General features: G+C 60.6%; 111 protein-coding genes and 6 tRNA genes (2 of these 117 running past the window's edge). 63 read left to right on the forward strand and 54 right to left on the reverse strand.

Features of this window, described 5'->3' with window-relative positions:
• Positions 1-678, forward strand: the 3' portion of a protein-coding gene (gene uraA / locus CRO23_RS05880) for a uracil permease (protein ID WP_004941645.1). Its footprint begins 612 nt before the window's first position; 678 of the gene's 1,290 nt are visible here — the last part of the coding sequence; its start codon lies beyond the left edge, outside the window; the stop codon is at positions 676-678.
• Between the two features lie 47 nt (positions 679-725).
• Here the strand turns inward: uraA and CRO23_RS05885 are convergent, their stop codons facing one another.
• Positions 726-974 carry a GlsB/YeaQ/YmgE family stress response membrane protein gene (locus CRO23_RS05885; protein ID WP_016926728.1) on the reverse strand — a complete coding sequence of 83 codons (249 nt, stop codon included), beginning with the start codon at positions 972-974 and terminating at the stop codon, positions 726-728.
• A 33-nt stretch (positions 975-1,007) separates the two neighbouring features.
• On the reverse strand, positions 1,008-1,523 hold the full coding sequence (locus CRO23_RS05890) for a hypothetical protein (protein ID WP_016926729.1): 516 nt from the start codon (positions 1,521-1,523) through the stop codon (positions 1,008-1,010).
• A 272-nt stretch (positions 1,524-1,795) separates the two neighbouring features.
• Here CRO23_RS05890 and hda point away from each other — a divergent pair, with 272 nt between their 5' ends.
• Complete coding sequence (gene hda, locus CRO23_RS05895; RefSeq protein ID WP_025159568.1) at positions 1,796-2,497, forward strand: DnaA inactivator Hda; 702 nt, start codon at positions 1,796-1,798, stop codon at positions 2,495-2,497.
• Positions 2,498-2,545: 48 nt separating this feature from the next.
• Here hda and arsC read toward each other — a convergent pair whose 3' ends face one another.
• Both arsC and CRO23_RS05905 read right to left on the reverse strand, forming a co-directional pair.
• Positions 2,546-2,899, reverse strand: a complete 354-nt coding sequence (arsC, locus tag CRO23_RS05900; protein ID WP_015378717.1) for an arsenate reductase (glutaredoxin) — start codon at positions 2,897-2,899, stop codon at positions 2,546-2,548.
• A gap of 20 nt (positions 2,900-2,919) precedes the next feature.
• Positions 2,920-4,389 carry a beta-barrel assembly-enhancing protease gene (locus tag CRO23_RS05905; protein ID WP_004941664.1) on the reverse strand — a complete coding sequence of 490 codons (1,470 nt, stop codon included), beginning with the start codon at positions 4,387-4,389 and terminating at the stop codon, positions 2,920-2,922.
• Between the two features lie 339 nt (positions 4,390-4,728).
• Here CRO23_RS05905 and CRO23_RS05910 point away from each other — a divergent pair, with 339 nt between their 5' ends.
• Both CRO23_RS05910 and CRO23_RS05915 read left to right on the forward strand, forming a co-directional pair.
• On the forward strand, positions 4,729-5,268 hold the full coding sequence (locus tag CRO23_RS05910) for an RrF2 family transcriptional regulator (RefSeq protein ID WP_004941666.1): 540 nt from the start codon (positions 4,729-4,731) through the stop codon (positions 5,266-5,268).
• 160 nt (positions 5,269-5,428) lie between these two features.
• Complete coding sequence (locus CRO23_RS05915) at positions 5,429-6,637, forward strand: NAD(P)/FAD-dependent oxidoreductase (protein ID WP_016926730.1); 1,209 nt, start codon at positions 5,429-5,431, stop codon at positions 6,635-6,637.
• 34 nt (positions 6,638-6,671) lie between these two features.
• Here CRO23_RS05915 and CRO23_RS05920 read toward each other — a convergent pair whose 3' ends face one another.
• Entirely contained in the window at positions 6,672-7,133 is a 462-nt protein-coding gene (locus tag CRO23_RS05920; protein WP_004941672.1) for an Lrp/AsnC family transcriptional regulator, read from the reverse strand.
• Positions 7,134-7,326: 193 nt separating this feature from the next.
• Here CRO23_RS05920 and CRO23_RS05925 point away from each other — a divergent pair, with 193 nt between their 5' ends.
• Entirely contained in the window at positions 7,327-7,944 is a 618-nt protein-coding gene (locus CRO23_RS05925) for a LysE family translocator (RefSeq protein WP_097101559.1), read from the forward strand.
• A gap of 2 nt (positions 7,945-7,946) precedes the next feature.
• Here CRO23_RS05925 and CRO23_RS05930 read toward each other — a convergent pair whose 3' ends face one another.
• Both CRO23_RS05930 and CRO23_RS05935 read right to left on the reverse strand, forming a co-directional pair.
• Positions 7,947-8,399 carry a GNAT family N-acetyltransferase gene (locus CRO23_RS05930; RefSeq protein ID WP_016926733.1) on the reverse strand — a complete coding sequence of 151 codons (453 nt, stop codon included), beginning with the start codon at positions 8,397-8,399 and terminating at the stop codon, positions 7,947-7,949.
• Positions 8,400-8,442: 43 nt separating this feature from the next.
• Positions 8,443-9,045, reverse strand: coding sequence for an XRE family transcriptional regulator (locus CRO23_RS05935; protein ID WP_097101561.1), 603 nt, complete (start codon positions 9,043-9,045; stop codon positions 8,443-8,445).
• A gap of 43 nt (positions 9,046-9,088) precedes the next feature.
• On the opposite strand from CRO23_RS05935, the gene CRO23_RS05940 reads away from it, so the two are divergent.
• Positions 9,089-9,781: a B3/B4 domain-containing protein gene (locus CRO23_RS05940; protein WP_033639670.1), complete on the forward strand. Its 693-nt coding sequence runs from the start codon at positions 9,089-9,091 to the stop codon at positions 9,779-9,781.
• Between the two features lie 6 nt (positions 9,782-9,787).
• Here the strand turns inward: CRO23_RS05940 and CRO23_RS05945 are convergent, their stop codons facing one another.
• Entirely contained in the window at positions 9,788-10,003 is a 216-nt protein-coding gene (locus CRO23_RS05945; protein WP_016926736.1) for a hypothetical protein, read from the reverse strand.
• An 852-nt stretch (positions 10,004-10,855) separates the two neighbouring features.
• Here CRO23_RS05945 and CRO23_RS05950 point away from each other — a divergent pair.
• Positions 10,856-11,932 carry an AI-2E family transporter gene (locus tag CRO23_RS05950; RefSeq protein WP_016926738.1) on the forward strand — a complete coding sequence of 359 codons (1,077 nt, stop codon included), beginning with the start codon at positions 10,856-10,858 and terminating at the stop codon, positions 11,930-11,932.
• Between the two features lie 44 nt (positions 11,933-11,976).
• Here the strand turns inward: CRO23_RS05950 and bcp are convergent, their stop codons facing one another.
• Both bcp and CRO23_RS05960 read right to left on the reverse strand, forming a co-directional pair.
• Entirely contained in the window at positions 11,977-12,441 is a 465-nt protein-coding gene (gene bcp / locus CRO23_RS05955) for a thioredoxin-dependent thiol peroxidase (protein ID WP_015378709.1), read from the reverse strand.
• Positions 12,442-12,443: 2 nt separating this feature from the next.
• A complete protein-coding gene (locus CRO23_RS05960) occupies positions 12,444-13,049 on the reverse strand; it encodes a glycine cleavage system transcriptional repressor (protein WP_369783268.1) in 606 nt (201 codons plus the stop codon).
• 110 nt (positions 13,050-13,159) lie between these two features.
• Between CRO23_RS05960 and dapA the strand changes: the two genes are divergently transcribed.
• The 6 genes from dapA to ypfH all read left to right on the forward strand — a co-directional run bounded on the left by dapA (position 13,160) and on the right by ypfH (position 19,952).
• Complete coding sequence (gene dapA, locus CRO23_RS05965; RefSeq protein ID WP_004941701.1) at positions 13,160-14,041, forward strand: 4-hydroxy-tetrahydrodipicolinate synthase; 882 nt, start codon at positions 13,160-13,162, stop codon at positions 14,039-14,041.
• A gap of 16 nt (positions 14,042-14,057) precedes the next feature.
• Positions 14,058-15,110 carry an outer membrane protein assembly factor BamC gene (gene bamC / locus CRO23_RS05970; RefSeq protein ID WP_015378707.1) on the forward strand — a complete coding sequence of 351 codons (1,053 nt, stop codon included), beginning with the start codon at positions 14,058-14,060 and terminating at the stop codon, positions 15,108-15,110.
• A gap of 170 nt (positions 15,111-15,280) precedes the next feature.
• A complete protein-coding gene (purC, locus tag CRO23_RS05975; RefSeq protein WP_004941708.1) occupies positions 15,281-15,994 on the forward strand; it encodes a phosphoribosylaminoimidazolesuccinocarboxamide synthase in 714 nt (237 codons plus the stop codon).
• Between the two features lie 209 nt (positions 15,995-16,203).
• A complete protein-coding gene (gene ypfJ / locus CRO23_RS05980; RefSeq protein ID WP_048325299.1) occupies positions 16,204-17,073 on the forward strand; it encodes a KPN_02809 family neutral zinc metallopeptidase in 870 nt (289 codons plus the stop codon).
• A gap of 56 nt (positions 17,074-17,129) precedes the next feature.
• Positions 17,130-19,142, forward strand: a complete 2,013-nt coding sequence (locus CRO23_RS05985) for a tRNA(Met) cytidine acetyltransferase TmcA (protein ID WP_097101563.1) — start codon at positions 17,130-17,132, stop codon at positions 19,140-19,142.
• A 120-nt stretch (positions 19,143-19,262) separates the two neighbouring features.
• Positions 19,263-19,952, forward strand: a complete 690-nt coding sequence (ypfH, locus tag CRO23_RS05990) for an esterase (protein WP_016926743.1) — start codon at positions 19,263-19,265, stop codon at positions 19,950-19,952.
• Between the two features lie 30 nt (positions 19,953-19,982).
• Here the strand turns inward: ypfH and CRO23_RS05995 are convergent, their stop codons facing one another.
• The 5 genes from CRO23_RS05995 to CRO23_RS06015 all read right to left on the reverse strand — a co-directional run bounded on the left by CRO23_RS05995 (position 19,983) and on the right by CRO23_RS06015 (position 23,156).
• Entirely contained in the window at positions 19,983-20,168 is a 186-nt protein-coding gene (locus CRO23_RS05995) for a YpfN family protein (protein WP_004941720.1), read from the reverse strand.
• Positions 20,169-20,170: 2 nt separating this feature from the next.
• Positions 20,171-20,845, reverse strand: a complete 675-nt coding sequence (locus CRO23_RS06000) for a M15 family metallopeptidase (RefSeq protein WP_016926744.1) — start codon at positions 20,843-20,845, stop codon at positions 20,171-20,173.
• Complete coding sequence (gene dapE / locus CRO23_RS06005; protein ID WP_016926745.1) at positions 20,842-21,969, reverse strand: succinyl-diaminopimelate desuccinylase; 1,128 nt, start codon at positions 21,967-21,969, stop codon at positions 20,842-20,844. Before dapE ends, CRO23_RS06000 begins: the two co-directional genes overlap by 4 nt.
• Positions 21,966-22,352, reverse strand: a complete 387-nt coding sequence (locus CRO23_RS06010) for an ArsC family reductase (protein WP_033634178.1) — start codon at positions 22,350-22,352, stop codon at positions 21,966-21,968. The genes dapE and CRO23_RS06010 overlap by 4 nt, the downstream gene beginning before the upstream one ends.
• Before the next feature lie 252 nt (positions 22,353-22,604).
• On the reverse strand, positions 22,605-23,156 hold the full coding sequence (locus CRO23_RS06015) for a LuxR C-terminal-related transcriptional regulator (protein WP_097101565.1): 552 nt from the start codon (positions 23,154-23,156) through the stop codon (positions 22,605-22,607).
• A gap of 531 nt (positions 23,157-23,687) precedes the next feature.
• Between CRO23_RS06015 and CRO23_RS06020 the strand changes: the two genes are divergently transcribed.
• Positions 23,688-24,113: a GNAT family N-acetyltransferase gene (locus tag CRO23_RS06020; RefSeq protein ID WP_004941737.1), complete on the forward strand. Its 426-nt coding sequence runs from the start codon at positions 23,688-23,690 to the stop codon at positions 24,111-24,113.
• A gap of 7 nt (positions 24,114-24,120) precedes the next feature.
• On the opposite strand, the gene CRO23_RS06025 is transcribed toward CRO23_RS06020, so the two are convergent.
• Complete coding sequence (locus CRO23_RS06025; protein WP_004941740.1) at positions 24,121-24,552, reverse strand: GNAT family N-acetyltransferase; 432 nt, start codon at positions 24,550-24,552, stop codon at positions 24,121-24,123.
• 9 nt (positions 24,553-24,561) lie between these two features.
• The gene (locus CRO23_RS06030) at positions 24,562-25,041 is read right to left on the reverse strand and encodes a tetratricopeptide repeat protein (protein WP_016926749.1); all 480 of its coding nucleotides are present in this window, start codon (positions 25,039-25,041) and stop codon (positions 24,562-24,564) included.
• 216 nt (positions 25,042-25,257) lie between these two features.
• Between CRO23_RS06030 and ypfM the strand changes: the two genes are divergently transcribed.
• Positions 25,258-25,317 (forward strand): protein YpfM, encoded by a 60-nt coding sequence (gene ypfM / locus CRO23_RS24715; RefSeq protein ID WP_100396732.1) that lies wholly within the window; start codon positions 25,258-25,260, stop codon positions 25,315-25,317.
• Between the two features lie 126 nt (positions 25,318-25,443).
• Here the strand turns inward: ypfM and acrD are convergent, their stop codons facing one another.
• Positions 25,444-28,581: a multidrug efflux RND transporter permease AcrD gene (acrD, locus tag CRO23_RS06035; RefSeq protein WP_016926750.1), complete on the reverse strand. Its 3,138-nt coding sequence runs from the start codon at positions 28,579-28,581 to the stop codon at positions 25,444-25,446.
• 292 nt (positions 28,582-28,873) lie between these two features.
• Here acrD and CRO23_RS06040 point away from each other — a divergent pair, with 292 nt between their 5' ends.
• A complete protein-coding gene (locus CRO23_RS06040; protein ID WP_016926751.1) occupies positions 28,874-29,152 on the forward strand; it encodes a winged helix-turn-helix domain-containing protein in 279 nt (92 codons plus the stop codon).
• Between the two features lie 32 nt (positions 29,153-29,184).
• On the opposite strand, the gene CRO23_RS06045 is transcribed toward CRO23_RS06040, so the two are convergent.
• A complete protein-coding gene (locus CRO23_RS06045; protein ID WP_004941753.1) occupies positions 29,185-29,817 on the reverse strand; it encodes a response regulator in 633 nt (210 codons plus the stop codon).
• 161 nt (positions 29,818-29,978) lie between these two features.
• The gene (gene narQ / locus CRO23_RS06050) at positions 29,979-31,655 is read right to left on the reverse strand and encodes a nitrate/nitrite two-component system sensor histidine kinase NarQ (RefSeq protein ID WP_016926752.1); all 1,677 of its coding nucleotides are present in this window, start codon (positions 31,653-31,655) and stop codon (positions 29,979-29,981) included.
• Between the two features lie 358 nt (positions 31,656-32,013).
• Here narQ and nudK point away from each other — a divergent pair, with 358 nt between their 5' ends.
• Complete coding sequence (nudK, locus tag CRO23_RS06055; RefSeq protein WP_016926753.1) at positions 32,014-32,589, forward strand: GDP-mannose pyrophosphatase NudK; 576 nt, start codon at positions 32,014-32,016, stop codon at positions 32,587-32,589.
• A gap of 50 nt (positions 32,590-32,639) precedes the next feature.
• Here nudK and tkt read toward each other — a convergent pair whose 3' ends face one another.
• The 3 genes from tkt to rpiB all read right to left on the reverse strand — a co-directional run bounded on the left by tkt (position 32,640) and on the right by rpiB (position 36,255).
• The gene (gene tkt / locus CRO23_RS06060; protein ID WP_033632127.1) at positions 32,640-34,634 is read right to left on the reverse strand and encodes a transketolase; all 1,995 of its coding nucleotides are present in this window, start codon (positions 34,632-34,634) and stop codon (positions 32,640-32,642) included.
• 18 nt (positions 34,635-34,652) lie between these two features.
• A complete protein-coding gene (gene tal / locus CRO23_RS06065; RefSeq protein ID WP_016926754.1) occupies positions 34,653-35,603 on the reverse strand; it encodes a transaldolase in 951 nt (316 codons plus the stop codon).
• 193 nt (positions 35,604-35,796) lie between these two features.
• Positions 35,797-36,255 carry a ribose 5-phosphate isomerase B gene (gene rpiB, locus CRO23_RS06070; RefSeq protein WP_004936593.1) on the reverse strand — a complete coding sequence of 153 codons (459 nt, stop codon included), beginning with the start codon at positions 36,253-36,255 and terminating at the stop codon, positions 35,797-35,799.
• A 318-nt stretch (positions 36,256-36,573) separates the two neighbouring features.
• On the opposite strand from rpiB, the gene CRO23_RS06075 reads away from it, so the two are divergent.
• From CRO23_RS06075 to CRO23_RS06100, 6 genes are all read left to right on the forward strand, one after another.
• Complete coding sequence (locus CRO23_RS06075) at positions 36,574-37,686, forward strand: MDR/zinc-dependent alcohol dehydrogenase-like family protein (RefSeq protein ID WP_028127773.1); 1,113 nt, start codon at positions 36,574-36,576, stop codon at positions 37,684-37,686.
• Between the two features lie 66 nt (positions 37,687-37,752).
• Complete coding sequence (locus CRO23_RS06080) at positions 37,753-39,021, forward strand: MFS transporter (RefSeq protein ID WP_004936588.1); 1,269 nt, start codon at positions 37,753-37,755, stop codon at positions 39,019-39,021.
• Between the two features lie 35 nt (positions 39,022-39,056).
• Entirely contained in the window at positions 39,057-39,827 is a 771-nt protein-coding gene (locus CRO23_RS06085; RefSeq protein ID WP_097101567.1) for an SDR family oxidoreductase, read from the forward strand.
• 29 nt (positions 39,828-39,856) lie between these two features.
• The gene (locus CRO23_RS06090; RefSeq protein ID WP_033639686.1) at positions 39,857-40,858 is read left to right on the forward strand and encodes a dihydroxyacetone kinase subunit DhaK; all 1,002 of its coding nucleotides are present in this window, start codon (positions 39,857-39,859) and stop codon (positions 40,856-40,858) included.
• 3 nt (positions 40,859-40,861) lie between these two features.
• Positions 40,862-41,518 carry a dihydroxyacetone kinase subunit DhaL gene (gene dhaL, locus CRO23_RS06095; protein ID WP_033639687.1) on the forward strand — a complete coding sequence of 219 codons (657 nt, stop codon included), beginning with the start codon at positions 40,862-40,864 and terminating at the stop codon, positions 41,516-41,518.
• Positions 41,519-41,613: 95 nt separating this feature from the next.
• Positions 41,614-42,576 (forward strand): sugar-binding transcriptional regulator, encoded by a 963-nt coding sequence (locus CRO23_RS06100; RefSeq protein ID WP_004936575.1) that lies wholly within the window; start codon positions 41,614-41,616, stop codon positions 42,574-42,576.
• Between the two features lie 66 nt (positions 42,577-42,642).
• Here CRO23_RS06100 and CRO23_RS06105 read toward each other — a convergent pair whose 3' ends face one another.
• Positions 42,643-43,236, reverse strand: coding sequence for a lytic polysaccharide monooxygenase (locus CRO23_RS06105; protein ID WP_004936574.1), 594 nt, complete (start codon positions 43,234-43,236; stop codon positions 42,643-42,645).
• A 404-nt stretch (positions 43,237-43,640) separates the two neighbouring features.
• On the opposite strand from CRO23_RS06105, the gene CRO23_RS06110 reads away from it, so the two are divergent.
• On the forward strand, positions 43,641-44,582 hold the full coding sequence (locus CRO23_RS06110; protein WP_025303805.1) for a LysR family transcriptional regulator: 942 nt from the start codon (positions 43,641-43,643) through the stop codon (positions 44,580-44,582).
• Between the two features lie 85 nt (positions 44,583-44,667).
• On the opposite strand, the gene CRO23_RS06115 is transcribed toward CRO23_RS06110, so the two are convergent.
• Positions 44,668-46,167 (reverse strand): glycosyl hydrolase family 18 protein, encoded by a 1,500-nt coding sequence (locus CRO23_RS06115; RefSeq protein ID WP_079452157.1) that lies wholly within the window; start codon positions 46,165-46,167, stop codon positions 44,668-44,670.
• Between the two features lie 292 nt (positions 46,168-46,459).
• On the opposite strand from CRO23_RS06115, the gene CRO23_RS06120 reads away from it, so the two are divergent.
• The 7 genes from CRO23_RS06120 to CRO23_RS06145 all read left to right on the forward strand — a co-directional run bounded on the left by CRO23_RS06120 (position 46,460) and on the right by CRO23_RS06145 (position 50,871).
• Positions 46,460-46,786: a phage holin, lambda family gene (locus CRO23_RS06120; protein WP_004936551.1), complete on the forward strand. Its 327-nt coding sequence runs from the start codon at positions 46,460-46,462 to the stop codon at positions 46,784-46,786.
• Positions 46,776-47,177: a M15 family metallopeptidase gene (locus CRO23_RS06125; protein ID WP_079452158.1), complete on the forward strand. Its 402-nt coding sequence runs from the start codon at positions 46,776-46,778 to the stop codon at positions 47,175-47,177. Before CRO23_RS06120 ends, CRO23_RS06125 begins: the two co-directional genes overlap by 11 nt.
• Positions 47,174-47,551, forward strand: a complete 378-nt coding sequence (locus CRO23_RS06130; RefSeq protein ID WP_028127771.1) for a DUF2570 family protein — start codon at positions 47,174-47,176, stop codon at positions 47,549-47,551. Before CRO23_RS06125 ends, CRO23_RS06130 begins: the two co-directional genes overlap by 4 nt.
• Positions 47,532-47,705, forward strand: coding sequence for an Rz1-like lysis system protein LysC (gene lysC, locus CRO23_RS25390; RefSeq protein ID WP_033634179.1), 174 nt, complete (start codon positions 47,532-47,534; stop codon positions 47,703-47,705). The genes CRO23_RS06130 and lysC overlap by 20 nt, the downstream gene beginning before the upstream one ends.
• Positions 47,706-47,919: 214 nt before the next feature.
• Positions 47,920-50,199: an NADP-dependent oxaloacetate-decarboxylating malate dehydrogenase gene (gene maeB, locus CRO23_RS06135; protein WP_016926766.1), complete on the forward strand. Its 2,280-nt coding sequence runs from the start codon at positions 47,920-47,922 to the stop codon at positions 50,197-50,199.
• Positions 50,200-50,308: 109 nt separating this feature from the next.
• Positions 50,309-50,518 carry a type II toxin-antitoxin system Phd/YefM family antitoxin gene (locus CRO23_RS06140; RefSeq protein ID WP_004936539.1) on the forward strand — a complete coding sequence of 70 codons (210 nt, stop codon included), beginning with the start codon at positions 50,309-50,311 and terminating at the stop codon, positions 50,516-50,518.
• Positions 50,515-50,871 carry a type II toxin-antitoxin system death-on-curing family toxin gene (locus CRO23_RS06145; protein ID WP_079452160.1) on the forward strand — a complete coding sequence of 119 codons (357 nt, stop codon included), beginning with the start codon at positions 50,515-50,517 and terminating at the stop codon, positions 50,869-50,871. The genes CRO23_RS06140 and CRO23_RS06145 overlap by 4 nt, the downstream gene beginning before the upstream one ends.
• Positions 50,872-50,880: 9 nt before the next feature.
• On the opposite strand, the gene mmuM is transcribed toward CRO23_RS06145, so the two are convergent.
• Together mmuM and mmuP are read right to left on the reverse strand one after the other, a co-directional pair.
• Positions 50,881-51,819 carry a homocysteine S-methyltransferase gene (gene mmuM, locus CRO23_RS06150; protein WP_079452161.1) on the reverse strand — a complete coding sequence of 313 codons (939 nt, stop codon included), beginning with the start codon at positions 51,817-51,819 and terminating at the stop codon, positions 50,881-50,883.
• Positions 51,809-53,218, reverse strand: a complete 1,410-nt coding sequence (mmuP, locus tag CRO23_RS06155) for an S-methylmethionine permease (RefSeq protein WP_028127770.1) — start codon at positions 53,216-53,218, stop codon at positions 51,809-51,811. The genes mmuM and mmuP overlap by 11 nt, the downstream gene beginning before the upstream one ends.
• Before the next feature lie 177 nt (positions 53,219-53,395).
• On the opposite strand from mmuP, the gene CRO23_RS06160 reads away from it, so the two are divergent.
• From CRO23_RS06160 to CRO23_RS06175, 4 genes are all read left to right on the forward strand, one after another.
• Complete coding sequence (locus CRO23_RS06160; protein ID WP_016926769.1) at positions 53,396-54,235, forward strand: ChaN family lipoprotein; 840 nt, start codon at positions 53,396-53,398, stop codon at positions 54,233-54,235.
• 102 nt (positions 54,236-54,337) lie between these two features.
• A complete protein-coding gene (locus CRO23_RS06165) occupies positions 54,338-55,135 on the forward strand; it encodes an energy transducer TonB family protein (protein ID WP_079450340.1) in 798 nt (265 codons plus the stop codon).
• A gap of 54 nt (positions 55,136-55,189) precedes the next feature.
• Positions 55,190-57,316, forward strand: a complete 2,127-nt coding sequence (locus tag CRO23_RS06170; RefSeq protein WP_097101569.1) for a S9 family peptidase — start codon at positions 55,190-55,192, stop codon at positions 57,314-57,316.
• Positions 57,317-57,436: 120 nt separating this feature from the next.
• The gene (locus CRO23_RS06175) at positions 57,437-59,677 is read left to right on the forward strand and encodes a TonB-dependent receptor domain-containing protein (RefSeq protein ID WP_097101571.1); all 2,241 of its coding nucleotides are present in this window, start codon (positions 57,437-57,439) and stop codon (positions 59,675-59,677) included.
• Positions 59,678-59,699: 22 nt separating this feature from the next.
• On the opposite strand, the gene CRO23_RS06180 is transcribed toward CRO23_RS06175, so the two are convergent.
• From CRO23_RS06180 to amiA, 3 genes are all read right to left on the reverse strand, one after another.
• Positions 59,700-60,155 (reverse strand): YaiI/YqxD family protein, encoded by a 456-nt coding sequence (locus CRO23_RS06180; RefSeq protein WP_028127767.1) that lies wholly within the window; start codon positions 60,153-60,155, stop codon positions 59,700-59,702.
• Positions 60,155-61,075: an oxygen-dependent coproporphyrinogen oxidase gene (hemF, locus tag CRO23_RS06185; RefSeq protein ID WP_016926774.1), complete on the reverse strand. Its 921-nt coding sequence runs from the start codon at positions 61,073-61,075 to the stop codon at positions 60,155-60,157. The genes CRO23_RS06180 and hemF overlap by 1 nt, the downstream gene beginning before the upstream one ends.
• Before the next feature lie 65 nt (positions 61,076-61,140).
• Entirely contained in the window at positions 61,141-62,022 is an 882-nt protein-coding gene (amiA, locus tag CRO23_RS06190) for an N-acetylmuramoyl-L-alanine amidase AmiA (RefSeq protein ID WP_016926775.1), read from the reverse strand.
• A 205-nt stretch (positions 62,023-62,227) separates the two neighbouring features.
• Between amiA and CRO23_RS06195 the strand changes: the two genes are divergently transcribed.
• A complete protein-coding gene (locus tag CRO23_RS06195; protein ID WP_004936504.1) occupies positions 62,228-62,653 on the forward strand; it encodes a GNAT family acetyltransferase in 426 nt (141 codons plus the stop codon).
• A gap of 41 nt (positions 62,654-62,694) precedes the next feature.
• On the opposite strand, the gene CRO23_RS06200 is transcribed toward CRO23_RS06195, so the two are convergent.
• A complete protein-coding gene (locus tag CRO23_RS06200) occupies positions 62,695-63,093 on the reverse strand; it encodes a YgiW/YdeI family stress tolerance OB fold protein (protein ID WP_016926776.1) in 399 nt (132 codons plus the stop codon).
• Between the two features lie 174 nt (positions 63,094-63,267).
• On the opposite strand from CRO23_RS06200, the gene CRO23_RS06205 reads away from it, so the two are divergent.
• From CRO23_RS06205 to CRO23_RS06250, 10 genes are all read left to right on the forward strand, one after another.
• Positions 63,268-63,732: a DUF2919 domain-containing protein gene (locus tag CRO23_RS06205; RefSeq protein WP_097101573.1), complete on the forward strand. Its 465-nt coding sequence runs from the start codon at positions 63,268-63,270 to the stop codon at positions 63,730-63,732.
• Between the two features lie 156 nt (positions 63,733-63,888).
• A complete protein-coding gene (locus CRO23_RS06210; protein WP_004936494.1) occupies positions 63,889-64,476 on the forward strand; it encodes an RpoE-regulated lipoprotein in 588 nt (195 codons plus the stop codon).
• 177 nt (positions 64,477-64,653) lie between these two features.
• On the forward strand, positions 64,654-65,553 hold the full coding sequence (locus CRO23_RS06215; RefSeq protein WP_016926778.1) for a Dyp-type peroxidase: 900 nt from the start codon (positions 64,654-64,656) through the stop codon (positions 65,551-65,553).
• Between the two features lie 201 nt (positions 65,554-65,754).
• A complete protein-coding gene (locus tag CRO23_RS06220; RefSeq protein ID WP_048794575.1) occupies positions 65,755-66,777 on the forward strand; it encodes a sulfate ABC transporter substrate-binding protein in 1,023 nt (340 codons plus the stop codon).
• Complete coding sequence (gene cysT / locus CRO23_RS06225; RefSeq protein WP_019453852.1) at positions 66,778-67,617, forward strand: sulfate/thiosulfate ABC transporter permease CysT; 840 nt, start codon at positions 66,778-66,780, stop codon at positions 67,615-67,617.
• Complete coding sequence (cysW, locus tag CRO23_RS06230) at positions 67,617-68,492, forward strand: sulfate/thiosulfate ABC transporter permease CysW (RefSeq protein WP_016926780.1); 876 nt, start codon at positions 67,617-67,619, stop codon at positions 68,490-68,492. Before cysT ends, cysW begins: the two co-directional genes overlap by 1 nt.
• Entirely contained in the window at positions 68,482-69,570 is a 1,089-nt protein-coding gene (cysA, locus tag CRO23_RS06235; RefSeq protein ID WP_025303786.1) for a sulfate/thiosulfate ABC transporter ATP-binding protein CysA, read from the forward strand. The genes cysW and cysA overlap by 11 nt, the downstream gene beginning before the upstream one ends.
• Positions 69,571-69,651: 81 nt before the next feature.
• Positions 69,652-70,533, forward strand: a complete 882-nt coding sequence (cysM, locus tag CRO23_RS06240) for a cysteine synthase CysM (RefSeq protein WP_028127766.1) — start codon at positions 69,652-69,654, stop codon at positions 70,531-70,533.
• A 252-nt stretch (positions 70,534-70,785) separates the two neighbouring features.
• The gene (locus CRO23_RS06245; RefSeq protein ID WP_016926783.1) at positions 70,786-71,466 is read left to right on the forward strand and encodes a response regulator transcription factor; all 681 of its coding nucleotides are present in this window, start codon (positions 70,786-70,788) and stop codon (positions 71,464-71,466) included.
• 6 nt (positions 71,467-71,472) lie between these two features.
• Positions 71,473-72,792: an ATP-binding protein gene (locus tag CRO23_RS06250; protein WP_079452164.1), complete on the forward strand. Its 1,320-nt coding sequence runs from the start codon at positions 71,473-71,475 to the stop codon at positions 72,790-72,792.
• Between the two features lie 300 nt (positions 72,793-73,092).
• Here CRO23_RS06250 and crr read toward each other — a convergent pair whose 3' ends face one another.
• The 5 genes from crr to cysZ all read right to left on the reverse strand — a co-directional run bounded on the left by crr (position 73,093) and on the right by cysZ (position 77,995).
• Positions 73,093-73,602, reverse strand: coding sequence for a PTS glucose transporter subunit IIA (crr, locus tag CRO23_RS06255; RefSeq protein ID WP_004936467.1), 510 nt, complete (start codon positions 73,600-73,602; stop codon positions 73,093-73,095).
• Positions 73,603-73,651: 49 nt separating this feature from the next.
• On the reverse strand, positions 73,652-75,379 hold the full coding sequence (gene ptsI, locus CRO23_RS06260) for a phosphoenolpyruvate-protein phosphotransferase PtsI (RefSeq protein WP_015378671.1): 1,728 nt from the start codon (positions 75,377-75,379) through the stop codon (positions 73,652-73,654).
• Between the two features lie 46 nt (positions 75,380-75,425).
• Positions 75,426-75,683, reverse strand: a complete 258-nt coding sequence (gene ptsH / locus CRO23_RS06265; RefSeq protein WP_004936458.1) for a phosphocarrier protein Hpr — start codon at positions 75,681-75,683, stop codon at positions 75,426-75,428.
• Between the two features lie 399 nt (positions 75,684-76,082).
• A complete protein-coding gene (gene cysK / locus CRO23_RS06270; protein ID WP_016926786.1) occupies positions 76,083-77,051 on the reverse strand; it encodes a cysteine synthase A in 969 nt (322 codons plus the stop codon).
• A 185-nt stretch (positions 77,052-77,236) separates the two neighbouring features.
• A complete protein-coding gene (gene cysZ / locus CRO23_RS06275; RefSeq protein WP_033639704.1) occupies positions 77,237-77,995 on the reverse strand; it encodes a sulfate transporter CysZ in 759 nt (252 codons plus the stop codon).
• A 221-nt stretch (positions 77,996-78,216) separates the two neighbouring features.
• Between cysZ and zipA the strand changes: the two genes are divergently transcribed.
• The 3 genes from zipA (at position 78,217) to CRO23_RS06290 (ending at position 81,558) form a co-directional block, all read left to right on the forward strand.
• Positions 78,217-79,242, forward strand: coding sequence for a cell division protein ZipA (gene zipA, locus CRO23_RS06280; RefSeq protein WP_016926788.1), 1,026 nt, complete (start codon positions 78,217-78,219; stop codon positions 79,240-79,242).
• 79 nt (positions 79,243-79,321) lie between these two features.
• On the forward strand, positions 79,322-81,343 hold the full coding sequence (gene ligA, locus CRO23_RS06285) for an NAD-dependent DNA ligase LigA (protein WP_028127765.1): 2,022 nt from the start codon (positions 79,322-79,324) through the stop codon (positions 81,341-81,343).
• Complete coding sequence (locus CRO23_RS06290) at positions 81,343-81,558, forward strand: DUF3820 family protein (protein WP_004936441.1); 216 nt, start codon at positions 81,343-81,345, stop codon at positions 81,556-81,558. The genes ligA and CRO23_RS06290 overlap by 1 nt, the downstream gene beginning before the upstream one ends.
• 26 nt (positions 81,559-81,584) lie before the next feature.
• On the opposite strand, the gene CRO23_RS06295 is transcribed toward CRO23_RS06290, so the two are convergent.
• Positions 81,585-82,577, reverse strand: coding sequence for a bile acid:sodium symporter family protein (locus tag CRO23_RS06295; RefSeq protein ID WP_097101575.1), 993 nt, complete (start codon positions 82,575-82,577; stop codon positions 81,585-81,587).
• A 96-nt stretch (positions 82,578-82,673) separates the two neighbouring features.
• Between CRO23_RS06295 and CRO23_RS06300 the strand changes: the two genes are divergently transcribed.
• Complete coding sequence (locus CRO23_RS06300; RefSeq protein WP_016926791.1) at positions 82,674-83,594, forward strand: LysR family transcriptional regulator; 921 nt, start codon at positions 82,674-82,676, stop codon at positions 83,592-83,594.
• Between the two features lies 1 nt (position 83,595).
• Here CRO23_RS06300 and CRO23_RS06305 read toward each other — a convergent pair whose 3' ends face one another.
• On the reverse strand, positions 83,596-84,063 hold the full coding sequence (locus CRO23_RS06305) for a FlxA-like family protein (protein ID WP_016926792.1): 468 nt from the start codon (positions 84,061-84,063) through the stop codon (positions 83,596-83,598).
• 52 nt (positions 84,064-84,115) lie between these two features.
• Entirely contained in the window at positions 84,116-84,664 is a 549-nt protein-coding gene (locus CRO23_RS06310; protein WP_016926793.1) for a nucleotidyltransferase family protein, read from the reverse strand.
• A gap of 159 nt (positions 84,665-84,823) precedes the next feature.
• Between CRO23_RS06310 and CRO23_RS06315 the strand changes: the two genes are divergently transcribed.
• On the forward strand, positions 84,824-86,209 hold the full coding sequence (locus tag CRO23_RS06315) for an ethanolamine ammonia-lyase subunit EutB (protein WP_016926794.1): 1,386 nt from the start codon (positions 84,824-84,826) through the stop codon (positions 86,207-86,209).
• Positions 86,206-86,997: an ethanolamine ammonia-lyase subunit EutC gene (gene eutC / locus CRO23_RS06320; protein ID WP_097101577.1), complete on the forward strand. Its 792-nt coding sequence runs from the start codon at positions 86,206-86,208 to the stop codon at positions 86,995-86,997. Before CRO23_RS06315 ends, eutC begins: the two co-directional genes overlap by 4 nt.
• Here eutC and CRO23_RS06325 read toward each other — a convergent pair.
• Positions 86,976-87,878 carry a LysR family transcriptional regulator gene (locus CRO23_RS06325; protein WP_079450332.1) on the reverse strand — a complete coding sequence of 301 codons (903 nt, stop codon included), beginning with the start codon at positions 87,876-87,878 and terminating at the stop codon, positions 86,976-86,978. The genes eutC and CRO23_RS06325 overlap by 22 nt on opposite strands.
• A gap of 451 nt (positions 87,879-88,329) precedes the next feature.
• On the opposite strand from CRO23_RS06325, the gene budA reads away from it, so the two are divergent.
• From budA to CRO23_RS06340, 3 genes are all read left to right on the forward strand, one after another.
• On the forward strand, positions 88,330-89,109 hold the full coding sequence (gene budA / locus CRO23_RS06330) for an acetolactate decarboxylase (protein WP_004936416.1): 780 nt from the start codon (positions 88,330-88,332) through the stop codon (positions 89,107-89,109).
• A gap of 32 nt (positions 89,110-89,141) precedes the next feature.
• Complete coding sequence (alsS, locus tag CRO23_RS06335) at positions 89,142-90,827, forward strand: acetolactate synthase AlsS (RefSeq protein WP_016926797.1); 1,686 nt, start codon at positions 89,142-89,144, stop codon at positions 90,825-90,827.
• 140 nt (positions 90,828-90,967) lie between these two features.
• Positions 90,968-92,554 carry an ABC transporter substrate-binding protein gene (locus tag CRO23_RS06340; protein ID WP_016926798.1) on the forward strand — a complete coding sequence of 529 codons (1,587 nt, stop codon included), beginning with the start codon at positions 90,968-90,970 and terminating at the stop codon, positions 92,552-92,554.
• Positions 92,555-92,582: 28 nt separating this feature from the next.
• Here CRO23_RS06340 and CRO23_RS06345 read toward each other — a convergent pair whose 3' ends face one another.
• The 8 genes from CRO23_RS06345 to CRO23_RS06380 all read right to left on the reverse strand — a co-directional run bounded on the left by CRO23_RS06345 (position 92,583) and on the right by CRO23_RS06380 (position 97,306).
• Positions 92,583-93,389, reverse strand: coding sequence for an ABC transporter ATP-binding protein (locus CRO23_RS06345; RefSeq protein ID WP_016926799.1), 807 nt, complete (start codon positions 93,387-93,389; stop codon positions 92,583-92,585).
• A 17-nt stretch (positions 93,390-93,406) separates the two neighbouring features.
• Positions 93,407-94,444: an iron-enterobactin ABC transporter permease gene (gene fepG, locus CRO23_RS06350; RefSeq protein WP_097101579.1), complete on the reverse strand. Its 1,038-nt coding sequence runs from the start codon at positions 94,442-94,444 to the stop codon at positions 93,407-93,409.
• Positions 94,444-95,499, reverse strand: a complete 1,056-nt coding sequence (gene fepD, locus CRO23_RS06355; protein WP_016926801.1) for a Fe(3+)-siderophore ABC transporter permease — start codon at positions 95,497-95,499, stop codon at positions 94,444-94,446. The genes fepG and fepD overlap by 1 nt, the downstream gene beginning before the upstream one ends.
• A gap of 214 nt (positions 95,500-95,713) precedes the next feature.
• The gene (gene fepB / locus CRO23_RS06360) at positions 95,714-96,721 is read right to left on the reverse strand and encodes a Fe2+-enterobactin ABC transporter substrate-binding protein (protein WP_097101582.1); all 1,008 of its coding nucleotides are present in this window, start codon (positions 96,719-96,721) and stop codon (positions 95,714-95,716) included.
• 207 nt (positions 96,722-96,928) lie between these two features.
• Positions 96,929-97,004, reverse strand: a tRNA-Lys gene (locus CRO23_RS06365).
• A 7-nt stretch (positions 97,005-97,011) separates the two neighbouring features.
• A tRNA-Val gene (locus CRO23_RS06370) sits at positions 97,012-97,087 on the reverse strand.
• Positions 97,088-97,125: 38 nt separating this feature from the next.
• A tRNA-Val gene (locus CRO23_RS06375) sits at positions 97,126-97,201 on the reverse strand.
• Between the two features lie 29 nt (positions 97,202-97,230).
• Positions 97,231-97,306 (reverse strand) — tRNA-Val (locus CRO23_RS06380).
• A gap of 294 nt (positions 97,307-97,600) precedes the next feature.
• Between CRO23_RS06380 and gltX the strand changes: the two genes are divergently transcribed.
• A complete protein-coding gene (gltX, locus tag CRO23_RS06385; protein ID WP_016926803.1) occupies positions 97,601-99,016 on the forward strand; it encodes a glutamate--tRNA ligase in 1,416 nt (471 codons plus the stop codon).
• 68 nt (positions 99,017-99,084) lie between these two features.
• Here the strand turns inward: gltX and CRO23_RS06390 are convergent, their stop codons facing one another.
• Positions 99,085-99,870, reverse strand: coding sequence for a formate/nitrite transporter family protein (locus CRO23_RS06390; RefSeq protein ID WP_016926804.1), 786 nt, complete (start codon positions 99,868-99,870; stop codon positions 99,085-99,087).
• A gap of 308 nt (positions 99,871-100,178) precedes the next feature.
• Here CRO23_RS06390 and CRO23_RS06395 point away from each other — a divergent pair.
• Together CRO23_RS06395 and CRO23_RS06400 are read left to right on the forward strand one after the other, a co-directional pair.
• Positions 100,179-100,254 (forward strand) — tRNA-Ala (locus CRO23_RS06395).
• Positions 100,255-100,314: 60 nt separating this feature from the next.
• Positions 100,315-100,390 (forward strand) — tRNA-Ala (locus CRO23_RS06400).
• Between the two features lie 118 nt (positions 100,391-100,508).
• Here CRO23_RS06400 and CRO23_RS06405 read toward each other — a convergent pair.
• Positions 100,509-101,696, reverse strand: coding sequence for a NupC/NupG family nucleoside CNT transporter (locus CRO23_RS06405; RefSeq protein ID WP_004936373.1), 1,188 nt, complete (start codon positions 101,694-101,696; stop codon positions 100,509-100,511).
• Between the two features lie 377 nt (positions 101,697-102,073).
• On the opposite strand from CRO23_RS06405, the gene CRO23_RS06410 reads away from it, so the two are divergent.
• On the forward strand, positions 102,074-103,309 hold the full coding sequence (locus CRO23_RS06410) for an Nramp family divalent metal transporter (protein ID WP_004936371.1): 1,236 nt from the start codon (positions 102,074-102,076) through the stop codon (positions 103,307-103,309).
• A gap of 41 nt (positions 103,310-103,350) precedes the next feature.
• Here CRO23_RS06410 and CRO23_RS06415 read toward each other — a convergent pair whose 3' ends face one another.
• Positions 103,351-103,761 (reverse strand): DUF2502 domain-containing protein, encoded by a 411-nt coding sequence (locus CRO23_RS06415; protein ID WP_004936369.1) that lies wholly within the window; start codon positions 103,759-103,761, stop codon positions 103,351-103,353.
• 222 nt (positions 103,762-103,983) lie between these two features.
• Positions 103,984-104,973: an L-glyceraldehyde 3-phosphate reductase gene (gene mgrA / locus CRO23_RS06420; protein WP_016926806.1), complete on the reverse strand. Its 990-nt coding sequence runs from the start codon at positions 104,971-104,973 to the stop codon at positions 103,984-103,986.
• Between the two features lie 188 nt (positions 104,974-105,161).
• Between mgrA and CRO23_RS06425 the strand changes: the two genes are divergently transcribed.
• Positions 105,162-106,823, forward strand: a complete 1,662-nt coding sequence (locus CRO23_RS06425; RefSeq protein WP_079452251.1) for an alpha-keto acid decarboxylase family protein — start codon at positions 105,162-105,164, stop codon at positions 106,821-106,823.
• On the opposite strand, the gene CRO23_RS06430 is transcribed toward CRO23_RS06425, so the two are convergent.
• Positions 106,820-107,689 (reverse strand): LysR family transcriptional regulator, encoded by an 870-nt coding sequence (locus CRO23_RS06430; RefSeq protein ID WP_016926808.1) that lies wholly within the window; start codon positions 107,687-107,689, stop codon positions 106,820-106,822. The two genes, CRO23_RS06425 and CRO23_RS06430, sit on opposite strands and share 4 nt — an antisense overlap.
• 99 nt (positions 107,690-107,788) lie before the next feature.
• Between CRO23_RS06430 and CRO23_RS06435 the strand changes: the two genes are divergently transcribed.
• The gene (locus CRO23_RS06435) at positions 107,789-108,241 is read left to right on the forward strand and encodes a multidrug/biocide efflux PACE transporter (protein WP_016926809.1); all 453 of its coding nucleotides are present in this window, start codon (positions 107,789-107,791) and stop codon (positions 108,239-108,241) included.
• 66 nt (positions 108,242-108,307) lie between these two features.
• The gene (locus CRO23_RS06440; protein ID WP_016926810.1) at positions 108,308-109,000 is read left to right on the forward strand and encodes an aspartate/glutamate racemase family protein; all 693 of its coding nucleotides are present in this window, start codon (positions 108,308-108,310) and stop codon (positions 108,998-109,000) included.
• On the opposite strand, the gene CRO23_RS06445 is transcribed toward CRO23_RS06440, so the two are convergent.
• The gene (locus tag CRO23_RS06445) at positions 108,997-110,244 is read right to left on the reverse strand and encodes an ion channel protein (RefSeq protein WP_049190183.1); all 1,248 of its coding nucleotides are present in this window, start codon (positions 110,242-110,244) and stop codon (positions 108,997-108,999) included. The two genes, CRO23_RS06440 and CRO23_RS06445, sit on opposite strands and share 4 nt — an antisense overlap.
• A 310-nt stretch (positions 110,245-110,554) precedes the next feature.
• On the opposite strand from CRO23_RS06445, the gene glk reads away from it, so the two are divergent.
• Positions 110,555-110,724: the beginning of a glucokinase gene (gene glk, locus CRO23_RS06450; RefSeq protein WP_016926812.1), read on the forward strand. 793 nt of this gene lie beyond the right edge of the window; the window shows 170 of its 963 coding nt (coding positions 1-170); the start codon lies at positions 110,555-110,557; its stop codon lies off the right edge, out of view.

Below are 110,724 nucleotides of genomic sequence, written 5' to 3' on the forward strand. Positions count from 1 at the left end.
ACTCCGATCCGCGAGGCGCACTGGTTCGCGCTGCCGACCTTTTACACCCCGCGCTTTGAGTGGTTCGCCATCTTCACCATTCTGCCGGCGGCGCTGGTGGTGATCGCCGAGCACGTCGGCCACCTGGTGGTGACCGCCAACATCGTGAAGAAAGACCTGATCCGCGATCCGGGCCTGCACCGCTCGATGTTCGCCAACGGCATCTCGACGGTATTCTCGGGCTTCTTCGGCTCCACGCCGAACACTACCTACGGCGAGAACATCGGCGTGATGGCCATCACCAAGGTCTACAGCACCTGGGTGATCGGCGGCGCGGCGGTGCTGGCGATCCTGCTGTCCTGCATCGGCAAGCTGGCGGCGGCGATCCAGGCGGTGCCGGTGCCGGTGATGGGCGGCGTTTCCCTGCTGCTGTACGGCGTGATCGGCGCCTCGGGCATTCGCGTGCTGATCGAATCCAAAGTGGATTACAACAAAGCGCAAAACCTGATTTTAACCTCGGTGATCCTGATTATCGGCGTGAGCGGCGCCAAGGTGCATATCGGCGCGGCGGAGCTGAAAGGCATGGCGCTGGCGACCATCGTCGGCATTGGCTTGAGCCTGCTGTTCAAGGTCATCAGCCTGTTCCGCAAGGAAGAAGAGGTGCTCGACGCGCCGGACGAACCGGCGGAGCAGAAGTAACGAAAAGGGCAGCCCAAGGGCTGCCCTTTTGACTTATGGCATTCGCCTTAGCTGCGAATTTTGCGGTACACGAACAGCACCACGATGGCGCCGATAACCGCCACCACGAAGCTGCCGAAGTTGAAGCCGTCAACCTTGCCGTAGCCGAAGAAGGTGCTGATATAGCCGCCGACCACGGCGCCGATGATCCCCAGCACGACGGTCAGAATAAAGCCGCCGCCGTCTTTGCCGGGCATGATCCACTTAGCCAAAATACCGGCGATCAGGCCGAAGATAATCCAGGAAATAATCCCCATTTACTGCTCCTTTCTTTTGTGGCTGAGAATAGCTTACTGCTGGGTGGCCGGCTGAGTATTGCCGTTCACCGCCGCATCGGTTTCTTGTTTCAACTCTTGCGCTTTGTTTTCGGCGCTGTTCTTGATGGCTTCGGTCTTCGCCTTGGCCTGCTCGGTCAAATCGTTGGCGCCGTTGATGGCGTCGTTTTTGATGGCCTTGGCCTGATCCACCAACTGCTGGCTCTGTTTGCCTGCGTCGTCTTTGATCGCGGCGGCTTTGGCCTTGGCGTCGTTGGTGATGGCGTCCGCCTGCTTGGCGGCGTCTTCTTTAATCGCCGAAGCTTTGTCTTTCAGCTGATCCGCCTGAGTGGCGGCCTCTTTTTTGATTTCATCCGCCGTCGCTTTCGCCTTGTCCGTCAGATCGTCCGCTTTTTTCTGGGCGGCGTCTTTCATCTGCTCGGCGCTGTCTTTGGCTTTATCCAGGTTGGCGTCAACCTTGGACGAGTCATCACAGCCGGCAACCAACAACCCGATAAAGGAGGCCAACAGCACTTTATTCCATACTTTCATCGTCTATATCCTTGCAGAAACCTTGTTGATGGTGATTGCGTTTAGCCTACCTATACTAGGCCAGATTTGGCTTAAATGACAAATTTAACCTGCGCAGGCATGGGGTTAGGGAATTAACTCGGATAATTCTTGCCTTGGCGGGGGCCGCAGCCAATCAAGCGGCGCTTAGGCATTGTTCACTATTGCGGCATAAGATCCAGCCGGTTCAACAGCGCCCGTTTTCTGTGTTAAACTGCCCACGTTTTTCTGCCAGTTTTGGTTGAGGTGCTTCTCTGAATACGCCGGCACAGCTTTCACTGCCACTTTATCTTCCCGATGATGAAACTTTCGCCAGTTTTTATCCGGGCGAGAACCCATCCCTATTAGCCGCGATCCAATCCGCCGTCCGTCAGGAACATGGCAGCTATATCTATTTCTGGTCGCGTGAAGGCGGCGGGCGCAGCCATTTGCTGCATGCGGCCTGCGCCGAGCTTTCGCAGAAGGGGGAAGCGGTGGGCTATGTGCCGCTCGACAAGCGCGCTTACTTCGTGCCTGAAGTGTTGGACGGCATGGAACAGCTGGCGCTGGTCTGCATCGACAATATCGAATGCATCGCCGGCGACGAAGAGTGGGAGATGGCGATCTTCAACCTTTACAACCGCATCCTGGAAACCGGCCGCACCCGTTTGTTCATCACCGGGGATCGCCCGCCGCGTCAGCTGAACCTGCGTTTGCCGGATCTGGCTTCGCGTCTGGACTGGGGGCAGATCTACAAGCTGCAGCCGCTGTCGGACGAAGAGAAGCTGCTGGCGCTGCAGCTGCGCGGCAAACTGCGCGGCTTCGAGCTGCCGGAAGACGTGGGCCGCTTCCTGCTGAAACGGCTGGATCGCGAGATGCGCACGCTGTTTATGACTCTCGATCAGCTCGATCGCGCCTCGATCACTGCCCAACGCAAGCTCACCATTCCGTTCGTTAAAGAAATTCTGGGGCTGTAGCCGCTACCGTAAAAGAAAGGGCGCAATAGTCCGCGCCCGAATTCGAATTTACAAAATCTCCAGCACCTGCTCCGGCGGCCGGCCGATGCGCGCCTTGCTGCCTTTCACCACGATGGGGCGTTCGATCAGTTTCGGGTTCGCCGTCATCGCCGCCAACAGTTGCTCTTCGCTCAGGCTGTCGTCCGCCAGCTTCAATTCCTTATACAGATCTTCTTTTTTGCGCATCAGATCGCGCGCCGATGTGAAGCCCAGTTCCTTCAACAGCTTTTTCAGCTCATCGACCGTAGGGGGCGTATCGAGGTACAGCACCACCTTCGGATCGACGCCGTGCTGTTCCAGCAGCGCCAGGGTTTCACGGCTCTTGGAGCAGCGTGGGTTGTGGTAAATCGTGACGTTTTTCATGGCGTTCATTCCTTGTTGAATCAGCTGCGCTGGTATTGGCGGAAGCGCTGTTGCAGTTGGCGCAGCTGGTCGATGCGCGCATCGTAACGCGCCTGTTTCAGGCTGCCGAGTTTTTGCAGCGAGCTGGCATTGCTGAGCAGGCCGATGGCCTGATCGAGCCGGCCGGTCAGCGCCAGGCTTTCGGCGCGGGCCGACAGCTCTTCATCGCGCAGCCCCTGAGCGGCGCTGGCTTGCGCCAGCAGATCCCAGCCGTTCGGATCGTCCGGATGGGCAAAGGTGTAGCGGTTCAGGATCTTCGACGCCTGCGCCGGTTGGTTGCCTTCGACATAGGCGTTGGCCAGGTTGAGCTGCAGCACCGGGTTGTTGTTCTGGGCGGCATTGGCCGCCTGCAGGCGTGCGATCGCCTGCGGCGCGCGTTTCTGGCCGAGATCGATGTCGGTCATCAGGTCGATCAGCCAGACGTTTTTCGCATCCTGCGCCAGCATCGGCTGAATGATGTTGCGCGCGTCGTCATATTTTTTCGCTTCATAGAACAGAATGGCGCGGCCGTATTTGGCGGCCGCCTGTTCGCGCACGTTGCCCTTGCTGAGCGAGCCGAGCAGCTCTTCGTTCAGGCCATAGCCTTCCGAACTGTACATGCCCAGTGCGCGCACCTTGGCCATCAGGTAATCCTGCGAAGACTGCACGATGTGTTTCGGCATCTGGTTGGCGCGGTTGCGCGCGTCTGAGAGGCGGCTGTCCGGCAACGGGTGCGTCAGCAGCATTTCCGGCGGCTTGGAGGCGTAGCGCGACTGATCCGAGAGTTTCTGCAGGAAGTCTGGCATGGCTTCCGGATCGAAACCGGCGCGTTGCAGCACCTGAATGCCGATGCGGTCGGCTTCCTGTTCATTCGATTGGGTAAAGCTGATCATGCCCTGCTGGGTGCCGGCCATGGTGCCGCTCAGCGCCGCCATGCCCATGGTCGGGTTGGCCATCGCCAGCAGAATGGAACCGAGCGCGCCTACCCAGGTCAGCGGGGCGTTGCGCTGTTGATCTTCCATTGCGCGCGCCAGGTGGCGCTGGGTGACGTGCGAGATTTCGTGCGCCAGCACCGAAGCCAGCTGGCTTTCGTTGTCGCTGACGCGGAACAGCGCGGAGTGCAGCACCACGTTGCCGCCGAAGAAGGCGAAGGCGTTGATCTCGTCGTTGCGCACCAGATAGAAATGGAACGGCGTGCGCACCGAATAGGCGCTGGCCACCAGCCGGTTGCCCAGCTGATTGATGTATTGGCTCAGCAGCGGATCGTTGATCAGCGGGGCGCTGGCGCGCAGTTGGCGCACATAGAAATCGCCCATCGCCAGTTCTTGTCCGATGCTCAGGGTGCCGCCGGCGGAGGTGCCCATATCCGGCAACTGGTCCTGGCTTTCCGCCTGTGCTGGCGCCAGGGCGGTGGCGTTCAGCGTGCTGAGCAGCAGCACCGCTAACGCGGTTTTGGTCAACCGGTTGGTCATAGTCAGGCGTTTCCCTTAAATAATCATTTCTAAGACGTCAGCAGCAGACAAGAGTTCTTTATTCCCGCGGCGCAATCCGCGCGAAAGTGCGGCGGCTCACAAACCGCGGCGGCGGCACCCATCACATCATAGTCAGCCGCAGGCGACAAGGAAACGTTAGCCAAGCGCGAATCGAGCAAAAAAGTTTTATTTTTCATTTTGAAGGGCGCTTTTTTGTCGCTGGCGACATACATTTTTAATAAAACACAGACAAACTTAGTCTGTGTTTTATTGACAAGATAAACGCAGACTCATATAGTCTGCGTTATTGAAGATTCACTGACGGTCGAAAACGGACATATGGCGTACATCACAACCAGCGTTGAATATGGCATTCACTGCCTGCTGTGGCTGGTCGGCGATAACCAGCGCGCGCTCAGCAGCCGCGAACTCGCCGAGCTGCAAGGCATCTCCCCCAGCTTTCTCGCCAAGATTTTTCCCAAGCTGGAAAAGGCGGGGATCGTCGCCGCCAGCGAAGGGGTGCGCGGCGGTTACCGGCTGGCCCGTCCGGCGGATGAGATCAGTTTTCTGGAAATTATCGACGCCATCGAGGGGCACAAGCCGCTGTTCGATTGCCAAGAGGTGCGCGGGCGCTGTGCGGTGTTCGATGATTCCCCGCCGGATTGGGCGGTCTCCGGCAAATGCGCTATACATGCGGTGATGCTGCAGGCGGAGAAGGCGATGCGCGATGCGTTGGCGGCGCAGACCCTCGGCGCCGTCGCCGCCCGTTTTGGCCGCAAAGCGCCGCAGGGCTTTTTCGGCGAGGTCAACCTCTGGCTCGACGAGCGCATGACGGAACGCACCGCGCGCAGCGGCAAAACGGCGCGCGCCAAAACCTAATCGCCGCCTTTCCTTAAAGCGAAACACACTTTTTCCCGCCTCTTCGGAAGGGGCGGGCGGGTCTTCTGCACCCTGTTACGGGAGCGGAACGGCATCGTTCATCCGAAAAAACTGCGGGCAGCCTTGTCGCCCGGTTAACCCTGTATGAAGGAGTCATCCCATGACGCAGAAAATAGTGATTGCCGGTTCCGGTTTTGCCGGTTTTTGGGCCGCCGTGTCCGCCATGCGCGCCATTACCCTTGCCGGTAAGCATGACGATATCGAGGTGCTCATGGTTTCACCGACGCCAACCGTTACCATCCGGCCGCGCCTGTATGAAGCCGTGTTGGAAAACATGAACCCGGACATTTCCGCGCAGCTCGCCGTCGTCGGTGTGCGCCACCTGGCCGGGACGGTAGAGCGTATCGATGCCGCTGCTAAAACGCTCACGGTGGCGCCGGCGGCGGGGGAACCCCTGGAGTTGGCCTACGATCGTTTGGTGTGGGCCACCGGCAGTCGGCTGTCCGTGCCTGCGGTGCCGGGCTTTGCCGAATACGGCTTCAACGTCGATACGCTGGAAAGCGCGCAGCGTTTGGATGCCCATATTAAAGCGCTGGCGGCCAAACCGTCGACGCCGGCGCGCAACACCGCCGTGGTGGTGGGGGCGGGGCTGACCGGCCTGGAGAGTGCAGCAGAGATGCCGCAACGGCTGCGTGATGCGCTGGGCAAAGACGAGAACGTGCGCGTGGTGATCGTCGATAGCGCCCCGGAAGTGGGCGCCGGAATGGGCGCGGAGCCGGGGGCGGTGATTCGCCAGGCGCTGGCGGAGTGCGACGTGGAAGCGCGGGCCGGCCTGCGCGTCTCGGCCATCGACGCTGAGGGAGTGATGCTGTCGAACGGTGAGCGCATCGCCGCCAACACGGTGATCCTGGCGGCGGGCGTGCGGGCGCACCCGCTGACCGAGCAGATCCCTGGCGAGCGCGACGGCAGCGGCCGGGTGATCGGCGACGCCTTCCTGCGCGCGCCGGCGGCGGCGGGCATTTTCGTGACCGGCGATACGGTGAAGGCGGCGACCGACGATCTCGGTAACCACAACCTGATGACCTGCCAGCATGCGCTGAGCCTTGGCCGCGTGGCCGGCCACAATGCGGCGGCGGAGCTGGCGGGGTTGCCGACGCACCCGTACAGCCAGCCGAAGTATGTGACCTGTCTGGATCTGGGCCCCTGGGGGGCGCTGTATACCGAAGGCTGGGAGCGCCAGGTGCGCTTTACCCGTCAGGCAGGCAAAAAGATTAAGCAGGAGATCAACACGCAGTGGATTTATCCACCGGCGGCGGATCGCGAGGCGCTGTTCGCCATCGCCAATCCGGATTTCGTGATTGTGCCTTAAGGTCGTCAAAACGGGAGCGGCAACGTTCCCGTCGTCATTTTCCCAACGGCAGGAATGAACGCTCCGGCACCACGGTTTTCATCACCAGCGTGGAGCTCAGGCGTTGCACGCCCGGCAGGGCGGAGAGTTTCTCGTCATAAAGCTGCTGAAAGGCGGGCAGATCGCGAGCGATCACGTGCAACAGATAGTCGGGGTCGCCAAACAGCCGCTGTGCCTGCACCACCTGCGGAATGTCCACCATGGCGTTTTCGAAGGTTTCAACGGCGCGGCGATCGCCTTCGCGCATGGTGACGAACACCAGGGCGGAAAAGTTATAGCCCAGGCTGCCGGGATCGAGCTGGGCGCGGTAACCCCTGATCACCCCGGACTCCTCTAATGCCCGCACCCGGCGGTGGCAGGGGGACACGCTCAAACCGATCCGCTCGGCCAGCTCGGTCACCGACAAACGGCCGTCGGCCTGCAGTTCAGCAAGAATCTTGCGATCAATCTTATCCATTTGGAAAAATTTCCCCGTTTATGCCGATTTCAGGCAAGTAATTGAAAGCACATTTTAACGTCATGAGGATATTCTTGCCATCTGTTGAACGGTTTTACGGCCGCCGCGGCAGGCGGAGGCCGTTCTTCTTCCACGAGGAAAGCGCAATGGTTCTCTGTTCGATGTGGCGCGGCGCGTTTGAGAGGGCGCTGGCATGACGCTCGCTCTTTTCGCCGCGTTTTGGGGGGTGTCGATTTTGTTGGTGATCACGCCAGGTATGGATTGGGCCTATGTGATCTCGGCGGGCATTCGCGGCCGGGTGGTGGTGCCCGCCGTCGCCGGCTTGCTGTTTGGCCACCTGCTGATGATTGCGATCGTGGTGGCGGGCGTCGGCGCGCTGCTGGTCGGCAACCCGCTGGCGCTGACGGCGCTCACCTTGCTGGGGGCGGCTTATCTGTTGTGGATCGGTTTCAACATGCTGCTGCACCCGCCGGTGCCCGGCGCCGGTGAAGATCAGCGTTCCGATTCCTGGCTGCGCTGGGCCGGCAAGGGCGTGTGCGTCAGCGGCTTGAACCCCAAGGTGTTTCTGCTGTTTCTGGCGCTGCTGCCGCAGTTTACCGACGCCCGAGCCGAATGGTCGGTGCCGATGCAGATGCTGGCGTTGGGCGTCGTGCATTTGATCAGCTGCGGCCTGGTGTATCTGCTGGTGGGGTTTGGTTCGCAGTCGGTGCTACGCACGCGCCCGCAGGCCGCGAAGGTAGTGGGGCGCATTTCCGGCGCGGCGATGATCGTCATCGCCCTCGGGCTGCTGGCCGAGCAGGCGCTGAAATAGCGCTACCGTCGGTAAATGTCCGGCCGGGCGATCTGCCAGACAAAGTCGGGGCGGTTGATGGCGCTATAGCCCACTTTTTCGTAGAGCCAGGGGGCGGTGCTCGTGACCAGCATGACTCGCCGCAGCGTCGCCATCAGCGGATGGGCCTGGCAGCATTCTGCCAGCCATAGGCCCAGCCCGCTCTTTTGGTACGTTTCCAGCACGTACACGTCGCACAGATAGCCGAAAGTGGCGTAATCGGTGACCAGCCGGGCGAAACCGATCTGTCTGGCCTCGTGATACAAACCGAAGCACAGGCTGTGGGCGAGCGACTGGCGGACGGTCTCTTTATCGATTCCCTCCGCCCATGACGAACGGGTCAGAAAAGCGTGGATGGCATCGAGATCCAGCAGAACGGGATCGGTGCTGACGAGATAGTCCGCACGCCGCCACTCCCGTGGGGCAGGGGTTGTCATGATGGTTCTTCTCCTGTGCAAGCGTTCAGGTCAGGGCCGCCGTTCAGGCGTGCAATTCGGCGACCGTCATGGTGAAAATCAGCGTGTCTTCGCCTTCGTTGGCGTACCGGTGCGGGCCGTCCGTTTTGGCGACCGCCGAACAGCCCGGCGCAATCATGAGCTCGGTCTGTTCGACGGCCAGGCTCAAGACGCCTTGCTCAACGTGCAGCAGCTCGAAGGTGCCCGTCGGGTGGCCGCCCGATGCATAGGCTTCCCCCGGCGCCATTTCCCACCGCCACAGTTCTATCATGTTCGGGCCTTGGGTGCCCGCGAGCAAGCGGGCCGAGCCGCCGCGATCGCCATGCCACAGCGTGGGAATATCTTGGTTTTCAATCAGGTAGGCGGCGGGCGCGCGGGTGACGTTGACGATGTCCGCCACCGACAGACCCAGCGCCGCCGCGAGCTTGCACAGGATGGCGATGCTGGGATTGGCGGCGCCTTTCTCGATCTCCACCAGCATGCCTTTGCTGACGCCCGCCCGGCGCGACAGCTCATCCAGCGATAGCTTTTGGCTTTTTCTTTGTTGCTTGATGCGGTGCGACACCGCTTCGCTGACGGTTTGCACGTCGGCGCCGAACTCGGTCGGTCTGTTGACTTTGGCGTTCATCGGTCAATATTATGAAATAAAATGGTCAATATAGGATTATTCAATGATTTTAGTCGATCCGTCAATCGATCCGGCCGTCGCTGCGCTGGCACCCGGTTTCCGGGCGTTAAGCATTACCGCGGTTGCGGCTCCCATAACCCATCCGGACGTGGGGGCATTGGCGTTGGCGCAAGCCTGTCGCGCCCTCGGCGAGGAAGACGCACCCTGGGCAGAGGCGCATCTCACGGCCTGGCGCGAGGTGTTCATGCAGTTTGGCGCCAAACCCAAGCGTACGCCCTGTTCCGCCGACGCCCTGCGCAAGCGCGCGCTGCGCGACGGCACGATGCCCAGCATCGATCCGGTCGTCGATCTCTATAACGCCGTCAGCATTCGTTATGCAGTGCCGGTGGGGGGCGAGAATATCGCGGCCTATGTCGGCGAGCCGCGGCTGATCGTCGCGGATGGCAGCGAACTGTTTGATACCGTCAAAGAGGGGGCGCTGATCCATGAATCGCCGGAGGCGGGGGAGGTGGTTTGGCGCGACGATCGCGGCGTGACCTGCCGCCGCTGGAATTGGCGCCAGGGGGTCAGAACCCGGTTGAGCGCCGAGGCCGAGCGGATGTGGTTCATCCTGGAGAGCCTGCCGGCGATGCCGTTGGCGGCGCTGCACGAGGCGGGCGACGAATTGATTGCCGGTTTACGGCAAATGATGCCCGGCGTCACGGTAGAGCAACGGCTCATCGGCTGCGCCTCGTAACAGGCGTCAGCACTGGCGGCGGACCAAACCGCTGATCAAATCCAGCGCGTCGTCCGCCGCCGCGATTTCGCTTTCGCTGAGCGCCTGCCGTTCGATGAAGCACTCGATAGCTTCCAACAGGGAGAAGACGCTGATTTCATCTCCTATCTTTACGACTTCGCAAACGCCACGCCCGATCGCCAGACAGATGGCTTCATCAAATTCACACGGTTTGCTGTTCATTTTTCCCCCTACGGCATTTGGGATTATATCGGCCATGCTACCGGTTTTTGCCCGGTGGCTGTCTGACGAAAATCCCATTTTTTCGTTGATGCTGACGGGCGCACGAGCGCGGGCATTGGCGAAATTCTGATTTCCTCACCGTGGCCAAATTTCCCTTGTGACCACCGTGCCGGCGCGGTATTGTCGCCAAATGACGACAATACCGCCTCATTGTCCGCATAAAAAATTCATGACGTTATCATCCCTTCATCCCGCTGCCGTGCGGGATTTTTTTATGAGGTTTATCTCAAAGTGCGGATAACCTCGACGCGATCGCTTGCCATGCTCTGAGAATAATCCTAGCTTGAAATAGTCATTTAGGGTTAGCAATCCCTCATGACCTCCTTGTAACACTTGATGCACCAGAACGTTTTCTCCCCCGCCGCGGCGGGGGTTTTTAATGACGTGCATCAGAAAAGGCCGTGAACGTAGAACCGACAGAGTTCGTGACGATAACCAGTTTAAGCATCAGGGGACGGGACAATGAAAAATGATCTGGCGGCGGCGATCGCGATTGGCTGTGTGTTGTTGTTCGCATTGGCGGTCGGTTCGCCCCTTTCTATCGTTACTTCGCTGTAATCTTCCGCGGCCCCGTTCGGGGCCGCTCATCGCGCCAGTCGCCGCGTCTGCGGATTTTTGCGTCGATCGCCTGCCCGCGCGATAAAATCAGCCAGTTCGCTGTTGATGTATGGCGAACTTTGAGTACTCTGAGTGCTTTGCACATCCCGCGTGCGCCCATTCTATCTATGCTTTAATCAGGCCTATCACAGGAATCGCCATGCCCGCCCGCCAAATCTCAAGGAGCCCGCTCTGATGCTGGAGATGTTATTACAGTGGTACCGCCGCCGCTTCACCGATCCTCAGGCCATCGCGCTGCTGGTGATCCTGGTTGCCGGGTTCCTTATTCTCTATTTTTTGCATGGCATTCTGACCCCGTTGCTGGTCGCCATCGTGCTGGCGTATCTGCTGGAGTGGCCGACCGCGCGCCTGCAGCGCATCGGCTGTTCGCGCACCTGGGCGGCGAGCGTCATGCTGCTGGTGTTCGCGGGCGTCGCCATGCTGCTGGTGTTCGTCGTCGCGCCGACCGCCTGGCAGCAGGGCATCAATCTGATGAGCGATCTGCCGGGCATGCTCAACCAGTTCTATAACTTCGCCGCGACGCTGCCGAAGCGTTATCCGGCGCTGGTGGATGCCGGCATCATCGACATGATGGCGGAAAACCTGCGCAGCCGGTTGTCCGGCATGGGCGAATCGGTGGTGAAATTCTCGCTGGCGTCGCTGGTCGGCCTGCTGACGTTGGCTATCTATCTGATCCTGGTGCCGATGATGATGTTCTTCCTGCTGAAGGACAAAGAGCAGCTGCTGAACGCGGTGCGCCGCGTGCTGCCGCGCAATCGCGGCCTGGCGGGGCAGGTCTGGAACGAGATGAATCAGCAGATCACCAACTACATTCGCGGCAAAGTGCTGGAGATGGTGATTGTCGGCGTGGCGACCTACCTGGTGTTCGCCGTGCTGGACATGCGCTACTCGCTGCTGCTGGCGGTGCTGGTGGGTTTCTCGGTGTTGATCCCCTACATCGGCGCGGTGCTGGTCACCATACCGGTAGTGGTGGTGGCGCTGTTCCAGTGGGGCGTCGGCGCCGATTTCTGGACGCTGATCGTCGCCTATCTGGTGGTGCAGGGGCTGGACGGCAACCTGTTGGTGCCCATTTTGTTCTCCGAAGCGGTCAACCTGCATCCGCTGGTGATTATCCTGTCGGTGATCGTGTTCGGCGGGATGTGGGGCTTTTGGGGCGTGTTTTTCGCCATACCGCTGGCGACGCTGGTGAAGGCGGTGATCCATGCCTGGCCGGATGAACTGCGGGTCGAGGTGGAAGACAAGGCCGACTGACTGGGAAGAAACGAAGCGCAGCAGGCCGCTGCGCTTCGTGAGAATTACTGCTGCAGGTAGTTCAGAACGATGTCGTGGTGATTGGTGGTTTTGAAATCATCAAACACTTTTTCAATCTTGCCGTTGGCATCGATCAGGAAACTGATGCGGTGAATGCCGTCGTAGGTCTTGCCCATGAAGGTTTTCTCGCCCCACACGCCAAACTGTTGTGACACCTGATGATCTTCATCAGACAACAGCGTGAAGTTGAGCAGCTCCTTTTCGGCGAAGCGCGACAGTTTTTCCGGTTTGTCGGTGCTGATGCCCAGCACTTCGACGCCGACCTTTTTCAATTCGTCCATGTTGTCCCGCAGGCCGCAGGCTTGCACGGTGCAGCCCGGCGTCATCGCCTTCGGATAAAAATAGACCAATACTCGCTGTCCCTGGAAGTCGGCCAAATTAATTTCCTCACCGTCCTGGTCAGGCAAACTAAATTTCGGCGCTGTGTCACCGGCTTTCAATGGGCTCATCACTACTCTCCATCTTTCTCGTCATGCTGTGGATAGTTCACCACGCTAATACTGCCTTGCGCGTTCAATTCTGTACATAGGCGATGGAAGGCTTGCTCAATATTTGAGGCGTCCCGATCGCCGGAGCTGTGGGCGGTGATTTGGATATACAGCTGCGGCGGCAGGTCGCCGTCCGCCGGCTGCGTGCGCGAGACCAGTTCGGCGATATTCATCTGGCTGGAGTCGAACAAATCGGTAAAGCGTTCGATGATGTGCGGCGAGTCCTTCACTTCCACCTGCACCCACACCGTGGCCGGCATCGGCGGCCTTTCGTGCGAGTTTGTGCGCTTCATCACGATCAGCAGATCCAGCTCCGCGCCTTTTTGCGGCAGGGTGGATTCGATCAGGGTGATGGCGTTCCAGCTGCCGGACAGCAGCATGATGAACGTGAACTCCTCTCCCAGCATGGCCAGACGGCTATCTTCGATATTGCATCCGCAACTGCTGACGTGGCGGGTGATGGTATTGACGATTCCGGGGCGGTCGGCGCCGAGCGCGGTAATCACGAGATAGTGTTCGTCTGACTGAGGCAAAATAGCGCTTCCTGTCGTGCTCAATGGGGTTACCATGGTAAACATAAAAAAAACCGCCTGCCAAGCGCTTACAACGCGGTTGTGCGCTTGCTTTTGGATAGGCAGCAAAAGTACCATGAGTGACTTGTTTGTGGAGGGGACGGCCAATGTTTACGGGAAGTATTGTTGCACTGGTTACGCCGATGGACGACAAAGGTGCTGTCGATCGCGCGAGCCTGAAAAAATTGATCGATTATCATGTAGCCAGTGGCACCGCGGCGATCGTTTCCGTAGGGACCACCGGCGAGTCCGCAACGCTTGCCCATGACGAGCACGTTGACGTGGTGCTGCAGACGCTGGAGTTGGCCGACGGCCGCATTCCGGTGATCGCCGGCACCGGCGCCAACGCCACCGCCGAAGCCATCGCGCTCACCACCCGCTTCGCCAACACCGGCGTGGTGGGCTGCCTGACGGTGACGCCGTACTACAATAAGCCGACGCAGGAAGGGCTGTATCAGCACTTCAAGGCGATCGCCGAGAGCACCGAACTGCCGCAGATCCTGTATAACGTGCCTTCGCGCACCGGCTGCGACATGCTGCCGCCGACCATCGCTCGGCTGGCGAAAATCAAGAATATTGTTGCTGTAAAAGAAGCGACGGGGAACTTAAGTCGCGTTAGTCAGATCCAAGTGCTGGTTGACGATGAAGATTTCATTTTGCTGAGCGGCGACGACGCCAGCGGGCTGGACTTCATGCAACTGGGCGGCAAAGGGGTGATTTCCGTGACGGCCAACGTGGCCGCGCGCGAGATGGCGGAACTTTGCGCGCTGGCGGCGCAGGGCAAATTTGCCGAAGCGCGCCGCTTAAATCAGCGCTTGATGCCATTGCATCAGGATCTATTTGTAGAAGCAAACCCAATTCCGGTGAAGTGGGCCTGTAAGGCGTTGGGATTGATGGCAACCGATACGCTGCGTCTGCCGATGACGCCGTTGAGCGAAGCCGCCCGCCCGGTGGTGGAGCGCGCGCTGAAAAGCGTCGGTTTGCTGTAACTCTAAGGGAAATTTGATGGCTTATTCATTGCAAAAGTCGACGGTAGCAAAAGTAGTAGGCATCTCATTGGTGATGATGCTGGCAGCCTGCAGCAGCGATCAGCGCTACAAGCGCCAGGTCAGCGGCGACGAGGCCTACCTCGACGCGGCTCCGCTCAAGGCGCTGAACGCGCCGTCCGGCATGATCCTGCCGGTGCAGAGCGGCAACTATGACGTGCCGGCCACAACGGTGCAAGGCAACGTCGGCAAGCAGCTGGACATTCGTCCGCCGGTGCAGCCGTTGGCGCTGCTGAGCGGTTCGCGTGCGCAATACGCCGGCGACAGCGGCACGCTGCTGCTGGAAAACAGCCCGCAGAACCAGAACCTGTGGTCGCGCGTGGTCAGCCTGCTGCAGGCGAAGAACATCGCGATCGCTTCCCGCCAGGACGCCGGTCAGACCCTGACCACCGACTGGGTGAAGTGGAACCGTCTGGACGAAGACAACCAGTACGAAGGCCGTTATCAGATCAGCGTGCAGCAGCAGGGCTACCAGCAGGCGCTGGTGGTGAAAAGCGTTGGCCTGCAGCAGCAGGGCAAGACCGAGCAGGTGACCGATCAGTCTGAGATCCAGCGCTACAACGGCATGATGATCAACACCCTGATCGAAGGCCTGGACAAGCAGGATAACCTGGCGAGCAGCCAGACGGCCAGCCGCTTCGGCGCGCTGGACGTGCAGAGCGGCGCCGATGACACCGGCCTGCCGATGCTGGTGGTGCGCGGCCCGTACACCGTAGTGTGGGATCGCCTGCCGCCGGCGCTCGAAAAACTGGGGATGAAAGTGGGTGACCGCAGCCGTCCGCAGGGCACCGTCGCCGTGACCTACAAGTCCCTGAGCAGCAGCGATTGGGATGCGTTGGGCGTCAAGGATCCTGAACTGACGGAAGGCGATTACAAACTGCAGGTCGGCGATCTCAACAACCGCACCAGCCTGCAATTCATCGATCCGAAAGGCAAACCGCTCACCCAGTCGAAAAACGACGCACTGGTGGCGGCATTCCAGTCAGCCTTCAGCAAAACCAGCGTTAACTAATCAAAAAGGGGCTTCGGCCCCTTTTTGTTTTGTCTATACGGTATCGTTTGCGTCGCAGGTTTGGCACAATAGTGTCCGGCACGCCAAAGAATTCATTAGGTCAATTCTATACCCCCTAATTTCGGGCCGCGCTCGGGAGACAACGGGGATACATCACTGGAGTAAGTAAGATGCAAAAGCTAGCTGAGCTGTATCGCGGAAAGGCAAAAACCGTTTACACCACCGAGAATCCCGATCTGTTGGTGTTGGAGTTCCGCAACGATACGTCAGCACTGGATGGTCAGCGCATTGAGCAGTTCGATCGCAAAGGCATGGTGAACAACAAGTTTAACCATTTCATCATGAGCAAACTGGAAGAAGCCGGCATCCCGACCCAGATGGAGCGTCTGCTGTCCGACAACGAAGTGCTGGTGAAGAAGCTGGACATGGTGCCGGTGGAGTGCGTGATCCGCAACCGCGCCGCCGGTTCGCTGGTGAAGCGTCTGGGCATCGAAGAAGGCCTGGTGCTGAACCCGCCGCTGTTCGATCTGTTCCTGAAAAACGACGCCATGCACGATCCGATGGTGAACGAATCCTACTGCGAAACCTTTGGCTGGGTGAGCAAAGAGCATCTGGCACGCATGCGCGAGCTGAGCTACCGCGCCAACGACGTGTTGACCCAGCTGTTCGACGACGCCGGCCTGATCCTGGTCGACTTCAAACTGGAGTTCGGTCTGTTCAACGGCGAAGTGGTGCTGGGCGATGAGTTCTCGCCGGACGGCAGCCGCCTGTGGGACAAAAACACCCTGGACAAGATGGACAAAGACCGTTTCCGTCAAAGCCTGGGCGGCCTGATCGAAGCCTACGAAGAAGTGGCGCGCCGCATCGGCGTGAAACTCGACTAAGCGTCGGCACCGCCATTCGGGGCGATCCGGCCGGATCGTCCCGCTATTCTGCGTTTTTCCAGAAAATTTCTACATTTCCTCCGCGGCAGACCATTTATAATGATGGATGCGAGATGACTAAAACCTATCCCACTCAGGCTTGAAGCTGCCTTTGCGCTTACGATCGCGGCGCAACTTCAACGAGCAGGGGAAATATCTGGAGTGTATTTATGCGTTGGCAAGGGCGTCGGGAAAGTGACAATGTTGAGGATCGTCGCGGGCAGTCTTCAGGTTTGGGCGGCGGCGGCGGCGGTTTCCGCGTGCCGGTGGGCGGCAAGGGCGGCATCGTCATTCTGGTGGTGGTGCTGGTGGCCGGTTATTACGGCATCGATCTGTCGCCGCTGTTGAACGGCGGTAACGTCGCGCCGCAGGGTCAACAACAGAGCGCCAGCATCAGTCCGAAAGACGATGAGCTGGCCAAATTCACCTCGGTGGTGCTGGCTTCGACCGAGGACAACTGGAAAGAGATTTTCCAGCGCATGGGCAAAACCTATCAACCGCCGAAGCTGGTGATGTATCGCGGCGTGACGCGCACCAGCTGCGGCACCGGTCAGTCGGCGATGGGGCCGTTCTACTGCCCGGGCGACAGAACGGTGTATATCGATCTGTCTTTCTATCAGGACATGAAGACCAAACTGGGCGCCGGCGGTGATTTCGCTCAGGCCTATGTGGTGGCGCACGAAGTCGGCCACCACGTGCAGAACCTGTTGGGCATCGAGCCGAAGGTGCGCCAGATGCAGCAAGGCGCCAGCCAGGCGGAAGTGAACCGCCTGTCGGTGAAAATGGAGCTGCAGGCGGACTGCTTCGCCGGCGTGTGGGGTAAATACGCCGAGAAGCAGCAGATGCTGGAAGAGGGCGACCTGCAGGCGGCGCTGAACGCCGCGCAGGCGATTGGCGACGATCGGTTGCAGCAGCAGAGCCAGGGCCGCGTTGTGCCGGACAGCTTCACTCACGGCACCTCGCAGCAGCGCTACACCTGGTTTAAACAAGGCTTCGACAGCGGCGATCCCAATACCTGCAACACCTTTGCATCCCGTTAACGCCTCAAGTGCCGGAGCCTGACTCCGGCATTTTTTTCGGATTGAGATACAGCCTTATGTTACAGGCAGCGCAACAACTCATGCGGCGGCAGGGCATCCGGCGCCTGCTGGTGCTCAGCGGTGAACCTGACTGGTGCCGCGAACAGGCGCAGCGGCTGGCGGCGACGCTGCCGGGCGACTGGCCGTGGGTGGGGGAAAACCCGCCGCCCGGCCTGACGGCTTTGCCGAGCCGCGCGGTGCGCCAATTGCTGGGGCAGGAGCGGCTGCACGCAGTGTTCGACGCCGGTCAGTCGCTGGACGTGGAGGCGTTGGCGGCGTTGTGCGGCGCATTGCGCGCCGGCAGTTGGCTGCTGCTGTTGACGCCGCCCTGGCGGCAATGGCCTCAGTTACCGGACGGCGACAGTCTGCGCTGGAGCGATTGTCCGCAGCCGATCACCACGCCGCATTTCATTCATCATCTGCAGCAGCATCTGGCCGATGACAGCGAAGTGACGGTCTGGCGGCAGGATGAGCCCCTGACGCTGGCCGCGCTGCCGGCGCGTGAGGGGTGGCAGCCGCCGGATGGCCGCCCGACCGAGGAACAACAGGCGATCTTGACGGCGCTGCTGCAGGCCGAGTCCGGCGTGTGGGTGCTGACCGCCGCCCGTGGCCGCGGCAAATCGACGCTGGCCGGCATGCTGGTGGCGCAGTCGCCGCTGACCTGCTGGATCACCGGGCCGAGCCGCGCCGCCACTGAGGTGGCCGGGGAATGGGCGCAGGGGCGCGCGCAGTTTTGGGCGCCCGATGCCTTGCTGGCGCAGTGCCGGGAAGGCGACGTCAGTGAGGTGGGCTGGCTGCTGGTGGATGAGGCGGCGGCGATCCCCGCGCCGCTGTTGCAGCAGTTGATCGGTTATTTTCCTCGTGTGCTATTGACCACCACGGTGCAGGGCTATGAAGGCACCGGCCGCGGTTTTCTGCTGAAGTTTTGCGCCGGGCTGCCGTCCTATCAGGCGTTGAGCCTGCAACAGCCGATGCGCTGGGCGCAGGGGGATGCGCTGGAACGGATAACGGACAATGCGCTGTTGTTCAACGAGCTGCCCGCCTGGCCGGCGGACGGCCAGGCGATCGATTACAGCCAGGCGGAGCAGCGTGAACTGTGCGCCGATCCGCAGCGGCTGGCGCGTTTCTATGCTCTGCTGAGCAGCGCGCATTACCGCACCTCGCCGCTGGACTTACGCCGGCTGATGGATGCGCCAGGCATGCATTTCGGGCTGGCGCAGGCCGGACAGGAAGTGGTCGGCGCCGTGTGGCTGGCGGAAGAAGGCGGCTTGAGCGCCGAGTTGGCGCACGACGTGTGGGCCGGCCGCCGCCGGCCGCGCGGCAACCTGGTGGCGCAGTCGCTGGCGGCGCATGGCGGCCAGTGGTGGGCGCCGACGCTGCGGTCACGGCGCATTACCCGCATCGCGACGCTGCCGACGCTGCGGCGGCAGGGTATCGCGCGTCAGCTGGTCGAGCGGCAACGCTGCCAGGCGCAGGGTCTGGACTTCCTGTCGGTCAGCTTCGGCTATACCGAGCCGCTGTGGCGCTTTTGGCAATCCTGCGGTTTCGAGCTGGTGCGCATCGGCAGCAAGCCGGAGGCCAGCAGCGGCTGCTATACCGCGATGGCTATCTTGCCCCTGAGCGAGCAAGGGGAGGCGCTGCGGCATGCGGCGCACAAGCACCTGGCGCGTGACTGGCCCTGGCTGCGGCAGCGTATCGAGCTTACGCTGGCGATCCCGGGCGACGACGGCGATACGTCGCTCGGCGAAGAGGACTGGCGCGAGCTGGCCGGGTTCGCTTTCGCCCATCGGCCGCTGGAGGCCAGCCTGGGGGCATTGCAGCGTTTGCTGTTGGCCAGCAGTCTGCCGCTGTCCGCGCTGCGCGGCCATCTGCAGCGGCGGCAATCCCCGGCGGCCTGCGTGGAGCAGGCGGGCGTAAGCGGCCAGAAAGCCTTGCTGCGCTACTGGCGGCACGAAACGGCGCAGGCGCTGGAACAGCTGAATGCGCAGCACTGCCGCTACTGGCGCGACTGGGCGCAGTCGTTGCAATAAATTGAATAACTCGCTCAATAAAACCCGATTTTCCCGATTTCTCAACGGCGTATAGTCACTGTCAGCGGTGCGGCGGCGACTGTCGCCGCACCAGGTATGGTTACAACTAAGGAGTCATCGATGAAACATGAGCATTTCGTTGTCCAAAGCCCGGCGACCCCGGCGGCGCAGCTGATCTTGCTGTTTCACGGTGTCGGCGACAACCCGGTGGCGATGGGGGAGATCGGCAGTTACTTCGCCAAAGAGTTTCCTCAGGCCCAGGTGGTGAGCATCGGTGGCCCCGAAGCGTTTGGCAACGGCGCCGGGCGCCAGTGGTTTTCGGTGCAGGACGTGACCGAAGAGAACCGCGCGGCCCGCATCGCAGCCGTGATGCCGCAGTTTGTGGCGGTGGTGCGCCATTGGCAGCAGTTGAGCGGCGTAGGCTATGCCGGCACGGCGCTGGTGGGGTTCTCGCAGGGGGCGATCATGGCGCTGGAAGCGTTAAAAGCGGAAACCCGACTGGCCGGGCGCGTGGTCGCGTTCAGCGGGCGTTTCGCCCAGTTGCCTGAGCAGGCTTTCGGCGACAGCGTGGTGCATTTGATCCACGGTGAAGAGGACGCGGTGATCGCGGTGCAGCACGCTCATGCGGCGGCGGAAGCGTTACGGGCCGGCGGCGCCGATTTCACGCTGGACGTGGAGGAAAACGTCGGGCACGCAATCAACCAGGGCATGATGAACGCCGCGCTGGAAAGGCTGCATTATTACGTGCCGCAGCGCTACTGGGACGAGGCATTGTCCGGCAAGCGCGGCGAGCTGATCGCCTTTCGCTGAAAACTCAGGGCGCCGATGAGCGCCCTGATGTCATTTCTTTTTCGGCCAGTCGTCTTCGTCATCCCACTGGGCGTTGTTGTCGCGGTGCGGCGGTATCTCCGGCTTGTTGGCCAGATAGCTTTTCACGTCGACGCGGCGCAGTTCCTTGATGCCGCTGACGACCATCCCCACCAGAACCAGCAGGATAATCCACCAGTAATCAGCTAACCATTGCATAGCTACTCCTTTCCTTCACTGCGTATAAAACGCGAAAAAATCGAGGGCAGATGGCGTTCGAGCCATTCGGCACCGGCGACCTCCTTATCATGCCAGGCCGCCAGCAACAGCGCCGGGGTCAGCAAATGTTCGGCCTCTTGCGCCAGCGGCCGGTAGCTCAGATGCCACGGCTCCACCGCCACGCCGCCGCTGTCTTCGGTAAAGGGGCGATAGAAACCGAACTCGGCCATATGCGCCGTCAGCCACTGGTTGAGTGGCGCAAAGTACCCGCCTTCTTCATATTCCCACGGCTCCAGCTGCAGCTTTTGCCCTTCCGGCAACAGCGACGGATCGTACACGTCCAAATCGCTGCCCCAGTGATGGCGGCTGGCGCCAGGCAAGGCTGACCAGCGCAGGATCGCCTCACAGCGCTCGGCGGCGGACAGCGGCGCGACGTCGATCGGTTGGCTGTCCTTATCTAATACTGGCCGCTGGCCGCAGAATTTGCCATTCCAAATCGCCAACTGACGGTCGAAATCGCGGAAGGTACTGGCGGGCTGGAGATCGAATCCCGCCTCACGCGCCGCCTGCTGCATCGCCAGGAAGGCGTTGACCGCCTGCGGCTGCAGGCGGTGGTTGCCGCTCAGCGGCGCCAGGTGTTCGGTTGAGCGGCCGGTGAGCATCTCTGCGTTGATCATGCGACCAATTGCTCCATGATGCGTTGATACATGCGGCTCAGCAGCTGCAGATCCGCGGCGTTGACACATTCGTTGACCTTGTGGATGGTGGCGTTAACCGGCCCCAGTTCCACCACCTGCGCGCCCATCTGCGCGATGAAGCGGCCGTCGGAGGTGCCGCCGGTGGTCAGCAGCTGCGGCGTCAATTCAGAATAGTGCTCGACGGCGTTGACCACCGCATCCACCAGCGCGCCGCGCGAGGTGAGGAACGGTTGACCGGACAGCCGCCATTCGATGCTGTAATTCAACTGATGGCGTTCCAGCAGCTCTTCCACGCGCTGCTTGATCATCGCGTCAGTCAGTTCGGTGCTGAACCGGAAGTTGAACTGCACGTAGAGATCGCCCGGGATCACGTTGTTGCTGCCGGTGCCGGCCTGCACGTTGGCGATCTGCATGCTGGTCGGCGGGAAGAACTCGTTGCCGCGATCCCATTCGATCGCTACCAGTTCATTCAGCGCCGGCATGGCGCGGTGCACTGGGTTGTCCGCCAAATGCGGATAGGCGACGTGCCCCTGTACGCCGTGGATATGCAGGTTGGCGGTGATGGAGCCGCGACGGCCGTTTTTCACCACGTCGCCGACGCGTTCGGTGCTGGACGGCTCGCCGACCAGGCAGTAATCCAGCCGCTCGTTGCGCGCCATCAGCGCTTCGACCACTTTAACCGTGCCGTGAGTGGCGCTGGCTTCTTCATCTGAAGTGATCAGAAATGCCAGGCGGCCCCGGTGATTCGGGTTGGCGGCGACAAAGCGCTCCGCGGCCACCACCATCGCGGCCAATGAGCCTTTCATGTCCGCCGCGCCACGGCCATACAGCATGCCGTCGCGGATCGCCGGTTCAAACGGCGGGTTTTCCCAGCGTGTTTCATCGCCGGTCGGCACCACGTCGGTGTGCCCGGCAAACGCCAGGGTTTGCCCTTCGCCGCGCCAGGCCCAGAAGTTTTGGGTGTCTTCGAAGTCCATTGCTTCGACGGTGAAGCCGATCGCCTGCAGACGGTCGATCATCAGCTGCTGGCAGCCTTCGTCATTCGGGCTGAGGGAAGGGCGCTTGATCAACTGCTGGGCCAGTTCGATAACCGGGCAAGTCATACGGCAACCTCGGCGATAAATTGTTGGTAAGCGTCGGCGTTAAAACCGAGCAGGGCGTGGCCATTGCCGTCGTCCAGCAGCGGACGTTTAATGATCGCCGGCTGCGCCAGCATCAGCGCGATGGCGGCGTCGGCATTATCACAGGCGTTGCGCTGCGCTTCATCCAGCTTGCGCCAGGTGGTGCCGCGGGTATTGAGCAGCGGCTCCCAACCCAGTTGCGCGACGAAACCGCGCAGTTGCTGTTCGGTCAGGCCGTCGGCGCGGTAGTCGTGAAAATGATAGGCCACGCCCCGATCTTCCAGCCAGCGGCGGGCTTTTTTGATGGTGTCGCAGTTTTTGATGCCGTACATCGTCAGCGTTGTTTGTTGCGGTTTGTTTGCCATGGCGTAAAGCTACCTGTCTCGTCGAGTCGATACTGAGCGGCGGGCGCGGTCTTAGGCCTTCTCGCCGCCCGGCGATAGCAGAGATAATGCCAGTAAAGCGGCGGCGAGATCCAGACAACGATGCGCGCGAGACACGATTGGGCGCCAGGGTGAGAGGTTGGCAAACTGATGAAACGGCGACCTTCGCCGGCGGTGCGCTTAAAAGACGCCGGCGAACGCGTTCTGCCGCCAATGCGGAGCGGGGAGGGAGAACTATTCTTTATTGATTCTTATGTTTAAACGCTCGGTCAAGCAACGCACGCGGGTAATATGCAACAGCGGTTTTATCCTGCTGGCGCCGAGTTTTTTCATGATTTGTGATTTGTAATGATTGGCGGTTTTATTTCTGATATTCATGGCATTGCTGATGTCGGCCAGCGATTTTCCCGTCGACCACTCCGAGAGAAAATGCGATTCGCGCTGAGAGAGTTGCGGCGGCTCGGTATAGTGACTGTAACGCTTATATAAGTCGCCGATCAGGTGGCTGAAACGGCTCAATGATATAAGGTTTGATAATATAATGGTCTTATTGTCGACAATCACCATCTCATGCAGGCAGTCGGTGATAATGATTATTTTGTAGGTATTGGGGTTGGCATATTCATCGCGGTAACACGCTTCAAAGTTGGCAATGGTGACATCGATAAAGCAGACCCTTTTGCGGCTAAAGCCGGCCGGCGCGCGTTTTTCCGCCCAGGTTTGGTTAATGAGTTGTCGGATGCCGACGGTGGTATAGGCGCACTCGCTGAAAATATCAATTTCCATTTTATTATAATCCTTTACTTTTTATTTCCCGGTGAGGATGGCTATCTTAAAACATAAAAAAAGAAATAATCTAAATAATTTCATGTTGAACTTTTCTTGCGTCGCAAACGAATGAGCGTTATCTGGGCGCCAGCTTTGAAGGGAAGGTTATATACTAGCATGATTTATAAAGAGTAAATCTTTTTTTCAACCGAATTTTTAAGCAAGGTAAGGTTAATAGAATAGACATCTTCTATTAATACCGCGGTAATTAAAAGGAATTAACATAGATTAAGACTATCAAAATTGGATAAACGATCGGTTTTGACGATCATCTAGTGGTGGTTGTTTTAGCTTAACGGATTAATAATTAAGATTTTTCTTGGTTCTGTCACGATGGGTGGCCTTATTTTGAACGTCACTAAAGTCGGCGCTGAAGTCATGAAAATATTAACGTTGAAATTGAGAGAAAGATAATTCTAAACAAAGAAACTGCGATGTTTTAAGCTGTAATCAGAGTGTGAACGTGGATGATTGATACGGAGAGCCGACGTGAAAAAATGTCATATCGAAATTTCCGAGCGGGTAACGCAGGAAATAACGTCCTGTATCGCGGAGGGATTGGATCGTTTTAATGATCAACATATCGGCTACGGCGATCGTCTGCCGCTGGCGGTGGTGGTAAGAGATCCCGACAGTGGGGAAGTTCTGGGGGGGATTACCGGACGCTCATCGTTAGGGCTGCTGTTTCTCGAGCTCTTTTATCTGCCGGAAGCGCTGCGCGGCGCGGGGTTGGGCAGCGAACTGTTGCGCCGTTTCGAGCAGGAAGGCCGCCGGCGCGGTTGCCTTTCCGCCGTGTTGTACACCATAAGCTTTCAGGCGCCGGATTTTTATCAACGGCATGGCTGGCAGCGTATGGGTGAAGTGCCTTGCTTGCCGCCGGGAACTCGCCGTATCTTTATGAGCAAAACCTTGTGATGCGCGTTTAACGCACGTAGCCTCCTTGTTGCAGGCGCTGCAGCGCAGCGCCGTCCGCATACACCATGCCGGTGGTCAAATCGTGAAAGCCGTACTTTTTATAGAAGGCCAGCTTTTCCGGCACCGAATAGATGAAAATCTTGCCGAGCGGCGCCAGATCTTGCATCACCCGATCCATCAACCTGCGCCCCAGCCCTTGTCCCTGAAAGCGCGGATCGATCGCCACGTCCGCCAGGTAGGCGACCGATGTCAGATCGCTGATGGCATGTGCAGTGGCGATCAACTCGTCGCCGATAAAACCCCAATAGCAAAACTGGCTGTGTTGGTAAACGCGCCGCAAGGTGTGCGGATCGCGCTTGCCCAGCCCGGCGGCCTCCAGCAATTCACACAGCCGCTGCCAGTCGATGGCGCGGCGGCTCGGATCGGTGATAATTTCCATCGTTTTCCTCTAACCGATAAGACTGAGATCGGCGGCATAGTGCCGAATGGCGCGTTGATAACCGCGGATGTCGGGGTCTGACGAGGTGTCCGCCAGCAGCAGCAACAGATCGGTCACGGCCCGTTTATTTTCACCCAGGTTGTACAGCGCCATGGCGCGAAACAGCATCAGCTCGTTGGCCTGCGGGAACTCGGCCAGGCCGTCGTCGAAAGCCCGTAGCGACGCCGAATATTCTCCCAGGGCGCGGTAGGTGCTGCCGAGACCCAGCCAGGCCTCGCGGCGCTGGGCGGGCGGCAAATCGCGAGCCAACGCCGCGAGGTAGCAGGGAATGGCCTGTTGCTCCAGGCCCTGTACGTCATACAGGCAGGCCAGCTGAAAGTGCAACATCGCCGCTTCCGGCTCTGCCGTCAGCTGCCTTAGCGCCAGCGCGGTCGCCTCCTGATAGCGGCCCTGCGTTTTCAACTGCGAGAGAGACAAAGAGCTGGACATGATCGACGCTCCATTGGCGTATTTTTATACCTTTTACACGCTACCGCGGAGAAATTGATATCACAAGGGAATAGCGGCACTAAACATTGATCAGATAAATACGAAAATGTGCGCTAAGCCCGGTTTCCGGGCCCGGCATCGTTCCCGTTTCCCTTCACATGGTCAAAAAACAGGCGTAGAATCCGCTTCGTCAAATAATTGAGGTTGTAAAGTATTATGGTTGATCGTGAATTAGGAAACTGGAAAGACTTCATTGATGAGATGTTGGGCAACTGACACAGCGTTGAAGCAGATGGCAAGGTTGAGTCATTGGAACGTCACTGAAACGCCTTGGGAACGAGATTTTCGTTCGAAATAAAGCAGCATCGGTAACCCGACGCTGCTTTTTTTATATCCCGCGGATCAGTCCCCGCTGGCCGGCGTATTGCCTGCCGGATGCGCTTTACCCGGGAAGCGGCGCCGTACCAGCACGAAGAACAGCGGCACGAAGAAAATCGCCAGCAGGGTGGCGGAGATCATGCCGCCCATCACCCCGGTGCCGACCGCATGCTGGCTGCCGGAACCGGCGCCGCTGCTGGTGGCCATCGGCAGCACGCCGAAGATGAACGCCAGCGAGGTCATCAGGATCGGCCGCAGGCGCATGCGGGACGCGTCGAGCGTCGCCGACATCAGATCTTGGCCTTTATGGTTCAGCTCATTGGCGAACTCGACGATCAGAATGGCGTTTTTCGCCGACAGCCCAATGATGGTCAACAGGCCAACCTGGAAATAGACGTCGTTCTCCAGACCGCGCAGCCAGGTGGCGGCGACCGCGCCGATCACCCCCAGCGGCACCACCAGCATCACCGAGAACGGTATCGACCAGCTCTCGTACAGCGCCGCCAGGCACAGGAACACCACCAGCAGCGAAATGGCGTACAGCGCCGGCGCCTGCGAGCCGGACAGCCGTTCCTGATAGGACATCGCCGTCCATTCCAGCCCGAAACCGGTCGGCAGTTGGCTGACCAGTTTTTCCATTTCCGCCATGGCGGTGCCGGTGCTGACGCCGTTGGCCGCCTCGCCGACGATCTCCAGCGCCGAGCTGCCGTTATAGCGCTCCAGCCGCGGCGAGCCGTACTCCCAGTGCGAGGTGGCGAAGGCCGAGAACGGCACCATGCCGCCCGCGCTGTTGCGCACATACCATTTATTGATGTCATCCGGCAGCATGCGGAACGGCGCCGCGGCCTGCACGTAGACTTTTTTCACCCGCCCGCGGTCGACGAAGTCGTTGACGTAGGTCGAGCCCCAGGCGGTGGAGAGGGTATTGTTGATGTCGTCGATCGATACGCCCAGCGCCTGAGCCTTGCGCTGATCGATATCGATTTGCAGCTGCGGGCTGTCGTCCAGGCCGTTGTGGCGCACGCGCGACAGCAGCGGATTTTGCCCGGCCAGCTGCAGCAATTGATCGCGCGCCGCCATCAGTTTGGCGTGGCCGAGCCCGGCGTGGTCTTCCAACTCCATGTCGAAGCCGGAGGAGTTGCCGAGACCGGTGATCGCCGGCGGGCTGCTGGCGATCACCCGGGCTTCGTTAATCTTGTTGAATGCCAGCGTGGCGCGATCGATGATGTCGAACGAGCTGTTGGCGCCCGAGGTGCGCAGGTCCCAGTCTTTCAGCCGCACGAACAGGCGTGCCACGTTTTGGCCGTTGCCGCCGGGCCCGGAGCCGATGATGGCGAACACCGACAATACGTCCTGTTTCTCTTCGGTGAGGAAGTACCGCTCGACCTTTTCCACCACTTTGGAGGTTTGCTGCAGGGTCGAGCCCGCCGGCAGTTGCACCTGCACGGTGAAGATGCCGCGGTCTTCCTGCGGCAGGAACGAGGTCGGCAGCTTGATGAACAGCAGCGCCATGCCGCCGAGCAACAGCAGATAAATCACCATGTAGCGGCCGCTGGCGTGCAGAATGCGCCCCACACCGCGCTCATAGCGTTCGGCGTTGCGGTTGAACATGCGGTTGAACCAGCCGAAGAAGCCGCGCTTGCCGTGATGGTGCCCTTTGGCGATCGGTTTGAGCAGCGTGGCGCACAGGGCCGGGGTCAGGATCATCGCCACCAGCACCGACAGCACCATGGCGGAGACGATGGTGATGGAGAACTGGCGATAGATGGCGCCGGTGGTGCCGCCGAAGAACGCCATCGGCACGAACACCGCCGACAGCACCAGGGCGATGCCGACCAGCGCGCTCTGGATCTGCCCCATGGATTTGCGCGTGGCTTCACGCGGCGGCAGGCCTTCCTCGCTCATCACGCGTTCGACGTTCTCCACCACCACGATGGCGTCGTCCACCAGCAGGCCGATCGCCAGCACCATGGCGAACATGGTGAGGGTGTTGATGCTGAAGCCGCAGGCGGAAAGGATGGCGAAGGTGCCCATCAGCACCACCGGCACGGCGATGGTGGGGATCAGCGTGGCGCGGAAGTTCTGCAGGAACAGATACATCACCAGGAACACCAGCAGGATGGCTTCCAGCAGCGTTTTCACCACGTCCTTGATCGAGGCTTTGACGAACGGGGTGGTTTCATAGGCCACTTTGGCCTCCAGCCCGTGCGGGAAGTATTGCGACAGCTCGGCGATCTTGTCCTTCACCAACTGGTCGGTTTGCAGTTCGTTGGCGCCGGAGGCCAGCTTGATGTTCATGCCCGCGGCCTGCATGCCGTTGTAGCGGCTGAGGTAGTTGTAGTTCTCGCCGCCCAGTTCGACGGTGGCGACGTTGCCCAGCGTCACCAGCGAGCCGTCCTGATTGACCCGCAAGGTGATCTGGCGGAACTGTTCCGGCGTCTGGAGCTGCGACTGGGCGTTGATGGTGGCGTTCAACGCCTGTTTATCGACCGATGGCGTGCCGCCCAACTGGCCGACCGCCACCTGGGCGTTCTGGGATTGAATGGCCTTGACCACGTCCTGGGTCGTGAGCTGGTAGCTGTTGAGCTTGTTGGGATCGAGCCAGATGCGCATGGCGTATTGCGAGCCATACACGTCCATGCTGCCGACGCCGTTGATGCGGCTGAGCGGATCCTGCAGGTTGGAGACGATGTAATCGGCGATGTCCTGCTTGTCCATGCTGTTGTCGGTGGAGACGAACGCCACCATCATCAGCGTGGTGTCGCCGGATTTCGAGACCGTGACCCCCTGATTCTGCACCGCCTGCGGCAAACGTTTGATCGCCGCCTGCAGCTGGTTTTGCACCTGCTGCATCGCCTCGTTGGGATCGGTGCCGGCTTCGAATGTCAGCGTGACGGTCGCCTGGCCGGTATTGGTGCTCTGCGACGACATATACATCATGTTGTCGAGGCCGGTCATATTTTGCTCAATGATTTGGGTGACGGTGTTTTCCAGCGTTTGCGCCGAAGCGCCTGGGTAAGTTGCGCTGATGCGCACGTTCGGCGGCGCCAAATTCGGGTATTGTTCTACCGGTAAAGAAAAAATCGCCAATGCCCCGGTCAGGCAAAGAATAATTGCCAGCACCCAGGCGAAAATCGGGCGATCAATAAAAAAATTGGCCATGCAGCGCGAACCTCGTTATGACTTGTTCTATCTTTAAAACGCATCGGAAATATGCATTTCAGCGGCAGGGAAGGATTCCGGCGCTATTGCACTTTACTCGGGATAGTCGAGGAAAGCGTGGAGAAAAAAAGGAGATAGTGTAAATAACGGTAGCGGAAAACGGCGCGGATGCACCGACGCCGATAATTGGACGCTATTAAGACATTTTTATTACTATCAAAGGCCTTGCGCATCTCTTCGCCGCAGGCAACCGAAAGTAAAAACTGGATTCACCTTACAGCAGGAGCTTGGCATGGGAATTAACCCGGTATTTGCCCGTCGGCTTTATTTATGCTGGCTGATCAGCCACAGTGAACGGCCCAATGTGCCGCGGTTGATGGCGCTGACCGGTTGGCCGCGCCGCACGTTGCAGGATGTGCTGAAGGCGCTGCCCGGCATGGGCGTCGAGCTGCAGTTCGTGCAGCAGGGCGTGCGCAACAACGACGGTTTTTATCAGTTGGAAAGCTGGGGGCCGTTCAACAAGAGCTGGGTGCATCAGCATCATCAGGCGCTGCTCGGCGCCATCGAGTAGGCGGCCCCGGCGTATTGGCCGGGGCGGGGCGATCAGTGGCTTTTGTACTCCAGGTACATCACCGTCGCCGCCACGCGAGAACGCACGTCCAGCTTGCGCAGTATGTTGCGGATGTGCACCTTCACGGTTTCTTCAGAGATATGCAACTGCGCCGCCACCTGTTTGTTGGACAGGCCGCGCGCCACCTCTTGCAAGACGTCCAGTTCGCGTTCGGTCAAGGCGGTGAAGGGATCGCGCTGCTCGCTGCGCGCCAGCAAATAGTCGGCCATGGCGTCGCTGATCACGTTTTGCCCCTCGGCGGCGGCGCTGATGTGTTCCAGCAGCTGCTCCGGTTCACTGTCTTTCAGCAGATAGCCGTCGGCGCCGGCGTCGATCAGCGCATACAGATCGCTGCGCGCGTCGGAGACCGTCAGCACGATGATGCGCGCGTCTACGCCTTCGTCGCGCAGAGCCCGCAGCGTATCCAGCCCGGACATGCCCTTCATGTTCAGATCCAACAAGATCACGTCGGGCGCGTGCTGCAGCGCCAGCGCAACCGCCTCGCTGCCGTTGCCGGCCTCCGCCACCACGCCAAATCGCGCATCCAGTCCCAGCAGTTGTTTGATGCCGCGCCGCATCAACGGATGATCGTCAACGATCATGACTCGGTATTGCTTCATCACCATGAAAAATGCTCCCTGTAGCAAGTAAAGCCACTCAAACGCGCCCGGAGGCGTGCTTCACAGTGGGACTGTCTCTTCAAAAATAGCGGCATTCTGCACCGCAAACCTCTCCGGGCGGCCTTCTGCCCGGCGGCAACCGTAACGCAGAGTGAACAGCCGCAAGGTCAGGGCGAGAATGTCAGGCAGACCGCCGTGCCGCCGCGGCTTCTGCGCCGGATGCGCAGCGTTCCTCCCAGTCGCGCCGCGCGTTCGCTCATGATGGTCAAGCCGTAATGCCCTTCCGGTTCTTCCAGACTGGCGATGCCGCAACCGTCGTCGGTAATGCTGAATACGTTGTCGCCTGCGGCGTTGACCTCGCAACACACCGCGATCTCGCTCGCTCCTGCGTGCTTGACGGCATTGAGCACCGCCTCGCGCACGATCTGCAGCGCGTGCACCTGCTGCTGGGCGTTGAGCGCCTGCGAGGGCAGCCGACAGTGTAACTGAATCCGCGCGGGGGTTAGCGCCTTTAATGGCTGCAACAGTTGCTCCAGCGCGGCATTCAGATCCGCCTCCTGAATGTTGAGGCGGAAGGTGGCCAGCAATTCTCTCAGCTGGCGATAGGCATCGGCCAGCGTGCGATCGAAATCGTCGATAATCGTCTGCGCCGCCGGATCGTCGGCGGCGCGCCGGAGCAGCGTCAACTGGATGCGCAGGAACGACAGCGTCTGCGCCAGCGAATCGTGCAGCTCGCGGGCGATGGTCCCACGCTCTTCCATCAACAGCAGATATTGGTGCTGCTTTTGCGCCCGGTTGAAGTAGACGCCGCGCCCCAGCATGTTGGCCAGGCTCTGCATCAGGTGAGGATGCGGCGGCTGCGCTTCGGGCTGCCATCGCAATTCACCCAACAGTTTATCGCCTTGGGTGATCGGCAGCGCGCTCCAGGTTTGCGCCGGCGCCGGCTCTCCTTCGTTCAGTTGCCACTGGCCATGATCGTCCGCCACGTTCAACCGGATGCAGCGCAGTCGTTCGCTTTGGCGCACGATGCGCAGCACATTCTCGAATGCCTGCTGATCGATCTGGCGCACGCTCAGCGCCTGTGAACAGCGATACAGCACCTCCAGCGTTTCGTTGGCCTGCTGCAGGCGCTGGGTTTTTTCCTGCACTTTCAGCTCCAGCGACTGATAGAGCCGGGCCAGCTCGTCCGACATGGCGCTGAAGGTTTGCGACAGCACGCCGAGCTCGTTCGGCAGCGCCACGTCCAGCTGCGGGTGGCGAAAGTCGCGCTGTTGCACGCGCTGGCTGGCGTCGACCAGGTGCTGCAGCGGCGTGACCACCTGGCGGCGCATAAAGCGGATGCAGAACAGCACCAGGCCGATGATGGCGGCGTAGCCCAGTACGCTGACGGCGGCCACCAGGGTGAGTTTCAACTCGGAATAACGCTGCAGAGCGGAAACAAAATGATCGACGCGGTTGACGTAGCCGGCGACCTCCGCCCGGTAGGCGGCGGCCTGCCCGTCGCGGATCTGCCGCTCCATCGCTTGCCATGTTCGTTGCAGCGCCAGATAGTGGTTGCGCACCTCGGCCGGGACGTAAAAGCGCGCCAGCTTTTGCAGCGCCGGCGCCTGCAAAGATTGCCGATACTGCTGCAGGTGCAGCTCCAGCTCCGGGCTCTGTCGATCGAGATCAAAGGCCAGGCGGTAGCTTTGCATGCGCAGCGAACCGGCGATGTTGATCGCCTCGGCATCGCTCTGGCTGCCGGCGACGGTCGTCAACGCCAACCCGGTGGCGAGCACCGACAGTATCACGATGCCGAACAGCGCCCTGGCCAGGCTGCCGGTCACGGAACGTTTAACAAGCAATCACGGAATCCTTTTCTCTCAGGTGAGGGCTGCGCCAGTTTCATTCGAAAGCAAAACTATAACTTTTGCAACTAAATTGCACCGCGATTTGTATCAAGTTGTCAACAAAACGGGAACAATTGTCGTCGTGTAATCAAATGAATAGCGAAATGCCCGCCGATGTTCAGCCGCCGCCCGGTTTCCACTGAGGATTTGTCTTTGCGGATGCGATTCGTCTGTCAGATTATGCGTCTGCCCACGATGTCTTTTTAATCCTGGTTTGCCCGGAGAGGCGTTGTGATTTTTGTTGCAAATCGTCTGCTGCGGCGCAGCGTAATCGCGGTATGATTTTCACGTTGCAACTCAAGGAAAAAGGGTCATGTCGTCGAAAATTGAGAATGTGAAGAAAGAGCTGTTGTCGGACAACTGGTATGTGCTGCACAAGTACACGTTCGATCTGAAACGCAAAAACGGCGGTTCGGTGCAACAGATGCGCGAGGTTTACGATCGCGGCAACGGCGCCACCATTTTGCTGTACAACCGCGCCAAGGGCACGGTGGTGCTGACCAACCAGTTCCGCATGCCGACCTACGTCAACGGCAACGAAAGCGGCATGCTGCTTGAGGCCTGCGCCGGTCTGCTGGACGCCGATTCGCCGGAGCAGTGCGCGCGCCGCGAAGCGGTGGAAGAGACCGGTTTTCAGGTGGGCGAGGTCAAGAAAATCTTCGAAGCCTACATGTCGCCGGGCGGCGTGACCGAGATCGTGCACTTCTTTATCGCCGAATACCATGACGATGAGCGGCGCGCGGCCGGCGGCGGCATTGAAGATGAAGATATCGAAGTGATCGAACTGCCGTTCAGCGACGCGGTGGCGATGATTGCCGATGGCCGCATTAAAGACGGCAAGACCATCATGCTGCTGCAGTATTTGCAGATTCATCGGGTGATGGAATAAAAAAAGCCGGTCATGATGACCGGCTTTTTTATCGGCTGGCGCCAGGCCGCTTACTTCAGCAGCGCCTGCGCCTTCGCCACCACGTTGTCCACGGTGAAGCCGAACTCGGCGAACAGCTGCTCCGCCGGCGCCGACTCACCGAAGGTGGTCATGCCCACGATGGCGCCGTTCAGCCCCACGTACTTGTACCAGTAGTCCGCGATACCCGCTTCCACCGCCACACGCGCCGTCACCGCCGCCGGCAGCACCGACTCGCGGTACGCCGCATCCTGCTTGTCGAACGCGTCGGTCGACGGCATTGACACCACCCGCACCTTGCGGCCCGCCGCGGTCAGCTTGTCCGCCGCTTCCACCGTGATGCCCACTTCAGAGCCGGTGGCGATCAGGATGACGTCCGGCGTGCCCGCGCAGTCTTTCAGCACGTAGCCGCCGCGGTACACGTTCGCCAGCTGCTCTGCGGTGCGCGGCTGCTGGGTCAGGTTCTGGCGCGAGAACACCAGGGTGGTCGGGCCGTCGTTGCGCTCGATGCCGTACTGCCACGCCACCGCCGATTCCACCTGGTCACACGGGCGCCAGGTGCTCATGTTCGGGGTCACGCGCAGGCTCGCCAGCTGCTCCACCGGCTGGTGGGTCGGGCCGTCTTCGCCCAGACCGATGGAGTCGTGGGTGTAGACGAACACGTTGCGCAGCTTCATCAGCGCCGCCATGCGCACCGCGTTGCGGGCGTATTCCACGAACATCAGGAAGGTCGCCGAGTACGGCAGGAAGCCGCCGTGCAGCGCGATGCCGTTGGTGATGGCGGTCATGCCGAACTCGCGCACGCCGTAATGAATGTAGTTGCCCGCCGGGTCAACGTTCAGCGCTTTCGAGCCGGACCACATGGTCAGGTTGCTCGGCGCCAGGTCGGCGGAGCCGCCCAGGAACTCCGGCAGCACCTTGCCGAACGCTTCCAGCGCGTTCTGCGACGCCTTGCGGCTGGCGATGTTGGCCGGGTTGGCCTGCAGTTTTTCCACGAACGCTTTGGCGTCAGCTTTCCAGTCGGCCGGCAGCTCGCCGTTCATGCGGCGCTTGAACTCGGCGGCCAGTTCCGGGAAGGCCCTGGCGTAGGCGGCGAACTTGTCGTTCCAGGCCGCTTCCTTGGCCTGACCGGCTTCTTTGGCGTCCCACTGAGCGTAGATGTCCTGCGGGATTTCAAAGGCGGCGTATTTCCAGCCCAGCGCTTCGCGGGTGGCGGCCACTTCGGCGGCGCCCAGCGCGGCGCCGTGCACGTCATGGGTGCCGGCCTTGTTCGGCGAACCGAAGCCGATAACGGTCTTGCACATCAGCAGTGACGGCTTGTCGGTCACCTTGCGGGCTTCTTCAATCGCGGCCTTGATGGCGTCCGGGTTGTGGCCGTCGACGTTGCGCACCACGTGCCAGCCGTAGGCTTCGAAACGCAGGGCGGTGTCGTCGGTGAACCAGCCGTCGACGTGGCCGTCGATGGAGATGCCGTTGTCATCGTAGAAGGCGGTCAGCTTGCCGAGCTTGAGGGTGCCGGCCAGGGAGCAGACTTCGTGCGAGATGCCTTCCATCATGCAGCCGTCGCCCATGAAGGCGTAGGTGTGGTGGTCGACGATGTCGTGGCCGGGGCGGTTGAACTGCGCCGCCAGGGTGCGTTCGGCGATGGCGAAGCCGACGGCGTTGGCGATGCCCTGGCCCAGCGGGCCGGTGGTGGTTTCAACGCCCGGGGTGTAGCCGTACTCCGGGTGGCCCGGGGTTTTGGAGTGCAGCTGACGGAAGTTTTCCAGCTCGCGCATCGGCAGGTCATAGCCGGTGAGGTGCAGGAGGCTGTAAATCAACATGGAGCCGTGGCCGTTGGAGAGCACGAAACGGTCGCGGTCAGCCCAGTGCGGGTTAGTCGGGTTGTGGTTGAGATAGTCACGCCACAGGACTTCGGCGATGTCCGCCATGCCCATAGGGGCCCCCGGGTGGCCGGAATTTGCTTTTTGTACGGCGTCCATGCTGAGTGCGCGGATAGCGTTGGCAAGCTCTTTACGAGAAGACATAACGAAACTCCAGTGCGATTACAGTTGAGCGGCCAACATGTCTTCCAGCTTCTGCTGGTCGACGGCGAACAGGCGAATGCCTTCGGCGAGTTTTTCCACCGCCATGGCGTCCTGGTTGTGCAGCCAGCGGAACTCCGCTTCGGCCAGCGGGGCAGGTTGGTGGAAGCCCTCGGTCGACGGGGTCAGCTTGCGCTCGACCGGCTGTTCGCTGTTTTTCAGCTGTTCCAGCAGGTTCGGCGCGATGGTCAGGCGATCGCAGCCGGCCAGCGCCAGGATTTGCTCAACCTTGCGGAAGCTGGCGCCCATGATCACCGTCTGGTAACGATGACGCTTGTAGTACTCATAGATGGTGCGCACCGATTTCACGCCCGGATCCTGATCGGCGTCGTAGTCGGCGGCAGGCTGTTTGGCCTGATACCAGTCATAGATGCGGCCGACGAACGGCGAGATCAGATACACGCCGGCTTCGGCGCAGGCGCGGGCCTGGGCGAAGGAGAACAGCAGCGTCAGGTTGGTGTTGATGCCTTCTTTTTCCAGCTCTTCGGCGGCTTTGATGCCTTCCCAGGTGGAAGCCAGTTTGATCAGGATGCGCGATTTGTCGATGCCCTGTTCCTGATACATGCCGATCAGTTTGCGCGCTTTGGCGACGCACATGCCGCGATCGAACGACAGGCGGGCGTCCACTTCGGTGGAGATGCGGCCCGGCACGCTTTTGAGGATCTCGACGCCGATGTTGACCGCCAGTTTATCGCTGGCGTTGATCAGCTGGGTTTCCTTGCTGCCGCCCTGGCGGCGGGCATACTCCAGCGCTTCGGTGATCAGCGCTTTGTACTGCGGCAGCGCGGCGGCTTTCAGGATCAGCGAAGGGTTGGTGGTGGCGTCCTGGGGTTCGAACTGGCGGATGGATTCGATATCGCCGCTGTCGGCGACCACCGTGGTCAGCTGCTTGAGTGCGTCTAATTGATTCATTGATAAGCTCCTTGACCAAGCTCAATGTAGGGAAATGAGAACCTTTTTCATCATAGGGGGAACACACTGCATCATCGGATCGAGAATGAAAATGCGCTTTTTCTGATTGTTGCGATGGATAATAACAATGAATGCCGAATAAACCCAGGCGGAGCGCGGCTTGCGCGCGACCGCCATCGAGACTGCAGGCGGTTTAACGCCGTCCGGCCGCGTTTTCGTAATAGCCGATTCGCTCGACTTTCGGCGCCGATCCTCCCCCTTCAAACTCCGATTCCAGCCAGGCATCGACGATGGTTTTCGCCAGTTCGGCACCGATGACCCGCGCGCCCAGCGTGATGATCTGAGCATCATTGCTTTTGCGCGCCCGTTGGGCGGAGTAGGTATCGTGACATTGCGCCGCACGAATGCCGGGCACTTTATTGGCCACGATGCTCATACCGATGCCGGTGCCGCACAGCAGGATGCCCCGCCGATGTTTTTCCTCCCGTATCGCCTGCGCGACGCGATAGGCGATATCGGGATAGATCCCCGTTTCTGCGGCGCGATCCGTCGTGTAGTCAATGACGGGGATGTCCCGTTGTTGCAGGTGGGCAACGATCAGATCCTTCAGTTCAATGGCGGCATCATCGGCGCCGATGGCGATAGGCAGCATAGCGGTCTCCTGATTGGTAACGAAAAGGGTGGCGATCCTCGGTGGCGCCACGTTCATTACCGTATCCCTGTTTAATCAAATGTTCAATTGATGTTCTTTTGTTTTTTGCTGGATTTTTCAGTTTGCCACTGTAAAAGGTGATATCAGTCACTAAAAAAGGGCTTTCAATCGTTGTTTACCCTAGTTGAGACGGGTTTTTGAGCGATATCACACTTTGATAAGTTCACTGTGGGCAAATTGAACGCGCGGCGTTAGTGTTCATTTGTTCTTTGTTTGTATTAATGATCAAAATAAGTTCCCCTACCAGAGGAGAGTGCTATGTGTCAGACCTGCATAACAGAGGCGAAAATGGCGGCCGGTATCCCCGAGATCATGAAGGCGGTTGTGGCGTACGCCCCGAAAGATTACCGCCTGGAACAGGTGCCGGTACCGAAGATCGGCCCGAAAGAGATCCTGGTGAAGATCGAGGCCTGCGGCATCTGCGCCGGTGATGTTAAAGCGTTCGAAGGGGCGCCCAGCTTCTGGGGCGATGAAAAACAACCGGCGTACATCAAGGCGCCGATGATCCCCGGCCATGAATTTATTGGCCATGTCGTGGGGTACGGCGAAGGCGTCGAGGGCTTCAATCTCGGCGATCGCGTGATATCAGAACAAATCGTTCCCTGCTGGCAATGCCGCTTCTGCAACCGCGGTCAGTATTGGATGTGCGAAAAGCATGACCTGTACGGTTTCCAGAAAAACGTTAACGGCGGCATGGCCGAGTACATGAAGTTCACCAAAGAGGCGATTAACTACCATGTGCCGGCCGACCTGCCGATCGAAAAAGCCATTCTGATCGAACCCTATGCTTGCTCCTTCCATGCGGTGCAACGCGCCAATATCAAACTGGGCGATGTGGTGGTGTTGGCCGGCGCCGGCACTCTGGGGCTGGGCATGATCGGGGCGATCAAAAAGTCCGGGCCTTCGAAGCTGGTGGTGCTGGATCTGTCCGACGAACGTCTGGCCTTGGCGAAGCGCTTCGGCGCGGATGTGACGCTGAATCCCACCCGTGACGACGTGCCCGCCGCGGTTAAAGCGATGACCGACGGCTACGGCTGCGACATCTACATCGAGGCGACCGGCGCACAGAAGTCCGTGGAACAGGGCCTGACGCTGATCCGCAAGCTCGGCACCTTCGTCGAATTTTCCGTGTTCAAGGATCCGGTGACCGTCGATTGGAGCATCATCAGCGACCGCAAGGAGCTGGACGTGCTCGGTTCGCACCTCGGCCCTTACTGCTACCCGCTGGTGATCGAAGGCATCGCCAATGGCGATCTGCCGACCGAAGGCGTGGTGACGCATACGTTGCCGCTGGAACAGTTCGCCGAAGGTTTCGAGCTGATGAAGCGCGGCATCGGTTCAATCAAAGTGGTGCTTAATCCAAACCTCTGAAACCTGCGTCGTTCCTCGGGGGCGGGCGAGCCTGCGCCTCCATAATCACATGTGCTGGGGTGTTCTATGTTGCATGGACTGATTCATCGCATTGGTCTGTCACCGAAACTGCTGCTGGGCTATGCCGGCGTGTTGGTGTTCATGATGGGCGAAGGGCTGGAACAAGGATGGCTGTCGCCTTATTTGATTGGCAAAGGGCTTAGCATTCAGGAATCGGCGCTGCTGTTCAGCGTTTATGGCTTTGCGGCCGCGATCGCCGCCTGGTTTTCCGGCGTGCTGGCGGAAATCTTTACCGCCCGGCGGGTGATGTTGGCCGGCCTGCTGCTGTTTCTATTCGGTTCGGTGTGTTTTTTGACGTTCGGCCTGCCGAGCAACAACCTGGCGATCATGGTGCCGACCTATGCGCTGCGCGGCTTGGGCTATCCGCTATTTGCCTACGGTTTTCTGGTGTGGGTGGCGTATGAGGCGCCGCCGGAAAGGCTGGGGTCGGCGGTGGGGATTTTCTGGTTCGTCTACAGCGGCGGGCTCAGCGTGCTGGGCGTGCTGTATTCCAGCATCATGCTGCCTTATCTCGGCGAGATCCACACGCTGTGGAGCGCGCTGATTTTCGTCGTGCTGGGCGCGGTGATTGCGCTGATGCTCAATCGCGACGACGGTGCGGCACAGAGCGGCAACCGGGAAAAAGCGTCGCTGGGTTACGTCTTGAAGGGCATCACCATCGCGTTTGAAAACCCGAAGATTGGCCTGGGCGGCATCGTGCGCACCATTAATACCTCTGCGGCTTACGGCTTCGTCGTATTCATGCCCATGTACATGATGGATATGGGGTTCACCCGCACGCATTGGCTGCAGATGTACGCCGCGCTGTGGACGGTCAACATCATTTTCAACCTGATTTTCGGCGTGATCAGCGACGGGCTCGGCTGGCGCAATGTGGTGATGTGGTTTGGCTGCGTCGGCTGCGCCTTGACCACGCTGATGTTCTACTACGTGCCGCAATTCTTCGGCGCCAATTATCTGCTGACCGTGTGCGCCGCCGGGTTGTTCGGCGCCTGTCTGGCGGCGTTTGTGCCGTTGTCGGCCATCATGCCGTCGCTGGCGCCGGATAATAAGGGCGCGGCGATGTCGATTCTCAATCTGGGCGCCGGCCTGAGCACCTTTGTCGGCCCGGCGGTGGTGGGGCTGTTTATCGGCAGTCTCGGCACCGTTGGCGTGATCTGGATCTTTACCGGCTTGTACCTGTTCAGCGGCGTGCTGATGAAATTTGTCACGCTGCCGAAAGAAAGCGCGACGGCGCAGGAGGAACGCGGCGCGAGTTTGGCGAAAATATCCTGACCGATCGTGAAGTTCACAGTTTTAAGGGGAAATTTATGATTAATCATCAAACTACGGCGCCGAGCGAGCTCTCGCTGCAGGGCAAGGTGGCGCTGATTACCGGCGGCGCTGCGGGGATCGGTCTCGCGATTGCCGAACGCTATCTGCAAAACGGCGCGCGCGTGGCGCTGCTCGATCGGGCGCCGCAGGTTGCGGAAGTGGCGCGACAGCTGGACGCCGAGGCGGCGTTGGGCGTCGTGGCCGACGTCACCGATGCCGCGTCGGTGGAGCGGGCGGTGGCGCAGATTGAGGCGCATTTCGGGCGGCTGGACGTGCTGGTCAACAGCGCCGGCATCGTCGCGCTGCATCCGGCTGAGGAGCTGCCGGAAACGGCGTGGGATGCAACCCTGGCGGTCAATCTGAAAGGCGTGTTTCTTACCTGCCAGGCGGTAGGGCGCCGTTTCATTAGTCAGCGCGGCGGCAGCATCATCAATCTCGCCTCGCAGGCCGGGGTGGTGGCTTTGCCTAATCACCTGGCCTATTGCGCCAGCAAAGCGGGCGTTATCGGGTTGACCCAGGTGCTGGCGCTGGAGTGGGGGCCGCACAACGTGCGGGTCAACGCCATTTCACCCACCGTGGTTTTGACGGAGCTGGGCCGTAAGGCCTGGTCTGGCGAGGTGGCTGAGCAGATGAAGCAGAAAATTCCGCTGCGGCGCTTTGCTGAGCCGCAAGATATCGCCGCCAGCGCCCTGTTTTTGGCCGGTGACGCGGCGGCGATGATCACCGGCGCCAACCTGGTGGTCGACGGCGGTTACACCATTCAATAATTTCTTATTCAGGCGACAGAGAGGCCGCGATGAACAGAATCATTAACGATCCCGATCACGTAGTGGAAGACGCCATCCAGGGCTACAGGCTGGCCCACCCGAACTATTACGCCGCCACCGACAATGCGCGGGTGTTGAAATATCCGCCTGCGCCGATCGCCGGCAAAGTGGGCATCGTCACCGGCGGCGGCTCCGGCCATGAGCCGGCGTTCCTGGGCTATGTCGGCAAAAACATGCTGGATGCCGTCGCGATTGGCGAGATTTTTTCATCGCCTACGGCGGGGGCTTTTCTCGACGCCTTCAAGGCGGCGGACAGCGGTGCGGGCGTCGCTTGCCTGTACGGCAACTACGCCGGCGATAACATGAACGTCAAGATGGCGATCAAGAAGGCGACGGCGGCCGGCATACGGGTGAAAACCGTGGTGGCCAACGATGACGTCGCCTCGGCGCCGGCCAGTGAGAGGGATAAGCGACGCGGCGTGGCCGGCGAAATTCTGATGTGGAAGGTCGGCGCGGCGGCGGCGGCCAAGGGATACGATCTGGACGGCGTGATCGGCGCGGCGCAAAAAGCCATCGACCGGTGTCGTTCGATCGGCGTCGGCCTCAGTTCCTGCACCATTCCCGCGGTCGGCAAACCCAATTTTCATATCGAAGACGGCAAGATGGAGATCGGCATCGGCCATCACGGCGAACCGGGCATTGAGGTATCGCCGATCCAGTCGGCGTCGGCGATGGCCGGCACCATGCTCGATTTTGTGCTCAACGATATGCCGTTGGAACAAGGCCAGGAGGTGGCGTTGCTGATCTCCGGGCTTGGCGCCACGCCGGTGATGGAGCTGTATATCTATTATGCCGAAATAGAGCGCCGGTTGACGGCGAAAGGCGTGCGGGTGCATCGGCGCTACGTCGGCAATTACTTCACGTCGCTGGAAATGATGGGCGTGACGCTGACGCTGATGACGCTGGATGACGAACTGAAAACGCTGCTGGACATGCCGGCGCAATCTTTAGGCTTAACCCAGGTGGAGTGAATCATGACGGAACAAATTTCAACCCGGTACGGCAGTGAGATCGTTACGGGGCTGATAGAAACCATTGTCAGCAACCGCGAATACCTCAGCGAAATCGACGGCGCCATCGGCGACGGTGACCACGGCATTAATATGTCGAAGGGATTCGCGATGTGCGGCGATGCCATTCGCGGCCGCGAGCTCACGCTGGCGCAGGCGTTCGATGCGGTATCGGATGCGCTGATGGAGGGCATCGGCGGTTCGATGGGGCCGCTGTACGGCAGCCTGTTCATGGGCATGGCGGAGAGCGTCCGTGAGCGCAGCGTGCTGGATAAGCAGGCATTTTTGGCGATGTTGCACGGCGGATTGAGCGAACTGCAGGACATCAGCAGCGCGGGCGTGGGCGACAAGTGTCTGATGGATACGCTGATACCGGCGGTGGCGGCGTTTGAGCAGGCGGCCGGGCGCGGTGACGACTTCGCCGCAGCGCTGGAAAAGATGAGGATCGCCGCGGAACGCGGGCGCGATTCCACGCGCGAGCTGGTGGCGAAAATCGGCCGCGCCAGCCGTCTGGGCGAGCGTTCGCGCGGCGTACTGGACGCCGGCGCGGTATCTTGCTGCCTGCTCTTGACCCGATTGGCGGACGAGGTGGAACAACGACTGAATACCGTTGCCGCTTGAACGCGTTATACTAGCGGGCATTCAGCCTTGTCGGAGGGGCGTGTATCGTCCCTCCGCCATCATCAACCGGCCTGCCGTGGGGAAACGTCTAACGGATGGAAAAACAAACTGTGTCCCAGGATAACGAACTGCTGACCGAAATCGCCGTTGCTTATTATCAGGATGAGATCACGCAGGAAGAGATCGCCAAAAAATTCGGCATCTCACGGATCAAAGTCGGTCGTTTGCTCAAGCGCGCCAAGGAAGAAGGCATCGTCGAGATCAACGTGCGTTATCACCCGGTATTCAGCACCCGGCTGGAACAGCAGATGATGGAACGTTTTCCCATCAGCCGCGCGTTGATCGCGCTCGACCATCAGGACGAAGAGGAACAGCGTCGGCAGGTGGCGGCGCTGGTGTCCAACTATCTGGCGATGTCGCTGAAAGACGATATGGTGTTGGCGGTCGGCCAGGGACGCAACGTGGCGGCGATCGCCGATCACGTCGGCAGCGTGACGGAACGCAACTGCAAGTTCATCTGCGGCATCGGCGGCACCCACCGTCCGGGCGATGCGATCAACGCCGACCATATCAGTCGGCGCTTGGCGAAGAAGTTCGGCGGCAGCAGCGAGACGCTTTACGCGCCGGCCTACGTCGAAAATCGCGCGCTGAAAGACGCCTTCATGCAGAACGGCACGATCAAGGAAACGCTGGACCGCGCGCGTAAGGCCGATGTGGCGTTAGTCGGTATTGGCGACATGAATGAAAACAGCTATATGGTGAAATTGGGGTGGTTTACGCCGCACGAGATTATCGACGCCAGCCTTAATCAGGGCGTGATCGGCGACATCGCCGGCTATGACTTTTTCAATGCTCAGGGGCAGCATGTCGACACGGTGATGAATGACAGAGTGATCGGGCTGAGCATTGATGAGCTGCGCAAAATCCCTTGCGTGATCGCCATTGCTTCCGAGAATACCAAGGCGTTGGCGATTTTGGGCGCTTTGCGCACCGGCGCCATCGACATTATCGCCACCAGCGCGCTCAATGTGCGCACTATCCTCAACATGTCGCAATAGCGGCACCTGCAAAAAAAAAGGGTTCAGCGCCAGGCTGAACCCTCAACGATCTCTTCATTTGACCGATTATTTGCTCAGGTTGACGTCGATCGCCTGATAGAAGGCGTTGGCGGTGTCGGCTATGTCCCACACGGCAAGGATCACGTGCGAACCGCTGCGATCTGCCGGTATGTTGCACTGGTGGGTGACCTGTGCGGCAGGGATGGCGCCGCCGTCGTTGAACTGGCAGAACGGCGTCAGGTCAAAGGAAGCGCGGGTCAGCGGCTGCGAAGCGTCCCAGTTCGGCTTGGTGATGAAATAGCGCCAGCTGGTGGTGCTGTGACGGGCGGTCAGCTTCCAGGTAAAGGAGTTCGGGCCGGTTTTCAGGTTGAGCTTGTTCCAGCGCGTCGGCGTTTGCTGATCCAGTTCGAAGAAGGTGGACTTGTCGGCGCTGGCGATGTGGCCGTCAGCCGGGCCGGCCTGTGGGAAGCCTTTCAGGCCTTCGACGCTCTGCGGTTCGTACTGCACGCTGCCGCACTGCGTGTTGAGCTGCAGTTTGCACTGATAGGCGCGGCTGGCCGGCGATTCGACATAACCGTGAGCATTCGCCTGTTGTGAAACGCCGAACATGGCCGCGCTCAGCAGGCCCAGAGAGAGCAGGGTACGGGAAGTTTTGTTCATAAGTCACTCCTGACTGAAATTATGTTGTAAGTTGAGCGTATTTCACCGACAAAATGAGAGACTAATAACGCAATTGGAAATAACCCCTCTTGTCGGCTTGTTTTATTTTTACCATTCTGGTTTGGCCGTAGATTGGAATGTTTTACTGGCTATTAACGAAAAATATTATGATGACGATCTTTGATCGTTAGGCCGAATTTATTTAACTGTCACAGTGTAAAAGTAGGGCGCTATGATGAATTTTATATCAGGTCGTGATGAATAGTATTTAAGATAGCGCTCTCATTTATGAAGTATATTGCTTGTTGCTATGAGTACCCTTGTTCGATTTGATCGATTTTTGTGCGCCACCACCTTGGGAATTTAGTGTCATTTTTCTTATTTTATTTTAAAGAGGAATTTGTATGACTAGATTATCCCTGGACGCGATTAAAATAATCAGCACCATCAAGAGCACCGGATCTTTCTCTATGGCGGCGGAGGCACTGCATAAAACGCCTTCGGCGATTTCTTATCGGGTTTCCAATATTGAAAGCAAACTCTGCGTGAAACTTTTTCATCGCAATGGCCCCATGATTACCCTGACGGATGAAGGGGAGTTTCTCCTGCAGGAGGGCAGCTGGATATTAAATGCGGTGCAGGATCTGGAAAGCCGGGTGCGCAACATTCCCAAGCTGGACAATAATATCCGCTTGGCGGTAGACACCTTCTTCCCGTTGGAAACCCTGACGCAGGATATCCGCGACTATATTCAGCATTGCCCGAACGCCAGTATCTCGGTGCAGCGGGAAGCGTTGAACGGTACCTGGGATGCGCTGAAGAACAACCGGGCGGATCTGATCATCGCCATCGGCCAAATTCCCGACAGCGTGCAGGCCAAAACCCTGATGCTCGGCAAGCTCAACTTTGTGCTATGCGTGTCGCCTTCGCACCCGTTCGCGGCGCAGAGAAAACCGGTGTGCAAGAAACAGCGGTTGAACGACATCGTGGTGGTGATCGCCGACAGCAGCCACGAGCTGCCCAAGCGCAATCACGGCACGCTGCCCTTGCAGCGTCAGTTGGTGGTATGCGACGTGGAAAGCAACCTGGCGCTGCTCAAACGCGGCATCGGCCACGCTTTTCTGCCGCCTGCTTTGATCGAAAAGGAATTGGCCAGCGGCGAACTGGTGACGGTGCCGGTGGAAATGCAAAAGGGCGACGAAATGATTTGGCTGGCGTGGCACCCGGCCAGCAAGGGCGCCGGGTTTAACTGGTGGCATGAGCGGCTGACGCGCAAAAGCGATGTCTACAGCCTGATGGGCCGCGAAGTGGTACGGGATGGCGGCTATCCGTGGTGCCACAACTGATGGAATAGACACGAAGGGACGCGAAAATCAAACGGTTAACTCAATGAAAACCCCGCAGCATTCGGCTACGGGGTTTTTTTACGGCTTACGCCAGGCGGCCCACCTTCAGCCAGGCGCTGTCTGAGCCGGGCGCCGAGGTGATGTAACCCCACTTGGTCTGCCAGACGTAGCCTTGGTAGGACACCAGCGCGCCCTGGGCGTAAGTGGTGCCCGGCACATAGGCCGGCGCGGTCATGATCGGCAGGTTGCCGGGGCCGACGCCGGTGTATCGCAGGCCGGTGCCCATATCCAGCTGGCTGTCGTCGTAGTCTGCGGCGTTGAAATAGCGATCCAGCGCGGCCAGCAGATCGCCGTTGCGGTTGTCTTGCCCCAAATGCCAGAACATTACGCCGCCCAGCTGCTGCTGCTTGATGTACTTCGCTTTGTATTTGAAGCTCTCGGCATCGTCATAGGTGACAAACAGCCCGTTCTGCGCATGATACAGATACGGGGTTTTGGTCTTATCGTTCCACAACCGCTGATAGCCGTAGTTGCCCTGCAGCATCTGCTCCAGCTGGCGATAGGAGGCGATGCGCGGATCCTTGTCGCGCACGCACTCGTCGCAGCCCACCAGCCAGTAATCGGCGTTCGGATACGGATCTTCGCCCGGCGTGCTGTGGCTGCTGTACTGGCCGCCGTTGCCGCCGCTGACGCCCTTGAAGGCGCGGCCGTAGAAGGGCACGCCCATGACGATTTTGGCGCTCGGCACGCCTTCCATCATCAGGTGCTGCTGCACGGCGGCGTCGACCGTCAGGCTGAACGGGCTGGGGAAGGCGCGGGTCAGCTCTTCCCAGCTCCAGCCCAGATTGGCTTCGCGCAGCGCGTTGTAGAAGGTCGGCCCGGCCGCGTCGCCGAACAGCGCCGCCTGGTGGTTGGTGATCTTCTCCCAGGGGCCGGCCAGATCGTAGGTCATCAGGTTGATGTAATCGAGTGGCGCGACGATTTGCGCCAGCTTGCTGTAATAGCGCGACAGGAAGAAGGCGCCGCCGGCGCCGGCGATGGTCAACTGATACGGCAACGCCTGGCGGCTGTCCGCGATGGTTTGCTGGTTCAGCAAGGTGCGGATCTCCTGCAGCGCGGCGATGAAACCGTCCACTTCCGCCGCCTGCGGATACTCCCAGTCGATGTCCACGCCGTCGAAGCCGTAATCCTTCATGATGCGCACGCAGGATTGGGCGAACTTGGTGCGCGCCGCCGGGGTTTTCACCGCGTTGACGTAGTTGGCGTGCGACACGCCCAGATCGTTGGAGTAGTACCAGCCGCCGATGGAGAACATGATGCGCAGGCTGGGGTTGTGCGCTTTGAGCGCGGTTAAACGATTGACCACATCGCGCGCCTTGGCGTCGTTGGTGGCCGGATCCCAGGCGCATTCCAGGTTGCTGTTGATATCCAGGAACGAGAAGTTAATGTGCGTCAGCTGTTTGGCTTTGGCCGGCGTGATGTTGGAAACCGGGAACGGTACGACAGACGTATCGGTCTCGGTGTAATTATTGATTTGGTTGGTCGGAATAAAATAATACCCAATAACGGCTTTGCGTGTGGACATGGCATTTCTCCAGAGTGGATGTTTTTCAATGGGGGAATATTCCCCGTCGCCATTAATGTTTATTTTCATCGAGAATAAAAGTCGAAATAAATCACCATAAGAATGAATTTTTATTAACTGCCGCATGCATTGGCGTTTTATGTGTTGTGCCAACGTTCAGCGTGAATGAATTCGACCATAGGGCCTGTATTTATTCATTTGCTTTGTAATAGCATCCTTAACTAGATTCTGAGTATCCGATGTCCCGCCGGCCGTGATTGGCATTTAATTAAAAATAAAAAGGAGATGAGCTATGTCCAGCATAGAGCCTGACGCTGTTGGCTTAATAGTCCAGCGAGTATGTGAATATCTTCAGCCGGTATTGAACGCCATTCTGGCCGGCGTGATGGCGCTATTACATGGCGCTTACCGCAACGTGGGCATTCGGCGCCGTTTATTGAATGCGGCGATGTGCGCGTTATTGGCCTGGACGGTGCGCGATGCGCTGGCGCTGATGGGCCTGGAATTAAAGTGGGCGAATTTGGCCAGCGTACTGATTGGTTTTATGGGGGCGGATTACATCAACGCCTTAATTAAAAAATTCATCGGCAAAAAGACGGGGTTTAAAAATGTTAAATGACATTGAAGAGATTCGTTTTACCGCCCGCAGCGAAGAGAACCTGCGCGGCGTGCACCCGGATCTGGTGCGCGTTATTCGCCTGGCGCTGCGTTATTCGCTGGTGCCGTTTTCCGTCAGCGAGGGGCTGCGCAGCATGGCGCGCCAGCGGGAAATGGTGCGCGCCGGCAGCAGCCAAACGCTGCGCAGCCGCCACCTGACCGGGCACGCGGTGGACGTGGTGGCGATGCCGGCGGGCGTGGCCTCCTGGGAGTGGGATTACTACGCGCAGATTGCGGTGGCGGTGCGGTGCGCGGCGCGTGAATGCGGCATCAACGTCGAATGGGGCGGCGAGTGGAAAACCCTCAAGGATGGCCCGCACTTCCAACTGCCGTTCCGGGACTATCCGGCATGAGCGGCTGGCTGCAAAAACTGATGCAGGGCGGCTTGCTGCTGTTGTTGCTGGCGGCCATCTGCCTGGGCGGCTATAGCTCGCTGTTGTCGCACCAGTTGGCGTCCGCGCGGCAACAGGCGGCGGAACTGCAAAAAAGCCTGGCGCAGCAGGCGGGGCTTATCGCCACCTTGCAGACACAGGATGCGCAAAATCGCGCGCTGATGGCGGCGCAGCAGCGGCAGGAACGGCAGTTGCGCCAACAACACGAGGCTTATCAGAGGAAATACCGTGAAGCGATTAAAAACGATCCCTGCGCCGCTCAGCCTCTGCCTGGCGCTGTGCTTGAGCTCCTGCGCCCGGCCGACGCCGCAGGCCGTGCCGCTGTTGCCCCCTGAGTCGGTGTTCGCTCCCTGTGAACAACCGCAGTTAGAGGGAGAGACCTGGGGGGATGCGGTGAGCTATGTCCTGGCGTTACAAACCTCGTTACACATTTGCGCCGGCCAGGTGGAGACGCTCAACGCCTGGCGCGCCACGCTGCCGCCGCGCTGACGGCGGCGTTTCTCTGCTCGTCTCGCAGATCTTCTTTTTTTACTTTTAAAACGCTCTTTCGACCAAGGTTATGGCGCGCTTCAAAGTTTGTGATGTTTCTCTCACTATACTTCAAGGCTGTGCCCTGTCATTGTAATTGGGCGCCATGGCCCACGGCAGGGCGCAGCCTCAAAGCCTTACCTCAACATAAAAGCAAAAAACAAAGGAATCCATAATGGACGAACAGCTCAAACAGAGTGCCCTTGATTTCCATCAGTTTCCTGTCCCAGGGAAGATCCAGGTTTCCCCTACCAAACCGTTGGCGACCCAGCGCGATCTGGCGCTGGCCTATTCGCCGGGCGTCGCCGCGCCTTGCCTCGAGATCGCCGAAGATCCGCTGGCGGCCTACAAATACACCGCGCGTGGCAATCTGGTGGCGGTGATTTCCAACGGCACGGCGGTACTGGGTCTGGGCAATATCGGCGCGTTGGCCGGTAAGCCGGTGATGGAAGGCAAGGGCGTTTTGTTCAAGAAGTTTTCCGGTATCGATGTATTTGATATCGAAGTGGATGAGCATAACCCTGACAAGTTAATCGATATTATCGCCGCGCTGGAACCGACCTTCGGCGGCATCAACCTGGAAGACATCAAGGCGCCGGAGTGTTTCTACATCGAACAGAAACTGCGTGAGCGCATGAAGATCCCGGTATTCCACGACGACCAGCACGGCACGGCGATCATTACCACCGCTGCGGTGCTCAACGGCCTGCGCGTGGTGAAGAAGAATATCTCCGACGTGCGGCTGGTGGTGTCCGGCGCCGGCGCGGCCTCCATCGCCTGCCTGAACCTGCTGGTGGCGCTGGGGCTGCGTCAGCAGAACATCACCGTCTGCGATTCCAAGGGCGTCATCTATAAAGGCCGCGACGCCAATATGGAACAGACCAAAGCCGCCTACGCCATCGAGGATAACGGCCAGCGCACGCTGGGCGACGCCATCCCGAATGCCGACATCTTCCTCGGCTGCTCCGGGCCGGGCGTCCTGACGCAGGATATGGTGAAAACCATGGCGCGCGATCCGCTGATCATGGCGCTGGCCAACCCGGAACCGGAAATTCTGCCGCCGCTGGCCAAAGCGGTGCGCCCGGACGCCATCATCTGTACCGGCCGTTCCGACTACCCGAACCAGGTGAACAACGTCCTGTGCTTCCCGTTCATTTTCCGCGGCGCGCTGGACGTGGGCGCCACCACCATCAACGAAGAGATGAAGCTGGCCTGCGTGCATGCCATCGCCGATCTGGCGCTGGCGGAGCAGAGCGACGTGGTGGCTTCCGCGTATGACGATCAGGATCTCTCCTTCGGGCCGGAATACATCATTCCGAAACCGTTCGATCCGCGCCTGATCGTCAAGATCGCGCCGGCGGTGGCCAAGGCGGCGATGGATTCCGGCGTGGCGACGCGCCCGATCGAAGACTTCGACGCCTATGTGGAGAAGCTGGCGGAGTTCGTCTACAAAACCAACCTGTTCATGAAACCGATCTTCTCGCAGGCGCGCAAAGAGGTGAAGCGGGTGGTGCTGGCGGAAGGCGAGGAAGAGCGCGTGCTGCACGCCACGCAGGAGCTGGTGTCGCAGGGGCTGGCCTTCCCGATCCTGGTCGGCCGGCCGAGCGTGATCGAGATGCGCCTGAAAAAGCTGGGCCTGCAGCTGACGCCGGGCAAAGATTTCGAAGTGGTGAACAACGAGTCGGATCCGCGCTTCAACGAATACTGGGGAGAGTACTACCAGATCATGAAACGCCGCGGCGTTTCGCAAGAGCAGGCGCGCCGCGCGGTGATCGGCAATCCGACGCTGATCGCCGCCATCATGCTGCATCGCGGCGAAGCGGATGCGATGATCTGCGGCACCATCGGCAGCTACCACGAGCATTACGACGTGGTGAAGAACGTGTTCGGCTTCCGTGAAGGCGCGCACGTCGCCGGCGCGATGAACGCGCTGCTGCTGCCGAGCGGCAACACTTTCATCGCCGACACCTACGTCAACGACGATCCGACGCCGGAACAGCTGGCGGAGATCACCCTGATGGCGGCGGAAACCGTGCGCCGCTTCGGCATCGAACCGAAGGTGGCGCTGCTGTCTCATTCCAGCTTCGGCTCGTCTGACTGCCCGGCGGCGCGCAAGATGCGCAAAACGCTGGAGCTGGTGAACGAGCTGGCGCCGGAGCTGGAGATCGACGGCGAAATGCACGGCGACGCCGCGCTGGTGGAGAGCATCCGCCACGATCTGATGCCGGACAGCCCGCTGAAAGGCTCGGCCAACCTGCTGATCATGCCGAACATGGAAGCGGCGCGCATCAGCTACAACCTGCTGCGCGTCTCCTGCTCGGAAGGGGTGACCGTCGGGCCGGTGCTGATGGGGGTCGCCAAACCGGTGCACATCCTGACGCCGATCGCCTCGGTGCGCCGCATCGTCAACATGGTGGCGCTGGCGGTGGTGGAAGCCCAGACCGAACCGCTGTAAGCCCGGGTTGAGTGACTGGCCCCCTGTGCCGTTGGCGCCGGGGGCTTTTTTATTTCCAGCGGGCGTGGTACAAATAATCGTCAAATATGTACATGTACAGGTAAAGAAAATGACTACGATTAGCTATACGGCGGCGAGAAACAATTTGGCCGAGGTGCTTTTGGAAGCGCAAAAACAACCGGTGGAAGTGACGCGCCGCGGACACGATGAGGTTTACATCATCAGTAAGGCCGACTATGAGGTTTTGGTCAAAGCCAAAGTGAAAGCGCGTATTCAGGCTAAACACGCGGATACGATTAAGGCGCTGGCGAATAGATGATCTTTTTGACCGCAGAGGATATTGCGGAGTTCAATGCTGAAATTGTGCCTCACGGCCGCCAGGAAGGCAGCAAAGTTGAGGCTGTAGCCAACCGCGTGCTCAATGCTTACCACTACGAGAACGTCACAGACGTATACCGCTTGGCCGCGCTCTATCTCATCGCCATCAGCCACGGTCACATTTTTCTTGATGTCAACAAACGTACGGCCTTCCAAAGCATGGCGCTATTTCTCGGTATTAATGGCATTGCACTGCGGGAAGACGCAGAACTGGTCGAAATTACGGTTGAAGCAGCTCAAGGCCGCCTCAACGTAGAACAAGCCGCTGAACACTTACGCCGGCTAACCGAATAACCCCCCTGCTCATTTCTTGCAGCGCGCGGCGATGGCGCGAATATCCTGCGGTGTGGTGCGGCAACAGCCGCCGATCAATTGCGCGCCGAGCGCGCGCCACTCCGCCGCCTGATCGACCAGGCTGCCGTGCTCGCCGTCGCAGGCGCGCCAGGTTTTGCTGACCGCATCGTAGTGCTCCCCGGAGTTTGGGTAGACTAGCAGCGGCTTGTCGGCCAGCGCGTTCAGTTGACGCAACGCCGGGGCGACCTTGTCCAGCGCGATGCAGTTGATGCCGATCGCCAGCACCTGCGGATTGCCGCGCAGCGCGGACATGACCTCCGTCAGCGGCGTGCCGTCGCTGAGGTGTTGGCTGTCGCGCAGGGTGAAGGCGAACCAGGCGCCGAGCGTCGGGAACTCCTGCAACAGCGTCAGCAGCGCCTGCAGTTCAGCGAACGACGGCAGCGTTTCGCAGGCCAGCAGATCGACGCCGGCGGCGGCCAGCGCGGCGAGGCGAGGGCGGTGGAAGGCAATGAAGTCATCCTGCGCCAGCCGATAGTCGCCGCGGTATTCCGAGCCGTCGGCCAGATAGGCGCCGTACGGGCCCACCGAGCCGGCGATCAGCAGCGGCGCCGCTTGCGGGTGCGCGGCCAGATAATCGCGGCGCGCCCGCTGCGCCAGCTGCACGCTTTTGGCGATCAGCGCCAGCGACTGATCCTGATCCAGGCCGCGGCGCAAGAAGCCCTGCGGTGTGGCCTGATAGCTGGCGGTGATGGCGCACTGGGCGCCGGCGTTGAAATAATCGAGATGCACCTGATAGATAAGCTCGGGATTTTCAATCAGCACCTTGGCCGACCACAGCGGATCGGTCAGGTCGCAGCCGCGCGCTTCCAGTTCGGTGGCCAGCGCGCCGTCCAGGATCAGCGTCGACTGTTCGGCCAGCAGGCGGGCGACGGGGTTGTTAACCGACATGTTGTTCTCCCAAAGCATTTTTTTGCCCGGCGCGCCGGGTCAGGAAATAGGTGAGGTAGCACAGGGCGACGAACGGCAGCCCGCAGTAGAGCGCAATGCGCTGCTCCGGATCGAACGCCAGCCCGATGCAGGCCAGCAGGCACAGCGCAAAGCCGAGGATCGGCGTCAATGGATAGCCGGGCGCGCGGTATTTCAGGCCGCTTATCGGCTGGCCGCTGCGCAGGTAGGCGCGGCGGAAAGCATAGTGGGCCGCGCAGATGCTCAGCCACACCGCCACTACCGCAAAGCCGGAGATCGCCGACAGGGCGACGAACACCGTGTCCGGCGCGATCACGCTGGTCAGCAGCGCCAGCACGCCGCCGAGCATGCTGAAGGTCAGGGCGTTGATCGGAATGCCGCGCGCATTGACGCGGGCGAAGTAGGCCGGCAAGGTGCGCTGGTGGGCCAGCGACCACAGCATGCGCCCGGAGGCGTACAGGCCGGAGTTGGCCGCCGACAGGATGGCGGTCAGGATCACGAAGTTGAAGATATCGGCGGCGTAAGGCACACCGATGCGTTCAAACACCAGCACGAACGGGCTTTTGACGATCCCCGCCTGATCCATCGGGATCAACGCCGCCAGCACGAAGACCGTGCCGATAAAGAACAGCATCAGGCGGATCACCGTGGTGCGGATCGCCAGCGGTACGACTTTTTCCGGGTTCTCGGTTTCACCGGCGGCGATGCCGATCAGCTCCGTGCCGGAGAAGGCAAAGTTCACCGCCACCATGGTCATCAGGATCGGCAGCGTGCCGTGCGGCAGCCAGCCGGAAGCGGTCAGGTTATGCAGGAACGGCGCCGGCGTGCCGTCTTTCATCGGCAGCAGGCCGAACATGGCGGCACCGCCCAGTATGATGAACGCCAGAATGGTCACCACTTTGATCAGCGAAAACCAGAATTCGCTTTCGGCAAAAAAACGGGTGGTCACCACGTTAAGCAGGAAAATGGCCGCACAGAAGAGCAGGCACCACAGCCACACCGGCGACTGCGGGAACCAGTACTGCATGCAGAATCCGGCCGCGGTCAGGCTGGAGCCCAGCGCCACCGTCCAGGTCAGCCAATACAGCCAGGCTACGGCATAGCCGGTGGCCGGCCCCAAATAGCGCGAAGCGTAGACGTGAAAGGCGCCGGTTTCCGGCATCGCCACCGACAGCTCACCCAGGCACAGCATCACCAGATACACCACCAGCGCGCCGATCAGGTAGGCCAGCAGCGTGCCGAGCGCGCCGGTGGTGGAGATGATGTAGCCGGTGTTGAAAAACAGCCCGGTGCCGATCACGCCGCCCAGCGACAGCATCACCAGGTGCCGGGCCTTCATGCTGCGTTTGAACTGTCCTGCGGCGGGTGCCGATGGTTGCATAATAATCTATCCGTATAGACGTCTAAATATCTGAATGGCTATTGGTTATACCCGCAATGCTTTTTCAACGCAATGCGCAGCCGGCGATCGCCGCGTAAAAAAATCGTTAAGCCAAATCTATATGCAAATGATAATTATTATCTATAATGTCGCCATTTTCGATAATGGGGCAACATGATGAGATATCTGATTTTATTGGCGGCGTTGGCGCTTGGCGCCTGCAGCCAAACGCCGGTTAAGACACCGGCCAGCGACGTCGCGAGTTTGGGAAGCATCACCGATCTGCACAGCGGCGCGGCCCTGACGCCGGAGCAGCTGTTGACGCGATTGGCGCAGCAGCCGCGGGTGATCCTGGGGGAGAAGCATGACAATCCTTACCACCATCAGATTGAGCAATGGCTGGTGCAGCAGTTGCCGCAACGGCGGCCGCAGGGCAGCGTGCTGATGGAGATGATCAACCCGAACCAGCAGGCGCAGGTCGACAAGGTCAAACAGTGGCTGCAGAGCGATCCCACGGTGCGTGACGGCCGCGTAGCGGAACTGATCGCCTGGCAGCCGGGCTGGAAGTGGGAGCTGTATGGCGGGGTGACGATGGCGGCGATGCGCGCGCCTTACCCGCTGTGGTCGGCCAACCTGGATCGCAGCGAGATTACGGCGTTCTATCAGCAGCCGCAGTTCCCGGCGGGGCAGCTATCGGCGCAGCCGGCGGTGCGCAAGGCGCTGGAAGAGACCATCCGCACTTCGCACGGCGGCAAGATTGAGGCCGACCAGCTGCATGCGATGCTGGCGATCCAGCAGCAGCGCGATCGGCGCATGGCGGAACGTTTGCTGGCGGCGCCCACGCCCGCGCTGTTGATCGCCGGCGGCTATCACGCCGCCAAATCGGTAGGGGTGCCGCTGCACGTGCGGGATCTGCAACCGGCGGCGGTGCCGACGGTGCTGATGCTGGCGGAACCGGGCGTACAGGTCGATGCGAACACCGCAGACTACCTGTGGATCACACCATCAGTGAAATGAATACGTTAAGAGAGTGAAAAGGGGTGTTAATTATAGTTGCAAATGATTATCATTAGTAAATGTGATCTGCAATCATTCGCAATTAAGCAAGCTAATGCCCCTATGTTAAGTCAGTCTTACTCCCTCCCGGCCTTTGAACTGCCGCAGCCGCGCTGGGCGCGCGGCCTGCTGCTCGCCCTGGCGGCTCACGCGGCGTTGGTGCTGCTGTTTTACTGGCCGCAGACGGCGCGGGAGCCGGTGGTGTTGCCGCCGCCGGCGGTGATGATGAGCTGGGCGGCGCAGATTGAAGCGCCGGAAAGCAAGCCACTGCCGCTGGGCGTGCAGCAGGCGGAATCCGCCGCGGCGCAGCCCGCTGAGCAGCAGCAACAGCCGGATCTGCCCAAGCTGGCGCGCGCCGATAAAGCAAAAATCGTGACGGCGCAGAAGAAGCGCGCCGAACACCGTCCCCCGCAAAAAGCGCAGCCGAAGCCGCAGGAACAGGCCAAAGAGACGCGCAATGCCGCCGCGTCCAGCGCCGCCGCGCCGCAGGCGCAGACGCTCTCCCACCACACCGCCGCCCCGATCAACAGCGACGCCAACAGCAACGCGCAGGCCAAGCTGTCGTGGGAGAGCCTGGTGAAAGGCAAGCTGAACCGCATCAAGGATTACCCTTTGGATGCCCGCAGCCGCCGGCGCAGCGGCATGCCGCAGGTCAGTTTCAGCGTCGATGCGCAGGGGCGGGTATCGAACGTGATCCTGCTGGCGCGTTCCGGCACCGCGTCGCTGGATCGGGAAGCGGTGGCGGTGGTATCGCGCGCGCAGCCGTTGCCGCCGCCGCCGCCGGAGATGCTGCAGCAGGGGGCCGTCAGGGTGACGATGCCGATCGATTTCAATCTGGCGGAGCTGAATGCCCGCCGTTAATGCCCGCAGGCGCCGCATCGCCGTCGTGCGCCTCTTCAAACTTCGTGAGGGATTATGAATCCGCTGTTATTCACCCCGCGCCGTCGCATCGCGGCCGCGCTCTGGCTTTCTTTAGGCCTCGCCGGCGCCGCGCTGGCGCAACCGCAGCCGCCGTTGGCGGAACGCGCGCCGAAAGCGCTGACGGCGCATGGCGAGACGCGCACCGACGATTACTACTGGCTGCGCGACGACAGCCGAAAAGAACCGAAGGTGCTGGACTACCTGAAGGCGGAGAACCGCTATACCGAGCAGATGATGGCGCCGTACCAGAAGCTGCGCGCCACGCTGTATCAGGAGATGCTGGGTCGCATGAACCCTGACGATCGTTCAGTGCCGTATCAGCTCAACGGTTATCGCTATCAGGAAAGCTACGCCGCCGGTAAAGAGTTCGCGCGGTATCAGCGCCAGGCGCTCACCGCCGACGCGCCGTGGCAAACCCTGCTGGACGCCAACCAGCGCGCCGCCGGCCACGCTTACTATCGCCTGGGGGCGATGGACATTAGCCGGGACAACCGCCGTCTGGCGGTGGCCGAAGATCTGCAGGGCCGCCGCCAATACCGCATCTCCCTGCGCGAGTTAGGCAGCGAACGCTGGTCGCCGGAAACGCTGGAAAATACCTCCGGCAACATGGTGTGGGCCAACGACAACCAAACCCTGTTCTACGTGCGCAACCACCCGCAAACGCTGTTGCCATACCAGGTTTATCGCCATCAGTACGGCACGCCGCCGGCGGAAGATAAGCTGGTGTACCAGGAAAACGACCCGGCGTTCTACCTCAGCCTCGGCCGCTCGTCCTCGCGCGATTACCTGATTCTGACCATCAGCGGCAACACCACCTCCGAGGTGCGCCTGATCGACGCCAGCCAGCCGCAGCGCGAGCCGCAGCTGTTCGCCGCCCGGCAGAACGGCCGCGAGTATTATCTCGATCACTACCGCGGCGAGTTCTACCTGCGCTCTAACCATCAGGACCCGAACTTCGGCCTGTACCGCACGGCGGCGGCGGGCAAACCCTGGCAGACGCTGATTGCGCCGCAGGCGCAGCACGAGGTGGAAAGCTTCAGCCTGTTCCGCGACTGGCTGGTGGTGCAGGAACGCGCCAACGGGCTGGTGCAGCTGCGGCAAATCAGCTGGGACGGTAAAACCGAGCGCGCCATCCCGTTCGACGACGCCAGCTACATGGCCTGGCTGGGCTATAACCCGGAGCCGGACAGCGATCGGTTGCGCTACGGTTATTCGGCGATGACCACGCCGACCCGCACCTATGAGTGGGATCTGAACAAGGGCGAGCGCACCCTGCTCAAGCAACAGGAAGTGAAAGGCGTCGATCCCAGCCTGTATCACAGCGAACGCATTTGGATCGCGGCGCGCGACGGCGTGAAGGTGCCGGTCTCGCTGGTGTACCGCACATCGCTGTTCAAAAACGGGCATAACCCGCTGCTGGTGTATGGCTATGGCGCTTACGGCATGAGCATGGATCCGGCGTTCAGCGCCAACCGCATCAGCCTGTTGGATCGCGGCTTCGTCTATGCGCTGATCCACGTGCGCGGCGGCGGCGAGCTGGGGCAGCGCTGGTACAAACAGGGCAAACTGACGCACAAACCGAACAGCTTCAACGATTTCATCGACGCTACCCAAGCGCTGATCAACGACGGCTACGGCCAACCGGGGCGCATCTACGCCATGGGCGGCAGCGCCGGCGGTTTGCTGATGGGGGCGGTGATCAATCAGGCGCCGCAGCTGTACAACGCGGTGGTGGCGCAGGTGCCGTTCGTCGACGTGGTGACCACCATGCTGGACGACAGCATTCCGCTGACCACCGGGGAATACGAGGAGTGGGGCAACCCGCACCAGCCGGCCGCCTATGCGCTGATGAAGTCCTACAGCCCGTACGACAACGTGCGCAGGCAGCGTTACCCGAACCTGCTGGTCACCAGCGGTTTGTACGACTCGCAGGTGCAGTATTGGGAACCGGCCAAATGGGTGGCGAAGCTGCGGCGCTTCAAGCAGGGCGATTCGCTGCTGCTGCTTTCCACCGACATGACCGCCGGCCACGGCGGCAAATCGGGTCGCCTGGCGCGGCTGGAAAACGGCGCGCTGGAGTACGCCTTTATTCTGGCGGCGGATCGGCAGGCGCAGAAATAACCTTCAGCGCCGCGGCACGCTGCGGCGCAATAAAACAATAACAACTTTTACCGCGCTTTCGGCGGGCTTTTTGCTGGGCATTGTCGGCCATCAAACCTTATTGGCTATTTCTGGGGATATATGAAAATCAAAATGATAGCGAGCCTGATTGGCGCGGGACTGGCGCTGTACGGGCCGGCTGCGGCCGCGCAGGAACAGGCGGAAAATAATAAAGGCAGCGTGGCGTTCAGCCCGCTCAACGTCTCGGCCGCCGACGGCGGCAAGAGCAGCGAAAAAGAGGCGTTGGCCAGGCCGGGCGCGTTCAGCTCGCGCGACGAAAACAAAAATCTGGAGTCGGTGGACAGCATTCTGCGCAGCATGCCGGGCACCTATACCCAGATCGATCCCGGCCAGGGATCGGTCAGCGTCAATATTCGCGGCCTGAGCGGCTTTGGCCGGGTCAACACCATGGTCGACGGCATCACGCAAAACTACTACGGCAACTCGCCGAGCGACGCGGCGCACGGGGGATTGCCCACCAGCCAGTTCGGGGCGCTGATCGATCCTAACTTTATCGTCGGCGTCGACGTGGCGCGCGGCAACGCCACCGGTTCCGACGGGGTGAACGCCCTGGCGGGCAGCGCCAACTTCCGCACCATCGGCGTGGACGATGTGGTGTTTTCCGATAACCCGTTCGGCGTGCGCACCAAATTCTCGGTGGGCAATAACGGCATCGGCCGCAGCGGCATGATCGCCGTGGGCGCCAAAACCGCCGCTTTTGCCGACGGCGGCAGTCTGGGGGCGATGGCGGCGATCAGCGGCAGCTCCATCACCTCCAACTACAAAAACGGCGCCGGTTTCGACAGCGAGATGTTCAACGTCGATAAAACCTACCGCCAGAACCCGAAATCCCAGCTGTTCAAGGTGGACATCAAGCCGGATGCCTTCAACAGCATCGAACTGTCGGCGCGCAGCTACCAGAATAAAATCACCCGCCGGCACATCGACAGCGACGATTTCTACCTTAAATACCACTACGCGCCGTTCTCCGAACTGATCGATTTCAACCTGACCGCCAGCACCAGCCGCGGCGAGCAGAAGTTCATGTCCGACAACATGGCGGGATTCAGCGACAGCACGGCGAAAAACATCTCCGATGCGCTGGATATCAACAACACCAGCCGTTTCAGCCTGCAGGACGTCGATTTCGCGTTCAGCTACGGCGGCAAGCTGGTGCGCAACGAGTATAAGAAAAAGGCCTCCGGTTTGGTGACGGATGACAATCAGGCGGAAAGCATGCCGGTGGGAATGTCGGGCAAGCAGGATATCTCCAGCCTGTACAGCGGCCTGCAGGCCAACTACGGCATCTGGCAGGGGAATTTCGATCTGAACTACACCACCTATCGCCTCTCCGGCTATAAGCCGGCCTGTGACGAGCGCGTAGAGTGCTTCCCGCAGGGCGCCGGCAATATCAACCGTAACGAACACGGCTTCAACCCGTCGGTCATGCTGTCGGCGCAGGTGACGCCGTGGCTGCAGCCGTTCGTCAGCTACAGCAAATCGATGCGCGGGCCGAATATCCAGGAGGTGTTCTTCGCCAACAGCGGCGGCCAGTCGATGAACCCGTTCCTCAAGGGCGAAAAAGCGGAGACCTGGCAGGGCGGGTTCAACGCCAATGCCCACGATCTGTTGTTCAAGCAGGACAGCTTCCAACTGAAAGCGGTCTATTTCGAAACCAGGATCAAAAACTACATCTCCAGCCAAACCTACCTGGTGTGTAAAGACCGCCAGAAGTGCAACCGTTCGCAGGCGACGCAGGAAGAGTGGGATAACGCGGACGTCAACGTCAGCATGACCATGTACAGCAACGCCCCCGAACCGGTCAAAATGCGCGGTGTGGAGATCGAAGCGCTGTACGACGCCGGTTTCGCGTTTACCAAACTGTCGTTAAGCAAGGAGCATACTTCCCAGCCGACCAACCAGGCCAGCAACGTGTTCGGCGCGGGTGATGTCAGCGAACTGCCGGAATTCTACTTCACGCTGGACAGCGGGGTGCGCCTGCTGGACGAGACGTTGACGCTGGGCGGGGTGGTGAAATACACCGGCAAAGCGGTGCGCCTGTCGCCTGATTCCACTCTCGATGAAAACGAACAGTTGATGAAGGAGCCGGCGCCGCATATTCCGACCATTATCGATCTGTACGGCACCTATCAGGTGAATCGCAATCTGCTGCTGAAGCTCAGCGTGCAAAACCTGATGGACAAGGACTACTCGGACGCGCTGAACAAGATGAATTCGCTGCCTTCGCAGTCACAAGATTTCACGCCGACCAACACCGCCCGTGGGCGGACTTATATCTTCGGGGGGGAGTTGCGCTTCTAAACCGCAGCAGAGCAGGGCGCAGTCACTGCGCCCGTTTCGCCTGCAGCAGCCATTTGTCCAGCTCGTTGGCGAACTGCTGGCGGTCGCGCTGGTTCAGGGCGTTCGGGCCGCCGGTCTGAATGCCGCTGGCGCGCAGGGTATCCATAAAATCGCGCATGTTGAGGCGCTCGCGGATGGTGTCCGGCGTGTAGCGTTCGCCGCGCGGGTTCAGCGCCACCGCACCTTTCTCGATCACCTCCGCCGCCAGCGGGATGTCGGCGGTGATCACCAGATCGCCCGCTTCGCAGCGGCGCACGATCTCGTTATCGGCCACGTCGAAGCCGGCCGCCACCTGCAGCGAACGGATGTGCTTCGACGGCGGCGTGCGCAATGGCTGGTTCGCCACCAGCGTGACGGTGATGGCGGTGCGATCGGCGGCGCGGAACAGCACCTCTTTGATCACGTTCGGACAGGCGTCCGCATCGACCCAAATCTGCATCATTTCGACTCCTGCAGCCAGTCGCGCACCGGCAGGAAATCGCGCGCCAGCGCCGCTTCCGGGCTGTCGGCCTCCGGCTGGTAGTTATATTCCCAACGCACCAGCGGCGGCATCGACATCAGGATGGACTCGGTGCGCCCGCCGGTTTGCAGCCCGAACAGCGTGCCGCGATCCCACACCAGGTTGAACTCCACATAGCGGCCGCGGCGATACAGCTGGAACTGGCGCTCGCGCTCGCCCCAGGTCAAGGCCTTGCGTTTTTCGACGATCGGCAGATAAGCGTCGAGGAAGCCCTGGCCCACCGCGCGGGTGAAGGCGAAACAATGGTCGAAATCCGGGGTGTTCAGATCGTCGTAGAACAGGCCGCCGATGCCGCGCGCTTCGTTGCGATGCTTGATGAAGAAGTAATCGTCACACCACTGTTTATATTTGGGGTAGACCTCGTCGCCGAACGGCGCGCACAGCTCGGCCGCGGTGCGGTGCCAGTGCACGGCATCCTCTGCGAAACCGTAGAACGGCGTCAGGTCAAAACCGCCGCCGAACCACCACACCGGGGCTTCGCCCGGTTTTTCGGCGATGAAGAAGCGCACGTTGGCGTGGCTGGTGGGCACGTAGGGGCTGAGCGGGTGGATAACCAATGAGACGCCCATCGCCTGGAAGCTGCGTCCGGCCAGTTCCGGACGGTGCGCGGTCGCCGAGGCCGGCAGGGTGGCGCCGGAGACGTGCGAGAAGTTGACTCCTGCCTGTTCGAACACCGCGCCGTTGGTCAGCACGCGGCTGCGGCCACCGCCGCCTTCTTCACGCGTCCATTGGTCTTCGGTGAACACGGCGCCGCCGTCGGCCTGGGCGAGCTGCGCGCAGATGTGATCCTGCAGCGCCAGCAGGAAGGATTTTACTTCAGCGATGTTAGGTAAACTCATGCGGGGTCTTTATAGCGTCTGGCTGAACAAGGCGCTGAGTATACTCTTATTCGCCGCCCGCGGCATCAGCGGGGTTTGCGTTGGTGTGCGTCGAAATAGTCGAAGAAGTTGACGATGCCGTCCGCGATGGCGCGGGCGATTTTCTCGCGAAACGCGGTGGTGCCCAGCAGCCGTTCTTCGTTCGGGTTGGTGATGAACGAGGTTTCCACCAACACCGAGGGGATGGACGGGGATTTCAGCACCGCGAACGCCGCCTGTTCGGTGCTGTCGCTGTGCAGATGGTGCACCGGGCGAATTTGACCGAGCACGTGGCGGCCGAGCGTCAGGCTGTTGTTGATGGTGTCGGTTTGCACCAGATCGAACAGCACCTGCTGCAGGTAGTTGTCCTGATCCTTGTACTTGCCGCCCGCCACGTCGTCGGCGGCGTTTTCACGGTTGGACAGGTAGCGCGCCATGGCGCTGCTGGCGCCGCGGTTGGAGAGGGCGAACACCGAAGCGCCGGAGGCCGACGGGCTGGTAAAGCCGTCGGCGTGAATCGAAATGAACAGGTCGGCCTGGTGCTGGTGGGCGATCTCGACCCGCTGGAACAGCGGAATGAACTCATCTTCTTCGCGCGTCAGGCGCGCCTCGACGTGATCGTGCTCATGCAGGAAACGGCGCACGTGGTTGGCGATTTCCAGCACGATGTGTTTTTCCTGCGAGCCTTCGTGGCCGACCGCGCCGGAGTCGATGCCGCCGTGGCCGGGATCGATCATCACCCGCTTTTTGCCGCCGGCCGGTTTCGCCGCTGGTTTGCTGTGCTGATTGCGCAGCAGGCCTTCCGCCTTGGCGCTGTGGCTTTTCACGCCGAACAGCGCCACCGCCAGGCCGGAAAGCAACAGTTGGCGTCGCGTCGGGGAAACGGCAAGCGGCTTAAAATTGAGGAATTGTTTACCCTGCTTTTTCATTACGCAACGCTCCGTCGACGTTTCTATTTTGCGACGTTATATCGTATTGATAATCATTAATCGACCCGATAACTATTTCCATTTATTACGCCTGTTACCGGCGATTTCCGGGCAAAATAGCGCGCTAAATCGCAGTTTGATATTGCGTAAGTGAATAATCACGCGATAATCAGATAAACACCTTAATTAACAGCGGCCAACATCGATGGAAATTCGCGTATTTCGACAAGACGACTTTGAAGAAGTCATTACCCTGTGGGAGCGCTGCGATCTGCTGCGGCCCTGGAACGATCCGGAAATGGACATCGAGCGCAAGCTGAACCACGATCCGGAGCTGTTCCTGGTGGCGGAAGTCGGCGGCGAAGTGGTCGGTTCGGTGATGGGCGGCTATGACGGCCACCGCGGCTCGGCGTATTACCTCGGGGTGCATCCCGACTATCGCGGGCGCGGCATCGCCAATGCGTTGATCAACCGTCTGGAGAAGAAGCTGATCGCCCGCGGCTGCCCGAAGATCCAAATTATGGTGCGCGAAGACAACGACACGGTGGTTGAGATGTACGAGAAGCTCGGCTACGAAATCCAGGGCATCACCAGCCTGGGCAAGCGGCTGATCGAAGATCAGGAATATTGATCGAGCGGCGGACGGCGGTATAGCCCGCCCGCCGCATCGCATTACGGCAGCTTTTTGACGGTTTTCACGTCCACTTCCACGCTGCTCCAGTCTTTATCCACTTTCCCTTCCAACTGCACCTTGTCTTTCGGCGTGACGGTTTGGCCGTTCCAGCGCTTGCGATCGATCTCGACCGTCAGGGTGCCGGTGGCGTCGCGGAAGGTGTAGGTATCGTCGCCGATGCGCTGCTCGATGTTGCCCTGAAGCATCACCCAGGTGTCGTCGCTCAGCGATTTCACCTTGTCCACGGTGGTCAGCGCCGCGCTGGGGCCGGAGAAACCACCTTGTGCGGTGGTTTGCGTTTGAGCCTGCGGCGCGGCCGGATCGAGGAACCCGCCTTGTTGCGCCAGTACCGGTGCGCTGCACAGCGCGATCAGAGCGGCCAGAGTCAGTTTTTTCATGTTGCGCTTCCTTATCGTTATTGAAAATCACATCCCGCTGATATCGGGGGCTTGCTTAGTGATAGGGATTAAAACACGCCGATCTTAAGAGCTTCTTAAGCCGACGCATTGAAATTCCCATCGCCGGTGCCCATCTGTAGCCATAGTCTTTATTCTGTTGGCAAGGAACGATCGTTGAAGCCATTCTCACCCCGGTTTTCCCCGGATGATTACGACCAGCACGGCGCGCTGCGGCTGCCGCTGGGATTTTGGGCCGTGCTGATTTTGCAGGCGCGCACTTGGCTATTGTTCGTGATGGCCGGCGTTTCGCGTGAGCAGGGCGAAAGCTTGCTGGCGCTGTTTTATCCGGATACCCAACGCTTTTGGTACGGCATGCTGCTCGGTCTGCCGGCGGCGCTGGCGTTTTTGCTGAGCGGCCGTCGCCACCAATGGCCGCGGCTGTGGCGCGGTTGGCGCTGGGGGCTGGCTGTCTCGCTGCTGGCGTCGCTCGGCGGCTCGCTGTTCAGCCTGTGGCGCCAGGACGGCGATGCGCCGGGGCTGGAGCTGGCGTTGGCGTTACTCGACGCGCTGGCGCTGAGCTATCTGTTGCTGAATGCGCGTCTGAAAGCCTGTTTCGCGCCGGCGGAGCACGCCGACTAATTGCCGAGAAGTGCGGCACTTTTCGCATTTTCCGCACTCCAAGCTGGCAACCGTTGGCGTAGTGCGGGCCGTTGTGAGAGGCTGGCATGCAGCAAAACGCCGAGTGCGGCAGGGGCGGGTTACCGCCCCGTGCCATTGATGTTTAAGGAGCTAGAGATGAATATTCGCCCCCTGTTGTTAGGGCTTCCGTTGTTACTGACCGGCTGTTCGAGCATGTCCAATTTCTCTTGGTCCAGCCTGTCGCCGTTCAACTGGTTCGGCAGCAGCCTGGAGGTCGGCGCCAAGGGCGTCGGCAAGCTCAACGCCGGCACGCCGATGTCGGAAAGCGCCATCAATGACGGGCTGGACGGCAACTACCGCCTGCGCGGCGGCATGGCGACCAACAACGGCCAGATCGTCTCTTATTACCAGGCGCTGTCCGGCGACGAAGTGAAACTGGTGATCACCGGCGAGCCGAAAGGGCGCCTGCAGCGCGTGGACGTGCTGGATCCGAAAGTGGCGACGGAGTGGGGCAACAAGCTCGGCACGCCGTTCGGCGATATGTACAGCAAGGCGTTCGGCTCTTGTAAGCCGGGCAGCGGCGAAGACGCTGGTAAAGTGGAGTGCGTGGCGGAGCAGAGCAAGTACGTCACCTACATCTTCAGCGGCAAGTGGGCCGGGGCGCAGGATATCATTCCACCGGACGACACCCTGAAAAGCTGGACGGTCAGCAAAATCATCTGGCACGCCAAGCCGCAGCAGTAACGCGTTCAACGGGCGCCGGTTCGCGGCGCCTGCCTTTTCAAGCCATTACCCCTATTTTCTTTGCGCTGCTGCAAGGCAATCGCCCGCGCTTGCGGTATGATAGCGCGCGTTTGTAACAGGGAACCCGCGCGTCAACCGCCATACCTGTTGCCTGGTTTTGGTATTGAGGATAACAACATGACACAGGTTCAGAGCGGCATTCTGCTGGAGCACTGCCGTTTCGCCATTTTTATGGAAGCCAGCGTACAGGGCGAATTCGCCGACTTGCGCCAGGGCTGCAAGCAGTTTTGTCAGACCCTGAGCGAGCTGCAGCAGCAGTTCCCCGATGCGCGCCTCGGCGCGGTGATCGCTTTCGGTTACGACGTCTGGCACGATCTCTCCAGCGGCCAGGGCGCGAAAGAGTTGAAGCCGTTCACGCCGCTCGGCAAAGGGCTGGCGCCGGCCACCCAGCGCGATATGCTGATCCACATCCAGTCGCTGCGTCACGACGTCAACTTCACGCTGGCGCAGGCGGCGCTGGCGGCGTTCGGCAACGTCATCAAGATTGAAGAAGAAACCCACGGTTTCCGCTGGGTGGAAGAGCGCGATCTGAGCGGCTTCGTCGACGGCACCGAAAATCCGCAGGGCGATCAGCGCCCGGCAGTGGCGACGATCGCCGAAGGCGAAGAGGACGCAGGCGGCAGCTACGTGCTGGTGCAACGCTACGAGCATAACTTGCGCCAGTGGCAGCGCTTTACCACCGAACAGCAGGAGCAGATCATCGGCCGCACCAAGCACGATAGCGAAGAGCTGCCGGCCGATCAGCGCCCGGATACCTCGCACGTCAGCCGCGTCGATTTGAAAGAGAACGGCAAGGGCCTGAAAATTCTGCGTCAGAGCCTGCCTTACGGCACCGCCAGCGGCAAGCACGGCCTGTTCTTCATCGCCTATTGCGCGCGCTTGCACAATATCGAGCAGCAACTGCTGAGCATGTTCGGCGATCTGGACGGCAAACGTGACGCGATGTTGCGCTTCAGCCGTGCAGTGACCGGCAGCTACTACTTTGCGCCATCGCTGACGCGCCTGCTGTCACTTTGACGCCGTCGCCGAAGCCGGCGCGTCCGGCTTCGGTCCGTTTTCCCGTCCCGAAAACGCCTCGCATTCCCTGCCTTATAGCGTTTGATGCTTGTAAATCACTAAACGGTATATAAAAGCGTTACAGCTCCGCACCGAGTTATAAATACACTGGTCGTCAATAAGGCGAAAGCCTGAAGGAATGACTCAGTGATAAGGTGCAGAATGAAACAAAACCGGGTTAAAAATCTCGTGCTGAAAGGTTGGCTGGCGGCTGCGCTGTTGGCGAGCGGCGCCGCGTCGGCGGCGGAAATGCTGAACAGCTCTTATGACGTTTCCCGTGAATTGTTCGTCGCGCTGAATCCCGGCTTTGAACAGCAGTGGAATCAGCAGCATCCGAACGACAAGCTGACCATCAAACAATCGCACGCTGGCTCGTCGAAGCAGGCGCTGGCGATCCTGCAGGGCCTGCGGGCCGACGTGGTGACGTACAACCAGGTCACCGACGTGCAGATCCTGCACGATCGCGGGCAGTTGATCCCGGCGGACTGGCAGGCGCGCCTGCCGAACAACAGCTCGCCGTTCTATTCCACCATGGCGTTTCTGGTGCGCAAGGACAACCCGAAGGGTATCCACACCTGGAACGATCTGGTGCGCGACGACGTGAAACTGGTGTTCCCGAACCCGAAAACCTCCGGCAACGGCCGTTACACCTATCTGGCCGCCTGGGGCGCCGCCAGCCAGGCTGACGGCAACGATGCGGCCAAGACCCGCGCCTTCATGACCCGCTTCCTGAAAAACGTGCTGGTGTTCGATACCGGCGGCCGCGGCGCGACCACCACCTTCGTCGAGCGCGGTTTGGGCGACGTGCTGATCAGCTTCGAGTCCGAAGTGAACAACATCCGCAAGCAATACGGTGAAGACAAGTACGAAGTGATCGTGCCGCCGGTCGATATTCTGGCGGAGTTCCCGGTGGCTTGGGTCGACAAAAATGTAGAGCGCAACGGCACCGAACAGGCGGCCAAAGCCTATCTGAACTATCTCTATAGCCCGGCGGCGCAGCAGGTGATCACCAGCTTCTACTACCGCGTCTATGACCAGAAAGCGATGGCTGCCGCGAAGGGGCAATTCCCGGACACCCAACTGTTCCGGGTGGAAGACCAGTTCGGCGGCTGGCCGCAGGTGATGAAAACCCACTTCGCCACCGGCGGCGAGCTGGATCAGCTGTTAGCGGCAGGGCGCAAGTAAATGTTGGCGTTGTCGTCCAGTAAGCGGGTGCTGCCCGGATTTGGCCTCAGCCTCGGCAGCAGCCTGTTTTATACCTGTTTGATCCTGCTGCTGCCGCTCACCGCGCTGGTGATGCAGCTGGCGCAGATGAGCCTGGCGCAGTACTGGGAAGTGATTTCCAACCCGCAGGTGGTGGCGGCGTATAAAGTGACGCTGCTGGCGGCCGGCGTCGCCAGCCTGTTCAACGCGGTGTTCGGCATGCTGATGGCCTGGATCTTGACGCGCTACCGTTTTCCCGGCCGTTCGCTGCTGGATGGCCTGATCGATCTGCCGTTCGCGCTGCCGACGGCGGTAGCCGGCCTGACGCTGGCCGGTCTGTTTTCCACCACCGGCTGGTACGGTCAGTGGCTGGCGCACTTTGACATTAAGGTCACCTTCACCTGGCTTGGGATCGCGGTGGCGATGGCGTTCACCAGCCTGCCGTTTGTGGTGCGCACCGTGCAGCCGGTGCTGGAAGAGCTGGGGCCGGAGTACGAAGAGGCGGCCGAGACGCTGGGCGCCACGCGCTGGCAGAGTTTTCGCCGCGTCGTGCTGCCTGAAGTGGCGCCGGCGCTGCTGGCCGGCACCGCCATTTCCTTTACCCGCAGCCTGGGCGAGTTTGGCGCGGTGATTTTCATCGCCGGCAACATCGCCTGGAAGACGGAAGTGACCTCGCTGATGATTTTTGTGCGTTTGCAGGAGTTCGACTACCCGGCGGCCAGCGCCATCGCCTCGGTGATCCTGGCGGCGTCGCTGCTGCTGCTGTTCAGCATTAACGTCTTGCAAAGCCGCTTCGGCAGACGTTTGGGAGGAGGGCACTGATGGCTGATATTTCCGCCTTCAACGGCGCCGAGCGCCCGCGCGTTAACTGGGGCAAGTGGACGCTGATCGCCATCGGCACGCTGTTTTCGGCGCTGCTGCTGGTGGTGCCGATGATATCGATTTTCGCCGAGGCCTTTTCCAAAGGATTCGGCGCGATGTGGAGCAATTTGCTCGATCCGGACATGCTGCACGCCATCTGGCTGACGGTCTTGATCGCGCTGATCACCGTGCCGTTCAACCTGGTGTTCGGTACGTTGCTGGCGTGGCTGGTGACGCGTTTCACCTTCCCCGGCCGCCAGCTGCTGCTGACGCTGATCGACATCCCGTTCGCCGTTTCACCGGTGGTGGCGGGGCTGATTTATCTGCTGTTTTACGGCAGCAACGGCCTGCTGGGCGGCTGGCTGGATGCGCATAACATCCAGATCATGTTCTCCTGGCCGGGCATGGTGCTGGTGACCATCTTCGTCACCTGTCCCTTCGTGGTGCGCGAGCTGGTGCCGATGATGCTCAGCCAGGGCAGCCAGGAAGATGAGGCCGCCATTCTGCTGGGGGCGTCCGGCTGGCAGATGTTCCGCCGCGTGACGCTGCCCAACATTCGCTGGGCGTTGCTGTACGGCGTGGTGCTGACCAACGCGCGCGCCATCGGCGAGTTCGGCGCGGTGTCGGTGGTGTCCGGTTCGATTCGCGGCGAAACCTACAGCCTGCCGCTGCAGGTCGAGCTGTTGCAGCAGGATTACAACACCGTCGGCGCTTTTACCGCTGCCGCGCTGCTGACCCTGATGGCGATCGTTACCCTATTTTTGAAGAGTGCGCTGCAGTGGCGTCTGGAACGTCAAAATGCGCGTCTTGAGCGGGAGGAAAATCATGAGCATTGAGATTAACGGCATCAACAAGTACTTCGGTCGCACCAAGGTATTGAACGATATCTCGCTCGATATTGCTTCCGGCGAGATGGTGGCGCTGCTCGGTCCATCCGGTTCCGGCAAGACCACGCTGCTGCGCATCATCGCCGGGCTGGAAAGCCAGAGCGGCGGCAAGCTGGGTTTTCACGGTACCGACGTCAGCCACATGCATGCGCGCGACAGACGTGTCGGCTTCGTGTTTCAGCACTATGCGCTGTTCCGCCACATGACGGTGTTCGACAATATCGCCTTTGGCCTGACCGTGCTGCCGCGCCGCGAGCGGCCGAACGCTGCGGCGATCAAACAGAAAGTCACTCAGTTGCTGGACATGGTGCAGCTTGGCCATTTGGCCAATCGCTACCCGTCGCAGCTGTCCGGCGGCCAGAAACAACGCGTGGCGCTGGCGCGCGCCCTGGCGGTGGAACCGCAAATTCTGCTGCTGGACGAGCCGTTTGGCGCGCTGGATGCGCAGGTGCGTAAAGAGCTGCGTCGCTGGCTGCGCCAGCTGCACGAAGAGCTGAAGTTCACCAGCGTATTCGTCACCCACGATCAGGAAGAGGCGATGGAAGTGGCCGACCGCATCGTGGTGATGAGCCAGGGCAATATTGAACAGGTTGGCTCGCCGGAGGAGATTATGCGCGAGCCGGCCAGCCGTTTCGTGCTGGAGTTTATGGGGGAAGTGAACCGTCTGAACGGCGAAATTCGCGGCTCCCAGCTGTTCGTCGGCGCGCACCAGTGGCCGCTGTCGTTCCAGCCGATGCACCAGGGCAGCGTCGATCTGTTCCTGCGCCCGTGGGAAATGGAAGTGGCGACCGAGAGCAGCGAGCGCTGCCCACTGCCGGTTCAGGTATTGGAAGTCAGCCCGCGCGGCCATTTCTGGCAACTGACGGTGCAGCCGATCGGCTGGCATCAGGAACCGATAAGCATAGTGTTGCCGGAAGGCAACGCCACGCCGGTGCGCGGCGGCCGTTATTACGTCGGCAGCCTCAATGCGCGGCTGTATGCCGGCGATCAACTGCTGCAACCTGTTGCGTTAGCCAAAAGCGCCTGATAGGTTTTAGCCGTCCTTTTCTTCAAGGCAACCCCGGGGTTGCCTTTTTACTTTACGCACACCAACACACAGGCAAAGATCGTGACAACGCTCGAACAATGCATCGGGAATACCCCGCTGGTACAACTGCAACGGCTGGCCGCCCAGGCGGGCAGCGAGGTATGGGTCAAACTGGAAGGCAATAACCCGGCGGGATCGGTGAAGGATCGCGCCGCGTTGGCGATGATCCAGCAGGCGGAGCTGCGCGGGGAGATCAAGCCCGGCGACGTGCTGATCGAGGCTACCAGCGGCAACACCGGCATTGCACTGGCGATGATCGCTGCATTGAAAGGCTATGCGCTGAAGCTGCTGATGCCGGAGAACATGAGCCTGGAGCGGCAGGCGGCGATGCGCGCCTACGGTGCGGAACTGATCCTGGTCAGCCGTGAGCAGGGGATGGAAGGGGCGCGCGATCTGGCGCTGGAGATGCAGCGCCAGGGGCAGGGCAAGGTGCTGGATCAGTTTAACAATCTCGACAATCCCTATGCCCACTTCACCACCACCGGCCCGGAGATCTGGCGCCAGACCGAAGGGCGCATCACGCACTTCGTTTCCAGCATGGGCACCACCGGCACCATTACCGGCGTGGGCGGTTACCTGAAGAGCCAGAATCCGCAGGTGCAGATCGTCGGCCTGCAGCCTGCGGAGGGCAGCAGCATCCCCGGCATTCGCCGTTGGTCGCCCGCTTACCTGCCGGGGATTTTCCGCCCGGAGCTGGTGGATCAGGTGTTGGATATCGAACAGGGCGATGCCGAGCAGACCATGCGCCAGTTGGCGCAGCGTGAAGGCATTTTCTGCGGCGTCAGCTCCGGCGGTGCCGTAGCCGGCGCCTTGCGCATCGCGGCGGCCCATCCTGGCAGCGTGGTGGTGGCGATCGTCTGCGATCGCGGCGACCGTTACCTCTCTACCGGCGTGTTCGACTGATCGCTCCTTCCCGGCGGTGTGTTCCGTCGGGAGAATCTTTCCCACTTTCCTTCCGACAGACGGCAGCCCCGCTTGCGTGGTAGCTGCCGCTTGCTCGTGCGCCAATGCCATGACTGAAGTAGAGAAATTGCGCGGCAGCGACCACAATAACGGTGGCGAGACGCAAAGAGCGATGTGTAAGGATTGAGTAAAACCGGCTGCGGGCCGGCGGAATTGGCGGGAAAATAACGAAAATCGGTGAAGGAGCAAGGCATGAAAATTTTACTGGTCGACGATGACCTGGAGCTTGGCACCATGCTGAGCGAATACCTGACGGGCGAAGGCTTCGACGCCACGCTGGTGCTGACCGGCAAGGCGGGGGTTGAGGGCGCGCTGTCGGGCGACTATACCGCGATGATCCTCGACATCATGCTGCCGGACATGAGCGGCATCGACGTGCTGCGCGATGTGCGTAAAAAGAGCCGGCTGCCGATCATCATGCTGACCGCCAAAGGCGACAACATCGATCGGGTGATTGGCCTGGAGATGGGCGCTGACGATTACATGCCCAAACCGTGCTACCCGCGCGAATTGGTGGCGCGTCTGCGCGCGGTGCTGCGCCGTTTCGAAGAGCGGCCGCAAGAGGCGGACGAGGAGGCCGCCATCAGCTTCGGCGAGCTGACGCTGAACCCTTCAACCCGCAGCAGCGAATGGCGCGGTAAGGCGTTTGATCTGACCGCTTCGGAATTCAATCTGTTGGAGCTGTTGCTGCGCGCGCCGGATCGTGTGGTATCGAAGGACGAACTGTCCGAGAAGGGGCTGGGGCGCCCGCGCGAGGCCTATGATCGCAGCGTGGACGTGCATATCAGCAATATCCGCCAGAAGCTGAGCGCGCTGGCCGGCAGTAAGCTCAGCATCGAGACGGTGCGCAGCATCGGCTATCGCATTCGGTAACCTGACATGCGCGGAAGACTGTTCTGGAAAATTTTACTCGGCTTTTGGCTGACCTTTCTCATCATGACGCAGGCGCTGTGGGTGGCGTTTTCTCTCTATGGCGATCGCTATGTGCCGCCGGAGAACGTCATGGCGCGGCGGGTCATCGGCCTGCAGCTGACCTCGGCCGCCACTCAGTTGCGCCGCGGCGGCATGCCGGCGCTGGAAGCCTTGATGCGCGACTGGCCCGAGGACGATCGGCGTCTGCTGTCGGTGACGCCAATGACCCAACCGCCGCCTGCGCCGGAAGAACCGGTGTTTGAAGGGCGGCGGATGCCGAAAGCGATTTCCGCCTGGGTGCAGACCGGGGAAGGGCAGGGTTACTGGCTGAGCTATGACGTGCGCGGGCTGCGGGAAGAGTATCGGCCGGAGCGGCGTTCCCACTTCTTCAACATTCCTGCGCCGATGCTGTGGGTCGGCGGGCTGGGCGGTTTGCTGTTCAGCGCCGTGCTGGCCTGGAACCTGACCCGGCCGATGCGTCAGCTGCGCGGCGGCCTGGATCGGGTGGCGCAGGGCGATCTCTCGGTGCGGCTGTTTCCGACGATGCGGCGCCGCCATGACGAGCTGTCCGACGTGGCGCGCGATTTCGACACTATGGCCGAACGCCTGGAGCTGTTGGTCAGCGCCCGCGAGCAGCTGTTGCACGACGTCTCGCACGAGCTGCGTTCACCGTTGGCGCGCCTGCAGCTGGCGATCGGACTGGCGCGACAGAATGCCGGCAACGTCGAAACCTCGCTCAAGCGCATCGAACATGAGTCGGGGCGGCTGGACAAAATGATCGGCGAGCTGCTGGCGCTGTCGCGTACCGAACACAGCAGCCTGCCGGACGAAGAGTATTTCGATCTGTACGGCCTGGTGGATGCGGTGGTGAGCGATGCGCGCTACGAGGCGCAGGTGCCCGGCGTGGATATCGTGCTGCAGGCCGAATCGGACGTGGAGTATACCGTCAAGGGCAATGCGGAGCTGATGCGGCGAGCGGTGGACAACATCGTGCGCAATGCGCTGCGCTTTTCCATCCACGGGCAGCGGGTGACGGTGGCGCTGTCGCGCGTCGATAACCAGTTCCAGATCGCCGTCAGCGATCAGGGGCCGGGGGTCGAAGAGGCGAAGCTGTCGAGCATCTTCGATCCGTTCGTGCGCGTGAAGTCGGCGCAGTCGGGCAAGGGCTACGGCCTGGGGCTGGCGATTACCCGCAAGGTGGTGTTGGCGCACGGTGGCCAGGTTGAGGCGCGCAACGGCGACAAAGAGGGGCTGGTCATTACCCTGCGTATCCCGCGCTGGCAATAATAGACTATCTTACTTGCCATTTTGAACTAGGGCAGTGCACGCCTTCGTCACGTACTGCGTGTACGCTTCGAAGGTTGCGCGCTGTCCATGTTCAAACTGCCTGCGCCGATAACGCCTATTATCCGCGGCATACCCAAAGGATTTCGAATTGCAGCTAGGCGGCAAGCGGGGGAATCTCCGGGAGCTTACTCCGGTAAGTGACCGGGGTGAGCACGTGCGGCCAACAACGCTGCGGTTCGAAAGACGAAGGGGATAAAAAAAAACGGCGCCGAGGGCGCCGTTTTTCTTGCTCATCCGCGATTACTTCTTGATGCGGATGATCGGGGTTTCGCCAACGGTCACGCTGCCCGACAGTTTGATCAGCTCTTTGATCTCGTCCATGTTGGAGATAACGACCGGCGTCAGGGTAGACTTGGCTTTCTCTTCCAGCAGTGGCAGGTTGAACTCGATAACGACGTCGCCTTTCTTGACGCGCTGGCCTTCTTCGGCGATGCGTTTGAAGCCTTCGCCTTTCAGTTCTACGGTATCGATGCCGAAGTGGACGAACAGCTCAATGCCGCTGTCGGATTCGATAGAGAATGCATGGTTGGTTTCGAAAATCTTGCCGATGGTGCCGTCAACCGGAGCAACCATTTTGTTGCCGGCCGGTTTGATGGCGATACCGTCGCCAACGATTTTTTCAGCGAACACTACGTCCGGCACATCTTCGATATTGACGATTTCGCCAGAAAGGGGAGCGACGATCTCGATAGTGCCCGTGTCTTTCTTGTCATCAGAAACCAGAGATTTCAGTTTATCGAACAAACCCATGATCTTCTCCTAAGCATTAAATTGGGCGGCGTTCCAGTGTCGTGGAAGTTTAGCAGAGCGTTTTTTCTTCGATGAATTTATTGACGCAATTCATCAGGTCTTGTGCCGTTGGCTGTGCCAAGGCCTGCGCTGCCAACGCCTTCACATCTTCGAAATTCGTGTTACGAATAATTTTCTTGATGCGCGGGATTGAAATCGCACTCATGCTGAACTCATCCAGCCCCATGCCCAATAACAACAGTGTAGCACGCTCATCGCCAGCCAGTTCGCCGCACATGCCGGTCCACTTGCCTTCCGCGTGAGATGCATCAATAACCTGTTTGATCAGGCCAAGCACTGATGGGGACATCGGGTTATAGAGATGAGAAATCAGCTCGTTGCCGCGATCTACCGCCAGAGTATACTGGGTTAGATCGTTTGTCCCAATACTAAAGAAGTCGACTTCTTTCGCCAGGTGGTGAGCGATGACCGCCGCAGCCGGTGTTTCCACCATCACGCCCACTTCGATGCTCTCGTCAAACGCCTTGCCTTCTTCGCGCAGTTGCGCCTTCAGCGTCTCGATTTCGCCTTTCAGATCGCGCACTTCTTCCACGGAGATGATCATCGGGAACATGATGCGCAGTTTGCCGAACGCCGAGGCGCGCAGGATGGCGCGCAGCTGGGCGTGCAGGATTTCACGGCGGTCCATCGCGATGCGGATGGCGCGCCAGCCGAGGAACGGGTTCTCTTCCTTCGGCAGGTTCATGTACGGCAGGTCTTTGTCGCCGCCGATGTCCATGGTGCGGACGATCACAGCCTGCGAGCCCATGGCTTCTGCCACGGCTTTATAAGCCTGGAACTGCTCGTCTTCGGTCGGCAGCGAGTCGCGATCCATGAACAGGAATTCGGTACGATACAGGCCGACGCCTTCCGCGCCGTTGCGCTCTGCACCCGCGACGTCGCGCACGGTGCCGATGTTGGCGCAGACTTCAACCTGATGGCCGTCCAGCGTAATCGCCGGCAGATCCTTCAGCTTGGCCAGATCGTTTTTCTCGGTGATGTATTGGTTCTGGGCGGCTTTCAGCTGATCGATCACATCAGCGGTCGGGTTAACGTAAATTTTGTTGTTAACCGCATCCAGAATCAGGTAGTCGTCGTTTTTCACCTGCTTGGTCACGTCGCTGGTGCCGACGATCGCCGGCAGCTCCAGGGAGCGCGCCATGATAGAGGTGTGGGAGGTGCGGCCGCCGAGATCGGTGATGAAGCCCAGCACTTTGTCCAGGTTCAGCTGCGCGGTCTCGGACGGGGTCAGATCGGTGGCCACCAGGATCACTTCGTCCTGAATGGAACCCAGATCGACGATCGGCATGCCCAGAATGTTCTGCAGCAGGCGTTTGCCGATGTCGCGCACGTCGGCGGCGCGTTCTTTCAGGTATTCGTCGTCCAGCTCTTCCAACGCTTTCGCCTGGCCTTCGATCACGGTGTAGGCGGCGGCGTCTGCGGAGGCCAGATCGTCTTTGATTAGGGCTATGATTTCCTGCTCAAGCTCTTCGTCTTCCAGCAACATGATGTGGCCTTCGAAGATAGCTTCCTTCTCTTCGCCGAAGGTTTCGCCAGCTTTGGTCTTGATCGCTTCCAGCTGTTCGGACGCTTTCGCGCGGCCAGCCAGAAAACGCGAGACTTCCTGCTCTACTTGATCAGCAGAGATTTTCTTCCGGTTGATGACGATGTCGTCTTCTTTCAGCAAGAGAGCCTTACCAAAAGCGATGCCCGGTGATACTAAAATGCCTGAAATCATAACCCTACCTTACTCTTGACTGGTGTTAACTAAAAAGACGGGCCGATTACTCAAGCTCTGCCATCAGTTTTACCAAGTGCTCAACGGCTTTCTGCTCGTCTTCACCTTCAGCTGAGATGGTCACTACGGTCCCTTGAGTCAGCCCCAGAGTTTGCAGTTTGAACAGGCTTTTAGCGCTGGCGCTTTTGCCGTTGGAGGTCACGGTGATGTCAGACGTGAAGCCTTTGGCTTCTTTAACGAACTGAGCGGCAGGGCGAGTATGCAGACCATTCGGAGCGGTAATAGTAACTTCTTGCTGGAACATTGATGTTTCCCCAACTTATTGGATTAATGTTGTGGAGTTAAAGTTTAGCCCAGGGGCCTGACTTTAACTTGTCTGGTTATAGCGCCTGACTATGGACAGGGGCGAACGTTGATGCAACAGAAAACGACGCGTTAGGCACTTCAGATCAAAAAACTCGGCTTTAGACGTCGTTCCAATCCGCTCCCCATTATGCCCGATTCGCCGCGTCGGCGACAGATGAGTAAATCGATTCAGCCTCGACCAGGCTCGGAGAGTGATTAATTTTGCGCATCGAAATAATGCACCGTTAAATACTAAAGGCGACGGGCAAAAGCAATCTTGGACTGCTATAAAGTTTGATCCAGTCCACAAAAAAGCACCCCGCAGGGTGCTTTTTTAGCGATTTGTGCAGTGGCGGAATTACTGCTGCAATTCCTGCTCGGTGAACAGATCGGCGAACAGCGCGGTGCTGAGATAACGTTCGCCGGAAGAGGGCAGGATGACCACAATGGTCTTGTCGGCGAACGCCGGTTCTTCGGCCAGTTTTACCGCCGCTGCGACCGCTGCGCCGGAGGAGATGCCTGCCAGGATGCCTTCTTCGTCCATCAGGCGGCGTGCCATGCTGATGGCTTCGTCGTTGGAGATTTTTTCGACGCGATCCACCAGGTCAAGATCGAGGTTGCCCGGTATGAAGCCGGCGCCGATGCCCTGGATCTTGTGCGGGCCCGGTTTCAGCTCTTCACCGGCCAGTGCCTGGCTGATGACCGGCGAGTCGGTCGGCTCGACCGCCACGGTGGTGATGGCCTTGCCTTTGGTGTTCTTGATGTAGCGGCTGACGCCGGTCAATGTGCCGCCGGTGCCGACGCCGGAGATGAACACATCGACTTCCCCATCGGTGTCTTCCCAGATTTCCGGGCCGGTGGTTTTTTCATGGATGGCCGGGTTGGCCGGGTTGCTGAACTGTTGCAGGATCAGGTAACGGTTTGGATCGGTGGCGACGATCTCCTCCGCTTTGGCGATGGCGCCTTTCATGCCTTTCGCCCCTTCGGTCAGCACCAGATTGGCGCCCAGCGCCTTGAGCAGCTTGCGGCGTTCGATGCTCATGGTTTCCGGCATGGTCAGCGTCAGCTTGTAACCGCGCGCGGCGGCGACGAAGGCCAGCGCGATGCCGGTGTTGCCGCTGGTCGGCTCCACCAGTTCCTTGCCGGCGGTCAGCACACCGCGTTGTTCCGCATCCCAAATCATATTGGCACCGATGCGGCATTTGACGCTGAAGCTCGGGTTGCGTGATTCAACCTTGGCCAGAATGCGTCCGTTGCCGATACGGTTCAGACGAACCAGCGGCGTATGGCCGATTGTTAATGAGTTGTCTTCATATATCTTGCTCATAGCCCGTCCTTTAACTCTATGAAAATGTGGGGAACATCGAAAGCATACGCTAACAGTACCGGCAGGGAAGTAAAGAATTGGTATATCTATATGTTATTAGGAAATAAGTTTTAAGCACAATGATAAGGGCGCGAAATGCGCGCCCTGTCGACAATTTCCGCGCTGTCGGCGGCAAAAAACGGCGGTTATCGGACGAATTGCGAGCGGTAGCGATCGACCCACATCGCGGTGGCGCCGCAGACGGCGACCGGCAGGATCACCAGGTTGAGGATCGGGATCATGGTAAACAGGCTGACCAGCGCGCCGAACTGCAGGTTGTCGGTTTTGTGCTGGCGCAGTGCGCGGCGCATGTCGGCAAAGCTCACCTTGTGGTTATCGAACGGATAGTCGCAATACTGAATCGCCAGCATCCAGGCGCTGAACAGGAACCACAGCACCGGCGCCACCGTCTGGCCGATGCCGGGCACGAAGTACAGCGCCAGCAGCAGCAGCGCGCGCGGCAGGTAATACATCAGTTTGCGCCATTCGCGCGCCATGATGCGCGGCAGATCTTTGGCGATGCCGAGCAGACCGGTGTCCGGCAGCGGTTTGCCGGTCAGGCTGCCTTCGAGCTGTTCGGCCAGCAGACCGCAGAACGGCGCGGCGATCAGATTGGTGATGGTGCTGAACAGATAGCTGAACACCAGCAGCACCGAAATGACCGCCAGCGGCCACAGCAGGTAGCTCAACCATTGCAGCCAGTCGGGAACGTGGCTCATCATCGCCGGGATCCAGTCGCCGAGGCGGCTGAACAGCCACCAGAAAGCGGAACCCATCAGCAGCACGTTGACCAGCAACGGCAGGACCACATAGCGTTTAATCCCCGGGCGTGAAATCAGGCGCCAGCCTTCGGCGAAATAGTGAATGCCGCTGGTCGATCGGGGAGGGGGCTGCGTATAGGACATATCTTAAGTTATCTCGTTGTCTGAACAGGCATCATTATCATATAGGGATGATTTTCCACTGGCTAGGGTAGGGTTGGCTGAAAAACCAGCAGAAAAAGGCAGTATAATCATCTTTATTGGCATAAAGTTCAGCACGGACTTGCACTTGTGTGCGCGGGCAAATAGAGTTAAAGAGTGAATGTTTGCCGCGGTGGCAATGTATTGGAACAACAGAGATAGCAATGATGCAGGATTTGCGTCTGATATTAATCGTTGTTGGCGCGATCGCCATAATAGCGCTGTTATTGCACGGTCTGTGGACCAGTCGCAAAGAACGGTCAGCGCTCTTCCGCGATCGCCCAGCCAAACGTTCCCAAAAGGAACGTGAACAAACTCCGATCGACGATCTCGAAGAAGGCGTCGGTGAGGTGCGCGTACGCGCCGCTCACCCGCAAGACGAGCCGTCATTCGGCCATTTCGATGCCGCACGCGAAGAACCCGTGGCCGCGCCGAAGCCCGCTCCGGCGGCTGCGCCTGCGCCCCGCGCCGTTCAGCCGGCCGCTCATCAGACGCCGCCTCCGCTGTCTCAGCGGCCGGAGTATGATGACATCCTGCTGAACAACTACGCGCCGGACGAAGAACCGGCCGAGCCGCAGCAATCGCAACCGGCCGCGCGCCGCGAGCCGCGCGTTGACGATCTGCCGCATGAACATGAGGCGCCGCTGGCGGCGGAACCGGCATTCCACGCCGAACCCGCCCCTGTGCAGCCAGCGCCGGAAGTCAAGCCTGCGTCGGAACCTGCACCGCAGCCGCAACAGCCGGCCGCTGCGCCAGTTCAGGCTAAACTGAAAGAGACCGTGCTGGTGCTGCATGTCGCGGCCCATCAGGGCGGCGTGATCGGCGGCGAAGTGCTGCTGCAGAGCGTGTTGCAAGCGGGCTTCCAGTTTGGCGAGATGGGCATCTTCCACCGTCATATCAGCCCGGCCGGCAGCGGCCCGGTGCTGTTCAGCCTGGCGAACATGGTCAAGCCGGGGTCGTTCGATCCTGACATGATGTCCGACTTCTCCACGCCGGGCGTGTCGATGTTCATGATGGTGCCGTCTTACGGCGACGCCAATCAGAACTTCAAGCTGATGCTGCAGTCGGCGCAGCGCATCGCCGACGACGTGGGCGGCGTGGTGCTGGACGACGAGCGCCGCATGATGACGCCGCAGAAGCTGGAAACCTACAAAGCGCGTATCCGTGAAGTGTTGGAAAACAACGCCTGACCGGGTTGCCGCGCGCACTGAACATCCGTAACAACAAAGCCCCCGCTAGCCGGGGGTTTTTTATCTTTGATGGTGAGCCATGGAATCGATAATCCAACAAATCAATCAACTACGAGCCACACTGCGCCATCATGAATACCAGTATCATGTACTGGATGCGCCGGAAGTGCCGGATGCGGAATATGACCGCCTGATGCGCGAACTGCGCGAGCTGGAGAGCGCGCATCCGGAACTGATCACCGCCGATTCACCGACCCAGCGCGTGGGCGCGGCGCCGCTGGCGGCGTTCGACCAGGTGCGTCACGAAGTGCCGATGCTGTCGCTGGACAACGTATTCGACGAAGAAAGCTTCCTGGCGTTTTACAAGCGCGTGCAGGACAGGCTCAAAAGCAGCGATCCGCTGACCTTCTGCTGCGAACTGAAGCTGGATGGCCTGGCGGTCAGCCTGCTGTATGAAGACGGCGAACTGGTGCGCGCGGCGACGCGCGGCGACGGCACCACCGGCGAGAACATCACTACCAACGTGCGCACCATTCGCGCCATCCCGTTGCGCCTGACCGGCGACAATATCCCGCGCCGGCTGGAAGTGCGCGGCGAAGTGTTCATGCCGCAGGCCGGTTTTGAACAGATGAACGAAGAGGCGCGGCGCAAAGACGGCAAGGTATTCGCCAACCCGCGCAACGCCGCCGCCGGCTCGCTGCGCCAGCTCGATCCGCGCATTACCGCCAAACGCCCGCTGACCTTCTTCTGCTACGGCGTCGGCCTGCTGGAAGGCGGCGAGCTGCCGCGCAGCCACTTTGAGCGCCTGATGCAGTTCAAGGCCTGGGGCCTGCCGGTCAGCGATCGCGCCCAGCGCCGCACCGGCAGCGAGGAAGTGCTGGCGTTCTATCGCCAGGTCGAGCAGGACCGCGCACAGCTCGGTTTCGACATCGACGGCGTAGTGATCAAGATTGACGATATCGATCTGCAGGAAACGCTGGGCTTCGTGGCGCGTGCGCCGCGCTGGGCGACGGCGTTCAAATTCCCGGCGCAGGAGCAGATCACCGTGGTGCGCGAAGTGGAGTTTCAGGTTGGCCGCACCGGCGCGATTACGCCGGTGGCCCGCCTTGAGCCGGTGCTGGTGGCCGGGGTGACCGTCAGCAATGCGACCTTGCACAACGCCGATGAAATTGAGCGGTTGGGGCTGCGCATCGGCGATACGGTGATCGTGCGCCGCGCCGGCGACGTGATCCCGCAGGTGGTGGGGGTGCTGGAAGACCGTCGGCCGCAGGATGCGCGCGAAGTGGTGTTCCCGCTGCACTGTCCGGTGTGCGGCTCCGACGTTGAGCGCGTGGAAGGCGAAGCCGTGGCGCGCTGCACCGGCGGGCTGATCTGCGGCGCGCAGCGCAAAGAGGCGTTGAAGCACTTCGTTTCCCGTCGCGCGCTGGACGTCGAGGGCATGGGTGACAAGATCATCGAGCAGCTGGTGGACAAGGAGTACGTGAAGAACCCGGCCGATCTGTTCCGCCTGTCCGCCGGCATTCTGACCGGTCTGGATCGCATGGGGCCGAAATCGGCGCAGAATCTGGTCAACGCGTTGGAGAAATCCAAGCAGACCACCTTCGCCCGTTTTCTGTATGCGCTTGGCATTCGCGAGGTCGGTGAAGCGACCGCCGCCAACCTGGCTGCGCATTTCGGTTCGCTGGAAAAGCTGTTCGCCGCCGATATCGAGGCGCTGAAAGAAGTGCCGGACGTCGGCGAAGTGGTGGCCAAACACACCCGCAATTTCCTCGATGAAGCGCTCAATCAGCAGGTGATCAACGAGCTGGTGGGCGCCGAGATCGGCATCCGCTGGCCGGCGCCGGTGGTGGTGGTAGCGGAAGAGATAGACAGCCCGTTCGCCGGAAAAACCGTGGTGCTGACCGGCTCGCTGAGCCAGCTGTCGCGCGACGAAGCCAAAGATCGCCTGACGGCGCTGGGCGCCAAGGTCAGCGGCAGCGTGTCGAAGAAAACCGATCTGGTGATCGCCGGCGAGGCGGCCGGCTCCAAGCTGGCGAAGGCGCAGGAGCTGGGTATCGACGTGATCGACGAAGCGGAAATGATCCGCCTGCTGGGTGACTGATGGAAAAGGAAAACCTGCTGGAGATCGCCAACACCGTGATGCCGTTCGGCAAGTACCAAGGGCGGGTGCTGATCGACCTGCCCGAAGAGTACCTGCTGTGGTTCGCCCGTAAGGGCGAATTCCCCAAAGGCAAGCTCGGCATGCTGATGGAGATGACGCTGGCGATTAAAATCGAAGGGCTTGACCACCTGGTCAAGCCGCTGAAGAAAAGCTGATCTGACGGGCCTCGGCCCGTCTTTTTTTACCCGCGCGACGCCTGCGCGTTGGGCACCGCCTGCTGCGTTTGCTGCTTGCGTTGATACCTTTTGGCCAGCACTGCGCAGGTCATCAACTGCACCTGATGAAACACCATCAGCGGCAGCACCATGATCCCCACCGTCGCCGCCGGGAACAGGATATTGGCCATCGGAATGCCGTTCGCCAGGCTCTTCTTCGATCCGCAGAACACGATGGTGATTTCGTCCGCTTTGCTGAACCCCAGCCAGCGCGCCATGTAAGTGTTCACCACCAGCACGATCGCCAGCAGCACGATGCTGCCGCCGACGATAAACGCCAGCGAACCGATCCCTACCTGATGCCAGATGCCGTGCGTCACCGCCTCGCTGAAGGCGGCGTACACCACCAGCAGAATCGAGGTCTGGTCGGTTTTGCCGATAAGCGGGCGATGGCGCTCGATCCAACCGCCGATCAGCGGCCGCAGCAGGTGGCCGGCGACGAACGGCACCAGCAGCTGCAGCACGATCGAGCCCACCTGCCGCAGGCTGCCGGTATCACCATGCACGTTCATCAGCAGGCCGACCAACAGCGGCGACACGAAGATCCCCAGCAGGCTGGAGGCGGAGGCGCTGCACACCGCCGCCGCCACGTTGCCGCCCGCCAGCGAGGTGAAGGCGATGGCTGACTGCACGGTGGCGGGCAGGATGCACAGATAGATGAAACCGGCGTACAGCTCGGGGCTGACGTCGATCGGCGCCCACCAGGCGAACAGCATCCCCAGCGCCGGAAAAATGATGAAGGTGCTGAACATCACCCACAGATGCAGCCGCCAGTTATTGCTGCCGGTCAGGATGGCCTCGCGCGACAGCTTGGCGCCGTGCATGAAGAACAGCAGGGCGATGGCGGCGATGGTCAGGGCGTTGAGCCAGCCGACGAACTCGCCGCGCGCCGGCAGGAACGACGCCAGCAGCACGGTGGCGATCAGCGTCAGGGTAAAACGATCGGGCAGGAATCTCATGGCGATGCGCTCGGGTAGAAAATCGATGGGGCTATTCTCCCGCGCGGGGATACAATAATTAAATTGATTTATTTAATTCATCTATGAATAAAACACATGAATTACTCACTCAAACAGCTGCGGGTGTTCGTCGTTGTCGCCCGCCACGGCAGCTTCAGCCGCGCCGGCGAGGCGATCGGCCTGACGCAATCGGCGGTCAGCCACAGCGTGAAAGAGCTGGAGGCGGAGGTCGGCGTGCGTTTGCTGGATCGCACCACGCGTGAAGTGGTGTTGACCGACGCCGGCCTGCGGCTGGCCAACCGGGTTGAACGGTTGCTGGACGAACTGCAGGCTGCTTTGCTGGATGCGCGCAGCTTTGGCGTACAGCGCAGCGGCACGGTGCGGGTGGCGACGAGCCAGACCATTTCCGCCCATCTGATGCCGCAGTGCATCGCCGCCGGCGAGCGCCAATACCCTGAGATCCGCATCATGCTGCGCGATCAGGCGCAGCAGCAGGTGCTGCACAGCGTGCGTAACGCCGAGGTGGATTTCGGCATCGTGGTCGATCCGGTGCAAGCGGTGGATCTGGAGTGCGAAGCGGTGCTGCATGAACCGTTCCTGTTGCTGTGCCGCGACGATCACCCGTTTGCTGCGCAGCAGGCGGTGCGTTGGTCGGCATTGAACGGCTGCCGTCTGGTGCTGCAGGATTATGCGTCGGGCAGCCGGCCGCTGATCGACAGCGCGCTGAGGCAGCAGGGGGTCGAAGCGCAGGTGGTGCAGGAAATCGGCCATCCGGCGACGCTGTTCCCGATGGTGGCGGAGGGGATCGGCATCAGCATTTTCCCGGCGTTGGCGCTGCCGCTGCCGGAAGGGGGGCGGCTTCGGGTACGGCGGCTGGTGCCGGAAATTAACCGCGCGCTGATGCTGGTGCGGCGCAAGAACCGCTCGCTGACGCCGGCGGCGGAGGCCATCTGGCAGGTGGCGCGTCAGCAGGCGGCGCTGCTGCAACAGCGCCGGCGGGAAAACGCGGAATATTGACTCAGATATAGACGTCCACCGCGTTGAGCGGCGTTGGGCGGTTTACGCCGTCGCCGGCTCGCGCCGCGGCTTTTTCCATTTGCTCCTGCTGCTGCTTTTCCATTTCTTCTTTCTGGATGCGCGCGATCTCGGCTTGCAACATCTTGATCTGCGCTTCGATCAGCTGTTTCTGCTTTTCGATTTCCTTAGGATCGGCGTCGGAGTCCTTCAGTTCCACCAGCTTTTGCTGCAGCGCCTGAATCTGCCGGTTCAGCGCCTTGATGCGCGCCGAGGCGCGGCTTTCGTTGAGATTAACCGGTTCGTCATTGCCGTTGGCGCGTTCGTTTTTCTCCATCTTGCCGCCTTGCGGCTGGTTGTTGACCGGCTTGGCCATCAGCAATTCGCCCTGATGGCCCGGCGCGCTGAAGACGTTGCTGACGCCGGGGACGGTATTCTTGATCGGTACGATCATGGTGATGGTGGTCGACATGGTTGCTCTCCCTGAGTCTGGATCTCGCTGTTCAGGGTATCGGCAGCGGCGGCTAAATCTTTACCTGCCGCAGACGCGGCCAACGCTGCAGCCAGCCTTTGTCGACCACGCGCTGGGCATAGGCCGCGCGATCGCCGTTTTTCGCGTTGAAGGTAATGGTGTCGTCGAACAGCGCCGCGAGCCCGAAGGGGGCCACCAGCGTGATGCTGTCGTCGGCGTTCAGGCGCGCGCCGATCGCCGTTTCCACTTCGGTCCAGAAGCTGATGGCCTCTTCGCTGTTGCGGTAAGGCGCCCGGCCGCCGCGCAGGTGCATCCGCGCCTGATTCTTGACCGACCACGGCTGCGGCAGCCACTGTTGCAGCCGCACCTCCAGCATGCGATCGCGTTCGGCGTCCGCCCGCTGCGCATCGAAGTGGATCACGTCGATATCGTTGAGCGGCGTGGGCTCCACATAGCCGTGGCGCCGATCCCACACCAGGTTGCGCACAAAGCCGGCGCCGAGGCACCAGTCATTCAGGCCGAGCCGGCGCACGGTGCGCAGGGCGGCCATGCGCGCGCTATCTTGTTGCAGCCAGTCGATAATTTGCCGTTGCGGATCCATCACCCCTCCTGTTTTCGCGGCTACTGTAACCCGAAGCGGCGGCGGGTGAAATGGAGAGAAGCGTGATGGCGGCGATCGCGTGCAAAATAATTTTCTTTTCCCACTGACTACACTTGGTGCAGGGTTGTTATCTCGTCACTCGGGGCAAGGGAGGGGGCTATGTATCAGGCAACGGTGGGCCAACGCGGCTATCGCTTTGGCGATCTGCGCCAGCTGATGGCGAAGGCTTCGCCGGCGCGTTCCGGCGATTATCTGGCGGAGGTGGCGGCGCAAAGCGCCGAAGAGCGCATGGCGGCGCGCATCGCGCTGGCGGATGTGCCGCTCAAGGCGTTCCTGCAGCAGCCGCTGGTGCCGTACGAACAGGACGAGGTGACGCGCCTGATCATCGACAGCCACGACGCCGCCGCCTTTGAGCCCATCTCGCACCTCACGGTCGGCGATTTTCGCGACTGGCTGCTGAGCGAGCAGGCGGACAGCGCCATGCTGGCGCAGGTGGCCGCCGGCATTACGCCGGAGATGGCGGCGGCGGTAAGCAAGATCATGCGCAATCAGGATCTGATCCTGGTGGCGAAGAAATGCCGAGTGGTGACGCGCTTTCGCAACACGATCGGTCTGCCGGGCCACCTCAGCGTGCGGCTGCAGCCCAATCACCCGACCGACAGCCTGCAGGGCATCGCCGCCAGCATGCTGGACGGTCTGCTGTACGGCAGCGGCGACGCGGTGGTCGGCATCAACCCGGCCAGCGACAGCCTGCCGCTGCTGGAAAAGCTCAACTATATGCTGGACGAGGTGATCCAGCGCTTCGCCATTCCCACCCAATCCTGCGTGCTGACCCATGTGACCAACACGCTGCGGCTGATGGAGCGCGGCGCGCCGGTGGATCTGGTGTTTCAGTCGATCGCCGGCACCGAGACGGCCAACCGTGGTTTCGGCATCAGCCTGGCGCTGCTGGCGGAGGCGCAGCAGGCGGCGCTGAGCCTTAGGCGCGGCACATTGGGCGATAACGTGATGTACTTCGAAACCGGGCAGGGCAGTTGCCTGTCGGCCAACGCGCATCACGGCGTCGATCAGCAGACCTGCGAGGCGCGCGCCTATGCGGTGGCGCGCCATTTCTCACCGCTGCTGATCAACACCGTGGTGGGGTTTATCGGCCCCGAATACCTGTATGACGGCAAGCAAATTATTCGCGCCGGGCTGGAGGACCACTTCTGCGGCAAGCTGCTCGGCCTACCGCTGGGCTGCGACGTCTGCTACACCAACCATGCCGAAGCCGATCAGGACGACATGGACACACTGCTGACGCTGTTGGCCGCCGCCGGGTTGACGTTCCTGATCGGCGTGCCGGGCGCGGACGACATCATGCTCAACTACCAAAGCACCTCGTTCCATGACGCGCTCTATATCCGCGAGCTGCTGGGGCTGAAGCATGCGCCGGAGTTCGCCGCCTGGCTGGCGGCGATGAACATCACCGACGAACGCGGGCGGCTGCGCGACGCCGCCGCCAATCACCCGTTGTTGCTGGCGCTGCAGGGAGAACGGACATGAGCAAATCGGTTCACGTCAACAGTTGGGACGCGCTGCGCGCTTTTACCGACGCGCGCATCGCGCTGGGGCGCACCGGCGCCAGCCTGCCGACCGACGAGCTGCTGCGCTTCGGCCTGGCCCATGCCCAGGCGCGCGACGCGGTGCATCAGCCTTTCGACAGCGAGCGGCTGGCGGCGGATTTGCACGAGGCCGGTTGGCCCACGCTGGCGGTGCACAGCCAGGCCGCCGACCGCGCCGCCTACCTGCGCCGACCGGATCTGGGGCGGCGATTGGCGCCGGACAGCCGCAGTCTGCTGCTCGGCTCACCATCGCGCCGTGTCGATCTGCTGCTGGTGGTGGCGGACGGCCTCTCCTCCAAGGCGGTGCACCGTCAGGCGCTGCCGCTGCTGCAGGCGCTGCGACCTTATCTCGATACGCTGGGATTGAGCGTGACGCCGGTGGTGCTGGCGCATCAGGCGCGGGTGGCGCTGGGGGATGAGATCGGCGAATGCCTGCAGGCCCGGGCGGTGGCGGTGCTGATCGGCGAACGGCCGGGGCTGTCGTCGCCGGACAGCCTGGGCATTTATTTAACCTGGGAGCCGAATGCGCGCAGAACGGACGCCGAGCGTAACTGCATCTCCAACGTGCGGCCGGAGGGGCTGGATTACCCGCAGGCGGCGTTCCGTCTGGCCTGGCTGCTGGAGCAGGCGTTCCAGCGGCGGCTGAGCGGCATCGAGCTGAAGGACGAGAGCGACAATCCGGCGCTGCACAACCGGGTGACACCGCTTTACCCCCAACTGGGCGGCTGACCGAGGGTTTGCTGCAGCAGGGCGGTGAAGGCCGCCAGCCGGGCGGACACCTTCGCCATCGGGCGCAGCAGATAGATGCCTTGCTGCTCATGGCGCGGATCTTCGAGCATCTGAACCAGTTGCCCATTCTGCACGTCCGGCCCCACCACCCAGTTGGGCAGGAAGGCGATGCCGAGGCCGAGCAGCGCCGCCTGGCGCTGCGCGGTGAAGTCGTCGCAGCGCAGCGCCATGGTGCAGCGGCTCATCAGCGCCGCGTCGAGGATCTGCGCCCAGCAGGCCGGCTGCTGTTTGTGGTAGCGGGCGATCAGCCGATGCTGCGGCAACGCTTCCAGATCGCTCGGCAGGCCATAGCGGGCGACGTAGGCGGGGCTGGCGCACATCACCCAGCGTTGCGTGGCGATACGGCTGGCGTACAGCGCGCTGTCCTTCTGTTCGCCGATGCGGAGGGCGGCGTCCAGCCGTTCCTGGGTCGGATCGGTCTGGCGTTCGGTCAGATCGAGATCGACAGACAGCTGCGGATGGCGTTCCGCCAGCGTCGGCAGCAGCGGCAGCACATAGGTTTTGCCGAAGGTCGGCAGGCAGCTGATGCGCAGCGTGCCCTGCGGCGTTTCGTTTAACACGCTCAGCTCGGCGTGAATACCGGTAATGTCCGCCATCAGCGCGGCGGCGCGCGTCAGCAGCAGCTCGCCGGCGTCGGTCAGCAGCAGCCCACGGGTGGAGCGGACGAACAGCGCGGCGCCGAGCGCGCTTTCCAATGCGTCGATATGGCGCACCAGCGAGGAGGGCACCATGCCCAGCCGGCGAGCGGCGGCGGAAAAGCTGCCCAGGCGGGCCACGTCGAGAAAGATCGGCAGATGTTCAACATAACGGGCGTCATTCATTTTTGCATTATATGCAAAAGCGTTTCTTATGAATACCCGCTTCTCTGTCGGCGGCGCTGCGGCTACTCTGGCTGCGGGTTGACGGCGGGCTTCAACGCCGCCGCATCCCGGCCGTATAGAGAAAAAACGCATAAACCTCGCGGCGCTTAGCACTAAATAACAGATGTTTTTCCCAGGCTGCATGAGCCGCCTGCGGAGTTGATTGTCGCTCCAACACCAGATTAACCGTTCAATTTGATATCCGACTCAGCATTAATGATTAGTGAGCCTTTACTTTCACACATCATGCCGTGGGTTCTGGATATCGGCCGGCCAGCCGTGCCGGTTTTTTTGTCGCCTCAGGCTGAATCGTTCCAACTGATGAACGCGCCTTAGGGGGCATCTTGGCCCGCCGTCGGTGGGTCTTTTGAACGCGCGGAATCGCGATCCCGCGCTGGTGGAGGAGTGAGTCATGAACGAAAAACACGGGTGTTCCTGTGCGCGCCATTTGGCGCAGGGTTTTGCCAGGCAGTCGATCAACGCCGGGGAGGGCGAAATCTATCAAATCTCGCTGATGAGCGCGCTCATCGACGGGGTCTACGAGGGTGAAACCACCATTGCCGAGTTGCTCAAACACGGCGATTTCGGCCTCGGCACCTTCAATCACCTGGACGGCGAACTGATCGCTTTCGACCAGGAAATACACCAGCTGCGCGCCGACGGCAGCGCCCGCCCAGCCGGTTTGCAACAGAAAACTCCTTTCGCCGTCGTCACCTTTTTCCAGCCCAGCATCAGCCAACAGTTCGACCGGCCGATTACCAAGGCGCAACTGCATCAGTGCATCGACGAACAGGTCGCCTCGCCGAACCTGTTCTGCGCGGTACGGGTCGACGGTGAGTTCAGTCACGTGGAAACCCGCACCGTGCCGCGCCAGGAGCGGCCCTACCGCCCGATGTTGGAAGCGATAGAAGAGCAGCCGACCTTCTCGTTTCATCAACGGCGCGGCACGCTGGTCGGTTTCCGCTCGCCGGATTACATGCAGGGCATCGGCGTGGCCGGCTATCACGAACACTTCGTTACCGACGACCGCAGCGGCGGCGGCCACGTGCTGGACTACCAGCTCGATCATGGCCGCCTGCAGTTCGGCGTCATCACCCGTCTCAATCTTCAGTTGCCGCATGATGCGGATTTCTTGCGCGCTAACCTCTGCCCAGAGGATTTGGATCGCGCGATTCGTTCCGCCGAGGGCTAACCCCGGCGATCGTTTTCTTAGGAGGTGGAACCATGGCACAGGAAAAAACAGGCAATGACTGGCAATGCGGCGCCGATTTGGTGGTGAAAAACCTGGAAGCGCAGGGCGTCAAACACGTTTTCGGCATTCCGGGCGCCAAGATCGATCGGGTGTTCGACTCGCTGGAGGATGCGCCATCGATCGACACGGTGGTGGTGCGGCATGAGGCCAACGCGGCCTTTATGGCGGCGGCGGTCGGCCGCCTGACCGGCAAGGCCGGGGTGGCGCTGGTCACCTCCGGGCCGGGCAGCTCCAACCTGATCACCGGGCTGGCCACCGCCACCTCGGAGGGGGACGCGGTAGTGGCCTTTGGCGGGGCGGTGAAGCGCGCCGACAGCCTGAAGCAGACGCACCAGAGCATGGATACCGTCAGCATGTTCCGGCCAGTGACCAAGTATTGCGCCGAAGTGCATGCCGGTTCGGCGATTTCCGAGGTGATCGCCAACGCCTTCCGCCGCGCCGAGTTTGGCCGGCCGGGAGCATCATTCGTCAGCCTGCCGATGGATATCGTCAATGAACCGGTCAGCGCGCCGGTGCTGGCCGGCTGCCGCTTGCCGCGCATGGGGGCCGCGGCGGCGGACGACATCCAGGCGGCGGTGAAGCTGATTCGCCAGGCCAAATGCCCGGTATTGCTGCTCGGTTTGCAGGCCAGCCGGCCGGAGAACAGCGAGGCGGTGCGCCATCTGCTGTACCGCACCCATATGCCGGTGGTCGGCACCTATCAGGCGGCGGGGGTGATCGACGTCAACCACTTCGCCCGTTTCGCCGGCCGCGTCGGCCTGTTCAACAACCAGCCGGCCGATCAGCTGTTGCAGAAGGCCGATCTGGTGGTGAGCGTCGGCTATGATCCGATCGAATACGATCCCTGCATGTGGAACAGCCACGGGCGGCTGAAGCTGGTGCACATCGACGTGCTGCCGGCGGATATCGACACCTGCTATCGGCCGGATGTCGAACTGGTGGGCAACATCAGCGCCACGTTGAACATGATGACCGAAGCGTTCAATGAGGCGGTCTGCGTGCCGCCGGAGGTGGAGCTGATCCTCTCCGATCTCGGCCGTCAGCGCACAGAACTGGCGGAACGCGCCGCGCGCCGCGGCGGCATGCCGATCCATCCGCTGCGCATCGTCAAGGAGCTGCAGGACATCGTCAGCGACGACGTGACGCTGTGCGTGGACATGGGCAGCTTCCACATCTGGATCGCCCGTTACCTTTACAGCTTCCGCGCCCGCCAGCTGTTGATCTCCAACGGCCAGCAAACCATGGGGGTGGCGCTGCCGTGGGCCATCGGCGCGGCGCTGGTGCGCCCCGGCGATAAGGTGGTGTCGATCTCCGGCGATGGCGGCTTCATGCAGTCGAGCATGGAGCTGGAGACCGCGGTGCGGTTGAAAAATAACATCGTGCACGTGATCTGGGTCGATAACGCCTACAACATGGTGGAGATGCAGGAAGTGAACAAATACCAGCGCAAATCCGGCGTGGAGTTTGGGCCGATTGACTTCAAGGCCTATGCGGAATCCTGCGGCGCGGTCGGTTTCGCCGTGCAGTCGGTGGACGACCTGCGGCCGATGCTGCGCAAGGCGATGGCGATCCAGGGACCGGTGGTGGTGGCCATTCCGGTCGACTACGCCGACAACTATAAGCTGATGGCGCAGATGAACTTCAGCCAGATGATTTAATTTCATCATCGCGCTGTTTCACCGGGGCAGGCCGCTTGCGCGCCTGCCCGTTTTTATGCGCGGAATTTGTCCTTTACATCGCTAACTGCATGATTTATTGCTATCCGTTGGGCTGTTTTTTCACCACTGGGGATAGCGCAATGAAAAGAAAAGCAATAACGATCGGGCTGCTGGCGTTGGCGATTGCCGGCGGCGCGCGAGCCAATACGCTGGTCTACTGTTCCGAAGGTTCACCGGAAGGCTTCAACCCGCAGCTGTTCACCTCCGGCACCACGGTAGACGCCAGTTCGGCGGCGATCTACAACCGGCTGGTGGATTTCAAACCCGGCACCGTCGAGCTGCAACCCAGCCTGGCGGAAAGCTGGGAGGTGAGCGAAGACGGCAAGCGCTATACCTTCCATCTGCGCAAGGGCGTGGCATTCCAGAGCAATAAATATTTTACGCCCACCCGCGATTTCAACGCCGATGACGTCATCTTCTCGTTTATGCGCCAGAAGGACGCCAACAACCCGTATCACAAGGTCTCCAACGGCGCCTACACCAACTTCGAGTCGATGGAGTTCGGCACGCTGATTGACCGGATCGTCAAGGTGGATGACCACACCGTGCGCTTTGAGCTCTCCCGCGCCGAGGCGCCGTTCGTCGCCGATCTGGGCATGTACTTCGCCACCCTATTATCGGCGGAATATGCCGACGCGATGCTGAAGGCCGGCACGCCGCAGCGGGTGGACAACGATCCGATCGGCACCGGGCCGTTCCAGCTGGTGCAGTACCAGAAGGATGCGAAAATCCTCTACAAGGCGTTCGATCGTTACTGGGAAGGCAAACCGAAGATCGACCGGCTGGTGTTTTCGATCACGCCGGATGCGACGGTGCGTTACGCCAAGCTGCAAAAGAACGAGTGCCAGGTGATGCCGTTCCCCAACCCGGCGGATCTGGCGCGCATGCGGCAGGACGGCAACCTTCAGGTGATGGAAAAATCCGGTTTGAATATCGGTTTCCTGGCGTTCAACACCCAGAAGAAACCGTTGGATAACGTTAAGGTGCGCCAGGCGTTGGCGCTGGCGGTCAACAAGCCGGCGATCATCGACGCGGTGTTCCACGGTGCCGGTCAGCCGGCCAAGAACCTGCTACCGCCGACCCAATGGGGCAGCAACGCGCAGCTTGAAGACTACCCGTATTCGCCGGAGCGGGCGAAGCAGCTGTTGCAGGAGGCCGGGCTGGGGCAGGGCTTCGACATCGATCTGTGGGCGATGCCGGTGCAGCGGCCCTATAACCCCAACGCCAAGCGCATGGCGGAGATGATCCAGGCCGACTGGGCCAAGATCGGCGTGCGCGCCAAAATCGTCACCTTCGAGTGGGGCGAGTATTTACAGCGGATTAAAAACGGCGAGCACCAGACCGCGCTGATGGGCTGGACCACCGCCAACGGCGATCCGGACAACTTTTTCGGCCCGCTGTTCACCTGCGCTTCGCTCGGCGGCTCCAACTCGGCGAAATGGTGCTATAAACCGTTCGACCAGCTGATCCTGCAGGCGCGTGAAGAGAACGATCACGCCAAACGGGTGGCGATGTACCAGCAGGCGCAGGTGATGATGCACGATCAGATGCCGGCGCTGATGATCGCGCACTCGACCATCTTCGAACCGGTGCGCAAGGAAGTGAAAGGCTACGAGATAGACCCGTTCGGCAAACACATCTTCAAACAGGTGTCGCTGGAGAAGTAACCAAAAGGCCGGGGTAACCCGGCCTTTTTCATGCCTGCGGCGTGTCGCAGTGGTAGCGGCCGCGCGGGATCACCAGCGGCGTGTGGGACAGCGGATCGTCGATGATCATGCACGGCATGCCGAACACTCGCTCCACCAGTTCGGCGGTGATGATCTCCGCCGGTTTCCCCTCTGCCACGATCTTGCCGTCGCGCATGGCGATGATGTGATCGGCATAGCGGCAGGCGTGGTTGAGATCGTGCAGCACCGCGATCATGGTTTGACCGCGCTCGCGGTTAAGCTGGCGGAACAGATCCAGCAGCTCAATCTGGTGCGCGATGTCGAGGTAGGTGGTCGGCTCATCCAGCAGCAGCAGCGGGGTTTGCTGCGCCAGCGCCATCGCCACCCAGACGCGCTGACGCTGCCCGCCGGACAGTTCGTCGACGCTGCGGTCCGCCAATTGGCTGACGTTGGTGGCCGCCATGGCGGCTTCCACCGCCTGTTTGTCGGCCTGCGTCCACTGTTTCAGCAGGCTCTGATGCGGATAGCGGCCGCGCGACACCAGATCCGCCACGGTGATGCTGTCCGGCGCGATTGAAGTTTGCGGCAGCAGGCCAAGCTCGCGCGCCAGCGCCTTGGTGGCGAAGCTGCTGATGTTCTTGCCGTCCAGCATCACCTCGCCGGCGCTGGGTTTCAGCAGGCGGCACAGGGCGCGCAACAGCGTCGATTTGCCGCAGGCGTTCGGCCCGACGATCACCGTGAAGGCGCCGTCGGGGATCGCCACGCTCAGATCGTCAGCGATGATTTTATTGTCGTAGCCCAGCTTCAGGTGTGAGGCGTGCAGGCGGTGGCTCATGGCATTATCACTCTTCATTATCTGCGGGCCTCTCGGATGAGCAGCCAAATCAGGTACAGGCCGCCGATGCAGACGGTCACGACCCCGACCGGCAGTTGGATCGGCGCGAAAAGATGTTGGGACACCACGTCGGCGCCGAGCAGCAACGCCGCGCCCATCAGCGCCGAGGAGGTCAGGGTGACCGAGGATTGTCCAGCCAGGCGACGGGCGATCTGCGGCGCCGCCAGCGCGATAAAGGAAATCGGCCCGGCGGTGGCGGTGACGGCGGCGGTGAGGGTAACGCCAAACAGCATCAGCCACAGCCGGCTGCCTTCGGCGTTCACGCCCAGCGCGCGCGCCGTGTCGTCGCCCATTTCCAGCAGCTGCAGCCGTTTGCCCATCAGCAGCGCGGCCGCGGCCGCCAGCACGATGAACGCCGTGGCGGGCTGGGCTTTTTGCCAGGTCATGCCGTTGAGCGAACCGGCCTGCCACATGGCGGCGTCCATGGCGCGCTCAAGCGAAGCGGTGATGATCAGCCAAGTGTTGGTGGAAACCAGCACTGCGCTGATGGCGATGCCGACGATGATCAACCGGAAACCGGCGATGCCTTGCCGCCAAGCCAGCAGATAGATGGCCAGCGCCGAGAGAATGCCGCCGGCCAGCGCGCCGCCGGCGATGTAATAGTAGCCGCCGTTGAACAGGGTGATGGCGATCAGCGCGCCGGTGTAGGCCCCCATGTTAAAGCCGATCACGTCCGGGCTGCCGAGCGGGTTGCGGATAATCGACTGGAAAATGGCGCCGCTCATGCCGAGCGCGGCGCCTAACAACAGCGCCATGGCGATGCGGGGCAAGCGCCATTGGGTGACCACGGTCACCAGATTTTTCGGCGCCTCGCCGCTGAGCGCGGCAAAGACTTGCTCCAGCGAGAGGTGCAGCGTGCCGTAGCACAGCGCGGCAACCGCCATCGCCAGGCATAACGCCAGCAGCGAAAGGTTGACCAACAGCAGGCGCAGCGGCACGCGCCAGTTGATGACGCCGTCCGGACGGCCGATATGCAGCGTGTGCGGCAGACTCATCACAAGCCCCCCAGCGTTTTCTTGCGGCGCACCAGCCAGATCAGTACCGGCGCGCCGATAAAGGCGGCGACGATGGAAACCCGCAGTTCACCGGCCGCCAGCAAGCGGCCGACCACGTCGGCGCACAGCAGTAAAATCGGCGCCAGCAGCATGGAATAGGGCAGGATCCAGCGTTGGTCGGGGCCGACCCACCAACGGGCGATATGCGGCACCATCAGGCCGATGAAACTGATCGGACCGACGGTGGCGGTCGCCGCGCCGCACAGCAGCGTGATGGCGATCACCGCGACGATCTGAGTCAGCACCACGCGCGCGCCGAGCGCGATAGCCAAATCTTCCCCCATGCCGATGGTATTCAGCGGCCGGGCGATGAGCAGCGTCAGCAGGCAGCCGAGCAAAATGGCGGGGGCGGTGACCGGCAGCGTGGACAGCGTGCGGATATCCAGCGTGCCGGCCTGCCAGAAGCGCAGTTGGTCAAAGGTTTGCGGATCGATCAGCGACAGCCCGGTGGTGATGCCGAGCAGCACCGCGCCGATCGCCACGCCGGCCAGCGTCAGCCGCACCGGGTTGATGCGCCCGCCCGCCAGCGTGCCGATCAGGTAGACCAGCAGGGTGGTGAGGGCCGCGCCGACAAAGGCGTAGGCCATATAGCTTTCGGTGGTGGCGGCGCCGAAAAACATGATGCCGATGACTACGGCGAAGCTGGCGCCGGCGTTGATGCCGAGCACGCCGGGATCGGCCAGCGGGTTGCGCGTCAGCGCCTGAATCAGCGCGCCGGCGGCGCCGAGCGCCATGCCGGCCAGGATGCCCGCCAGCGTACGGGGTACCCGGGCATTGAGAATGATGGTGCTGTCGGAACCGCTCGCGGCGCCCTGCAGGCTGAGCCAGACGGTATGGAAGGGGATGGCTTTGGAACCCAGCATCAGGCTGGCCATGATGCACAGCAGCAACAGCGCCAAACCGATACCGAACCCGGCGATGCGTTTGAAGCCACTGGCGTAAGCTGCGTGCGGTGCGGACGAAAGCGTCCGCTCAGTCGGAGTGGGTACGTTCACACCGGTAACTCCTGTATGATTTTTATTCTCATTGTTATTTGCGTTCATGCGGGTGCTTATAGTAGCACGAGTTTACGCCCGCATGCACCCGCCGGTTGGCGGCGCAGGTGCAATGATGATGTTAATAACTATTGATATTTCAATTGATTGAATGTGAATGCTTGCCCCGCTTGCGGAAAGCGTCGGCAGGGGGCTGGCCTGCCGACGGCGTGATTCAGGGCTTTTTGAACAACCGTTCGATTTGGTTCAGCATGTTGGTGGCGCTGTAGTAATCGAGGCGGAAGGTATCGTTGCCGACGGCGTAGACGTGCCGCTGTTCCACCGGCTCCAGATGTTTGAGGAACGGGTTGGTCAGCACCTCTTGCACTTTGCGCTCATTGGTGGCGAACAGGATCAGGGTTTTGCCATTCAGGCCTTCGGCCATTTTTTCGCCGGAGATCTGGATGATGTCATGGCGTTTCCCCATGCTGGTGTTGCCTTTGGCGCTTTCCGGCGGGGTGGCCAGTTGGAAACCGAGCTGGGTCAGCAGTTTGCCCTGGGCGGAACCCGGCGTCCACAGCATGGCCTCGCGGCCGTTGTCGGCATACACCAGCGGAGTGGTGGGCTGCGGCGGCAGCGCGATCGCCTGCTTCACTTGCTCCACGCGCTGTTCGAAACGATCTTCCGCCTGTTTGGCGCCGGCTTCATGACCGGTGATCTCGCCGAGCTCGCTGGCCAGCTGCTGCCAGCTTTTGTCGCCATAATCGAGCACCAGCGTCGGCGCAATGGCGGACAGCTGGTCATACAGTTTCAACGCCGAATCCCCGCCGGTCGCGGCGACGACGATCAAATCCGGCGCGGCGGCGGCGACGGCTTCGGCATTGGGCTCCACCTGGTACAGCCGCTCGACGTGGCGCTGCTTGGCCACCTCGCTCCATTGGGTAAAGAAACCTTGTTTATCGGCCACCAGGGGATTTGGGCTGGTGGCGGCGCTGGCGACCACCGGGGCGTCGATCGCCAGCAGCGTACCGGTGATGGTGACGCTGGTGGACACGATGCGCAGCGGCGGTTTTTCCAGCGTGAACTTCCCTTTGGCGCTGTCGATGGTGCGCGGCCAACTGCTGTCGGCAGCGGGGGCGGACGGTTTCTGCTCGTCGCTCTTGTCGTCCGGGCCGCAGCCGCTGAGCAACAGGCTGGAAGTGGCGATAAATGCAATGAACAGCTGGCGTAAGGATAGGGTCATGAGCGGGCTCTTTCTTTCCTTGAACTAAGGCGTATCAATCCGGCGGCGGATTGGCTGCGTGGTGGATGCCCGCTAATTTACCATTCAAGCCGGCAAAATGATAACCATTCGTATCTCAGCGCGTGGTGAATAAAGAAAGAGTAAGAAGAAAGGGGAAGGGGGTGAGACAGAAATGAAAAAAGCGCCCAAAGGCGCTTTTTTCTGAATTGGTGGGTCGTGCAGGATTCGAACCTGCGACCAATTGATTAAAAGTCAACTGCTCTACCAACTGAGCTAACGACCCGCAGAAGTGGTGGGTGATGACGGGCTCGAACCGCCGACCCCCTCCGTGTAAAGGAGATGCTCTACCAACTGAGCTAATCACCCACTTCAGGACTTCCAGGCACTGCTAAACGAGCGAATGATGGTGGGTGATGACGGGCTCGAACCGCCGACCCCCTCCGTGTAAAGGAGATGCTCTACCAACTGAGCTAATCACCCTCATTCGTTCTCATTTTTTCTCAACAAGATGGTGGGCGATGACGGGCTCGAACCGCCGACCCCCTCCGTGTAAAGGAGATGCTCTACCAACTGAGCTAATCGCCCCGTCTTGTTGGAGTCGCATTATAGGGATAGTTCAAAGTGAGTCAACGCTTTTTAAAATGATTTCAATCGTTCGCCGCAAATTTAGGCAGGGCGCGATAATTATCGCCAGCGGCGCCGATTCTTTGCGCGATGCTATGCGAAACTCGCCGCAAAACGCGCTAAATCGACTGGCGCAATATCGTGTCGGCGTTGAGGAATTAGCGCGTGGTGATACAATGTCGTCCACTCTTTTTTCAATTCCGAGCAATCGTCGGCAACCGCCGACACGCGTTGCGTAATAAGGCAGTGAACCCAATGAAAATCAAAACCCGTTTTGCACCGAGTCCGACCGGCTATCTTCACGTCGGCGGCGCGCGTACCGCACTTTATTCCTGGTTGTTCAGCCGCCATGCGGGCGGTGAGTTCGTTCTGCGTATCGAAGATACCGATCTGGAACGTTCTACCCAGGACGCGATCGACGCAATTATGGATGGCATGAACTGGTTGAACCTGGATTGGGATGAAGGCCCGTATTTCCAGACCAAGCGTTTCGATCGCTACAACGCGGTCATCGACGAGATGCTGGAGCAGGGCACGGCGTATAAATGCTATTGCTCCAAGGAACGTCTGGAAGCGCTGCGCGAGAAGCAGATGGAAAACGGCGAGAAGCCGCGTTACGACGGCCACTGCCGCGACAGCCAGTGCAGCCACACCGACGACGAGCCGCACGTGGTGCGCTTCCGTAACCCGCAGGAAGGCTCGGTGATCTTCGACGACAAAATTCGCGGCCCGATCGAATTCAGCAACCAGGAGCTGGACGATCTGATCATCCGCCGCACCGACGGTTCGCCAACCTATAACTTCTGCGTCGTCGTCGATGACTGGGACATGGAAATCACCCATGTGATCCGCGGTGAAGACCACATCAACAACACCCCGCGCCAGATCAACATTCTCAAAGCGCTGGGCGCGCCGGTGCCGGAATACGCGCACGTGTCGATGATCCTCGGCGACGACGGTAAAAAACTGTCCAAGCGCCACGGCGCGGTGGGCGTCATGCAGTATCGCGACGACGGCTATCTGCCGCAGGCGCTGCTGAACTACCTGGTGCGTCTGGGCTGGTCCCACGGCGATCAGGAGATCTTCTCCATCGATGAGATGAAAGAGTTCTTCACGCTGGAAGCGATCAACAAATCCGCCAGCGCGTTCAACACCGAGAAGCTGCAGTGGCTGAACCACCATTACATCAACCATATGCCGGCGGAAGAAGTGGCGGTGCATCTGGCATGGCACGTTGAGCAACTGGGCATTGAAACCCGCAACGGCCCGGAACTGAAAGACATCGTCAAGCTGCTGGGCGAGCGTTGCAAAACGCTGAAAGAGATGGCGGAGTCTTGCCGTTACTTCTACGCAGATTTCAGCGAGTTTGACGCCGACGCCGCCAAGAAGCACCTGCGCCCGGTCGCGCGTCAGCCGCTGGAAGCGGTGCGCGCCAAGCTGGCCGCCATCACCGTCTGGACGCCGGAAAATGTGCATGACGCCATTCAGGGCACGGCGGATGAGCTGGGTGTCGGCATGGGTAAAGTCGGCATGCCGCTGCGCGTCGCGGTGACCGGCGCCGGCCAGTCGCCGGGCATGGACGTGACCGTGCATGCGATCGGCCAGAAGCGTTCGCTGCAGCGCATCGACATGGCGCTGGCTTACATCGCCGAGCGCGAAGCGCAAGCCTGATTAGGTTGATACGCCATAAATGAAAAAGCCCCGTGGAGCAATCCCGGGGCTTTTTTTATTGCTTGCTGTCAGGCTTGCTCGCCGGCCGGTAAACCCGGGCGGTAGGCGAGGAAATACATTAGCCCGACAAAGCCGGCGCCGCCCAGCGCATTGCCGAGAAATACCGCGACGAAATTAGGCAGGTACTGCTCCCAGCCCATGCCGCCGGCAAAGATGGCCGCCGGGATGATGAACATGTTCGCCACCACGTGCTGGAAGCCGATGGCGACAAAAGCCATGACCGGGAACCACATGCCGATCACTTTGCCCGGCACATCCTTGCTGGCGAAGGCTAACCACACCGCCAGGCACACCAGCCAGTTGCAGCCGACGCCGGAGATGAAGGCGTGCAGGAAGTCCGCATCCACTTTGGCCTGCGCGATCGCCAGCGTCTTATGCAAAAACGCGCCTTCGGTCAGGCCCAGTAGGTGGCCGAAAAAGTAGGCGACGGCCACGCTGCCGGCCAGGTTGGCCAGGGTGACCCAAAACCAGTTGCGCAGCACGGCGATAGCGGGAATTTCACGGGCAAACCAGGCCATCGGCAAGGTCATCATGTTGCCGGTCAACAGTTCGCCGCCGGCCAGAATGGTCAGGATCAGGCCGATAGGAAAGACCGCTGCGCCCAACAGCGCGCCGAAAGAGCCCCATTCGGCCGGCAGGGTGCCGATGACGTGAATATCCAGCAGGAAGCCGGTGGCGATAAAGGCGCCGGCGAGAAAGCCCAGAATCAGCAGATTAGCGAGCGGGGCGCGGCTTTTGTTTACCCCGGCCTGAACGGCGAGGGCGGCGATTTCTTTTGGTGAATGCAAAGACATGACGGACTCGGTTTATAGTAATGAAGTTTATGGCGCGGGCAGTCTATGCCGCTCGGGAGTCCGACTCAAGCGCATTTCGCTAACATTCCGTTAATTAAAAATCAACGTGATATGCAGGGTCTTTCGCCATTTTGAGATGTAGCGCGCAAAATGGATGAACTCTGCGCAAAGTGATGATTTTTTGGCGCCAAAGATGCTGATTTGGCGGCTTTTTCAACGCTTGATTCAGTAATTCAATTTAGCCGTTGACAGCTTTGAGCGGGTTTCATATTATGCGCCCCGTTCACAGCACAAAGTGATTGTGGAACGGGGCTATAGCTCAGCTGGGAGAGCGCTTGCATGGCATGCAAGAGGTCGACGGTTCGATCCCGTCTAGCTCCACCAACCTTCTTCTCAGAGAGGTTGGGGAATACCGTAACGCCGGTCAACGCGTACCACTTTTGTGGGGCTATAGCTCAGCTGGGAGAGCGCTTGCATGGCATGCAAGAGGTCGACGGTTCGATCCCGTCTAGCTCCACCACCATTTAAAAAGCCGACCTTAGGGTCGGCTTTTTGCTTTGCATTATTCCACCGTCGCCGAAGGCCAGCCAATAAAAAAGGCGCCCGCAGGCGCCTTGTTATCCTGGCCGGTTCGAGGCTTAGCCCAGCACCAGACCCGCGATGGAAGCGGACAGGATGCTGACCAGCGTAGAGCCGTACACCAGCTTCAGGCCAAAGCGTGACACCACGTTGCCCTGGTGTTCGTTCAGGCCCTTGATCGCACCGGCCACGATGCCGATGGAAGAGAAGTTGGCGAAGGACACCAGGAACACCGACAGGATCCCCAGGCTGCGCGGCGACAGCTCGGCAGAGACTTTCTGCAGTTCCATCATGGCCACGAATTCGTTGGAAACCAGTTTGGTCGCCATGATGCTGCCAACCTGCAGGGCTTCGTGTTTAGGAATGCCCATGATCCAGGCGAATGGATAGAAGAAGTAGCCGAGGATTTCCTGGAAGCTCAGGCCGAAAATGGCGCTGAACACACCGTTGAGCGCGGCGATCAGGGCGATGAAGCCAATCAGCATCGCGGCGACGATAATCGCTACTTTGAAGCCCGCCAGGATGTATTCACCCAGCATTTCAAAGAAGCTCTGGCCTTCGTGCAGGTTGCCGAGGTGCAGCTCTTCTTCTTTATTGGTGTCGTACGGGTTGACCAGCGACAGCACGATAAAGGTGCTGAACATGTTCAATACCAGCGCCGCCACCACGAACTTGGCGTCCAGCATGGTCATGTAGGCGCCGACGATGGACATGGACACCGTAGACATCGCGGTCGCCGCCATGGTGTACATGCGCTTTTCCGACATCTTGCCCAGGATATCCTTGTAGGCGATGAAGTTTTCGGATTGGCCCAGGATCAGCGAGCTGACGGCGTTGAACGACTCCAGCTTGCCCATGCCGTTCACTTTCGACAGCACGGTACCGATAATGCGGATGATGAACGGCAGCACCTTGATGTACTGCAGAATACCGATCAGCGCCGAAATGAAGACGATCGGGCACAGCACCTTCAGGAAGAAGAACGCCAGGCCTTTGTCGCCCATGCCGCCGAATACGAAATCAGTCCCTTGTCCCGCAAACCCGAGCAGTTTGTCAAACAGCGCGGCAAATCCTTTTACGAAGCCCAAACCCGCTTCCGAATGCAGGAAAAAGTAGGCCAGCAGTACTTCGATAACCAGTAGTTGAATAACATAGCGAATGCGGATGCTTTTACGATCGCGGCACACCAACAGGGCCAGGATCGCCACCACCACTATCGCCAACGCAAAGTGCGCAATATGGGACATGTTTGCTCCAAATTTGAGGCAGGCTGAATTTCGGCTGTCATTTTATGTAACGCTACGTTTAAAAACGAGACTTCTATTGCAAATATGGAAAATCATAGTGGGAGTTCTCCTAAAGTGTTGCGCAAAAGCATAAAAAATCAAGATGTTAAAGCAGCAATAGGAAATTCGTATTCTTGTGCTAACCTGTCTTTCAGGGGTATTGCAGCCAAAATCCCATCCCAAAAGCACGGAAATCGGCAAGCTTCGCGCTGAACCCTTCGATAAAACCGTTAATGTTGGCTATTACAGAGATAAGTTTTACCGCTCCAAATGCGCTTGATAATTATTATCATTTATATAGAGTGGAGATAAACGTAATTTCAGTAAGGGTTCAACATATGCTGAACAGTCGCGTGGTTGAAACCACCTCCGGTCGCTCCGCCAGAAAAATCAAACTCTCGCTCATGGGGCCCGCCTTCATCGCCGCTATCGGCTATATCGATCCCGGCAATTTCGCCACCAACATCCAGGCCGGCGCCTCATTCGGCTACAGCCTGCTGTGGGTGGTGGTTTGGGCCAACGTGATGGCGATGCTGATCCAGCTGTTGTCCGCCAAGCTGGGCATCGCCACCGGGAAAAATCTGGCCGAGCATATTCGCGATCGCTTTCCGCGGCCGGCGGTGTGGGCCTATTGGGTACAGGCGGAGATCATCGCCATGGCGACCGATCTGGCCGAGTTTATCGGCGCGGCGATCGGCTTCAAGCTGCTGCTCGGCGTCTCTCTGTTGCAGGGCGCAGTGCTGACCGGCATCGCCACCTTTTTAATTCTGATGCTGCAAAAACGCGGGCAAAAGCCGCTGGAGCTGGTGATCGGCGGCCTGTTGTTGTTCGTCGCAGCCGCCTACATCGTCGAGCTGGCGTTCTCCCAGCCGCAGTTGGCGCCGTTGCTGAAGGGCATGGCGCTGCCCGATTTGCCTAACGGCGATGCGGTATTCCTGGCTGCCGGGGTATTGGGCGCCACCATCATGCCGCACGTGATCTATCTGCATTCGTCGCTCACCCAAATCGGCGGCGAGCACGACAAGGCGGAACGCTATGCCGCTACCAAAGTCGACGTCGCCGTGGCCATGACCATCGCCGGTTTCGTCAATCTGGCGATGATGGCCACCGCCGCCGCCGCGTTTCATTTCAGCGGCCACAGCGGCATCGCCGATCTCGACGTGGCTTACCTGACGCTGCAACCGCTGCTCGGGCACGCCGCCGCCACCGTGTTCGGCCTGAGTCTGGTGGCGGCCGGCCTCTCTTCTACTGTGGTCGGCACGTTGGCGGGGCAGGTGGTGATGCAGGGGTTCGTGCGTTTCCATATTCCGCTGTGGCTGCGGCGCGCGGTGACCATGCTGCCGTCGTTTATCGTCATCATGTTGGGGATGGATGCGACGCGCATTCTGGTGCTGAGTCAGGTGCTGCTCAGCTTCGGCATTGCGCTGGCGTTGGTGCCGCTGCTGGCTTTCACCGGCAATCGGGCGCTGATGGGGGAAATGGTCAACGGCCCGCTGGTGCAAAACCTGGGCAAGCTGATCGTGCTGGTGGTGGTGGGATTGAACGGCTACCTGCTGATCGGCAGCGTGCTGTAAGCAAAAACAGTGCGGGCCGGCGTTGCGCCGGCCCGTCGTCGTTAATCGCGGTCGTCATCGCCGTGGCGGCGCCAGCGATCGCGGTCATGATCGTGGTGGTGCTTTTTCTCTTTCTTCCAGTGGTGCTTATCGTAGTGTTTGTCGTATTTACGATAGCGTCCTTCATGGTAGTAATAGTGTTTACGCCAGTAGTCGCCATCGCGCCAGCGATAGCCGTCCCAGTAGTAACCGCGACGGCTGCGGTCGCCGAGATAACGCCCCTGATGGCCTTGCCACCAGTCGCGATCCCGCCAATCGTAACCATCCCAATAGCGGCCGCGGTTATCCTGATCGCCGATGCGCAATGAAACGCCCGGCATCAGATCGATGCTGATCCCTTCGGCATGCGCCTGCTGTGCGGCGGGCAGTACCGTCGCCGCCAAAATGGCGGCCAAGAGCAGAGGTTTAAACATAGCTTCTCCTTCCCGCTTGCGCGGCCTGGCCGTTTGTCACTTTATGAAGCGCGTTCATCAGTTTAAAAGCGGCCTTATCGTTATTTTTGCTGCAATATCGGCATCATAGCGCCGGCGCATAGGGTTGAATCTGAGAGCCACTCTGAAAATGATGCAGGAGGTTAAGATTTGAGATTTTTCTGGGGTAGCGCCGCTCGATTGAACGGCGGAATTTGTAAACGATTACAATAAGATTGTCTCGATCTGCGCGAGCTCTTCTTCACTAAAGTGACGATTGGCCAGCATGCCCACCGCGTCTTCTATCTGCGCATTCTTGCTGGCGCCGATCAGCACTGAGGTAACGCGATCGCCGCGCAGCACCCAGGCCAGCGCCATCTGCGACAGCTTTTGCCCGCGTTGCCGCGCCAGCGCATCGAGGCGGCGCACCTTGTCCAGTCGCTCGGCGGTCAGCTGCTCCGGCTGCAGGAAGCGGCTGCCGCTGGCGGCGCGAGAATCTTGCGGTATGCCGTGCAGGTAGCGATCGGTCAGCAGTCCGCCCGCCAGCGGCGAGAAGGCGATAGATCCGACGCCATGTTCCTCCAGCGTATCCAGCAACGCCGTCTCCGGCCCGCGTTCCAACATCGAATACTTCGGCTGGTGGATCACGCACGGCGTGCCGAGCCGCTGCAGAATGTCGAACGCCTGTCGCGCGCGCTCGGCCGGGTAGTTGGACAAACCGACATACAGCGCTTTGCCCTGGCGCACCAGCAGATCCAGCGCCGCCATGGTTTCTTCCAGCGGCGTGTCCGGATCCGGCCGATGATGATAAAAGATATCCACATACTCCAACCCCATGCGCTTCAGGCTCTGATCGAGGCTGGCGACCAGGTACTTTTTCGAGCCCCAATCGCCGTAGGGGCCGGGCCACATGGTGTAACCGGCTTTGGATGAGACGATCAGCTCATCGCGCCAGGCCCGTAGATCGGCGTTGAGAATGCGGCCAAAGTTCTCCTCGGCGGCGCCGGGCGGCGGGCCGTAGTTATTGGCCAGATCGAAATGGGTAATGCCGCGATCGAAGGCGCAGCGGATCAGGCCGCGGGCGTTGTCGTACAGCGTGGCGTCGCCGAAGTTGTGCCACAGCCCGAGTGAGACGGCGGGCAGCTTCAGCCCGCTGCGGCCGCAGCGCCGGTATTCCATATCTTGATAACGCGAGGGGGAGGCTGGGTAAGACATAGTTATCCTTGTCGGCGAGAGGTGAAGTGCTTTGAGTGTATACGTTTTCACCTCGCGCTGCCGCGGGAGGGATCACGGCGCCGGCATGTAACGCCAGGTTGCCGTTCGACGCAGGGGGGATTGTTCGAAATTCGAACGGCATCTTCGATACTTAAGATAATCGCTCCAGTTGCAGACAGGTGATGATCATGACTCAGACCTATACGGTGGCCGATTATCTGCTCGATCGTCTGGCCCAAATCGGCATCCGTCATTTCTTCGGCGTGCCGGGGGATTACAACCTGCAATTTCTCGATCACGTCCTCGCTCATCCGCAAATCACCTGGGTAGGCTGCGCCAACGAACTGAACGCCGCCTACGCAGCCGATGGCTATGCGCGCTGCAAACCGGCGGCCGCGCTGCTCACCACCTTTGGCGTCGGCGAGCTGAGCGCGCTGAACGGCGTGGCCGGCAGCTACGCCGAATACCTGCCGGTGATCCACGTGGTCGGCACACCGGCGCAGCGCGCCCAGCGCGCCGGTGATTTGCTGCACCATTCGCTGGGGGATGGCGACTTCACCCACTTCGCCCGGATAGCCAAAGAGGTGACCGTCGCGCAGGCCGACCTGACCGCCGACAACGCCGCGCTGGAGATAGACCGCCTGATCGGCGCCGCCTTACTGGAGCATCGCCCGGTTTACCTGATGTTGCCCAGCGACGTCGCGCAGGCGCCGCTGCCGAATAAACCGGCGCCGCTGATGCTGCGTCAGGCCAAACTGTCGCAGAGCGCATTGCAGGCGTTTATCGCCGCAGCGCGCGAAAAGCTGCTGTCGGCGCGGCGGGTGTCGCTGCTGGCGGACTTCCTCGCCGATCGCTTCGGCGCCGAAGCGGCGCTGGACGAGTGGCTGCAGGAGGTCGATATGCCGCACGCGACGCTGCTGCTCGGCAAGGGCGTGCTGGACGAGAACCGCGCCGGTTTCGTTGGTACCTACTGCGGCGGCGCCAGCGATCCGGCGGTGAAACAATTGATCGAAAACGCCGATGTGGTGATCAACGTCGGCGTACGCTTGACCGACACCATTACCGCCGGTTTCACGCATCATCTGCCGGTGGAAAAATGCATCGATATTCAACCGTTCGAAGCCTGGGTCGGGCGGCGGCGCTTTAGCCGCATTCCGATGCGCGAGGCGGTGCAGGCATTGCACCGCCTGAGCCTGTCGCTGGCGTCGCGTTGGCCATTGCCGCCGATCGTTCGCCCGGCGCTGCCGGAAGGCGATGGGGAACGGCTGGATCAGCACGCCTTCTGGCGGCAGATACAGGATTTCCTGCGGCCGGGGGATATCGTGCTGGCCGATCAGGGCACCGCCTGTTTCGGCGCGGCGGCGCTGAGGTTGCCGCGTGGCTGCCGCCTGATCGTGCAGTCGCTCTGGGGATCGATCGGCTATACCCTGCCGGCGACGTTCGGCGTGCAGACCGCCGAACCGCAGCGCCGGGCAGTATTGCTGATCGGTGACGGCGCCGCGCAGTTAACCGTGCAGGAACTGGGATCGATGCTGCGCGACGGGCTTAAACCGGTGATCTTCGTGTTGAACAATCAGGGGTATACCGTTGAGCGCGCGATCCACGGGCCGGAGCAAAGTTATAACGACATCGCGCGCTGGAACTGGACGCAGTTGCCGACGGCGCTGGCCGGTGAGCGGCCGGTGAAGGTGTTGCGGGTCAGCGATCCGGACGGATTGCGTCAGGCGCTGCGCGAGGTCGCGGACGACGAGCGGCTGGCCTTCATCGAAGTGATGCTGCCGAAGATGGACATTCCGGAACTCCTCGATACCGTCTCTCGCGCTATTCAGGCGCGCAACGCCGCCGCTTAGGGCAGGGTGTCGCCCAGCAGGCGCTCCAGCATCCAAAACCCCGCCGGGCCCGGCGGGGTCAGTTTGGACCATACCGCATCCACCGAAATCAGTTTTGGCCAGCCGCGCGGCCGCAGCTGGGTGAGTCTGCCGTGGCCGTATTGCTGTACCAGCCAGTGCGGCAACACCGCCCAACCGAATCCTTGTTCCGCCATCTCCAGCAACAGCAGATAGCTGGGCGCCGACCAAACCAGTCCACCCTGTCTGGCCGCCTCGGCGCCGGTGTAGGTATTCAGGATCAACTGGCGGGTGCTGGACAACTGCTCCGGCGTCGGCGCGGCGACCTGCGCCAGCGGATGCTGATGGGCGACGAACAGCCCCATTTCGGTCTGCTCAGGCAGCCGGGAGAAGGCGATATCCGGCGGATAACTTTTTTGCACTTCCACCATGCCCAAATGCGCGCGGCCGCTTTGCAGCAGATCGATAACGTCGCCTTCCTCGGCGATCATCCATTCCAGCTCAATTTCCGGGTAGCGCTGTTCGAACAGCTGCATCAACCGATCGTGATGCTTGGGCTGGTAGGTATCGGAAAACACCATGCTCAGGCGCGGTTCAACCTCGCCCGCCAGCTGAATGCTCAAGGCGTCGAGCCGTTCGCTGGCCGCGAGGATCGCCTGTACGTGCCCCAGCACTTTGCGGCCGGCGGCGGTGAGCACCGGCTGGCGCGCGCTGCGATCGAACAGCGTCAATGCCAGGTCGGCCTCCAGATTGGCGATGGCGGTGCTGACGGTGGATTGGCTTTTGCGCAGTTTGCGCGCGGCGGCGGAAAATGAGCCGAGGGCGGCGGCTTCCACGAACGCCTGCAACGCTTCCGGGGAATAGTGCATGATATATCTACTTTATCGATGGAACCTATTTTTAATCTACCCAAAAAAGCGATGATAATCACCAGGCTTTCGCAACAACTGTTGAAAAAAAGGTGATGTATGCAACTGCAAAACAAGTCTCTCATTGAACGTATCGTCCACGCCGTCGGTTTCGAGGCCATCGCCGTGATGGTTTGCGCCCCGCTGGGCGCGTGGCTGCTGAACCGCTCAATGGTGCAGGTCGGCGCGTTGGCGGTGATGCTGTCCACCGTCGCGATGCTGTGGAACATGGTTTACAACACGGTGTTCGACCGCCTGTGGCCGGTCAGCCGGGTGGTGCGTAACCTGAAGGTGCGTGCGCTGCACGCCGTCGGCTTTGAAGCCGGTTTTATCCTGATCGGCGTGCCGATCGCCGCCTGGATGCTGAGTATCTCCTGGGCGCAGGCGTTTATGCTGGAAATCGGTTTCTTCCTGTTCTTCCTGCCGTACACCATGGCCTATAACTGGCTGTACGACACGCTGCGCCAGCGCTGGTTCGAGGCGCGCCAGCCGATCAATTCCGGCGCCAAATAAGGCGTCGTCAGACTGACGATTCTCAGGTAAGGTCAGAGGATCGTCGGAAATGCTGAGGAACGAAGGATGAAAGTGTTGGGTCTGCTGGGCGGCATGAGCTGGGAATCCACCATTCCGTATTACCGCACCATCAACGAGCAGGTAAAGGCGCGCCTCGGCGGGCTGCATTCGGCCAAAATCGTGCTCTACAGCGTCGATTTCCAGGAGATTGAGCGCTTGCAGCACCAGGGCGATTGGGACGGCGCCGGCCGGCTGTTGGCCGAGGCCGCGGTGGCGTTGCGCGCCGCCGGCGCCGAAGCCATCGTGATCTGCACCAACACCATGCACAAGGTGGCGGAGGCGGTCGAGCAGGCCAGCGGCCTGCCGCTGATTCACATCGCCGATGCCACGGCGCTGCAGGTGCGGGAGAAAAACATTCGCCGCGTCGGGCTGCTGGGCACGCGTTTTACCATGGAGCAGACCTTCTACCGCGGCCGCCTGCAGGAATTGCACGGCATCGACGTGGTGACGCCGGTCAGCGCCGATCGTGACATCGTGCACCGCATCATCTATGACGAGCTGTGCCTCGGCAAAATTCGCGACGCCTCGCGCGACGAGTATCGCCGGATCATCAGCGATCTGGAACAGCAGGGGGCGCAGGGGATTATTTTCGGCTGCACCGAAATAGGCTTGCTGGTGAGCGAGCGGGATGCGTCGGTGCCGGTGTTCGACACCACCGCGATCCACGCCCGCGCCGCCGCGGCGTTCGCGCTGGCCTAATCGTCGTGCGGCGGTTGCCGGCGGTTTACCAGCATCAGCGGTTTGCCCGCCAGCGCCAGCCAGGCGGGCAGCATCACGATGCACAAGACCGGCAGCAGGTGCAGATCCGGCACTACCGCCACTGCCATAAACAGGCTCAGCCAGCCGTCGCGGGTCACCACCAGCACCAGCCCCATGATGGCGCAGGAGACGGTGATCGCCGCCGGCACCGCCGGAACATGCTGATGCAGCATCAGGCCCAGCGCCGCGCCGACGAACACCGCCGGGAAGATGCGCCCGCCGCGAAAACCGCAGGCGGCGGCGATCACCAGCGCCGCCAGCTTGGTCAGGGTAATGGTCAACAGCGCCGGCACCGAATAGCTGTCGTCCACCGCCAGGCGTTTCATCTCATCCAGCCCCTTGAACAGGGTAATCTCTCCGCCCAACAGCGCCAGCAGCCCCAGCACAAAGCCGCCCAGCCCTAACATCAACACCGGATTCTTCATTGAATGGAACAGGCGGTGAACGTGCGGGAAACACCACAGCGCCACCATGCCGAGCGCGATGGCGATCAGCGCCACGATGGCGCCGCTGAAGATGTCCGGCAGCCGCGTCACGTCGTAGGCGTCGAGCTGCAGGGCGAAATTGGGCACGAAGAACATCTGGGTGGTGACCGCGCCGGCGGCGGCGGCCACCAGCGGGGCGAACAGCCGATCCCACAGCGGCGTTTCGTTATTGCCGGCCAGGGTTTGCGAAAAGATCAGCGCGGCGGCGACCGGTGTGCCGAACATTGCGCCGATGGTGCCTGCCGCGGCCAGGATGATCCAGTCCATGCGCGGCACTTTCGGCAGCAGGCGCGCGCCGGCCGCCGCCGCCAGTGCGATGTTGATGGCGGTGATCGGATTCTCCGGCCCCAGACTGACGCCGCCGGCCAGGCCGACGATCAGCGCCAACCCCAACCCCGGCAGGGCGGAGAGCGGCAACGGCATGCCGATCAGCGATTCCGTCGCCGGATCCGGCCCGGCGTGACCCGGCATATAACGCACGATCAGGCCGACCGCCACGCCGGTCAGCGTCAGCATCGCAACCGGCCACCAGGGCGACTGGGCGTCCAGGCTCAGCGCATCGGGCAGCGTCACCCACAGTAATTGCTGCAATGCGGCGGCAATTTTCATCACCAACAGCAGCACCAGACTGGAAGCGGAACCGATAATCAGCGCAGGCAAAGCAAAGGCCAACATGGCATTGGCGCGCGGATGCAGCATGAATAATCCCTTGTCGATGCCTCCCTGCGGGGCAGGGAGAGCGGGTGGTTGGGCAGTGGCCACAGCTTGCCAGACTATCGGCGCGCAGGCACGCATTGATATTGCCCGGCGGCGATGGCGGTTAACAGTCGCCGGGGGGCATTTTTTGCCGCAATTTGTTTCAAATCGCGGCATAGCGGGCAAGCTGAAACGTTTTTTGTGATCCGGATCGCTATTGAGGTGCAGATCCGAGGCGGGTGATTGTTGTTTTCGCAGCAGGATTTTACAGTGTGGGCAGCGTGTTATTTTTCATTTTGCGGAGACGAAATCAATGACCTATGCCCTCGTGGGTGATGTTGGCGGCACCAATGCCCGCCTGGCGTTGTGCACTGTTGCGACGGGTGAGATTACCCAGGCGAAAACCTATTCCGGCCTGGAGTTCGACAGCCTGGAGGCGGTGATTCGCCACTATCTGAAAGCGTGCGATATCGAGGTGCAGGA

It is taken from the genome of Serratia sp. JKS296 (assembly GCF_900215445.1).
GTDB lineage: Bacteria > Pseudomonadota > Gammaproteobacteria > Enterobacterales > Enterobacteriaceae > Serratia > Serratia marcescens.

What these genes read in the sequence shown, in the direction of transcription:
- ypfJ (WP_048325299.1), top strand. Translation starts at nt 16,204, where the DNA reads ATGCGTTGGCAAGGGCGTCGGGAAAGTGACAATGTTGAGGATCGTCGC.
- CRO23_RS06245 (WP_016926783.1), top strand. Translation starts at nt 70,786, where the DNA reads ATGAAAATTTTACTGGTCGACGATGACCTGGAGCTTGGCACCATGCTG.
- CRO23_RS06045 (WP_004941753.1), bottom strand. Translation starts at nt 29,817, where the DNA reads ATGGTGATGAAGCAATACCGAGTCATGATCGTTGACGATCATCCGTTG.
- CRO23_RS05910 (WP_004941666.1), top strand. Translation starts at nt 4,729, where the DNA reads ATGGCGTACATCACAACCAGCGTTGAATATGGCATTCACTGCCTGCTG.
- CRO23_RS06000 (WP_016926744.1), bottom strand. Translation starts at nt 20,845, where the DNA reads ATGATCAACGCAGAGATGCTCACCGGCCGCTCAACCGAACACCTGGCG.
- CRO23_RS06030 (WP_016926749.1), bottom strand. Translation starts at nt 25,041, where the DNA reads ATGTCCAGCTCTTTGTCTCTCTCGCAGTTGAAAACGCAGGGCCGCTAT.
- CRO23_RS06220 (WP_048794575.1), top strand. Translation starts at nt 65,755, where the DNA reads ATGAAACAAAACCGGGTTAAAAATCTCGTGCTGAAAGGTTGGCTGGCG.
- CRO23_RS06115 (WP_079452157.1), bottom strand. Translation starts at nt 46,167, where the DNA reads ATGTCCACACGCAAAGCCGTTATTGGGTATTATTTTATTCCGACCAAC.
- cysW (WP_016926780.1), top strand. Translation starts at nt 67,617, where the DNA reads ATGGCTGATATTTCCGCCTTCAACGGCGCCGAGCGCCCGCGCGTTAAC.
- CRO23_RS06435 (WP_016926809.1), top strand. Translation starts at nt 107,789, where the DNA reads ATGCAACTGCAAAACAAGTCTCTCATTGAACGTATCGTCCACGCCGTC.
- maeB (WP_016926766.1), top strand. Translation starts at nt 47,920, where the DNA reads ATGGACGAACAGCTCAAACAGAGTGCCCTTGATTTCCATCAGTTTCCT.
- CRO23_RS05940 (WP_033639670.1), top strand. Translation starts at nt 9,089, where the DNA reads ATGATTTTAGTCGATCCGTCAATCGATCCGGCCGTCGCTGCGCTGGCA.
- CRO23_RS06200 (WP_016926776.1), bottom strand. Translation starts at nt 63,093, where the DNA reads ATGAAAAAACTGACTCTGGCCGCTCTGATCGCGCTGTGCAGCGCACCG.
- CRO23_RS06165 (WP_079450340.1), top strand. Translation starts at nt 54,338, where the DNA reads ATGTTAAGTCAGTCTTACTCCCTCCCGGCCTTTGAACTGCCGCAGCCG.
- CRO23_RS05890 (WP_016926729.1), bottom strand. Translation starts at nt 1,523, where the DNA reads ATGAAAGTATGGAATAAAGTGCTGTTGGCCTCCTTTATCGGGTTGTTG.
- CRO23_RS06130 (WP_028127771.1), top strand. Translation starts at nt 47,174, where the DNA reads ATGAGCGGCTGGCTGCAAAAACTGATGCAGGGCGGCTTGCTGCTGTTG.
- CRO23_RS06140 (WP_004936539.1), top strand. Translation starts at nt 50,309, where the DNA reads ATGACTACGATTAGCTATACGGCGGCGAGAAACAATTTGGCCGAGGTG.
- CRO23_RS05945 (WP_016926736.1), bottom strand. Translation starts at nt 10,003, where the DNA reads ATGAACAGCAAACCGTGTGAATTTGATGAAGCCATCTGTCTGGCGATC.
- mmuP (WP_028127770.1), bottom strand. Translation starts at nt 53,218, where the DNA reads ATGCAACCATCGGCACCCGCCGCAGGACAGTTCAAACGCAGCATGAAG.
- CRO23_RS05920 (WP_004941672.1), bottom strand. Translation starts at nt 7,133, where the DNA reads ATGGATAAGATTGATCGCAAGATTCTTGCTGAACTGCAGGCCGACGGC.
- CRO23_RS06075 (WP_028127773.1), top strand. Translation starts at nt 36,574, where the DNA reads ATGTGTCAGACCTGCATAACAGAGGCGAAAATGGCGGCCGGTATCCCC.
- crr (WP_004936467.1), bottom strand. Translation starts at nt 73,602, where the DNA reads ATGGGTTTGTTCGATAAACTGAAATCTCTGGTTTCTGATGACAAGAAA.
- purC (WP_004941708.1), top strand. Translation starts at nt 15,281, where the DNA reads ATGCAAAAGCTAGCTGAGCTGTATCGCGGAAAGGCAAAAACCGTTTAC.
- CRO23_RS06290 (WP_004936441.1), top strand. Translation starts at nt 81,343, where the DNA reads ATGGAAAAGGAAAACCTGCTGGAGATCGCCAACACCGTGATGCCGTTC.
- CRO23_RS06295 (WP_097101575.1), bottom strand. Translation starts at nt 82,577, where the DNA reads ATGAGATTCCTGCCCGATCGTTTTACCCTGACGCTGATCGCCACCGTG.
- cysA (WP_025303786.1), top strand. Translation starts at nt 68,482, where the DNA reads ATGAGCATTGAGATTAACGGCATCAACAAGTACTTCGGTCGCACCAAG.
- CRO23_RS05905 (WP_004941664.1), bottom strand. Translation starts at nt 4,389, where the DNA reads ATGACCAACCGGTTGACCAAAACCGCGTTAGCGGTGCTGCTGCTCAGC.
- tkt (WP_033632127.1), bottom strand. Translation starts at nt 34,634, where the DNA reads ATGTCTTCTCGTAAAGAGCTTGCCAACGCTATCCGCGCACTCAGCATG.
- mmuM (WP_079452161.1), bottom strand. Translation starts at nt 51,819, where the DNA reads ATGTCGGTTAACAACCCCGTCGCCCGCCTGCTGGCCGAACAGTCGACG.
- CRO23_RS06410 (WP_004936371.1), top strand. Translation starts at nt 102,074, where the DNA reads ATGCTGAACAGTCGCGTGGTTGAAACCACCTCCGGTCGCTCCGCCAGA.
- tal (WP_016926754.1), bottom strand. Translation starts at nt 35,603, where the DNA reads ATGAATCAATTAGACGCACTCAAGCAGCTGACCACGGTGGTCGCCGAC.
- mgrA (WP_016926806.1), bottom strand. Translation starts at nt 104,973, where the DNA reads ATGTCTTACCCAGCCTCCCCCTCGCGTTATCAAGATATGGAATACCGG.
- CRO23_RS05935 (WP_097101561.1), bottom strand. Translation starts at nt 9,045, where the DNA reads ATGAACGCCAAAGTCAACAGACCGACCGAGTTCGGCGCCGACGTGCAA.
- CRO23_RS06425 (WP_079452251.1), top strand. Translation starts at nt 105,162, where the DNA reads ATGACTCAGACCTATACGGTGGCCGATTATCTGCTCGATCGTCTGGCC.
- CRO23_RS06120 (WP_004936551.1), top strand. Translation starts at nt 46,460, where the DNA reads ATGTCCAGCATAGAGCCTGACGCTGTTGGCTTAATAGTCCAGCGAGTA.
- ypfH (WP_016926743.1), top strand. Translation starts at nt 19,263, where the DNA reads ATGAAACATGAGCATTTCGTTGTCCAAAGCCCGGCGACCCCGGCGGCG.
- CRO23_RS06440 (WP_016926810.1), top strand. Translation starts at nt 108,308, where the DNA reads ATGAAAGTGTTGGGTCTGCTGGGCGGCATGAGCTGGGAATCCACCATT.
- CRO23_RS06345 (WP_016926799.1), bottom strand. Translation starts at nt 93,389, where the DNA reads ATGAGCCACCGCCTGCACGCCTCACACCTGAAGCTGGGCTACGACAAT.
- CRO23_RS05930 (WP_016926733.1), bottom strand. Translation starts at nt 8,399, where the DNA reads ATGACAACCCCTGCCCCACGGGAGTGGCGGCGTGCGGACTATCTCGTC.
- fepG (WP_097101579.1), bottom strand. Translation starts at nt 94,444, where the DNA reads ATGAGTCTGCCGCACACGCTGCATATCGGCCGTCCGGACGGCGTCATC.
- amiA (WP_016926775.1), bottom strand. Translation starts at nt 62,022, where the DNA reads ATGAAAAAGCAGGGTAAACAATTCCTCAATTTTAAGCCGCTTGCCGTT.
- cysT (WP_019453852.1), top strand. Translation starts at nt 66,778, where the DNA reads ATGTTGGCGTTGTCGTCCAGTAAGCGGGTGCTGCCCGGATTTGGCCTC.
- budA (WP_004936416.1), top strand. Translation starts at nt 88,330, where the DNA reads ATGAACGAAAAACACGGGTGTTCCTGTGCGCGCCATTTGGCGCAGGGT.
- CRO23_RS06215 (WP_016926778.1), top strand. Translation starts at nt 64,654, where the DNA reads ATGACACAGGTTCAGAGCGGCATTCTGCTGGAGCACTGCCGTTTCGCC.
- CRO23_RS06080 (WP_004936588.1), top strand. Translation starts at nt 37,753, where the DNA reads ATGTTGCATGGACTGATTCATCGCATTGGTCTGTCACCGAAACTGCTG.
- CRO23_RS06340 (WP_016926798.1), top strand. Translation starts at nt 90,968, where the DNA reads ATGAAAAGAAAAGCAATAACGATCGGGCTGCTGGCGTTGGCGATTGCC.
- eutC (WP_097101577.1), top strand. Translation starts at nt 86,206, where the DNA reads ATGAGCAAATCGGTTCACGTCAACAGTTGGGACGCGCTGCGCGCTTTT.
- bamC (WP_015378707.1), top strand. Translation starts at nt 14,058, where the DNA reads ATGGCTTATTCATTGCAAAAGTCGACGGTAGCAAAAGTAGTAGGCATC.
- CRO23_RS06445 (WP_049190183.1), bottom strand. Translation starts at nt 110,244, where the DNA reads ATGCTGCATCCGCGCGCCAATGCCATGTTGGCCTTTGCTTTGCCTGCG.
- CRO23_RS06415 (WP_004936369.1), bottom strand. Translation starts at nt 103,761, where the DNA reads ATGTTTAAACCTCTGCTCTTGGCCGCCATTTTGGCGGCGACGGTACTG.
- CRO23_RS06210 (WP_004936494.1), top strand. Translation starts at nt 63,889, where the DNA reads ATGAATATTCGCCCCCTGTTGTTAGGGCTTCCGTTGTTACTGACCGGC.
- CRO23_RS05960 (WP_369783268.1), bottom strand. Translation starts at nt 13,049, where the DNA reads ATGGTAACCCCATTGAGCACGACAGGAAGCGCTATTTTGCCTCAGTCA.
- ligA (WP_028127765.1), top strand. Translation starts at nt 79,322, where the DNA reads ATGGAATCGATAATCCAACAAATCAATCAACTACGAGCCACACTGCGC.
- dhaL (WP_033639687.1), top strand. Translation starts at nt 40,862, where the DNA reads ATGACGGAACAAATTTCAACCCGGTACGGCAGTGAGATCGTTACGGGG.
- CRO23_RS06390 (WP_016926804.1), bottom strand. Translation starts at nt 99,870, where the DNA reads ATGTCTTTGCATTCACCAAAAGAAATCGCCGCCCTCGCCGTTCAGGCC.
- nudK (WP_016926753.1), top strand. Translation starts at nt 32,014, where the DNA reads ATGTCGTCGAAAATTGAGAATGTGAAGAAAGAGCTGTTGTCGGACAAC.
- CRO23_RS06315 (WP_016926794.1), top strand. Translation starts at nt 84,824, where the DNA reads ATGTATCAGGCAACGGTGGGCCAACGCGGCTATCGCTTTGGCGATCTG.
- CRO23_RS06015 (WP_097101565.1), bottom strand. Translation starts at nt 23,156, where the DNA reads ATGGAAATTGATATTTTCAGCGAGTGCGCCTATACCACCGTCGGCATC.
- CRO23_RS06105 (WP_004936574.1), bottom strand. Translation starts at nt 43,236, where the DNA reads ATGAACAAAACTTCCCGTACCCTGCTCTCTCTGGGCCTGCTGAGCGCG.
- CRO23_RS05985 (WP_097101563.1), top strand. Translation starts at nt 17,130, where the DNA reads ATGTTACAGGCAGCGCAACAACTCATGCGGCGGCAGGGCATCCGGCGC.
- dapE (WP_016926745.1), bottom strand. Translation starts at nt 21,969, where the DNA reads ATGACTTGCCCGGTTATCGAACTGGCCCAGCAGTTGATCAAGCGCCCT.
- CRO23_RS05915 (WP_016926730.1), top strand. Translation starts at nt 5,429, where the DNA reads ATGACGCAGAAAATAGTGATTGCCGGTTCCGGTTTTGCCGGTTTTTGG.
- CRO23_RS06100 (WP_004936575.1), top strand. Translation starts at nt 41,614, where the DNA reads ATGGAAAAACAAACTGTGTCCCAGGATAACGAACTGCTGACCGAAATC.
- gltX (WP_016926803.1), top strand. Translation starts at nt 97,601, where the DNA reads ATGAAAATCAAAACCCGTTTTGCACCGAGTCCGACCGGCTATCTTCAC.
- CRO23_RS06305 (WP_016926792.1), bottom strand. Translation starts at nt 84,063, where the DNA reads ATGTCGACCACCATCACCATGATCGTACCGATCAAGAATACCGTCCCC.
- ptsH (WP_004936458.1), bottom strand. Translation starts at nt 75,683, where the DNA reads ATGTTCCAGCAAGAAGTTACTATTACCGCTCCGAATGGTCTGCATACT.
- CRO23_RS06160 (WP_016926769.1), top strand. Translation starts at nt 53,396, where the DNA reads ATGAGATATCTGATTTTATTGGCGGCGTTGGCGCTTGGCGCCTGCAGC.
- fepB (WP_097101582.1), bottom strand. Translation starts at nt 96,721, where the DNA reads ATGACCCTATCCTTACGCCAGCTGTTCATTGCATTTATCGCCACTTCC.
- hemF (WP_016926774.1), bottom strand. Translation starts at nt 61,075, where the DNA reads ATGAGTTTACCTAACATCGCTGAAGTAAAATCCTTCCTGCTGGCGCTG.
- CRO23_RS06430 (WP_016926808.1), bottom strand. Translation starts at nt 107,689, where the DNA reads ATGCACTATTCCCCGGAAGCGTTGCAGGCGTTCGTGGAAGCCGCCGCC.
- CRO23_RS05925 (WP_097101559.1), top strand. Translation starts at nt 7,327, where the DNA reads ATGACGCTCGCTCTTTTCGCCGCGTTTTGGGGGGTGTCGATTTTGTTG.
- CRO23_RS06180 (WP_028127767.1), bottom strand. Translation starts at nt 60,155, where the DNA reads ATGCAGATTTGGGTCGATGCGGACGCCTGTCCGAACGTGATCAAAGAG.
- CRO23_RS06170 (WP_097101569.1), top strand. Translation starts at nt 55,190, where the DNA reads ATGAATCCGCTGTTATTCACCCCGCGCCGTCGCATCGCGGCCGCGCTC.
- zipA (WP_016926788.1), top strand. Translation starts at nt 78,217, where the DNA reads ATGATGCAGGATTTGCGTCTGATATTAATCGTTGTTGGCGCGATCGCC.
- ptsI (WP_015378671.1), bottom strand. Translation starts at nt 75,379, where the DNA reads ATGATTTCAGGCATTTTAGTATCACCGGGCATCGCTTTTGGTAAGGCT.
- CRO23_RS06085 (WP_097101567.1), top strand. Translation starts at nt 39,057, where the DNA reads ATGATTAATCATCAAACTACGGCGCCGAGCGAGCTCTCGCTGCAGGGC.
- CRO23_RS06405 (WP_004936373.1), bottom strand. Translation starts at nt 101,696, where the DNA reads ATGTCCCATATTGCGCACTTTGCGTTGGCGATAGTGGTGGTGGCGATC.
- CRO23_RS06175 (WP_097101571.1), top strand. Translation starts at nt 57,437, where the DNA reads ATGAAAATCAAAATGATAGCGAGCCTGATTGGCGCGGGACTGGCGCTG.
- bcp (WP_015378709.1), bottom strand. Translation starts at nt 12,441, where the DNA reads ATGAGCCCATTGAAAGCCGGTGACACAGCGCCGAAATTTAGTTTGCCT.
- CRO23_RS06090 (WP_033639686.1), top strand. Translation starts at nt 39,857, where the DNA reads ATGAACAGAATCATTAACGATCCCGATCACGTAGTGGAAGACGCCATC.
- arsC (WP_015378717.1), bottom strand. Translation starts at nt 2,899, where the DNA reads ATGAAAAACGTCACGATTTACCACAACCCACGCTGCTCCAAGAGCCGT.
- CRO23_RS06195 (WP_004936504.1), top strand. Translation starts at nt 62,228, where the DNA reads ATGGAAATTCGCGTATTTCGACAAGACGACTTTGAAGAAGTCATTACC.
- cysZ (WP_033639704.1), bottom strand. Translation starts at nt 77,995, where the DNA reads ATGTCCTATACGCAGCCCCCTCCCCGATCGACCAGCGGCATTCACTAT.
- CRO23_RS06310 (WP_016926793.1), bottom strand. Translation starts at nt 84,664, where the DNA reads ATGGATCCGCAACGGCAAATTATCGACTGGCTGCAACAAGATAGCGCG.
- rpiB (WP_004936593.1), bottom strand. Translation starts at nt 36,255, where the DNA reads ATGCTGCCTATCGCCATCGGCGCCGATGATGCCGCCATTGAACTGAAG.
- CRO23_RS05995 (WP_004941720.1), bottom strand. Translation starts at nt 20,168, where the DNA reads ATGCAATGGTTAGCTGATTACTGGTGGATTATCCTGCTGGTTCTGGTG.
- CRO23_RS05950 (WP_016926738.1), top strand. Translation starts at nt 10,856, where the DNA reads ATGCTGGAGATGTTATTACAGTGGTACCGCCGCCGCTTCACCGATCCT.
- CRO23_RS06145 (WP_079452160.1), top strand. Translation starts at nt 50,515, where the DNA reads ATGATCTTTTTGACCGCAGAGGATATTGCGGAGTTCAATGCTGAAATT.
- acrD (WP_016926750.1), bottom strand. Translation starts at nt 28,581, where the DNA reads ATGGCCAATTTTTTTATTGATCGCCCGATTTTCGCCTGGGTGCTGGCA.
- CRO23_RS06300 (WP_016926791.1), top strand. Translation starts at nt 82,674, where the DNA reads ATGAATTACTCACTCAAACAGCTGCGGGTGTTCGTCGTTGTCGCCCGC.
- CRO23_RS06040 (WP_016926751.1), top strand. Translation starts at nt 28,874, where the DNA reads ATGGGAATTAACCCGGTATTTGCCCGTCGGCTTTATTTATGCTGGCTG.
- dapA (WP_004941701.1), top strand. Translation starts at nt 13,160, where the DNA reads ATGTTTACGGGAAGTATTGTTGCACTGGTTACGCCGATGGACGACAAA.
- CRO23_RS06110 (WP_025303805.1), top strand. Translation starts at nt 43,641, where the DNA reads ATGACTAGATTATCCCTGGACGCGATTAAAATAATCAGCACCATCAAG.
- CRO23_RS06125 (WP_079452158.1), top strand. Translation starts at nt 46,776, where the DNA reads ATGTTAAATGACATTGAAGAGATTCGTTTTACCGCCCGCAGCGAAGAG.
- cysK (WP_016926786.1), bottom strand. Translation starts at nt 77,051, where the DNA reads ATGAGCAAGATATATGAAGACAACTCATTAACAATCGGCCATACGCCG.
- alsS (WP_016926797.1), top strand. Translation starts at nt 89,142, where the DNA reads ATGGCACAGGAAAAAACAGGCAATGACTGGCAATGCGGCGCCGATTTG.
- CRO23_RS06010 (WP_033634178.1), bottom strand. Translation starts at nt 22,352, where the DNA reads ATGGCAAACAAACCGCAACAAACAACGCTGACGATGTACGGCATCAAA.
- CRO23_RS06025 (WP_004941740.1), bottom strand. Translation starts at nt 24,552, where the DNA reads ATGGAAATTATCACCGATCCGAGCCGCCGCGCCATCGACTGGCAGCGG.
- CRO23_RS05885 (WP_016926728.1), bottom strand. Translation starts at nt 974, where the DNA reads ATGGGGATTATTTCCTGGATTATCTTCGGCCTGATCGCCGGTATTTTG.
- CRO23_RS06250 (WP_079452164.1), top strand. Translation starts at nt 71,473, where the DNA reads ATGCGCGGAAGACTGTTCTGGAAAATTTTACTCGGCTTTTGGCTGACC.
- CRO23_RS06325 (WP_079450332.1), bottom strand. Translation starts at nt 87,878, where the DNA reads ATGAATGACGCCCGTTATGTTGAACATCTGCCGATCTTTCTCGACGTG.